Below are 112,482 nucleotides of genomic sequence, written 5' to 3'. Positions count from 1 at the left end.
CCACTTGACGTGGGTGTCCGGGTACTTCTTCTCGAACTCGGCGATGACGCCCTCGAAGTAGTCCTTGAAGTTGGCGCGCAGGTTCCAGGTCTGGAACGTGATGTCGCCCTCGACCTTGCCGGAGGCGTCGGTCGAGCCGCCGCCGTCGCTCCCGGAGCCGCAGGCGCTCAGCGGCAGGACGAGACAGACGGCAGCGGCGGCGAAGGTTCTACGGGTTACGGGCACGACGGAACGGCCTCCTTGTGCAACGGAGTTGATGCAGTGGAGTTGGCCAACGACGCAGACCCTGCACGCCGTTTCGGCGGCCCGTCAATGGCACCGGCCGAGCTAATTTCATTAGTTGCTAATGCGTATTAGGTTCTTGCAGCTGAACCGCATTAGTGCGTACGCTCCCGGAACCCGAACCGGAATCTGCCCGCAATCCGACCTGGAATCCACTGGACGAATGGGGAATCACCGTGTCAGGCAAGCGGTCGCCCGTGCGTCGGCCGACGATGAAGGACATCGCGCGGCACGCCGGGGTCTCGCAGAGCGCGGTCTCCTTCGCGCTCAACGGCCGTCCGGGCGTCTCCGAGGAGACCCGCGACCGCGTCCACCGGGTCGCCGAGCAGCTGGGCTGGCGGCCCAGCACGGCCGCGCGCCAGCTGTCCGGGGAGGGCGCGGCGACGGTCGGCTTCGTGCTGGCCCGGCCCGCCGACACCCTCGGCGTGGACTCGTTCTTCCTCCAACTCGTCTCCGGCATCCAGGAGGTGCTGTCGGAACGCCATCTGGGCCTGCTCTTCCAGGTGGTGGAGGACATCGCCGACGAGTGCGCGGTCTACCGGCGCTGGTGGGCCGAGCACCGGGTCGACGGCGTCCTGGTCGTCGACCCCCGCACCGACGACCCGCGCCCCGACCTGCTCGACGAACTCGGCCTGCCTGCCGTGGTGATCGGCGGCGCGCCCGACGAACGCCACCCCGGTCTGTCGACGGTCTGGGCGGACGACGCGGGCGCGATGGCCTCCGTGGTCGACGAGTTGTACGCGCTCGGCCACCGCCGGCTCGTGCACATCGCCGGCCTGCCGGGGCTGGCCCACACCGAACGCCGTATCCGAACCCTGCGCGCCGAGGCCGGCCGACGCGGGCTCACCGAGGTGGAGTCGGTGACCACCAACTACTCGGACGCGGAGGCCGCCGCCGTGACCCGCCGGGTGCTGGAGCGCCCCGCGCCGCCGACCGCGCTGATCTACGACAACGACGTGATGGCCGTGGCCGGCGTCGCCACCGCGACCGAGCTGGGCTTCGCGGTCCCGGCCGAGGTGTCGGTGCTGGCCTGGGAGGACTCGGCCCTGTGCCGCATGGTCAAGCCGTGGCTGTCCGCGCTGTCCCGGGACAGCATGGAGTTCGGGCGTACGGCGGCCAGGGAGCTGACCGCGCTGCTTGACGGCGGCCCGGCGCGGACCGTACGGGTGCCGGTGCCGCGGGTGATCGTGCGGGACAGCACGGGGCCGGCGCGCGGCGCCTGAGCCGAAGGCCTCCACCCACGCTCAGTACCGCACCGCGCTCTCCACCAGCGGCGGGTACACCGCGCTCGTCTCGCCGTCCACCGTCGCGCCCGCGTACTTCAGCATCGGACCGAACCTGCGGTTGAGGTCGTACGGGAAGTTCAGGCTCGGCACCGACACCTCGTCCAGCGTCGCCGTCTGCTCGGGCGTGAGCCGTACGTCGAGGCCGGCGAGGTTGGCCTCCAGGTGGTCCAGGGTGCGCGGGCCGATGATGGTGGAGCTGACGCCGGGACGGTTCTGGACCCAGGACAGCGCCACGGCCGCCGGGCTCGCGCCGACCTCCTCGGCGACGGCGGCCAGCGCCTCGATCACCGTGAACTGGGCGTCGGTCGGCTGCCCGAGCACGGCCGACCGCCTGGCGTCGGCGGGACCGGCCTGGTCCCGGCGGTACTTGCCCGACAGATAGCCGTTCTTCAACGGGCTCCACGGCAGCACGCCCATCCCGGCGTCCTGCGCGAGCGGGATCAACTCGCCCTCGATGGTGCGCTCCAGCAGGGAGTACTCCATCTGCAGCGCGGTCACCGGGGTCCAGCCGCGCAACAGGGCCATGGTGTGGGCCTTGGCGGTGAACCAGCCGGGCGTGTCGGAGAAGCCGACGTACCGGATCCTGCCCGCGGTCACCAGGTCGTCCAGAGTCCGCAGGGTCTCCTCGACCGGGGTGGCCCAGTCGTAGTTGTGCAGCCAGTACAGGTCGACGTAGTCGGTCCGCAGCCGTCGTAGCGACTCCTCCAGCTGCCCGATGATCGCCTTGCGGCCGGCGCCGCCGCCGTTGGGGTCGCCGGGGTGGAGGTTGCCGTAGAACTTGGTGGCCAGGACCAGACGGTCGCGCAGGCCGGGGCGGGCGGTGAGGAAGTCGCCGAGGATCGCCTCGGAGTGGCCGTTGGTGTAGAAGTTCGCGGTGTCGAGGAAGTTTCCGCCGCGGTCGAGGTAGGCCTGGAGGATCTTCTCGGACTCCTCGACACCGCAGCCGAAGCCGCCGTCCTCGCCGAAGTTCATCGCGCCGAGGCAGAAGGGGCTGACCTTGAGTCCGGACCGGCCGAGGCCGACGTACGAGTCGAGTGCCATGAAGTGCTCCTTCGGGGATTCGCTGGAAAGGTGACTCTTCGAGAAAACCAGCCTGACCAGGGCAAGTGTTAGTGCGATCCCACCGGCCTCTTGCACGATCCTGTCGTTTTTGCGCGCCCGCCGATTGCGCGGAGTCCGTCCGCCGTCTTCAATCGGAGGATGTCCCTTGCCGAGCTGCGCACCCTGATCGCCCGGCATGCGGGGCGGCCCACCGCCGCCGTCGACTGGCTGAGGCTGTCCGCACAGGACCGCCCCACCCCGCCGCAGGCCGGGATCGCCGATCCCGTGGTGGCGCTCGTCGCGCAGGGGTCGAAGCGGCTCGTGCTGGGGGACCGCGTCTACGACTACGGGGCCGGCCGGTATCTGGTCGTGCCGCTGGGGCTGCCGGTCACCGGGCAGGTCACACACGCGAGTTCGGAGCGACCGATGCTCGGGGCGGGGATCGCGCTGCGGCCCGCCGCGGTCGCCTCGCTGCTGCTGGAGACGGGCTCGGGGCGCGGTGGCAGGGGTGCGGCGCCGGGGCTGACGGTGTGCGACGCGCCCGTCGAGCTGATCGACGCCTTCGTGCGCATGATCCGGCTGCTCGAAACGCCCGCGGACGCGCCGGTGCTCGCGCCGATGATCGAACGGGAGATCCTCTGGCGGCTGGTCAACGGCCCGCAGGGCGCACTGGTCCGGCAGATCGGGCTGGCCGACAGCCGCGTCACCCAGATCGGGCATGCCCTGCGCTGGATCCGCGACCACTACACGGAGGCGCTGCGCGTCGAGGACCTCGCCCGGATGTCCGGGATGAGCCTGTCCCCGTTCCACCGGCACTTCCGCGCGCTGACCACGATGACGCCGATCCAGTACCAGAAGCAGATCCGGCTCCAGGAGGCCCGGCTGCTGCTGATGAGCAGCACCGAGGACGTGTCGGCCATCGGTTTCGCCGTCGGGTACGACAGCGCCTCCCAGTTCAGCCGCGAGTACCGCCGCCACTTCGGGCTGCCGCCGGGGCAGGACGCCGTACGCTTGCGGGCCGAACGGCCGGACACCGCGCCGCAGTTCATGTGACGCTTTGCCCATGACTTCCGAAGACCCGCTGGCCGACCGGCTACAGCTCGACCAGCCCCACTCCGCGCGTGTGTGGAACTTCCTGCTCGGCGGCAAGGACAACTACGCCGCCGACCGCCAGGCCGGCGAGATGATCCTCCAGATGTTCCCGGACATCGCCCTGCTCGCCCGGCTCCAACGGCGCTTCCTCGTAAGGGCCGTGCGCTATCTGGCCGCCGACGCGGGCATACGCCAGTTCCTGGACATCGGCACCGGCCTGCCCACCGTCGACAACACCCACGAGGTCGCCCAGCGGGTCGCGCCCGACAGCCGCATCGTGTACGTCGACAACGACCCGCTGGTGCTGGTGCACGCGCAGGCGCTGCTCACGAGCACCCCGGAGGGCGCCTGCGACTACCTCGACGCCGATGTGCGCGACCCGGAACGGATCCTCCAGGCGGCCGCGGAGACACTGGACTTCGGCAAGCCGGTGGCGCTGACCATGCTCGGCATCCTGGGCCAGATCCCGGACTCCGACGACCCCTGGGCCCTGGTGGCGCGCTACCTCGAAGGCCTGCCCCCGGGCAGCTACCTCGCGCTGGCCGACGGCACCGACACCAACGAGGCACTCAACCAGGCCATTTCGGTGTACAACGCCAACTCGGCCAGCTCCTACCACCTGCGCGGACCCGACCGGATCGCGGCCTACTTCGACGGGCTCGACCTCGTCGAACCCGGCATCGTCCCCACCTCGCAGTGGCACCCCGAGCCGGTCGACGTGGGCCGCTCCCCCTCCGACGTGGACGCGATCTGCGGTATCGGCCGCAAGGACTGAAAAACGCAATTACCGCTGCAATTGCAGATGATCTTGGTAGTCTCGGTTTCACGGCAACGGCAGTGTCTGTCATGCGAGTTGATCCCGAAGAGGCCACAGATGCAGCAGGTGCAGCAGGTGCGCAACGGCATGTCGGCGACTGAGCTGTCCGGAGCGGACTGGCACAAGAGCCACCACAGCAACCCGGAGGGCAACTGCGTGGAGCTGGCGGCGCTCCCGGACGGCAGCGTCGCCGTGCGCAACTCCCGTCACCCCGAAGGTCCGGCACTCGTCTACACCGGCGCCGAGATCTCCGCCTTCGTCCGCGGTGTGAAGGACGGCGACTTCGACGGCCTACTCCCCGGCTGCTGAGGTCAGGCACACCCGCGGACCGCCGGAGGGCGCCGGTCACAGGCCGTCGCCTTCCGGCATTTTCACACCCCGCTGCGGTACGACTCCCCGGTGCTACTCTCCTGTCGAGTCCCGACATCATTCAGCGGGAGCCGGTGCGGCGGCGGTCCGAGGGGATGACCATGACGGCAGCTCGTCCACAACCCATCACCCCGGGTGCCGGGTTCGTCGGCCTCGGGCACGGCGGCCCGACCGTGCAGCGCATCATGCTGGGCACCAGGCTGCGCCGGCTGCGCGAGTCCCTCGACATCAGCCGCGAGACGGCCGCCTCCTCGATACGCGCCTCCGACGCCAAACTCTGCCGCATGGAGTTGGGCCGCGTCGGCTTCAAGGTCCGTGACGTGGCGGACCTGTTGACCTTGTACGGCGTCCAGGACCCGGACGTACGACAGGAGTTGCTGGACTCGGTACGGCGGGCCAACGCGCCCGGCTGGTGGCGGGCGTACGGCGACGCCTTCCCGAGCTGGTTCGAGCAGCATCTGGGGCTGGAGGAGGCCGCCTCCCTCATCCGTACCTACGAAGTCCAGTTCGTGCCGGGCCTGTTGCAGACCGCCGCCTACGCCGAGGCCGTCATCCGGCTCGGCCACGCCATCACCGCTCCTGAGACGGTCCAGCGCCGTGTCGAGCTGCGGATGACCCGGCAGGCACTGCTCTCCCGCCCCGACGCGCCGAAGCTGTGGGTCGTGGTGGACGAGGCGGCACTGCGCCGCCCGCTCGGCGGCACCGAGGTGATGCGCGAACAGCTGAGGCATCTCGTCGAGACGGCCGCGCTGCCGAACGTGACCCTCCAGGTGCTGCCCTTCCACGTCGGCGGCCACGCGGCGGCCGGCGGCCCGATCACGGTGCTGCGCTTCCCGGTGCCCGACCTGCCGGACATCGTCTACCTGGAGCAGCTCTCCAGCGCGCTGTACCTGGACAAGCCGGAAGAGGTCGACCACTACCTCGCGGTCATGGACCGGCTGAGCCTGGTGGCGCTGTCGGCCGTGGACTCGGTGGCCTTCCTGGAGCAGGTCCTCGCCGAGACCTGAACCCCTCCCGCAGCGGTCCGGCGGCTATCGTGCCGCGCATGGGAACCGTGACCACCACGCTGAGCGAGTCGGACTTCGCCGTCCCCATCGAGGACCGCTGGTTCGAGGACTACGTGCCGGGTGCCGTCTACGAGTACGGCAGCATCACGATGACCGAGGAGGACATCCTCCGGTTCGCCGGCGAGTTCGATCCGCAGAGCATCCACACCGATCCGCAGGCCGCGCGGCAGGGCCCCTTCGGCGGCCTGATCGCCAGCGGCTGGCACACCTGCGGCGTGATGATGCGGCTGTACGCCGACCACTACGTCAGCAAGGTGGCGAGCCTCGCCTCCCCCGGCATCGACGAACTGCGCTGGGTACGGCCGGTCCGCCCCGGTGACACCCTGTCGCTGCGGACCACCGTCCGCGAGGCCCGCCGCTCCCGCTCCAGGCCCGACCGCGGAGTCGTCCACACTGGAGTCGAGGTCCTCGCCCAGGACGGCGAACCGGTCCTGACAATGACCGCCGTCAACATCCTGCTCCGCCGCCCCGGCACGGCCCAGGACACCACCCCCCGCTAGCCGGGGTACTCGTCGGACGCCTGCCGGGAAGGGGGTCCGCGGATGAGCGCACTCACCGACTGGCTCTCCGAGCTGTCCGGGCCCGTGGTGTACCTCGTGGTCGTGGCCCTGGTCTTCGCCGAGGACGCGTTCTTCTTCGGGTTCGTCCTGCCCGGCGAGACCGCGGTGATCGTCGGCGGGGCGCTGGCCCGGCAGGGCGTCGTCGACCTGGTGTGGCTGTCGGTCGCCGTCGTCCTCGCGGCGATCGCCGGGGAGGGCGTCGGCTACGGGATCGGGCACCGCCTGGGCCCACGGCTGATCGGCGGCCGCCGACTGCGACGGCACGCCCGCCGCGTGGAGAAGGCCGGTGACCTCATTCGCCGGCGCGGTCCCACGGCCGTGTTCGTGGGCCGTTTCATCGCCTTCGTCCGCTCCTTCGTCCCGGCGATGGCGGGCGCCGCTGCCATGCCGTACCGCCGCTTCCTGCTCTACAACGCACTCGGCGGTCTGCTCTGGGGCATCGGCAACGCCGTCCTCGGCTATGCCGCGGGCGCCGCCTACGAACGCGCCGCGGGCCTCGTCGGCCAGACCCTCGCGCTGGTCGTGGCAGTACTCCTCGTCGTCGCCCTCGTCGTCTGGCGCGTTCGCCGCCACCGCGACCAGAATTCATGACCGCATTCCGGTGGAGTTGCCGGTCCCCGGGTTGCGTGAAAACCTGAGAGGAGTTATCCGGATGCCCCGGATCGGAGGTTTCTCATGCGCCTCGGTCCATTCACCGGCATAGTGGCCGTCGTTCTGATCGTCATTTCCTTCGCGCTGGGCGGCTCGACTCCGGACATCGGGGATCCCGGTCCGAAGGTCAAGCTGTACTACCACCAGCACGACACCCGGCTCGCCGTAGCGCTGTATCTGCTGATACTGGCCGGCGCGCTCCTGGTGTTCTTCGCGGGCAGTCTCCGGCACAGCCTCGCCGAGGTGGACTTCCACGGCTGGCTGCCCCAGGTCGCCTTCGCCGGCGGCATTCTCTCGGCCGTGGGGTTCTGGACCGCCTCCAGCCTGTCGCTCGCCCTGATCGACGCTTCCGACAAACGCCAGGTCGGCGGCGAAGCGTTCAACGCGATGAATGCCATCAGCGAGGACTTCTTCATTCCCTTCGTCGCCGGAATCGGCATCATGCTGATCGCCGCCGGTCTGGGCACGGCCCGCTCCGGAATTCCGTTGCCGCGCTGGCTCGGCTGGGCCGGAATCGTCATCGGGGTGGCCGTGTTCATTCCGTGGGTGGGGTTCTTCGCCTTCCTCGTCGCCGGGCTCTGGATCATCGCGGCCGCCCTGTACCTGGCCCGCGGACCCGCCGCCGCGACGCCGCGGAAACGTCAGGAACAGGCCCAACCGGTCTGACCGGAAGGGGCGGCCACCAGATCGCCGACGCCCTGGTGACCGCCCCGCTTCGGACCCCCGTCAGCCCGCCGACCGGAACAGCGCGAACTCCGCGAGGTGTACGGCCGCCCGGGCCGCCGTCACCCGCAGCCGCCACCGGCGCGCCCGCACCGGGCTGTCGAGCAGCAGGATGCGGCTGGCGCCGATCGTGCCCGCCGTCGCGACCTGACTCCAGGCACCGCCCACGAAGGCCTCCACCACGAGCCCCTCGACCTGCTGGCCGTGCCGGATGTCCTCGGCGAGCCGGATCCGGTCCACCTCGCGAGCCGCGGCCAGCTCGACGGTCCGGGTACCGGCCGACTCCGTGACGCGGGCGCCGCGGGCGAGGTCGGCCGGCAGTTCACGCTCGATCCGCTCCCGGAACTCGCGCAGCCGGGTGACGTCGGTGCCGTGCAGCAGGCCGTCCGTGTCCGGCGGCACGTTCAGCAGCAGCACCGAGTTGCGGCCGACCGAGCCGAAGTAGATCTCCGTCAACTGGTCGACGGACTTGGGCAGTTGGTCCGCATGGTAGAACCAGCCGTCCCGGATCGACACATCGCACTCCGCGGGCCACCACTGGAGGTAGTCGGTCTTCGGCTGGGCGGCGACGAGCGCGGTCCGGCTGCCCTCGTCGGGTGTGTCGTAGGACAGCGCCCAGTCGGTACGGCCGTACTGGTTCTCCTTGACCGGGAGGACGCTCCACTCGTCCTCCCGCGCGGTGCCGCCCTCGTTGCCGACCCAGCGGACGTCCGGGCCGGTGACGGCGATCGCCGCGTCCGGGGCCAGGGAGCGCACGAGCGTGTACCAGCTGTCCCAGTCGTACTGCTCCACCTTGTCCGGCGGGATGTGGCCCTGGGCGCCGTCGAACCACACCTCGTCGACGGGCCCGTACTCGGTGAGCACCTCGTACAGCGTGTTGAGCATGTGAGCGCCGTAGTCGGTGGCGTCCAGCGTGTAGAAGCCGACCGGGCTGCGGTCGTCGCCGTCCACCAGCGTGGGGATGGTGTGCGAGGCGCGTGCGCTGCCGTTGGCGTACACGCCGTGCAGATACTGGTTCTCGTCGGCGGGTGAGATGTAGACGCCGACCTTGATGCCGTGGGCGCGCATCGAGTCGGCGAAGGAGCGCAGGACGTCGCCGTGGCCGTCCCGCCAACTGCTCGACGCCACCGAGTGGTTGGTGTACCGGGAGGGGTAGAGGACGAAACCGTCGTGGTGCTTGACGGTGAGGATGGCGAGCTTGAAGCCGCCGTCGAGCAGGGCGCGCGCCCACTGGTCGGTGTCGAGGCCGGTGGGCTGGAAGACGTTCGGGTCCTCGTCGCCGGTGCCCCATTCGAGGCCGGTGAAGGTGTTGACCCCGAAGTGCAGGAAGGCCGTCCGCCCGAGCTCCTGCCAGGCGATCTGCCGTGCGGTGGGCCGCACTTGGGAGGCCTTGCGGACGAGTTCCTCGGGGGTGTCGTCGGGGCTCACGGGGATCAGTGAGCGGTCGTCGGCCGGGCGAGGGGTGCCGGATGCGGCCGCGGCCGGGAACCCGGTCGAGGCGAGCGCGGAGACCGTCGCGGCGGCCGACGCGACGAAGAGGCGTCTGGAGAGTGCCATGGCTGTGCTTCCTCGGGTCAGTGGGCGGTCAGATGCCACACGGCGGGGGTGTCCCGGTCCGGCGGGTACTGCACGAGCCGGCCGTCGTCGGTCACGTTCACCGCCATCTGCGTGATGGCGTTGACGAGGCGATAGCCGCCCTCGGTCGGCTCCAACTGCCAGCGCTGCAAGGTGCTCGAGCTGTCGCAGGCGGCCCGGTCGAGCTCGACGCCGGGCTGGAGCGGCACGTTGAGCGTGAGCTTCCCGCCGGTCACCTCCAGACAGCCGTCGGAGGTCTTCAGGGCGGCGTACCCGTCGGCAGTACGGCTCACCGAGGCGTCGAAGGAGACTCCACCGGCCTGGAAGGTGTACGTCCCCTGCGCCACCGGGAGTTGTGTGAGGTCCCGCCATCCGGGTGCGTGACCGACGGCCGTGCCGCGCGCGGTGAACTCGGCGTAGGTGGCGTCCGGATGCGGATCGCCCCAGGTCGCCTGGGCGATGTGCCGCAGGGCGGGCCAGAGTTCGACGGCGACCTCGTTCTCGGTCTCACCGCGCCCGTTGTCGGGCCAGAGGCTGATCTTCGCGCCGGTGATGCCCTTGCTGGACGCCACTTTCTCGCCGTCGAAGCTGCGCGGGTCCCAGCTCTGGTCGTACAGCGACCCGGTGTCGGAGTGGAAGCCGCCGCGGATGAGGTAGAGGGAGTAGGCGGCGTTCATCAACGGGTAGCCCTGGGCGATGAGTTGGCTGGGTTTCACCGCCACGTTCAGCCAGTGCTCGACGGTCGTCCCCGCGGCCACCGGCACGGTGTTGGCGCCGGTCAGCCCGTCGTTCCAGATGCGCAGCTTCTTCCCCTTGCCCGCCGCGTAGGCCTGCACCCGGTTGATGAAGTCGACGTAGGCGTCCTGCGGGGTGGCGTTCGCGCCGTACTTCTCCTGGGCGTACTTGAGCATCTGCGGGTACTTGGAGTAGTCGGAGCCGAGCATGTACTCGTCGGCGCCCATGTGCCAGGACTTCGCGGTGAAGACCTGCGCGTACTCGTCCATCAGGCTGGTGTAGTAGTCGAACGCGGCCTGCTGGGTGACGTCGAGCCGGGCCGTCTGCTTGTTGCCGTCGGAGTCGGTCAGCTGGAGGTCCGGGCGGTTCTCGATCCAGGGGTCCATGTGGCCCGGGGAGTTGATCTCCGGGATGATCTCGACGTGGTACTTGTCGCCGAGCGCGACGAGTCGCCGTATCTCGTCCTTGGTGTAGTAGCCCCAGGTGTCGGCCTCGGGGTGGGCGTCGCTCTTCACCTTCAGCTCGACCAGCAGCTGGTTGAGTTTGTTGTACGCCATCTCCCGGACCAGGTTCTCCAGCCAGGGCAGCGTGATGTGGATGTAGCAGGCGCACACCCCGACGCCCCGCTCCTTGTAGCGCGGCACGTCGACCGTGCGCCCGGCGGGGATCCGGTCACCTTGCGCGAGCAGTTGGAGGACTGTCCGGGTGCCGTAGAAGGCGCCGGTCTCGGTGGCGCCGGTCACCGACAGCCGCTTGCCGGAGTCGAGTTGGTAGCCCTCGGCGCCCAGGGAACCACGGGACGCCTGTACGTCGATCACGACGTCCCCGTTGCGGGCCGGACCGCCGACGACCGGTACGGTCCCGTGCCCCGCGGCCCGCAGGTCCCCGGCGAGGGTGTCGGCGACCCGCCGCTCGGCGGCGGTGTCGGCGACAAGACGGGCCCCCTTGCCGTACACATAACTACCCTGCGCCGCCGTCCAGTTGGCCAGCGCAGGCACCGTCACCGGCGCCACGGCCGCCTGCTGCTCCTGCGCGACCGCCTGCACCGGCGCCACAAGCAAGGTCAGCGCCGCTGCGACACCCAGCAGCCGCAGGAGTCTCTTTCTCAGCTCACCCATGCCACTCCACCTTGAACACCCACACGTGCTGTCCCGTCTTCCGGGCTGTCTCGGGTACGTCGATCACCAGGGCTCCCTTGCTGACCGTCCAGGTCAGCGGCCGGTCGTGGCCGAGCAGCGTCACCTTGTCCCCGGCCCGCACGGGCACCGGCGCCTCGACGGTGAGCCTGGCCCCCGGCCGGCTCAGGGAGTGGATGTAGAAGGCCTCGTCCGGGCGGACCGTGAACCGCAGGTCGTCGCCGAGCTGAGCCATGCGCGACCAGTACGTGGTGTCGTAAATGGCCTCGCCGTTGACCTTGAGCCAGGCGCCCACCTGGCGCAGCCGCGTCTGCATCACCTCGGCGATGGTGCCGTCGGCGCGCGGGCCGATGTCGAGCAGGAAGTTGCCGTTCTTGGAGACGATGTCGACGAGGCTGTGCACGACCTCCTCGGCCGTCATGTAGGCGTCGTCCGGGGTCGCGCTGTTGTAGCCGTAGCTGAAGGGATCGAGCCCGCGACTGGACTCCCACTTCGCGACGACCGTGTTCTCGTACGTCGTGTACTCGGGCGTCGTGAAGTCGTGGAAGGCGATGCCGGAACGGTTGTTGACCGTCACGTCGACCGGACGGGCCCTGTTCTTCGCGTGGTTGAAGTACTCGGCGAGGACATGCAGGCTGTCGTTCACGCCGCCTATGTCGCACCAGATGATCTCCGGGTCGTAGCCGTGGACCAGTTCGAGCATCTGCGGGGCCTGATAGTCCCTCACATAGTCCTTGCCCGCGGTGTATCCGGTGTACGGGACCGGCTCCAGCGTGTACGGATTGCGCGGGGCGTGACCCATCCAGGGGTTGTCCGGGTTGAACCACTCGGGCATCGAGAAGTAGAGACCGCGGTGGAGTTCGGGCGCGTACCGCCTCGACGCCTCGAACAACTCCTTGACCAAGTCCCTTTTCGGGCCCAGCTTCACGGCGTTGCGGTCGGAGACCTTGGTGTCCCACAGCGCGAAGCCCTCGTGGTGCTTGGACGTCAGCACGTGGTACTCGGCACCCGCGTCCCGGAACAGCTCCACCCACGCCCGCGGATCGAACTTCTCGGCGGTGAAGCGCGGGATGAAGTCGTCGTACGCGAAGTCCGCGCCGTAGGTCTCCCGGTGGTAGGCGTACGTGGGGTTGTTCGGGTCCTGCATCTGGTCCCAGTACCACTCGGCGTACTGCTTGCCGACCGGCGCCCAGGCGGGCACCGAGTACACGCCCCAGTGGATGAAGATGCCGAACTTGGCGCTCTGGAACCAGTACGGCGCCTGATGGCCTGCCAACGACGCCTCGGTGGGCTGGTAGTCGGCGGTGCCGAGCGTCAACTCGCGTTTACTGGTGGCTACTTGACCACCCCGCCCGACGACGTTCACCGAACCGTCCCGCTCGGTGCCGGGAGCGGTGCCGGCGCGGTTGCGGATGCCGACCCGGACGCGCACCTGCTCGCCGGGGTCGAGGCGGCGGACGCGGGCGGGCTCGACGGTACGGGCGCCGGGGACGTCGACACGGACGGACACCTCGTCGCCGGCGAGGATCGCGACGGTACCCGCGTTGACGACGGTCGCCTCGACGCTCTGGGCGCCGGTGGCTTCGAGGAGAGAGCTCGTGGAGTGGGCGTCGCGCAGGGCCAATGCCCGTCCCTGGGCGGCGGGTTGGAGGGTGAGCGCGAAGACGTGCAGCGATGCCTTGCCCGCCTCCGCCGGGTTGGTGACCGGCAGCGTGATGGCGACCGCCTCGCGATGGGGGTCGGTCCACACCTCCGCGGTGCCGATCCCGACACTGTGCTCGTCCTTGGTGCCGTCCGGCTTGTAACGGTACGGCGCCGACAGCGACCCGCCCGCCGAGTACCAGTCGGCGCCGCCGAGGCCGGCGTTGGTGGTCGTACCGTCGGCGTAGTGGACGATGGCCTTGCCCGAGGCGTTGCCGTAGCTGCCCGCGGTGAGGAAGACGGCCGAGAGGTAGCGGCCCTGGGGCAGGTCGACGCGCTGGCCGAGCGCGACAACGTTGTTCTTCGCGCCCGCCGTCGAGGCCGGGAAGAGGAAGGGGACGCCGTCGACCTCGACGCGGCCCGCGGGGAGTTCCTCGCCCGGGAAGGTGTAGCCGGAGCCGTCGAAGTCACCGCCCCGGGTGGCCGCGGTGTCGATGCCGTCGTTGTCGTAGAGGCCGTCGATCGGGACGGGAAGCGGGTCGGGGACGGGGACCCATCTGGATGCGGGCTGTCCGCCGGACGGCTCGGCGGCGTGCGCCGCTTCCGCCGTGGCGAGGGGAAGGGCGGCAGCGGCGGCGACTCCCGCCGCGGCACCCAGGACCTGACGTCTTGGATACGGACTCATCCTCATGAGCGGCTCCCAATTCATCGGAGGTTTGATGATTGGGCGAGCTCAGAGGCCTGTCAATGGGGCACGATCGGACGGGAGTTGAGCGAGTGATCGGATGACCTGCGGGGCAGGGCGCGGTGGCCGACATGTCCCCCTCGAAAAGTCCAACAACAGCCGCCCGAATGTCCAAGAGCGGATGCTCTCGACGTGGGGCGCCTACCGGGGCAGAGTGCTGCTCGTAGTGACTTCGTACTGACGAGTAAGCCTCTGTTCCGCACCCCCGAGGAGCCCCCGTGACCAGCTGGGTCGGCCGGACCGCCGCCGAGATCGCCACCGCCGTACGCGAGAAGCGGGCCACGCCCCGGGAGGTGGTGGCCGAGCACCTCGACCGGATCGAGCGGCTCGACGGACGGGTCGGGGCGTTCCGGGCGGTGCGTGCGGAGGCGGCTCTCGCCGAGGCCGACGAGCTGGCCTCGCGCGGCGATCTGGCCGAGCTGCCGCTGGCCGGGGTGCCCGTGGCGGTCAAGGACAACCTCGCGGTGCGCGGCGAGTCGACCCGCGTCGGTTCGGCCGCGACGCCGGAGACGCCCGCCGCCGAGGACCATGTCACGGTGGCCCGGCTGCGGGCCGCGGGCGCGGTGGTCGTGGGGCTGACCAACGTGCCCGAGCTGTGTGTCTTCGGCACCACCGAGGGCGTGCACGGGAACGCCCGTAACCCGTGGGACCTGTCCCGCACGGCGGGCGGTTCGTCCGGCGGCAGCGCGGCCGCGGTGGCCGCCGGCATGGTGCCGATCGCGCTCGGCAACGACGGGATGGGCTCGCTGCGGATCCCGGCCGCCAACTGCGGCCTGGTGACCATCAAGCCGGGGCACGGGGTCGTGCCCGCGGGCATCGGCGACGGCGACTGGTTCGGCATGTCCGAGAACGGGCCGCTGGCGACGACGGTCGAGGACGCCCGGCTGCTGCTTTCGGTCCTGGCCGACGAGGACACCGAGGCGCTACGGCCGTCCGAGCCCGGGATGCGCAGGATCGCCGTCTCGGTGCGCAGCCCCCTGTTCGGCGTCACCATCGGCAAGCCGTACGCGACGGCGGCCCGCGACGCCGCAGGCGTCCTGATCAAGGCCGGCCACCAGGTCCGCCGAGCGGACCCGCCGTATCCCGCCTCGCTGAGCACGACCTCCCTCATGCACTGGACGGCGGGCACGGCCGTCGACGCACAGGGCCTGGACCCACGCCTGCTGACCCGGCGCACCCGCGTCCACGCCGCCATCGGCCGCCGCTTCGTGAACCGCGTCCGCACCAGTGACAGCAGGGACCGTCTGCGCAGCCGTATGGAAGACTTCTTCGCTTCGTACGACGTCCTGCTCACGCCCGCGCTCGCGCGCCGCTCCCCCGCGTCGGTGGACTGGCACGAGCGGGGCTGGCTGCGCAACATCCTGATCAACACGAACTACTCGCCGCTGACCCCGCCGTGGAACCTCACCGGCTGGCCGGCGATGGCCGTACCCTTCGGAAGCCTGCCGTCCGGCGCCCCGACCGCCGTGCAGCTGGTGGGCCGGCCGGGCTCGGAGGAGCTGCTGCTGGAGCTGGCGGGGCAGCTGGAGAAGCTGCACCCGTGGCAGCGGACGGCTCCGCTGGACGAGGGCTGACGGCGGCGGGGGCCGCGGAAGAAATAGGGCTGAAGCGCGGCCCCTCCCCGTGCTGTCATGGACGGCATGATGTCCACCGACCGACTGCTCGCCTTCGCGGCGCTGTCCTTCCTGCTGATCGTGATACCCGGCCCGAGTGTTCTGTTCGTGATCGGCCGGGCGCTCGCGCAGGGCCGCCGGGCTGCGCTCATGACCGTGGTGGGCAACACTCTCGGCGCCTATCTGCTGGTGATGGCCGTTGCCGTCGGGATCGGGTCGGTCGTCGAGCGCTCGGTCCTCGTCTATACGGTGCTCAAGCTGGCCGGCGCCGGCTATCTGGTGTACCTCGGCGTCAAGGCATGGCGGGAACGCGGCTCGCTGCGCGCCGTGTTCACGGGTGACGCGGTGGGCCACAGCCCGCTGCGGACCTTCTGGGAGGGGTTCGCGGTCGGCGTCACCAACCCCAAGACGATCGTGTTCTTCGCGGCCGTACTGCCGCAGTTCGTCGACCGGGACCGGGGCCATGTGACTCTTCAGATGCTGCTGCTCGGCCTGGTCTTCAACGCGATAGCGATCGCCTCGGACAGCGTGTGGGGCCTCGCCGCCTCCACCGCCCGCGACTGGTTCGCCCGCTCCCCGCACAGGTTGTCGCTGGTCGGCGGGGTGGGCGGCCTGACCATGATCGGGCTGGGCGTGACCGTGGCGGTGACGGGCCGCAAGGACTAGGCCCTGCCGGCCGGAGCGCCGTCGGCCGCGTCCGGCGAGCGCAGCAGCCGTAGGAACGCCTTCACGCCCGCGATGATCTCCTGGTCGTCGGTGAGGCGGTTCACCGTGGCCTCGAACTCCCTGCCCAGCGCGGCGATCCTGCGGTCCGCCTCCTCGGCCCGCTCGTACGTGCTCATGGCCAGGGCGTCCACCGTGCGGCGCAGTTCACCGAGGGCCCGGTACTGCTCCTCCGCCTTGTCCTCCAGGACCCGTGTCCCGGCCTCGGTGCGGTCCAGCCGGGAGTGCAGCTCGACGACGTCGTCACGGGGATACGTGACGTCCTTGAGGAGGGTGCCCAGGCGTCGGCGGAGCTGGGCGAAGTAGGCGCCGGCCGGGCGGAAGAAGGTGCTCAGCAGGAAGAACGCGGCGAACCAGTAGCCCGTGAACTCGCCCGTCGCCCAGGTGACCGCGAAGACCAGCGCGGCCGTCAGGACGTGCCCCGCGACCGCGACCCGGAGCATCATGCGGGCGATGCGGGCGGCCTCGGCGTCCCGGGCGGTGGAGACCTCGATGCCCTTCTCCCGGCTCACCGCGATCTCGGCGAGCACCGCGTGCGCGCGGAAGTACAGGTTCCAGGGCAGCGTGAGCAGGAGCGTCAGCCACAGCAGGCTCAGCACGCCCGCCCCGACGGCGAACACCACCGCGGTCGACGCCCCCGCCACATACGCGAGCACCAGTGCCGCGGCCGCCGCCACGACGGCCGCCACCGCCCCGAGGAACCTGCCCATGACCCGCCCCCGTCCCTACGCCGACACGGTCCATCGTCCCCGGCCGGGCGCGGGTCGGCATGAGTAGGCGTACTCAGGGCAGCGCGCGGTACATCACGTGCAGCCCCACCGGCCCGTGCCGTGGATGGTCGAAGGCCTCGGGGACGGTGCCCAGGATCGTGAACCCCAGTGACAGCCACAGCTTCAGCGCCGGGTTGGTCTCCACGACCGCGTTGAACACCATCCCGCGATAGCCGTCGGCCCCGGCCGCGGCCAGGACGTGTTCGGCGAGGGCGCGGCCGAAGCCCCGACCGGCGTGGTCCGGGTCGACCATGAAGCCCGCGTTGGCGATCCGGGCGGCGGGCCCGCCGTAGTTGGGGGTGACGAAGGCGGAGGCGACCACCGTGCCGGCCTCGTCCTCGACGACGTAGACGCGCTTGGCCGGGCTCATCCACAGGGACCGGGCCGCCTCCTCGGAGGTGTCCCGGTCCCAGGTGTAGGTCTCACCGGCGGCGACGATGCGGTGCCAGAAAGGCCAGATCCGCGGCCAGTCCTCGGCCGCGGCTTCTCTGATCTGCATGGGCGTGAGTCTGGCACGCCCATGCACGGGCGATCGCGAAGATCCTGCGTGGGCTGCGTCAGTCGATGCTGGGCAGGATGTGGGGCTCGGCGAGGTCGTCCTCGTAGCCCGCCAGACGGATGGGGGCCGCGTGGGCCCAGACTTCCAGGCTGCCGAGCTCGTCCGACCGTCGGCCGGGGCGCTCCGTGCGTTCCTTGGGGCGCTGTTCGCGATTCGTCGTCTCTGGTGTCACCGCGCACTCCTTATGTGTCGGGTCACCCTCGGGGCGTGCCGGCCACTCTGCGGTCCGGCGCCTGACGCCCACTCGGGTATCAGTCGAAAGCAGTTCGGACGCGGTGGCGCCGGTAACTCGTGTAGAGCAGACCGGTTGTGGACCGGCTTGCCCCGGGACGGACGTGGGTGTGGGTGGGACCCGGTGGTACTGTCCGTCCGCTCCAGATTAACCAAATGAGCGGGCCTCCGCTCTATGGGGCTGGTAAATCAAAGTTACTGTCTCAAGTCGCCCCGTTTCATCCCTGTCTCCTGTCACTCGTTCGGGCTAGAGGCGTGCCGAACGGCAACGCCCGTTCCACTCTGGGTTCGAGGACCTGTGCGGGAGGGGGATGTCATGGCGTCCGTCACCTTCGAGAAGGTCACCCGGCGCTTCGCGTCGGTCGACCGGCCGGCCGTGGACTCGCTCGACCTCGACATCGAGGACGGCGAGTTCATGGTGCTGCTGGGACCTTCCGGCTGCGGAAAGTCCACCTGTCTTCGTCTGCTCGCCGGACTCGAGGAGGTCGACTCGGGGTCGATCCACATCGGCGTCCGGGACGTCACCCATCTTCCGCCGCGGGACCGGGACGTGGCGATGGTGTTCCAGAACTACGCGCTGTACCCGCATTTGTCGGCTGCCGACAACATCGGCTTCGCACTGAGGATCGCCCGCATGCCCCGGCAACGGGCCCGGCAGCGGGTGCGGTTCGCTGCCTCCGTACTGGACATCGAGGACTATCTGGGGCGAAGGCCCAGGTCGCTGTCGGGCGGCGAGCAGCAGCGGGTGGCGACGGGGCGGGCGCTGGTGCGGGATCCCCGGGCGTATCTGATGGACGAGCCGTTGTCGAACCTCGACGCCCGCCTCCGGGTGGAGACCCGTACGCAGATCGTCCGGATGCAGCACCACCTCGGCATCACCACGGTGTACGTGACACACGACCAGATCGAGGCGATGGCGATGGGCGACCGCCTCGCCGTGCTCAGGGACGGCGTGCTGCAGCAGGTGGGCCGGCCGAGGGAGCTGTTCGCGCACCCGGCCAACGTCTTCGTGGGCGGTTTCATCGGCTCGCCCGCGATGAACCTTTTCCGGCTGCCGCTGTCCGCCGACGGAGCCCGCCTCGGCAGCCTGGACGTCCGGCTCCCCCGGGGCACGCTCCGGGCCGCCACGGCCGAGCGCTCCGAGGAGATCGTGCTCGGCGTCCGGCCCGAGCAGTTCCGGGTACTCCCGCCGGAGGACCGTACGACTCCCGCCCTGGACCTGGTGGTCGAGGCGGTCGAGGACACCGGAGCGGTCGTCTACGTCCACGCGACCGCGCGCTCCGGCGAGGGACTCGGCGACATGGTCGTCCGCCTCCCCGGACGCCCCACGCACACCAAGGGCGCACCCCTGCGCGTCACGGTCCGCGCCGAGGACACGCACTGCTTCTCGGCCGTGACGGGCCTGCGCCTCGAACATCCCTGACTCCACGACCATCACGCACCGCACCGAAGTGGCCACGCAGTTCAGGTCCCGTTGGCCGAATCGAAAGCCGGCCATGATCTGCTGGCGGACGGCAACGGCTCGTCCGGCGGAAGGACTGGCGCATGGAGCTGCGCAGTGTCGAAGAGCTGATGGATCTGCTGTACGCCTGCCGGCATCAGCACGCGCTGCGCACCGCCGCGCTGCTGCGGCGAAGTCGCCCCGCCGACAAGGAACTCCAGGTGGCGGGCCTGGTGCACGACATCGGGCAGCTGATCTCCCCGGGCGACGAGTCCCGCCGGGCCGAACGCGCGGCCGAGGCGGTACGGCCCCTGCTCGGCGAGCGCGTCTACCGCCTCGTACGCCGGCACGGCTCGGCCGCCGACGACGACCTGCTGCGCCTGCGACTCGCGGACGAGGAGAGCCTGACGGCGGGCTTCGACGCCGGCGTCCTGGAGGACTGGCGCACGGTGCTGGAACTCGTCGCCGCCCGGAACTCCCGTCTCGGGGCTGTCGACTGACGGACCGTCATGAGACGGTACGGCGATGACGCCGACGTACGGACTGGACGGGAGGGCCGCCGTCGTCACCGGGGCGACCCGCGGGATCGGGCGGGCGGTGGCCGGGCGGCTGGCCGCGGCCGGGGCGCTGGTGTGCGTGACCGCGCGGGACGCGGACGAGGTGCGGAGCACGGCCGCGGAGCTGGGCGGTATCGGTGTCAGCGGCAGTGTCGGGGATCCGGATCACCTGCGGCACGTCACGGAGTCGGTCCTGCACGAGTTCGGCCGGATCGACGTCGTGGTCAACAACGCGGCGACCAACCAGCCGTACGGGCCGCTCATGGAGGTCGATCCGGAGGCGTGGCGGGAGGCGTTCACGGTGAACGTCGAGGCACCGCTGCGGCTCGTGCAGTGCGCGTGGCGGGCCTGGATGCGGGAGCACGGCGGCTCGGTCGTCAACATCTGCACGGAAGGGGCTGCCCATGTCGGGCCGAATGTGGGGGCTTACGGCACCAGCAAAGCGGCGCTGATCCATCTCACCCAGCAGCTCGCGGGTGAACTCGCGCCCAAGGTGCGGGTGAACTCCGTGTCACCCGGGCTGGTGCGCACCGAGATGGCGCGGTTCGTGTGGGAGGCGGGCGAGGAGCAGCTGGCCGCCGGGCTGCCGCTCGGGCGGATCGGGGAGCCGGACGACGTCGCGCGGGCCGTGGTGTGGCTGGCCTCGGACGCGGCGGAGTGGATCACCGGCGCGGATCTGCTGGTGGACGGTGGCACACGCGTCAGGACGGCGCACTCCGCGCGTGAGTACGCCGTCCACGACCGCCTTCGCTCATACGCACCACCTCCCTGACGCGGGTGGCTGTGGCTCCCTCACGGGAACAGTGCGATCCCCACGAGGATCAGCAGGATGATGCCGACGACGAGCGCGACCGTGGCCCACGTGCCGCGGTGCTTCACCGGACTCGTGTCCCCGCCGCCGCGCGGCCGGTCCTCCGGCAGGACGGCGTGGTCGGGGCGGTCGCTGCCGTAGAACTCGGAGTCGGTCGGGTAGCGATTGCGCGGGTCGTGCTGCGCTCGCGGATCGATGCCGTGTGGACTGCTCATGGTCACACTCCCCGGCGCGGTACTCACCAGGGTCCGGGTTCCCGACCGGCGCCGGGACACACACGTCAGGACAGGTGGATCACCACTTGCCGGGCGCGTAGTCCTTCAGGAAGACGCCGTACAGGTCCTCGCCCTGCTCGCCGCGCACAATCGGATCGTAAACCCGGGCGGCCCCGTCTACCAGGTCGAGCGGGGCGTGGAAGCCCTCGTCGGCCAGCCGCAGCTTGTCGTAGTGCGGGCGCTCGTCGGTGATCCAGCCGGTGTCGACCGAGGTCATGAGGATGCCGTCGGTCTGGAACATCTCCTGGGCGCTGGTCCGGGTGACCATGTTCATGGCGGCCTTGGCGGCGTTGGTGTTCGGGTGCCCCGCGCCCTTGTAGCCGCGGCCGAAGACGCCCTCCATCGCGGAGACGTTCACGACGTACCCCCGCTTGCTGGACGCCTTCCTCGCCGCGGCGGCCATGACCGGGCGCAGGGCGCTGATCAGGATGAACGGGGAGGTGTAGTTGCACAGCTGGGTCTCAAGGAGCTCCACCGGGGAGATCTGGTCGATGGTCTGGACCCAGGTGTTGGTGTCGACGACGTCGGGGACCAGGCCGCCCGCGTCGATGGCGGTGCCGTCGAGGTGCCGGGCGATGCTGGCGTTGCCCGCGACCAGGGCGAGGTCGGCGACCTTCTGGGCGTCGAGGCCGCTGGTGCCCAGGGGCAGCGCGGCGAGGCCGTCGACGGCGCCGGAGTTGAAGGCGCCGATGACGTGGTGGCTGGGGAGCTCACCGGCGGGCAGCGGGGCGCTCTCGCCGTCGACCAGGGCCGCGTAGGCGGCGGGCAGCCGCCGTACCGTCTGGGTGGCGTTGTTGATCAGGATGTCCAGCGGGCCCGCCGCGGCGACCTGCTCGGCGAGGGCCACGGCCTGGGCCGGGTCGCGCAGGTCGATGCCGACGACCTCCAGGCGGTGGATCCAGTCCGCGGAGTCGTCCATGGCCTTGAAGCGGCGGATGGCGTCCTTGGGGAACCGTGTGGTGATCGTGGTGTGGGCGCCGTCGCGCAGCAGGCGGAGCGCGATGTACATGCCGATCTTGGCGCGGCCGCCGGTGAGCAGGGCGCGCTTGCCGGTGAGGTCGGCCCGGACGTCGCGCTTGTCGCGGTTGAGGCGGGCGCAGTCGGGACAGAGCTGGTGGTAGAAGTAGTCGACTTCCACGTACCGGGTCTTGCAGGTGTAGCAGGAGCGCGGGCGCTGGAGTATCCCCGCGATCCGGCCCTCCTCGGTGGCCGACGACGGCAGCAGGCCCTCGGTCTCGTCGTCGATGCGCTGGGCGGAGCCGGTCGCGGTGGCCTCCGTGACCGCCTTGTCGTGGGCGGTCTTGGCGGCCCGGCGCTCCTGACGGCGGCGCTGCTTGACCGTGCGGTAGACGCCGGCGGTGGCCCGGCGCACGGCGATCGCGTCCGGGTGGTCGACGTCCAGCTTGTCGAGCTCTTCGAGCACGCTCAGGCAGACGGCAAGCCGCTCCGGGTCGATACCGGGCCCGTACACGACCTCTTCCTCTGTCACCGTCATCGCGCTGCCGTTTCCCTGATCACCCGAGCGGCGCTCCGATCGCACCCGCTGTCGAAGAGCGAATTTTACGGAGCGCTTGCCCGGTCCTCCAAACTCGCCTTGATCAGGAACCGCAGGCGGTGATCAGGGTCTCGACCTCCGCGGCCAGCGCGGCAGCCAGTCGGTCCAGGTCCGGTACGGCCTTGGCGTCGGCGACGAGGCCGTAGTGGACGTGTCCGCGGTACGTGGACACGGCGACCGCCAGGGCCTGCCCGCGGGCCAGCGGGGCGAGCGGATAGACCTCGGTGACCGGGTTGCCGCCGAGCTTCAGGCCGAGGCTGGGCAGCGGGACGCTGGTGACCAGGATGTCGAACCAGAGCCGGGCGGCCTGCCCCGCCAGCGGGCCGCCGAGCCGGTGGGCGAGCGGGGGCACGTGGTCGGCGAGCAGGGCGACGGCACCGGCGCCCCGGTTGGGGCCGGCGTCCTTGTTGCGGTCCATCGCCTCGCGGACCGTGTCGAGGCGGGCCAGCGGGTCGGGGTCGTTGACCGGGAGCCGTATCAGGTAGCCGGAGAGCCGGTTGCCCTGTGGGGTCGCGGTGCGCGGGCGGCGCTTGGAGACGGGGATCAGGGCGCGCGGGCGGACGCCCTCGCTGCCGTCGCCGCGCTCGTCCAGCCAGCGGCGCAGGGCGCCCGCGACGACCGCGATCAGGACGTCGTTGACGGTGCCGCCCTGGGACTTGCGGATCCGGTGCACGTCGTCGAGGTCGACGACCACTCCGGCGGTACGGCGGGTGCCGGTGGGCTCGGCGGCGAGCGCCGCCGAGGAGCGGACCCCCAGGCTGGACACGGCCAGGGAGGCGCCGATGTCGAGGGCGCGGCCGACGTCGGAGACGGCACCGCGGACCAGCCCCGGCAGCTTGCGGACGTCGGGCAGCAGGCCGCCCTTCGGCGCCTCGGGGCGGGGCTTGCGGGCCGGCAGGTCCATCGGGTCCAGGACTGCCGCGGCGAGGGTCAGCGCACGCAGCCCGTCGGCCAGGGCGTGGTGGAACTTGAACAGCACCGCGAAGGAGACCCCGTCCTCCCCCGGCAGCACATGCGCCTCCCACGGCGGCCGGCCGCGCTCCAGCGGGCGCTCCATGAGTCGGCCCGCGTCCGCGTGGAAGTCGGCCGTCGGGGCGTGCAGCCGGACATGGTGCAGCGGGTCGAAGTCGGGGTCGGACTCCCGGGTGGCGCCGCCGAAGGCGAGCGGCCGGAAGCAGAACGGCTGCCACACGTCCCGGATCCGCATCCGCAGCCCGGGGACCCCGGCGGCGCGGGCCGCCAGCAGGTCGGCCGCATGGGCGCCCGCGGTGGGCGTGTGGGCCGAGAAGACGCCGAGTGCGCCGAGGTGCATGGGGTGTTCGGCGGACTCGATGTTCCAGAACGCCAGGTCGAGAGGAGCGAGCAGGTCAGAAGTCAATGGCTTGCCTCGCGTCGACGACGGGTGAGCAAGCAGTCAACCGCCCTCGCGCGATTACGGTCAAGTACGATCAAGCTACGCACAGTTAACGGCAGGTTAAGTCCCGCCCCTTTCGGAAGGGGCGGGACTCGGTGCGACTCATGGGGCTCAAGTGATCACTTCAGTGCGGGCGGCGCCGCCTGCGGTGACGTACCCCACTCCGACGGGCGCGGGCCGACCGTGAAGGCGAGCGAGCGCAGGCCGCGCAGATCGCCCGTCGTCAGGTAGGTCCGGTCGTACGCCGACCCGTCCGTGCGCGCCGACCGGATGTACCGGTCGGTGGCGGAGGTGCCGGGTGCGGTGATGGTCAGGGCGCCGCGCGGGTAGTACCGGCGGTCCAGGGTCAGGTCGACCCGGTCGAAGACCGGCGTGGACAGGCCCCAGGTGTCGTAGCCCGGCTGCACCGGGAAGATCCCGATGGACGACAGCACGTTCCAGGCGGACATGGTGCCCAGGTCGTCGTTGCCGGTCATGCCGGTCGGGGTGTCCGTGAAGAGGGTCAGCGCCGCGTGCACGACGTCGGTGGTCTTCCAGGGCTGTCCGGTCGAGAGGTAGGTGTACGGGGCGATCAGGTCGGGCTCGTTCTGCGGGTTGTACTTGTCGGCGTTGTAGTAGTCGTACGGCCCGTTGACCCACACCTCGCGGGCCGTCTTCGCGGGGTCGGCCAGCAGCTGGTCGTAGGCGAAGAACGAGTCCAGCCGGTCGTTCGCGGCCTGCTCGCCGCCGATCAGGCCGACCATGCCCTTCAGGTCCTGCGGCACCAGCCACTGGTACTGCCAGGACGTGCCCTCGTGGAAGCCCTCGCTCTGCGCCGGGTCGGCCGGTCCGGTGAAGGCGCCGGAGGCGTCCCTGGCGCGGAAGAAGCCGGTCGAGGGGTCGAAGATGTTCCGGTAGCTCTGCGCGCGGGCCGCATAGCGTGCGGCGTCGGAGTCGTGCCCGAGGTCCCGGGCCATCTGCGCGAGCATCGCGTCGGAGAGGGCGTACTCCAGGGTGGCCGAGGCCCCGTGGTCGTAGTCCGAGTCGCCCGGCTTCACATGCGGACGGCCCTTGATGTACGGCGCGAACCCCTCCGCGACGTACTCCTTGTTCGCCTCGCGCCCCACGGCCGGCGAGTCGGCCGGCGGCACCCCGTCGGCGTTCCGCTTCAGCGCCCGGTAGGCCCGCTCCTCGTACCCCTTGAGCAGCCCCTGCTGGTAGGCGTTGGTGAGGAAGGGCGTCACCGGGTCGCCGGTCATGATGTTCGTCTCGACCGTGCCGTAGCCCCACTTGGGCAGCCAGCCGCTCTCCTCGGAGATCCTGACGACCGAGATCGCCATGTCCCGGGCCTCACGCGGCGCGAGCAGGGACAGGAGCTGGGACTGGGTGCGGTAGGTGTCCCAGAGGGACCAGTTCTGGTAGTAGGTGAAACCGTCGGTCCGGTGGATCTCCTGGTCCCAGCCGGTGTAGCGGCCGTCGGCGTCGCTGCCGATGTTGGGCGCCAGGAAGGACCGGTAGAGGGAGGAGTAGAAGGTCCGCCGCAGGCTGTCGCTGCCGCCCTGCGCACGCACGTCGTCGAGCCGGTCCTCCCAGGCCTGCCGCGCCTTGTGGTGTACGGCGTCGAAGGAACGGCCGCCCTCCGCACGGAGGTTGACCGAGGCGCCGCGCGCGTCGACGTACGAGAGGGCGGTGGTCGCCTCGACGGTGCGGTCCTCGGTCGTGTCGAAGCGGACGTAGGCGCCGCCGGCTCCGGTCTTCGAGCCCGCGGTGACGGTCGAGCCGTCCCAGGTGCCGTAGGCGGTGAAGGGCCGGTCGAAGCGGGTGACGGTGTAGACAGTGTAGGGCTTGGTGTCCTGGCAGAAGCCGCGGCCGGTGATGGCGGTGCGCACGGTGCGGTTGTCGAGGACCTCGACCTTCGAGGAGACCCCGGTGTGCAGCGACTGGGCCGCGTTCAGCAGGACGTTGGCCTTGTCGGTGGCGGGGAAGGTGTAGCGCTGGACGCCGGTGCGGGCGGTCGCCGTGAGCTCCGCCTCGATGCCGGTCTTCAGGCCGACCCGGTAGTAGCCGGGGCTCGCCGCCTCGTCGTCGTGGCTGAACTCGGCCTCGTACTTGGCGTAGTCCGTCTGTGTCACGTCACCGGTGGTCGGCAGCACGGGCAGGTCGCCGCCGAGACCGCAGCCGACGCCGGACAGGTGGACCAGCGAGAAGCCGCGGATGTGGTTCTGGGAGTAGTCGTAGCCGGTGTTGTGGCCGGTGTCCGGCGACAGCTGCACCATGCCGAAGGGCACGGCGGCGCCGGGGTAGGTGTTGCCCTCGTTCTCGGTGCCGATGAACGGGTTGACCAGATCGGTGAGTCGACCGTCCTTCGGCTGGGTGGCCTGTGCGGTCGCGGGTGCGGCGAACAGCGCGGATGCCGCCACCACCCCCGCCGTGCACAGGCGCAGGCGCCGGGTCCATCTCATGCGGGAAGACCTCCGGTTGGGGTTCGGATGGTTCAGGTGGTGGTCGGGCACCCTGCGGGAACCGCCTGGGAAGCGTCGCGGATCAGGGCCTGCTGCGCGGCCCGCACACGCTGGGCGTCCGGCTTGAGCACCCGCCGGTCGTACGTCAGGAGGCCGTTCAGCTCACCCTCGACGTCCGAGATCTGGGTGTAGACGGCGCCGTTGCTCCCCTTGCAGGCCAGGGCGCGCACCTCGGCGAGCTTCGTGAGGTAGTCGTCGGTGTAGGCCGCCGGGTCGACGTCGACGTACGACTGCTGCACGGACCAGGCGTGTCCCGGTACCGCGAGGCCCAGGCCGCCGTACTCGCCGCTGACCAGGGCGCGTCGCCCGTCGGGGTGCGGGGGCAGGGCGGGGCTGGGGTAGCCGTGCTCGTCCATGATGTCGCCGGTGCCGCCGTCGGCCCCGAGGTTGAGCCCGGACATGGAGTCGACCGGTCGGGTCGGATCCCAGGCCTTCGCCTGGTCGGCGATGCGGGCCATGTCGTACTGGCCCCAGCCCTCGTTGAAGGTGACCCACATGACGACCGACGGGCTGCTGATGTGCTCGTCGATCATCTGCTTCATCTCGCGCTCGTACTCGGCCCGGGCGGCGGTGCCCGGATCGACCCCGGCGGTCATCGCGGGCATGTCCTGCCACACCATGAGGCCGAGCCGGTCGGCCCAGTAGAACCAGCGGTCGGGCTCGACCTTGATGTGCTTGCGCACGGCGTTGAAGCCGAGCTCCTTGTGCACCTTCAGGTCGTACGCGAGAGCCTCGTCGGTCGGCGCCGTGTACAGGCCGTCCGGCCAGAAGCCCTGGTCGAGGGTGGCCATCATGAAGACGGGCTTGCCGTTGAGGACCGTGCGCGGGACGCCGTTCACCTTCTCGACGGCGATCGAGCGCATCCCGAAGTAGCTGCCGACACGGTCGGCGCCGAGAGTGACCTTCAGGTCGTAGAGGAAGGGGTCGTCGGGCGACCACAGGCGGGGGTGGGCGATGGTCAGGGTGAGCGGGCCGCCGGTGCGGCCACGGGCCGTGGCGACCTCGCGCTTTCCGTCGTACGCCGTCGCCGTGATCGGTACGCCGTCGCGAACTCCCTTCGCCTCGACGGCGAGTTGGCTCTTCGCGACATCGGGGGTGAGCTTCAGGGAGTCGACGTGGTCGGGGGCCACCGGTTCCATCCACACCGTCTGCCAGATGCCCGAGGTCGGTGTGTACCAGATGCCGCTGGGGTCGAGGCGCTGCTTGCCGAGGGGCGGGTTCTCGCCGTCGGCCGCGTCGGTGGGGTCGTACACGCCGACGATCAGTTCCTGGGTACGGCCCGGTTTCAGCGCGTCGGTGATGTCGGCGCTGAACTTGTCGTAGCCGCCTTGGTGTTCGGTGACTTTCGTGCCGTTGACGTACACCTCCGAACGCCAGTCGACGGCGCCGAAGTTGAGGCGCAGCCGCTTGCCGGAGCCGATATTCCAGTCGGCCGGGACGGTGAAGGTGCGGCGTACCACATGCGGTCCTCGTGCCGTTCGAGGCCGGAGAGCTGGGACTCGACCGGGTACGGGACGAGGATGCGCTCGGCGAGGGTCCTGCCGACCGGGGGCCGCTCGCCCGCCGTGGCCGCCGCGAACTGCCAACGGCCGTTCAGGTTGCGCCAGTCGGTGCGGGTGAGCTGGGGGCGGGGGTACTCCGGGAGGGCGTTGTCCGGGCCCACCTGGTCGGCCCACTTGGTGCGAAGCTCGTGGGTGGAGCGGTTGGGGCCGCTGCTCCAGAACGCTGTGACAACGTTGCCTTCGACGCCGGCAAGGCCGCCGTTTCCGTCGTAGCGGACGTCGGCGGTGCCGCGGGCGGTGCCGGTCTTGTTGCCGACGACGGGTTCCTTCAGCGTGATGAGAAGAGCCCTGGAGTCGCGCGGGTCCAACTGGGCGCTCCGCAAAGGCCACTTGGCGCCGCCGATCACCGCTTCGAGGTGGTTGGTGAGGCCGGCCGGGGGTGCGGTGAGGGGCTGGGCGAAGTCGAGTTTCAGGGTGCGGCCGGTACCGAGGACGGTCGTGGCGATGGCGCCGTCGTAGTGCCAGCCGTCGGGCAGGCGGAACGCGGACTGCGGGACGGGCACCTTGGTGCCGCCGGGCTCGGTCCAGCGCAGGTGGAGGTTGGAGCCGCCGTAGTGCTCGAAGTACTCGACCTTGATGTCGTAGGCCTGTCCGGCGGTCAACTCGACAGGGTCGCCGGTCTGTTCGCGGTCCCAGTCGTCGACCCAGTGGTCGATGACGAGCTTCCCGCCGACCCACAGGCGGAAGCCGTTGTCTCCGATGATCGAGAAGGTGTGCGGGCCGGTCTCCTCCGGCACGATCCTGCCGGTCCACCGGACGCTGACGTCGTCGGACTGCCCGGTGGCGAAGGTGAGGCGGGGCTCGAGGTTGTCGAAGTCGAGGTTCGGGTCGAGGCCTGTGGCCTTGAGCTGGTCGAAGTCGAAGGCGCCCGGGGCGGACTGGGTGTAGTACTCGCCCTTCAGGCCGTGGACCACGGGGTCATCGGCGGGGTCGGCGGCGGCGTTCGCGGTGGAGCCGGCGGTGAGTGCGGCGACGCCCAGCGCCACCACGAGCAGTAACGCGAGCCGGTCTCTGAGGCGTTTCAGGTGCACGGAACCTCCCATAACAACGTTGTCATGGACAGCAGTTGGCATGACAACACGGATTCCGCTTTGCGTCCAGGGACATGACAAAGCCCCGGCGGCCGGAGCACGCCGGGGCCGTCGGTCGGCCGTCAGGACACGATCTGTCCCTTCCCCAGCGCGATCACCCCGCCCTTGGAGACGGTGTACAGCTCGGCGTCCCGTTCCGGGTTGACGCCTATCGTGGCGCCCGGGGGCACCTCGACGTTCTTGTCCAGCACCGCTCCCCGCACCACCGCGCCCCGCCCGATCTTGACGTTGTCGTGCAGGATCGAGCCCTGGACCACGGCGCCCGGGTCGATCAGCACGCCCGGCGACAGGATCGAGCGGGTGACCTGGCCGCGGATCAGGCAGCCCGCGCTGATGATCGACTCGCTGGCCATGCCGCCCGCGTTGAAGCGGGCCGGGGAGAGCTGGTTGGAGTGGGTGTAGATGGGCCACTGGCGGTTGTAGAGGTTGAAGGCGGGGCGCTCGGCGATCAGGTCCATGTGGGCGTCGTAGTAGGCGTCCAGGGTGCCCACGTCCCGCCAGTAGCCGCGGTCGCGGTTGGTCTCGCCGGGCACGTGGTTGGCGCTGAAGTCGTAGAGCTGGGCCTCACCGCGGTCGGTGAGCTGGGGCAGGATCGAGCCGCCCATGTCGTGCACGGAGTTCTCGTCCTCGGCGTCCCGTTGCAGGGCCTCGATCAGGGCCTTGGTGGTGAAGACGTAGTTGCCCATCGAGGCGAAGACGCACTCCGGGTCGTCGACCAGACCGGGCGGGTCGGCCGGCTTCTCCAGGAAACGCTCGACCGTCAGGCCGTCCGAGCCCGGCGTGATCACACCGAACTGCGAGGACTCCGAGCGCGGGACGCGGATGCCCGCCACCGTCACGCCCGCGCCGCTCTCGATGTGCTGGGTGAGCATCTGGCGCGGATCCATGCGGTACACGTGGTCGGCGCCGAACACGACGACGTACTCGGGACTCTCGTCGTGCACCAGGTTCAGCGACTGGAGAATCGCGTCGGCGCTGCCCAGGTACCAGCGCTTGCCGAGCCGCTGCTGGGCCGGGACCGGGGTGACGTAGTTGCCGAGCAGGCTGGACATCCGCCAGGTGGTGGTGATGTGCCGGTCCAGCGAGTGCGACTTGTACTGCGTGAGCACGCAGATGCGCAGGATGTCGCCGTTGACGAGGTTGGACAGGACGAAGTCGACGAGGCGGTAGGTACCGCCGAAGGTGACCGCTGGTTTGGCGCGGTCCGTCGTCAGGGGCATCAGGCGCTTGCCTTCTCCGCCCGCCAGTACGATCCCGAGCACCGAAGGTCCGCCACGACGCATGGCCGCTCCCCTCACCGTGGTTGATCCATGCCTGCCCCTGCCCAGGGCGGTGTAAGCCTGTTCGAGGAACTCCCTGCCGTTCTATTCCTGTTTGAGGATCTCCTCGTAAAGACGGACCGTACGGCGGGCGACGGCATCCCAGCCGAATTCCCCCACCGCCCGCTCCCGCCCCGCCTCGCCCATTCGCCGCGCGGTCTCCGGATCGCCGATCACCGCGTCCAGCGCCCGCGCGAGCCCGGCCTCGAAGTCGTCGTCCACGTCGACCAGCAGACCCGTCTTGCCGTCGTCGACGACCTCGGGGATGCCGCCGACCCGGGAGGCCACCACGGGCGTGCCGCAGGCCATCGCCTCCAGGTTGACGATGCCGAGGGGTTCGTACACCGAGGGGCAGACGAAGGCGGCCGCGTGGGTGAGGAGTTGGATCACCTCGGGGCGCGGCAGCATCTGCGGGATCCAGTGCACGCCCTCGCGGACGCCGCTCAGCTCCTGGTAGAGGTCGCGGAACTCCCGGTCGATCTCCGGGGTGTCGGGCGCACCCGCGCACAGCACGACCTGCGCGGCCGGGTCGATGTCCCGTACGGCGCGCAGCAGATGCGGTACGCCCTTCTGCCGGGTGATGCGGCCCACGAACAGGATGTACGGGCGGTCGGTGTCCAGGCCGATCCGGCGCAGTACGTCCGTGCCGTGGTCGGGCCGGTAGAGCGTGGTGTCGATGCCGTTGTGCACGACCTGGACCTTGGCCGGGTCCAGCGTCGGGTAGCAGGTGAGGATGTCCTCGCGCATGGCCCCGGAGACGGCGATCACGGCGTCGGCGGTCTCGATCGCGGTGCGCTCGGCCCAGCTGGACAGGGCGTATCCACCGCCGAGTTGCTCGGCCTTCCAGGGGCGCAGCGGCTCCAGCGAGTGGGCGGTCATCACGTGCGGGATGCCGTACAGCATCTTCCCGAGGTGGCCGGCGAGGTTGGCGTACCAGGTGTGGGAGTGCACGAGTTCGCGGCCCTCGAGACCGGCGGCCATGGCGAGGTCCACGGAGAAGGTGCGCAGCGCGTCGTTGGCGGTGTCGAGGGCGGCCCAGGAGCGGTGGCGTACGACGCCCACTCCGCGGCCCTCGCCCCAGCAGTGCACCTCGAGGTCGACCAGGGAGCCCAACTCCCGGGCGAGGAACTCGACATGGACACCCGCGCCGCCGTACACATCCGGCGGGTACTCCCGGGTCAGCAGTCCCACTCGCACCCGCAACCCCCATGTCCTGTCGACCGGTCCCCTCATGGTCACCCAGATGCGGCGCGCGGGGAAGAGCGCGGGGGTCGTGTGAAGCAACAGTCACCGCACACTCCCCCGCCGGGCACCCGGTAGTAGAGGCAGCAGCTGCGGCGCCGGAAGGCCGTGCCGGTGAGGGTGCCGGTGTCCGCGAGGAGGGGGTGGGCGAGGAGTTCGGCGGTGAGGGAGCGGACGCGAGGCGGGGCGCCGAGTTGGCGGGCGGTCGCCACGAGGGCGGAGGCCGCGTTGCCCCACAGCAGGCCGGGGGCGATGCGGTAGTGCGTGCGCAGGGCGGCGGTGAGCGGTTCGAGGTGGCGGTGGAGGACGAGGTCGGCGATGGTCGCCGGGTCCGCGGGCAGCGGGCGGACCTCCGAGAGCCAGAGGTCGTCGGGGGCGCTCGCGTCGGGGTTCCAGTGCAGCAGCCGGGGGTCCAGGTCGGGGACCTGACCGTACGCGGCGGCGCAGCCCAGGGTCACCGACCAGAGGCGGGCCGCGAGGCCCTGCTGGAAGACCGAGGCGCCGATCCGCAACTCGGGGGCGTGCAGGGCAGCCGTGACTTTTTCGGCACGGAAAGTCACGGAATTTCCGTAAACCTCCGAGGGCCGGTTTTCGTATGCCTGCGCTAGCGTCGAAAGAGCGGAGTCAGGTGCTCCGCCCGTGCGTAGTACGAAGAAGCCGCCGAGCGGGGCGAGGGCGGCGAGTTCCGGGTCGAGGTCCACGAAGAGCAGTAGTACCAAGGCCCCTAGGGGGTACCTCCAGGGGCCCTCCCTCCCGGGTCCCCCACCCTGGGTATGACGGTGCCCGATTCGTACTCCATCGGCAGTAGGACCCATTGCGTGCTCAGGGACGACGACGGGAACAGATCCACAAGGCATCGTGTTGTTCATGAAGGCCGACCGTTCGCCGCGCGGGGCTGACCGCCCCCGTCACACGCAGAGGAGCAGCTCATGAGTGCCCTCGCGTTGTCCATCGTGCTGTCGCTCGTCTCCGCCGTGGCCTACGCCGGCGGAGCGATCGTGCAGGAGCACGTGGCGGTCTCCTCCCCCGACGAGCAGTACGCGCCGCTGCGCCGCCCCACCTGGTGGGCCGCGGTCGCGCTGAACGGCCTCGGCGGTGTGCTGCACGTGGTGGCGCTGGCCTACGGTCCGCTCAGCCTGGTGCAGCCGCTGGGCGCCCTGACCATCGTGTTCGCGCTGCCGATGGCGGCGCTGTTCGTCGGCCGCAAGGCCGGTGCCACCGCCTGGCGGGGCGCGATCATGGCGACCGTGGGCCTGGCCGGTCTGCTGGCCCTGGTCGGCACCTCCGACGGACAGTCGCTGGACACGGCGCAGCGGGTGGCCGTCGCCGTGGTCACCGGCGGTGTGGTCGTGACGCTGATGATCGCGGGCCGGGCCGCCCACCGGCACCCGGCGGTGCGCAGCATGCTGCTGGCGACCGGGTCCGGCATAGCGTTCGGCATGTCCTCGGTCTTCACCAAGACGGTCGCGGTCGACTGGACCGGCGGCGTCACCCTCTCCGACGCCCCGTCCCTGGCGGTCATCGGCGTCTTCGCGACGGCCGGCATGCTGCTCTCGCAGGCCTCCTACCGGGGCGCGGGCCTCGCGGCCCCGCTGGCCACGCTGACGGTGGTGAACCCGGTGGTGGCGGCCGCGGTCGGCATCACGATGTTCGGCGAGACCTTCCGCTACGGCACCACCGGCACGATGCTCGCGCTGAGCTGCGCCGTGGTGGCGGCGGGCGGCCTGATCCTGCTGACGACGGAGCGCATCGCCCGTACCACCACCGAGTCCGCGCCGACGCCGGCCGAGCCGACGTCCGTCGAGGACCTGCTCGTCGCGGTTCCGGAGCAGCCGGTGGCCGCCCTGCACGAGAAGGTCGTCGTCCCCACCCAGGTGGGGCCGACGGTCCTGGCGGTGGCCTACGACGGCGAGGACGCCGAACAGCCCGCCGACCCCGCCCGCTACCGCTTCTACGGCCCCTTCTACGGCGGCTCGTACGTCGCGGCGCCGGAGCTCGACCGGCACCGCGTGCGCGTCAAATCCTGACCCCGCCGGCCCTCAGATAGGCGAGAGGGTCGATGTCGGTACCGAATCCGGGCCCCGTCCGCACCTCGAAGTGCAGATGCGGGCCCGTCGCGTTGCCCGTGGCCCCGGAGCGCCCGATCCGCTGGCCGCCGCCCACGCTCTGCCCGGCCCGCACGGAGATCGCCGAGAGATGGGCGTACTGCGTGTAACGGCCGTCGGAGTGCTTGATCACCACCTGGTAGCCGTACGACCCGCCCCACCCGGCGCTGACGACCTGCCCCGCCCCGACGGCCTTGACGGAGGTGCCGGTGGGCACGGGGAAGTCGACGCCGGTGTGGTAGCCCTTCGACCAGGAGGAGCCCGCCTGGTGGTACGGGGTGCCGATCGGTCCGGAGACGGGAGCGACCAGGGAGTGGCTGCTGGTCCTGGCCTTCTCCTCGGTGACCGAGGAGGCCTTCTCGGTCTTCTCCGTCGTGTCGGTCTTCTTCGACTCCGTCTTCTTCGTCGACGACTTGGTCGACGCGGGGTGCGTCGCGGGGGCCTTCCCGTTCAGGTTCAGCCGCTGCCCCGGCAGGATCAGGTCGGGGTCCGAGCCGACGGTCTTCCGGTTCGCGGCGTACAGGCGCTGCCAGCCGCCCCGTACGTTCTCGGACTCGGCGATCTCGGAGAGGCTGTCGCCGCGGACCACCGTGTACATCTCGGCCGTGCCCGCCCGCGACTGCGGTGTGGTCTGCGGCTTCACGTCCTCCACGGAGGTCTTCTTCGTGGAGGTGCTCGCCGGGTGGACGTCCGGGGTGTCCCCGCCCCGCGTCAGCCCGGCCTTCACCGAGCAGACCGGCCAGGCGCGCGGGCCCTGGCCCGCGAGGACCTTCTCCGCGACGGCTATCTGCTGGTCCTTGGTGGCCAGATCGGCGCGGCTCGCGTACTTGGCGCCGCCGTAGGCCTCCCAGGTGGACTGGGTGAACTGGAGGCCGCCGTAGAAGCCGTTGCCGGTGTTGATGCTCCAGTTGTCGCTGGACTCGCACGCGGCGACCTTGTTCCAGGTCGACACGTCGGCCGCGTGGGCGGTGCCGGCGCCGATCAGCGGGATCGCCATACCGGCGGCGCTGCCGGCGGTGACGGTCAGTGAGGCGCGGTTGATCCTGTTCGGCTGATACCGGCGGTGCCGGCCGCGTACGGCCATGAAGATCCCCCTCGACATATGCCAGGAGGGCCAAAAATAAGCGCCCCGAACAGGCCATGACAAGACGGCAATCGGCCGCCCTGTCCCGCAAAGGAACAGGAATGCACGGCAGTTGCGGAAATGCTGAGGCGGGTGGGGTCTGTCGTGCGTATCTGCCTTCGGCAGGGCGGGCGGCCCGGATGTGCGCTCGACGTACCGGCAAGTCAGGATGGTCGGTGGGGCGATACTGACGTGCACGACCGGCACCACCGATACCGGATCCTTTAGGAGCCAACCGAATGAGCAACTCAGCCCAGATCGGCGTCACGGGACTCGCGGTCATGGGCCGCAATCTCGCCCGTAACTTCGCGCGCAACGGCTACACGGTCGCGTTGCACAACCGCACAGTGGCGCGTACGAACGCCCTGGTGGAGGAGTTCGGGCACGAGGGCGACTTCATCGCGGCCGAGACCGCCAAGGAGTTCGTGGCGGCGCTGGAGCGGCCGCGGCGGCTGGTCATCATGGTCAAGGCGGGCGAGCCGACCGACGCGGTGATCCAGGAGTTCGCGCCGCTGCTCGAACCCGGCGACATGATCATCGACGGCGGCAACGCGCACTTCGCGGACACCCGGCGCCGGGAGCGCGAACTGCGCGAGCAGGGCATCCACTTCGTCGGCATGGGCGTCTCCGGCGGTGAGGAGGGCGCGCTCAACGGGCCGAGCATCATGCCGGGCGGCCCGAAGGAGTCGTACGACTCGCTGGGCCCCATGCTGGAGAAGATCTCCGCGAAGGCGAAGGACGGGGCGCCCTGTGTGACCCATGTCGGCCCCGACGGCGCCGGGCACTTCGTGAAGATGGTCCACAACGGCATCGAGTACGCCGACATGCAGCTGATCGGCGAGGCGTACCAACTGCTGCGCGATGTGGCCGGCTACTCCCCCGCGCAGATCGCCGAGATCTTCCGCACCTGGAACACGGGCCGCCTCGACTCCTACCTGATCGAGATCACCGCCGAGGTGCTGTCCCACGTGGACGCGGCGACGGGCAAGCCGTTCGTGGACGTCGTGGTGGACCAGGCCGAGCAGAAGGGCACCGGCCGCTGGACCGTCCAGATCGCCCTGGACCTCGGCGTCCCGGTGTCCGGCATCGCCGAGGCGGTCTTCGCCCGCTCGCTGTCCGGTCACGCGGACCTGCGCGAGGCGTCCCGCGGGCTGGCCGGCCCCAAGGCCACGCCGCTCTCCGAGTCGGATGCGGCGGCCTTCGCGGACCGCGTCGAGCAGGCGCTGTACGCCTCCAAGATCGTCTCCTACACCCAGGGCTTCCACGAGATCGCGGCGGCCCGTGAGGAGTACGACTGGGACATCGACCTGGGCGCGGTCTCCGCGATCTGGCGCGGCGGCTGCATCATCCGCGCGGCCTTCCTGGACCGGATCCGCGCGGCCTACGACACCCGGGCCGACCTGCCGAGCCTGCTGTCGGACGACGCCTTCGCCCGCGAGATCGCGGACGCCCAGGACGACTGGCGCGAGGTCATCGTCGCCGCGACCCGCCAGGGCGTCCCGACGCCGGGCTTCGCCGCGGCCCTCGCCTACTACGACGCGCTGCGCGCGGAGCGCCTGCCCGCCGCGCTGACGCAGGGTCAGCGGGACTTCTTCGGCGCGCACACCTACCGGCGCACCGACCGCGACGGCTCGTTCCACACGCTGTGGGGCGGGGACCGGTCGGAGGTCGACGCGTAGCGGGTAGTCGTACGAGGCGGCGGACGGCCCTGGCGGTCGGCCGCCGCCTCTGTCGTTGCCGGGGTGAGGAGGTCGGGTGGGTGGCGACGCCGGGACCGGGCTCCGGTGGCCGGATCGTCCCCGGGCATGGCCGTGCCTGCTCAGGTCAGCGGGGGTCCCGGCTCCGGGTTCGGTACGGGGTCCGGGCCCGGTGGGACCGGTGAGGGGTCCGGGGGTGGCGGACCCGGGACCGGCGGGGACGGTGGCTGCGGGGGCGGAGTGGGTTCCGGGCCCGGCGGTGGCGTGGGGGTGGGGACCGGTGACGGGTACGGATCCGGAGGCCGCGGATCCGGGCCGGGCGTGGGTCCCGGCGAAGGAGGAGTGGGGGTGGGGTACGGGTCGGTCACGGCGTCCTCCGGCCAGTCGGTCGACATCGGCTCTGGACTACTCCCCCGCGTACCCTGCGCCCGTCTCCCCCACTCACCCGCCCGCATGACAGCGGGGGCCCAGCCGGTCCACTCGCCTTGCCCAACCCGCGTTTCCGCGGAGGCCGGGGCCGGCCGACTCCGGCCTCCGGGCAGCGCCCGGGCGCCCGCCTCGACCCCGAGCCGGGGCTGCGCGGCTCCTACTCGCCGAGCACCGCCCGTGCCCCCGCCGCAAGCCCCGGCCGGGGACTCGACAGCACAGGGATCGTGGTCGTCGTCAGTTGCCGGGCCGGCGCCAGGGAGCCCTGGGCCAGGACGATCGCGTCCGCCTCCGTGACCGCGTCGGCCGCCTCCGCCGCCAGGCGTGCGCAGCCCTCGGGGTCGCCCGCCGCGAAGCGGTCCCAGGCGCCCTCGACCAGGCAGGTCCGAACCTCGACCCGGCGTCCCGCGCGCCGGGCCTCCTCCTCGATCAGGGATGCCGTCGGGCCGAACGTGCTCTCCACACTGGCCAGTACGACGACCCGTGGGCCCAGGGCCACCGCCGCGGCCGCCATCGGGCGGTCCGACCGCAGCACCGGGACCCCCGCTCCCGCCGCCTCCGCGACCGCGCCGATCGTCGAGCAGGTGCACAGGACCGCCCTCGCGCCCTCGGCGACCGCCTTGTCCAGTACGGCCCTCACCTCGTCCGCGACCGCCTCCGGGCTCTCGCGGCGGGCCCGGGCCAACAGCTCCTCGTCGACGAAGTGCCGCAGCTCCAGGCCCTGGTGGTCCTCGTCGCGCAGGGCGTCGAAGACGGGGACGTGGGCGGGTGAGGTGTGCAGAAGGGCGAGCATGCCGACCACCGTCTCTCAGAACCGCCCGGGGTGTGCCACCAGCCACTCCTTCGCCGCCCGCAGCAGCTCCGGGTCGACCGCCGGGGCCACGTCGGGATGGCGCTCGGCCCACTTGGTGACGTACGGGCACAGCGGCGCGACGACGACACCCTCGCGCTCGGCGATGGCGTACAACTCCCGTGCCAGCGAACCCGCGATGCCCTTCCCCTCGTGGGCCGGTTCCACGATGGTGTGGACGGGGACCAGGGCGCGCTCGGGCGATTCGAGGACGAAGTACTCGATGTGGCCGACGACTTCGCCGTCCGTGCCGCCGCCGGAGGCCTCCAGGCGGCCCGCCGCCCGGTCGTCGCGGATCTCGATGTCGCTCATGGGCACGCTCCTGGTCCGAAGGATCCGGCGTCGATGCGGGTCAGGCGGGCACGGCCTGCGGGCTGCGCTCCTGGTCCGAGCCCGGCACCGGCTCGGACGGGTCGGCGCCCAGGGCCACGACGCGGTTGTCGCGGTCCACGTGCACGACCCGGGGTTCGAGTGCCCGGGCCTCGGCGTCGGTCACCTGAGCGTAGCTGATGATGATCACCAGGTCGCCGGGGTGGACGAGATGGGCGGCGGCCCCGTTGATCCCGATCACGCCGGAGCCGCGCTCGCCCTCGATGACGTACGTCTCCAGGCGAGCGCCGTTGGTGATGTCCACGATGTGCACGAGCTCGCCGGGCAACAGGTCGGCGGCGTCGAGCAGTTCTGCGTCGATGGTCACCGATCCCACGTAGTGCAGGTCGGCCTGGGTGACGGTGGCGCGGTGGATCTTGGATTTGAACATGGTGCGCAGCATGCGGTGCTCCCAGAATTCGGCTCCCTGCCCGCGTACGGGTCAAGGGCACTCAGATGAGGCGCAGCCCAGGGTACGGAACGCCTCCGGGGGCCGCACCGAGAACCGCGTCACACCGCGCACACGTCGGCGGGGCGGACCGCACCGGGCGGCCCGCCCCCGAATCCCTTACGTCGGCTACGGGGCCGCAGGGCTCCCCGGTGCGGGAAGCGCCGGCAGCGAGGGCACCGGGAGGCCGCCCAGGAGGCCCGTGACGATCGAGAGCACGGGCGACAGCAGGCCGGTCACCGCGCCCAGTACCCCGCCCAGGTCGAGCGAGGTGAGGGCCTTGAGCAGGTCGGCGACGACCGACTGGAGCTGCGCCACGGCGTCCCCGACGGGGTCGGCGGCCGGCGCCGCGGCCCGGTTCGTGCCGCCGGCCCGCTCCGCGACGCCGCGCTGGAGGGAGGTGTACGCCGCCTCGACGGCCTTGCGGTACTCGGCCGCCTCCCGCACGCCGAGCGGTCCGCTGCCCCGCTCGGTGAGGTCGGTCAGGACGCCGAGCAGCGGCGCGAGCGCGTCGGTGCCGTGGACGTGCACGTCGTCCCGCATCTCGTCCTTCATCTCGTCGAGCCACAGACCGATGTCCTCGGCCTCCGCGGCCGTGCCGGACCCGGGGACGGACGACTGCGAGGAGACCGGGTCCGCGGCTCCTCGGTACACGTCGACCGTGGCGGCGGCGGTGCCGACGGGGCCGAAGACCAGCGCGGCGCAGATGACGGACGGCAGCAGCAGTCCACGGGTTACCAGGGGGGACATGCAGGTTCCTTTCGGGGGCTGGCGAGTGCAGCTGTTCCTGCGCTCACCGTGGGAACCCGCCCGGTGCCCCGCAACCGATCGCACGCCCCCAGTCTCGCCCCCGTCCGCCGGAAGACGGCCCCCACCTGCGATTTTCGCCTCCGGTACGGGGGATCGGGCGCTGCGCCGTCAGGGTGCGGGCGGCCTCACGCCACCGCCTCGCCCGCCGCGATCCCCGTCACCGCTTCGCCCCGCTCCTCGAACTGCGTCCGGTACAGCTCGGCGTACCGTCCGTCCGCCGCCAACAGCTCCTCGTGCGTGCCCCGTTCCACGATCAGTCCGCCCTCGACCACCAGGATCAGGTCCGCGGCCCGGACCGTGGACAGCCGGTGGGCGATCACCACCGCGGTACGGCCCTCCAGTGCCTCGGTGAGTGCCTCCTGGACGGCGGCCTCCGAGGTGTTGTCGAGGTGGGCCGTGGCCTCGTCCAGGATGACCACGCGCTGGCGGGCCAGGAGCAGCCGGGCGATGGTCATGCGCTGGCGCTCGCCGCCGGAGAGGCGGTAGCCGCGCTCGCCGACGACCGTGTCGAGGCCGTCGGGCAGGGACCGTACGAGCTCGTCGAGGCGGGAGCGGCGCAGGGCGTCCCGGAGTTCGGGCTCGGTGGCCCCGGGGCGGGCCAGCAGCAGGTTGGCGCGGACGGTGTCGTGGAAGAGGTGGCCGTCCTGGGTGACCATGCCGAGGGTGGCGCGCAGGGAGCCGGCGGTCAGGTCGCGGACGTCGACGCCGCCGATGCGTACGGCGCCCCCATCGGCGTCGTAGAGGCGCGGCAGGAGCTGGGCGATGGTCGACTTGCCGGCGCCGGAGGAGCCGACGAGGGCGACGGTCCGGCCGGGTTCGGCGCGGAAGGAGATGCCGTGCAGGACCTCGGCGCCGCCGCGGGTGTCGAGGGAGGCGACCTCTTCGAGGGAGGCGAGGGAGACCTTGTCGGCGGACGGGTAGCCGAAGCGGACGTCGTCGAACTCCACGGCGACCGGGCCCTCGGGCACCTCGCGGGCGTCCGGTTTCTCCTCGATGAGCGGTTTCAGGTCGAGTACCTCGAAGACGCGCTCGAAGCTGACCAGGGCGCTCATCACCTCGACGCGGGCGCCGGCGAGGGCGGTGAGCGGGGCGTACATGCGGGTCAGGAGCAGCGCGAGCGACACGACGGCGCCGGGTTCCAGGCTGCCGCGCAGGGCGAACCAGCCGCCGAGGCCGTAGACCAGGGCGAGGGCGAGGGAGGACACGAGGGTCAGCGCGGTGATGAAGACCGACTGGGCCGTGGCCGTGCGGACGCCGATGTCGGCGACCCGGCGGGCGCGCGAGGCGAACTCCTCGGACTCCTCCTCGGGGCGCCCGAAGAGCTTGACCAGCGTGGCGCCGGGCGCGGAGAACCGCTCGGTCATCCGGGTGCCCATGGCCGCGTTCAGCTCGGCCGCCTCGCGCTGCATCCGGGCCATCCGGGTGCCCATCCGCCGGGCCGGGACCACGAACAACGGCAGCAGCACCAGAGCGAGCAGGGTGATCTGCCAGGACAGCGTCAGCATCACGGCGAGGGTGAGCACGAGGGTGACCAGGTTGCTGACCACTCCGGAGAGTGTGTTGCTGAACGCACGCTGTGCGCCGATGACGTCGTTGTTGAGTCGGGAGACCAACGCGCCCGTACGTGTCCGTGTGAAGAACGCGACCGGCATTCGCTGCACATGATCGAACACAGCCGTACGCAGATCGAGGATGAGCCCCTCGCCGAGCGACGAAGAGAGCCGCCTGCCGAGGATGCCGAGCGCCGCCTCGACGACCGCGATCAGCGCGATGAGCAGGGCCAGGCGGACGACCGTGCCCTCGTCCCCGTGCGACACGATCGCGTTGACGACGTGTCCGGCGAGCACGGGGGTCGCGACGGCGAGCAGCGCGGTCACCACCCCGAGCAGCACGAATTGTGCGATACGGGCGCGGTGCGGACGGGCGAAGGCTCCTATGCGGCGCAGCGTGGCGCGCGCGAAGGGGCGGCGTTCCGGCTGGGCGGTCATGACACTGTGCAGCTGTGTCCAGGCTGTGGTCTCCATGCTCATGGGAGAGAACGTAGAACCTCGAGCGTTGTCGAGGTCAATACTCCCGCTTTCACGTCCCCCTCCCCGAAGGACCTCATGGCTCTGCCTCCCCAGCCGCTTTCCGTCCGTAAGGCGCCCGCCGCAATCCCGCAACCCGCAGTTGGCGCGGTGCGGAAAACCTCTCCGGGTGTGACTGCGGTTGAAATTCCCCAAGGCTCCATCCCCCCGGGACGGTTCCCCCGTCGCGTCCCGGTCCGCCAGATCCTGTGCCTGCTTCCGCTCCTGCTGGTCACCGTCATCGCCGTGCAGCACCGTGACGTCCTCGTCGAGGGCTTCGGCCATCTGCGGTCGGCCGAGTGGCCGTGGCTGCTGGCCGCGGCCGGTGCCACCTGTCTGACCTGGGTGGCGGCCGCCTTCACCCGGCAGGGCGCGGTGGTCGACCGGCTGCCCAGGCGGCGGCTGCTGGCCACCCAGTTCGCGGCGGGCTCGGCCAACCACCTGCTGCCGACCGGCCTCGGCGCGGGGGCGGTCAACCTACGCTTCATGACGGTGTGCGGTATTCCGCTGGCCCGCTCCTCGGCCGCGCTGGCCCTCTACCTGCTGGCGGAGTGCGTCACCCGGGTGGGACTGCTGCTCGCCCTGCTGCTGGCCTTCCCGGACGCGCTGCGGTTCGGCTCGCTGCTGCCCGACGACGCGATGGGCCCGCTGCTGCTGACGATCGGCGCGGTGGTGGTCGTCGCGGTCATGGTCCTCGCCTTCGTACGACGGCTGCGCACGACCGCGCTGTCCTTCCTGCGCACGGCCCTCGGCGAGCTGCGCTCGGTGCACACGCGTCCGTCCCGGGCGCTGGCGCTGTGGGGCGGTTCGCTCGCCTTCCCCGCGCTCCAGGCGGCCGGGCTGGTCCTGGTGGGCCTGTCGCTGGGGCTGCCGGTGCCGCCCGTGCACATGGCCGTGGCGTACCTGGCGGCCACGGTCGCGGTGGCGCTGGTGCCGACGCCGGGCGGGCTCGGCTCGGTGGAGGCGGCGCTGGTCGTGGCGCTGGTGGCGGCGGGCGGCCCGGTGGCCGTGGCGACCGCGGTCGTGCTCGCCTACCGGATCATCACGGTGTGGCTGCCGCTGCTGCCGGGGGCGCTGACGCTGGGAGCGCTGGTCCGCCTGAAGGTGATCTGAGGGGCCGGGCGATCAGACGGTTCACCAGGGCACGGGTTTGCCGTCCCGGAAGAAACCCCCGGTCGGGCCGTCGTCGGGCAGAGTGGCGGCCCATACGATCCCGGCGGCCCCCTCGGTGACCGGGCGGCCGCCCCGGCCGCCCATGTCGGTGGCGACCCAGCCCGGGCAGATCGCGTTGACGAGAACGCGATCCCTGCGCAGTTCGCCGGCCAGCAGGCAGGTGAGGGCGTTCAGGGCCGCCTTGGAGACGCTGTAGGCGGGCGTCCCGCCGCTCATCGACTGGAGGGAACCGCCCTCGCTGCTCACCATGACGACCCGTGGATGCGGGCTGCGCCGCAGCAGCGGGAGCAGCGCCTGGGTGACCCGCCAGGCGCCGAACAGGTTGGTGTCCAGGGCCCGTTGCACCTCGGCGAGGTCGGCGGACCGGGCCTGGGCCCATGTGTCGTACAGGATCGCCGCGTTGTTGACGACGACGGACACCCGTCCCAGCTCGCGGGTGACGTGGTCGGCCATCGCGGCCACGCTCGCCTCGTCGGAGACGTCGAGCCGCACGGCGGTCACCGACTCACCGCCCGGGTCGATACGCCGGGCGGCGGCACGCCCCTTGGCGAGGTCGCGGGAGCCGAGGACCACGCGGTACCGGCGGTCGGCGAGCTGTCGTACCACCTCGTACCCGATGCCCCGGTTGGCGCCGGTCACGACGGCGACCGGCGGGGTCGTGCGGTCGGCTGCCATCGCCACCACTCCCTCGCTGCGGACCCTCAGCCTCGCACAGGGACCTGCCCCGGGGGCCGTCGGCCGGCGCGGGGACCGGCACTATCGGAGGTGACCGCAAGACCCAGGACACGAATGGAGCCGACATGCCGGTCCGAACCGAGCGTCAGGGACCCGTCACCACAATCGTCCTGTCCCGCCCCGAGGTCCGAAACGCCGTGGACGGCCCGACGGCCGCCGAACTCACCGCCGCGTTCCGGGAGTTCGAGGCGGACGAGGAGTCGTCGGTGGCGGTGCTGTGGGGCGAGGGCGGGACGTTCTGCGCGGGCGCCGACCTCAAGGCGCTCGGCACGGAGCGCGGCAACCGGGTCGCGGAGGACGGCGACGGTCCGATGGGGCCGACGCGGATGCGGCTGTCCAAGCCGGTGATCGCCGCGGTCGCCGGGCACGCCGTGGCGGGCGGTCTGGAGCTGGCGCTCTGGTGCGACCTGCGGGTGGCCGAACAGGACGCGGTCTTCGGGGTGTTCTGCCGCCGCTGGGGCGTCCCGCTGATCGACGGCGGGACGGTACGGCTGCCCCGGCTGATCGGGCAGAGCCGCGCGCTGGACATGATCCTCACGGGGCGGGCGGTGGACGCGAGCGAGGCCCACGAGATGGGCCTCGCCAACCGGGTGGTGCCGACCGGAACGGCACGCGACCGGGCGGAGACCCTGGCCGCCGAGATCGCCCGCTTCCCGCAGGCCTGTCTACGGGGCGACCGGTCGTCGGTGCTGGAGCAGGACGGGCTGGACGAGGCGGCGGCGATGAGCGGTGAACTCCGGTACGGAATGGGTGTGCTGGCGGAGAGCCTGGAGGGGGCGGCACGGTTCGCGTCGGGGGCGGGGCGGGGTGGCTCGTTCACGGACCTGTGAGGGACGGGCCGTTCATCGGCTTGTGCGGATGCGGCAGGATGAGCGGTTGCACATCCTGAGTCTGGAGGTAACCGGTGAACCGAGCGCTCACCGCGCACGACCTGGTCATAGCCGGAATCGCGCTGGCCGCGGGCCTGCTCGCGGCCTTCCTGCTGCGCATGCTGATGCGCTGGCTGGGCAAGCACGCCGACCGCACCCGTTGGAGCGGTGACGACGTCATCGTGGACGCACTGCGCACGGTGGTGCCGTGGTCGGCCATCGTCGGCGGCGCGGCGGCCGCCGGCGGGGTACTGCCGTTGACGAGAACGGTCCAGAACCACGTCAACCAGGTCCTGACCGTGGTGCTCATCTTCGTCGTCACGGTGACGGCGGCCCGGGTGATCGCCGGCCTGGTTCGGGCGGTCACCACCTCGCGTTCCGGGGTCGCCGGCTCGGCCACGATCTTCGTGAACATCACCCGGGTGCTGGTCCTGGCCATCGGCTTCCTGGTGGTGCTGCAGACGCTGGGCATCTCCATAGCGCCCCTGCTCACCGCCCTGGGCGTCGGCGGTCTGGCGGTCGCCCTCGCTCTCCAGGACACCCTCGCCAACCTCTTCGCGGGCATCCACATCCTCGCCTCGAAGACCGTGCAGCCCGGCGACTACATCCGGCTGAGCAGCGGTGAGGAGGGCTATGTCGAGGACATCAACTGGCGCCAGACGACGGTCCGCGCGCTCTCCAACAACCTGGTCGTCATCCCCAACGGGCAGCTCGCCAAGACGAACATGACCAACTTCATGCGTCCCGAGCAGCAGTTGACGATCCTGGTCCAGGTCGGGGTCGCCTACGACAGCGACCTGGAGCAGGTCGAGCGGGTGACCATGGAGGTCATCGCCGAGGTGATGACGGAGGTCACCGGCGCGGTCCCGGACCACGAACCGGCGATCCGCTTCCACACCTTCGGCGACTCCCGCATCGGCTTCACGGTCATCCTGGGCGTCGGCGAGTTCAGCGACCAGTTCCGCATCAAGCACGAGTTCGTCAAGGCCCTGCACAAGCGCTACCGCGAGGAGGGCATCCGCATTCCGGCGCCGGCGCGGACGGTGGCGTTGCAGCAGGGGGCGGTGGTCATACCCCAGCAGCGCGAATCGACGCCGGGGTGAGCTGAGTTGGTCCCTCCGCGGCCTCCGGTTTGGTATCTGGTAGGGGGTGGGGTCGGCCGGTGGCTGGGAGGGGTGGGGGCGTGGGGGTGGACGCGGCTCGGATCGTGACTGTGATGGTCGATGATCGGGTGGTCGGGACGGGGGTCTGGATCGGCGGGGGGCTGATCCTCACCAGCGCGAGGGTGGTGGGCGATGAATCGCACACGGCCACCTTCCAGGCGCACTTCGCGGACGCGCGCGTCGCTGCGGGCCAACTGCCTTGCACTGTTGGCTGGTTCGGCCAGAGGGACCACGACTTTGCCCTGCTGGCGCTGGACGATAATGTCGTTTTGTTCCCTGAACTTCTGTCACCAGCCCCCATCCGATGGGGGACGCTGTCCGGTCGTCGACCGGAGGAGTGCATTGTCGCGACCAAGATCACGGACGAAAGCTCTGAGCGGGTGCACGGTTTGAAGGGCACCATCAGCCCTGTGTCCGGGTCCTACGCGCCGGCGTGGGTTCTGTCCGAGGGCGCCGCGTCTTTCCTCAGCAGCGTCGGCGCCCTTGTCCGCGGCGCACCCGTATACGTCGGAGATCACCTGGTGGGGCTGGTCTCGGACGACGCTGAACGCCCGGACCAGCTGTCGGTCGTACGGATCAGTCAGATTCGCCATTCCGAAGACCTGCCCCAGCTCCTTGCGCACACCTTGGGCGGGCCACTGGTCACGGAGCCGGTGGAACTGGCGCAATGGGTGGACTCACCGCGGCCGCACGGCATTGTCTCTTCCCCACTAGACCTCCTCAGACCCGAGATCGCGGCTGTTCCGTTCTATGGGCGGGAGAAGGAGGTCGACCGACTGCTGCGGTGGTGCGCCGACCCGGCGGACGATGTCGGAGTCAGTGTGTGCACGGCCCCGCCCGGTTTCGGAAAGCGTCGTTTGGCCAGGGAGTTCGCTGCCACGATGTCCGAGCAGGGCTGGGCCGTGGGCATCCTGCTGGAAGGGCCGGCCGAGGGTCTGCTCGATGCGCTGACCGAGCTTGTGGAACCCACCCTGCTGGTCCTCGACTGGGCGTACACCCCGCTGGATCCGGTTCTGACGGTGATCGAACGAGCCCTGCTCCGGAGGTCGAACGAACCCTTCAGAATCCTTGTTCTGGTGGACGAAGGGGGTATGCCCGAAGTTCCGGAGTTGCCAGGCGTGGAGTCCGCTCCCTCGGGAGTGCGGAGCGTCTGGGACAGCGCACTGCACATCCCGCTGGGGCCTCTGGTGACAGTAGCCGACCGCCACGAGGCATTTCGGCGAGCCGTGAACGCCTTCTCACCGAGGCTGAGCCAATTCCCGGAGCTCGCCCACGAGTATTGGAGTGAGATCACCAACCGCGTCAAGATCCCGGACCTCGATCGACCCGGATTCGACGCGATCGGCAGAATTCAGACGGCCGCCCTCCGCGCCCTGTTCGCCGCTTCCCGCGCACCACGCGTGGTAATCGACGCCGTCGAGCAGTTCGAAGAGCGATATCTGCCTTACTCGTCGGACCCACGCTCCACGAGCGAATCCAGTGCTCAGCCCACTCCCCCAGCACCCCTCGGTGAAGCCGCCCTCCACACAAGAGGCTTCGGCGACCGAAAAGCGGACGTGGATCTCCTCGACCGTATGGCCATCGTCAGAGCCATCGCGGACCTCCTCCTCCCCGCACCGGCCACGGCATCGGAAGTCGGCCTGGGCCACCGCGACATGACCGGCCCGGCCGTGGTCGCTCTGGAAGGCCCCTGGGGTTCGGGCAAGACCACCACGATGGGACTGATCGAGCAGGAGCTGGAGCGACGGCTGGCTTCCGACCCGGGACAGCAGGAACCCACGACAGCCGATCGGCCGCCCGCCCGGACGCATCTCTCGGCAGCCGAGGCCCATCGGCTCCTCGCCGGACGCAACCCGAAGAAGCCGCCATCGCAAGCCCCGTCCGCCACCCCCCGCCGACGTCCCGTCATCGCCCGCTTCGACCCCTGGTCCCACCAGTCCGACGAGCAGGTGTGGGCCGGCCTGACCGCAGCCGTCCTGGAGTCGACGCAGCCCTGCCTGGGACCGGACGTGAAGTCCCGCGAGCGCTACTGGCTGCTGCGCAACCGGATCCGGCTGGACACCCGGCAGCTGCGCATGACCTTCTGGCGCAACATTCGCTCACCGCTGTTCAAGGTCGCCGTCTTCGCCCTCCTCGTGCCGGTGATCGCGCAACTCGCCAAGGACGACAAGAGATACGACCTGTGGGGCTGGAAGGCGACCGCGCCGTCGCTCGCGCTCCTGCTGCCGGCCGCGCTGGTGGTGATCGGACTGGCGCACTCCGCCGTCCGTTTCTGCTTCGGACGCGCCCGTTCCTACCTCCCCGCCGAGATCCTCGATGGACCGGTCCTCAGCGGTGCACTCGCCCCGGGTGCGAGCCCGGCGGTCGACCCGGCGCTGCGCGACCCGCTGTACCACGCCCGCTCGGGTTATCTCTATCTCGTGCAGCACGACATCCGGGAGCTGCTCGCTAGCCTCCGGGACAGCGGCGACGAGCTGATCGTGTTCGTGGACGACCTCGACCGGTGCTCCCCCAAGGCCACCGCCGAGGTGTTCGAGGCGATCAATCTGTTCCTGTCCGGCGCGCTGAACAACGACAAGGGACAGTGCCGCTTCGTGATCGGCCTCGACCCCGCGGTCGTCGCCCGTCACCTCGATCAGGTGTACCAGGACAAGGAATCCGGCCCGAAGGCCCAACGCCCGCCCAATGGCGACCCGTCCTGGGGCTGGACCTTCCTGCGCAAGCTCATCCAGCTCCCGGTGCCGCTGCCGCCCGTTGACAACGCCGGGATCACCTCCGCCTTGGCGGGGCTCTTGGGTCCCGTCATGGAATCCACCCACCTTCCGGTCTCGGTGGCGACCGCTCCGGAGGCGGCAGAGACAGAGGAGGAGACCGTCGAAGCTCCGCACGGCCCCGAGGTGGAGGAGGCAGTCCAGGGCCGGACGTCCCCGTCTTCGGCCCCCGCTATGGAAAGCAGCGCGGCGGCCCCCGCGCCCACCGGCATCGGGATCCAGCAGGAGTTGGAGTCGGAGTCGGCCGCCCAGGCCCAGGCCCGCAACCTGGAGACGCACCCCACCGTCCGCGCCCTGCTCGAACAGCGCCTCGGCGAGCAGACGGACCTGTCGATCCGTGAGGCGAAACGCCTGCTGACGATCTGGCAGTTCTACCTGCGCGTGGTCGGCCACAAGGAGCGCGGACCTCACCGGCTCTCCGTGGACCAGGCCCTGCACCTGGTGGTCCTGGCGGAGATCGCCGCACGGTGGCCCGCGCTCCAGGCCCACCTGCACCGCGCGGTCGACGGTCGCCTCGGGCTGTACTGGCTGGCCCTCGGGGCGCCGGACGACCAGGCCTGGCAGCAGGCCCTGCGGCGTACCGGCCTCGAACAGGAGGACAACGGTGTGTGCGAGGCGCTCCGCGAACTGCTGCGCAAGCACGACGGCGAGCGCGTCGCAGCGGTCGCGGAACGCCTCTGAGTTCTACAGAGTCGCCGAGTTGTCGTGCCAGTGCCCGCCCCGACGGCTGTGCGGGGACGCGAGTGCCGACTGCACCGGTGTCACCGTCCAGTCCGGGTGACCGGGCATACGGGGGTCTTGGTGCCGTAGAGCCAGTCGCGCAGGAAACCGGACTGGTCCTGGCCCGAGACCTCCGTGGCGACGGCGATGTAGTCCTCCGTCGTCGCCGAGGAGCCGCGGTGGCGTTCCAGGAAGGCGCGCTCGACGGCGTGGAAGGTGTCCTCGCCGACCAGCTCGCGGAAGGCGTACAGGACCAGGACGCCGCCGAGGTAGCGCTGGCTGTCGAAGAGGTCGGCCTCGTTGGGCGCGGCCACCGGGCCGGAGTCGTGGCGCCACTGGTCGCCGCGTGCGTAGGTGTCCTTCATACGGGCTTCCATCGTGGTCAGGCCGAGGGAATCGGCCCAGCCGCGCTCGTAGCGGTACAGCAGCCCGTAGAAGTCGGCGTGGCCCTCGTTGAGCCACAGGTCGGCCCAGGTGGCGGGGCTGACCATGTTGCCGAACCAGGAGTGGACCAGCTCGTGCATCATGTGCGAGCCGATCTTCGGCTCCGCCTGGAGCAGGAAGTTCGGCTTGTACAAGGTGAGGGTCTGCGTCTCCAGGCCGGTGAAGTCGAAGGCGTTCGGGTCGTCGGAGTTGCAGGGCAGCAGTCCGTACGTCTCGAACGGGAACGCCCCGAGCCGCTGCTCCAGCCAGCCGACGAGACCGGGGGTCAGCGCGAGGGCGGGCTCCAGGGCGGTGGCGCGGGCGGTCGGGACGACGTCCCGCAGGGGCAGGCCGTGCGGGCCCTGGCGGTCCTTGACGACGTAGTCGCCGACGGTGATCTGCGCCAGTTCGGTGGCCATCGGCTCGCGGGAGCGGTAGGTGTACGCGGTCCGGCCGTCGGCGAGCGTCTCGGTGCCGGTGAGCAGGCCGTTCGCGACGCCGCGCAGGCCCGCGGGGACGGTGACGCGGAAGCCGAAGTCCGCCTTGTCCGACGGGTGGTCGTTGCAGGGGAAGACCGTGTGCGCGGAGTTCGGCTGCGGGCAGATCGCGAAGCCGTCCGGGGTGACGACCCAGGCGGTGTGCGCGAGGGTGCGGCTCGGGTCGGCGCCGTACTCGATGCAGATGGTCGCCCTGACGTTCGCGGGCAGCGGGCGGGCCGGGGTGATCCGGAGCTTCTCGTCCGCCTGCTCGAAGGCGGCGGTGCGGCCGCCGACGCGGACGGTGCGTATGTCCAGGCCGAGGGCGTCCAGGGAGAGGCGGGTCAGGGCCTGGGTGGTGCGGATCTTCAAGGTCGCGGTGGCGTCGACCAGCTTGGTCGTCGCGTCGTAGGCGAGGTCGAGGTGGTAGGCGGAGACGCGGTAGCCGTCGTTGCCGAGGCTCGGGAAGACGGGGTCGCCGAGGGTCTCGGGGCCCGGGGTGCCGGTGTCCTTCGGCGCGGCCTGCGCCGTACCCCCCACCGTCAGTGCCGCGGCCGTACCGATCAGTGCGGCCGCGGGGGCCGTCACTCTGCTGCGATATCTCATGGTCAGCTTTCGCTCGGGCGGCCGGGTGGTCAGCTCCGGCCGTCGACGATCAGATGCACGATCTACATCCAGGACCATGAGATCGGACGTTTGGTTGCACGGACCCCTGTCGAGCCCGGCTGGAGTACGAGATATCTTGATGTCGAGCAATGTTGCAGACGTGGAGCGGAGCACCCGGTGACTGACTCGACCATCATCTATACGCACACTGACGAGGCCCCGGCCCTGGCGACGTATTCCTTCCTGCCGGTGGTCCAGGCGTACGCCTCGCAGGCGGGTGTCGCCGTGACCACGCGGGACATCTCGCTGGCCGGACGCATCATCGCCGTGTTCCCGGAGTACCTGGCCGAGGACCAGCGCATCGCGGACGCCCTGCACGAGCTGGGCGAGCTGGCGAAGACGCCCGAGGCCAACATCATCAAGCTGCCGAACATCTCGGCGTCGATCCCGCAGCTCAAGGCCGCCATCGCCGAGCTGCAGGGCCAGGGCTACGCGCTGCCGAACTACCCGGACGACCCGAAGACCGACGAGGAGCGGGACGTCCAGGCCCGCTACGACAAGGTCAAGGGCTCCGCGGTCAACCCGGTCCTGCGCGAGGGCAACTCCGACCGCCGCGCCCCCGCCTCGGTCAAGAACTACGCCAAGACCCACCCGCACCGCATGGGCGCCTGGACCTCCGAGTCCAAGACGAACGTCGCGACCATGGGCGAGAACGACTTCCGCTCCACCGAGAAGTCCGTCGTGATCTCCGAGGCGGGCTCGGTCCGCATCGAGCTGGCCGCCGCGGACGGCACCACCACCGTCCTGCGCGAGTCGGTACCGGTCCTCGCGGGCGAGGTCGTCGACGCGTCCGTGCTGCACGTGGCGGCGCTGCGCGAGTTCCTCACCGCGCAGATCGCCGAGGCCAAGGCCCAGGGCGTGCTCTTCTCCGTGCACCTGAAGGCCACGATGATGAAGGTCTCCGACCCGATCATCTTCGGCCACGTGGTGCGCGCCTTCTTCCCGAAGACCTTCGAGCAGTACGGCGAGACGCTGGCCGCGGCCGGCCTGTCCCCGAACAACGGCCTCGGCGGCATCTTCGGCGGCCTCGCCTCCCTCCCCGAGGGCGACGCGATCAAGGCGTCCTTCGAGGCCGAGCTCGCCGAGGGCCCGGCGCTGGCGATGGTCGACTCCGACAAGGGCATCACCAACCTGCACGTGCCGTCCGACGTCATCGTCGACGCCTCGATGCCGGCCATGATCCGCACCTCCGGCCACATGTGGGGCCCGGACGGCCAGGAGGCCGACACCCTCGCGGTGCTCCCGGACTCCTCGTACGCCGGTGTCTACCAGGTCGCGATCGACGACTGCCGCGCCAACGGCGCCTACGACCCGTCGACCATGGGCTCGGTCCCGAACGTCGGTCTGATGGCGCAGAAGGCCGAGGAATACGGCTCCCACGACAAGACCTTCGAGATCAAGGCGGCCGGTACGGTCCGTCTGGTCGACCAGGCCGGCAACGTGCTCATCGAGCAGCCGGTCGCCGAGGGCGACATCTTCCGCGCCTGCCAGACCAAGGACGCGCCGATCAAGGACTGGGTGAAGCTGGCCGTCACCCGCGCCCGCGCCACCGGCGACCCGGCCGTCTTCTGGCTTGACGAGACCCGCGCGCACGACGCCAACCTGATCGCCAAGGTCAACGCGTACCTGCCGGAGCACGACACCGAGGGCCTGGACATCCGCATCCTCGCCCCGGTCGAGGCCACCAAGCTGTCGGTGGAGCGCATCCGCCGCGGCGAGAACACCATCTCGGTCACCGGCAACGTGCTGCGCGACTACCTGACCGACCTCTTCCCGATCCTGGAGCTGGGCACCAGCGCCAAGATGCTGTCGGTGGTCCCGCTGATGGCGGGCGGCGGCCTGTTCGAGACGGGCGCCGGCGGCTCCGCGCCGAAGCACGTCCAGCAGCTGGTCAAGGAGGACTACCTGCGCTGGGACTCGCTCGGTGAGTTCTTCGCCCTGGTGCCGTCGCTGGAGCAGTACGCGACGGCCACGAACAACCCCAAGGCCAAGGTCCTCGCCGACACCCTCGACCGCGCCACGGCGACCTTCCTCAACGAGGACAAGTCCCCGACCCGTCGCGTCGGCGGCATCGACAACCGCGGCAGCCACTTCTTCCTGTCCCTGTACTGGGCGCAGGAGCTGGCGGCCCAGACCGAGGACGCGGACCTGGCGAAGGCCTTCGCCGCGCTCGCCGAGACGCTCTCCGCCAACGAGCAGAAGATCGTCGACGAGCTGCTCGCCGTCCAGGGCAAGCCGGCCGACATCGGCGGCTACTACCAGCCCGACCCGGCGAAGGCTGCCGCGGTGATGCGCCCGTCGGCCACGTGGAACGAGGCGCTGGCGTCCATCGGCTGAACGTGACGCCGGTGACCTGACGGTCCCCGAGTCGCCGCCCCGGCAAGGCATTCCGCCTGCCGGGGCGGCGGCGTTTCCGGCAGAGGGACTTCCTCCACGCAATTGCGTGAGCCAAATGTCTCGAACCAAGTCATCGCCGTTACAAGGTGGTTGGGCAGTGGGCACACTTGCATGAGACAAGACATCGACCTGTCGAGTGGGAGGGGTGAGGCGATGGCCACGGCCGGCGGCCCGACGGTACGGCGACGTCAGCTCGGCTCCGAACTGCGGCGCCTGCGGGAACACGCGGGCATGCGCATCGAGGACGTGGCGACGCACCTGGAGTGCTCCATGTCCAAGATCAGCCGGGTGGAGACGGGCCAGGCCCCCATCAAGGCACGGGACGTGCGCGACCTGCTCCAGTGGTACGGGGTCACCGACCCGGTGCGCGTCGAGACGGTCATGCAGATCCACAAGGACGCCCAGCAGCAGGGCTGGTGGACCCACTATGCGGAGGTGCTGCCCTCGGGCATGGCCACCTACGCGGGCCTGGAGGCCGACGCCCGCGTCCTGCGCTCCTACGAGCCGACGTTCGTGCACGGCCTGCTCCAGACCGAGGAGTACGCCCGCGCCGTGATCGCGGCCGTACGGCCCAACGAGCCTCAGGAAGTGGACCAGTTGGTGCGCTTCCGCAAGGAACGGCAGGCACTGCTGACCCGCGATCCGGATCCGCTGGAGCTGTGGGTGGTGATCGAGGAGAGTGCCCTGCGCCGGCCGGTCGGCGGCCGGGAGGTCATGGCGGCCCAGCTGGAGCACCTCATCGAGGCGACGACCCTGCCGAACGTGACGATCCAGGTCATGCCGACGTCCAAGGGCGCCCATGCCGCCCTGTCGGGCACCTTCTCCCTGCTGGAGTTCGAACCCCGCACGCCGACCGTCGTCTACGTCAACTCCATCGCAGGCAACGTCTATCTGGAGAAGGAGCGCGATGTACGCACCTTCATCCAGACCTTCGACCTGGTGCGGGCCGCCGCTCCCGACCCGCACGACACGGCCGTGACCCTGGAGCGGATCGCAAGGGAGATGCACGCGTCATGAGCACGCACCACGTCCGACGGCCCTCGCAGGCCGAGCTGAGCGGCGCCGACTGGCGTAAGAGCAGCCGTAGTTCGGGCAACGGAGCATGCGTCGAGATCGCCGTCGTCGGCGCTGTCGTCGCCGTCCGGGACTCCAAGCACATCGGCGGTCCCGCAATCGTGTTCTCGCCGCACGAATGGCGCAGGTTCCTCGACGCGGCGGGCGCGGGCCCCGTCCGCCGTCACTGAGCGGAGCAGCCCATGGACGCCCTCACCGCATCGCCCCTCGCGTCCGGCCCCTTCTACCTGACAGAGGTCTTCTGGACGGCGGCCGGAGTCCCTGCCGCCGTCCTGGTGGGCTGCGGCGCGATCTGGGCGGCGTTCAGGGCCTCCCACCCCAAGCGGCGGCTGACCTACGCCGTGGCCCACTCCCGGCTGGTGCGGCGGCGGAGCGACGGCGGCCTGGAGATCCGGTGCAACGGCACCCTGCTGGCCGATCCGCACCTGGTCACGGTGGTGCTGACCAACCCGGGGCGGCGGGACATCGCCAGCAGCGCCTTCGACCGGGGCGAGCCGTTCCGGGTGAGCCTCGGCGTGCCGTACGCCGAGATCCTCGGCAGCGAGTCCCTGCCGAGCGCGGACCTGGCTCCGCCGGCCCGGATCCACGGTGCGGAGCTGAGGATAGGTCCCGGGCGGATCGGCAGCGGCACGACGATCACCTACCAGCTGCTGGTCGACAAGGCACCGTCGTACACCTGTGAGCACTCGCTCCTCGACGTGCGGGTGCGGTCCGCGCCCGCGCTGCCCCTTCAGCGGGGCAGGACGGGTTCCAGGTCGAGCCAGCGGGCCAGGTCCTCGATCTCCTGACCCACCGCTCGGCGCACGGCCGCGTCGAAGGGCACGTCCTCGTGGATCGCGTGCACGGTCAGCACCCCGGCCTTGCGGTCGGCCGCGGCGTCGAGCTTCCCGACCAGTCGGTCACCGTGCAGGATCGGCAGCGCGAAGTAACCCCAGCGGCGCTTGGCGGCCGGTTTGTACATCTCCAGCTGGTACTCGTACTCGAACAGCTCGGTGGTGCGCCTGCGGTCGTGGACGAGGCGGTCGAACGGGGACAGCAAGGCCGTGCGGCCCTCGAAGGGCAGCCCCAACTGGGCGGGGTCGACACGCCACTTGCCCCGTACACCCTCGACCACGGCCTCCTCGCCCGCCTCGCGCACGTCCGCGGGTTCGACCTGGCACTCCGGTCCGCGGGCGCGGGCCATGCCGAGAGCGCGCAGGCGCCGTTCGTCGCGCAGCCGCAGGGCCTCCTCGACCGGGACCGGCGGGATGTCGGGGTAGACCCGGTCGGCGAGGTCCCACAGGCGGTCACCGCCGGCGCGTCCGGCGACGGCGACCTCGCCGCGCTGCACCATGAGCTCCAGGAGCTTGGTGACGTTGCGGTTGTTGGTCCAGCCGCTCGACTTCCAGGGCTTGGCACAGGTGTCCGGCAGGGCGCGGGAAGGCAGCGGGCCCTCGGCGGCCAGGCGGGCGAGGATGTCCTTGCGGCAGGCGTCGTTGGCCGCCACCCAGGTGCGGTGGTACTCCCGCCACGAGGACGGTGTCCCCCGCTCCGGCCACTCGGCCATCTCGCCGCGGTACAGCGCGAGGTCCTCGCCGGGCCGGATCATCGCCTGGAGCTCCAGCAGGCTCCGCTTCTCCAGCGCGGCGGCCAACTCGGCCGGTGCGTACGCCGACCCGAGCCTGCTCCAGGCCACGAGATCGGCGTTGGGCGCAACGGCGGCGGTCGGGTCGATCTGGAGCAGGGTCAGCGCGCGCACGACGTCGAGGAGCCCGTCCGGGCGTGCGGCGTCCAGGAGTTGGGCGCGTACGGCGATACGGCGGGCGTCGGTGCGCGTGAGCTGGTGGACGGTCATGGTTCGAGACTAGGACGCGGGTCTGACAACGGCGCGTCCTCCCATACTGGCGCCATGGAGTTCTTCTGTTATCACCGTGATCGGGTCGGCTCCCTGGGCCTGCGCAAGGAACTGGGAGAGGCGCACTGGGCCTACATGGACCGGTACGAGGACGAGCTGATCGCCCGGGGGCCGACGTTCGGGGACGACGGTGCGACGCCCACCGGGAGTGTGCATGTCGTCGAGCTGCCGGATCCCGCCACCGCCCGCGCGTTCGCCTTCGACGAGCCGAACTACCAGGCCGGGGTGTACCGGGACGTGCTGCTGCGCCGGTGGCGCAATCTGCTGGGGCGCACCATGTGGGAGTTCCCGGGTGGCCGCAGCGGTGGCCGGCGGTATCTGGTGCTGGGGCTCGGTTCGGGGCAGGCCGCCGATCTCGACGTACCGCCCGACTCCGACGAGCTCATCGCGTACGGGCCGCTGCTTTCCGACGACGGCGCCAGCTGGCTGGGCACCGCGGCGCTCGTCCGGGCGCCGGATCCGGACAAGGCTCGTGCCGTTCTCAGCGAGGACCGGTACGCCGGCATCGAGGTCCACGACTGGGAGTTCGGCGGGCGGCGGTGACGGCCCCCTCCTTCGAGTTCCTGCCCGGCGCCGACCACTCCCCCGTGATCCTGCACGTCCCGCACTCCGCTCGGGAGATCCCGGCCGAGGTGCGGGGCGGGATCGTGCTGGACAACGACGCCCTGGCGCGGGAGTTGGACCACATCACCGACGCGTATACGGCGGAGCTCGCCGAGGCCGCGGCCGAGTCGGCGCGGCTCACGCCCTGGCGGTTCGTGAACCGGCTCTCGCGGCTGGTCGTCGACCCGGAGCGGTTCCCCGACGAGCGGGAGGAGATGCGTGCCGTCGGTATGGGTGCGGTGTACACGCGGACGACCCATCGGGAGGTGCTGCGGCTCGGTGACGGCGATCCCGAGCCGTTGGTCGAGCGGTACTTCCGGCCGTACGCGCGGGCCATGACGGAGGCGGTGGCGGATCGGCTGGCGGCGGCCGGGCGGGCCGTGATCGTCGACGTCCACTCGTATCCGACCGTCGCGCTGCCGTACGAGCTGCACGGAGAGGGCGTGCGGCCGGCGGTCTGCCTGGGCACCGACTCCTTCCACACGCCCCCCGAGCTGCTGAGAACCGCCGAAGAGGCGTTCGCGGGCTGTGGGGAGACGGGGCTGGACAGTCCGTTCGGCGGGACGTACGTACCCCTGGACTTCTACGGGAAGGACGCCCGGGTGTCCGCCCTGATGGTGGAGATCCGGCGGGACACGTACATGAGCGAGCCGGGCGGGGCCGCGGGGCCGGGGCTCGGGCGGCTCGCGGCGGCGCTGGCCGGGCTCGTGGACGCCGTGTCCGGCTGAACTCCGGGTGACCTCCGGCTGGAGCACTTCCGCGCGACAGCCGGGCGGGGGCCGGTGAGGGTGGGGGCATGACCGAGGATCCCACCCTCCTGACCGCGCAGGTCCCGCCGCCCGTGCGGGACTGGCCCTCGCTCGACCTGTCCGGTACCGAGTTCGACCCGGTGCTCGCGGACCTGATGCGCGAGGGCCCGCTGACCCGTATCCGCCTGCCGCACGGCGAGGGCTGGGCCTGGCTGGCCACCCGTTACGACGACGTGAAGGCGATCACCAACGATCCGCGGTTCAGCCGCGCCGAGGTCACCGGGCGACAGGTGACCCGGCTGGCCCCGCACTTCAAGCCGCGGCCCGGTTCGCTCGCCTTCGCCGACCAGCCCGACCACAACCGGCTGCGCAAGCCGGTCGCGGGCGCCTTCACGGTGGGTGCGATGAAGCGGCTGCGGCCCCGCGCGCAGGAGCTGCTCGACGGGCTGGTGGACGGGGTGCTGCGGGACGGGCCGCCCGCCGAGCTGATCGAGCGGGTGCTCGAGCCCTTCCCGATCACCGTGGTCAGCGAGGTGATGGGAGTGCCCGCCGAGGACCGGGAGCGGGTGCACGCCTGGACTCGGCAGATCATCTCCACGTCGGGTGGTGCCGAGGCCGCCGACCGGGCCAAGAACGGCATGTACGGGTGGATCACCGACACCATCCGGGACCGTGCGAACAGCACGGACGAGGACGTGTACTCGCTGCTCGGTGCCGCCGTCGGGCGCGGTGAGATCAGCGAGGAGGAGGCCGTCGGGCTCGCCGGGCCGCTGCAGATCGGCGGCGAGGCCGTCACCCACAACTGCGGCCAGATGCTGTTCCTGATGCTCACCCGGCCGGAGTTGATGGCCGAGGCGCGCTCGCGCGAGCCGTCGGACCGGGGGCCGCTGCTGGACGAGCTGCTGCGCTACATCCCGCACCGCACCTCGGTCGGTCTGGCCCGCATCGCCCTGGAGGACGTCGACCTGCACGGCCACCGCATCGCCGCGGGCGACCCGGTGTACGTGTCCTATCTGGCCGCCAACCGTGACCCGGACGTCTTCCCCGCCCCGGACCGGATCGACGCGGCCCGCGATCCCAACCCGCACCTGTCCTTCGGGAACGGCTCGCACTACTGCACCGGAGCCGTACTGGCCCTTATGCAGACCGAGTTGATCGTCGACACGCTGCTGGAGCGGATGCCGGGCCTGCGGCTCGCGGTCCCCGCGGACCAGGTCGTCTGGCGGCGCCGGACGATGATCCGGGGACCGCAGACCCTGCCCGTCACCTGGTGAGGGTGCGGGCAGGGTTCCCGGTCAGGCCGTCAGCCAGTCCGTGACGAGGACTCCCTCGCCGGTCCGCAGCCGCAGCGCGAAGGGACCGGCGGGGGGTTCGCCGTACGTGAAGCGCCCCATGTCGTCGGTGGTCAGCGGAGCTCCCGCCTGGGGGCCGCGGAGCACCTCGATGCGGACCGACTGCGGGGGCAGGACCTGCCCCATCAGCCCCTGTGCGGTCAGTTCCACGTCGACGGTGACCCCGCCCGCGTGGAACGTCAGCATCCGCGGTACGTCCACCGCTCCCCTCACGGGGATGGCGTCCACCACCGAGTCGAAGGTCAGCTCGGCGATCCGGGCGTCCAGGTCGTGCAGTGCGAAGGCCTCCACGGCGATCTGCCGCAGTTCGGCCGGCACCGGGTCCAGGATGCCCGCGGCCTGGCGGAGTTCCTCCTCCAGGAGGTCGAAACCGAGCTCCTCGGTGTCGTTCGGATCTTCGCCATTGTGCTCACTCATGTCGTCCATGTCCCTCACGCCGCTCCCCGTGCTTCGAGTCGTGCCCGCAGGCGCCGCAGACAGCGCTGACGCAGCGGTCCGATGCTGCCCACGGCGATACCGAGGGCCGCGGACACCTCCTGGTAGCTGGGCGGCGGCGACGTCATCAGGACGCGCAGCAACTGCCTGCACCGGTCGCCCAGTTCCTCGAACTCCTGCCACAGGTGCCGGATGCGCTCGCGGTCGGCGGCGGCCTCCTCCAGGTCGAGGAAGGACTGCTCGGGCGTACGGTCCTCGCTGATCCGGTCGAGGACCTGGGGATCGTCCGTGGGGGTGAGCCGCCTTAAGCTCTTGAGCACCTTCAGGCATTCGTGCCGCGCGGTGCTCGCCAGCCAGGAGCCGGTCTTCTCGGGTTCGCGGATCCGCCCCAGGTGCTGGGCGAAGCGGAACCACACGGTCTGGTACACCTCGTGCGCGTCGGCGTCGGAGAGCCGGTGCGAGCGCACGACGGACCACACCAGTGGGCTCAGCCCTTCCACGAGCGCCTTCCAGGCCGCCGCGTCGCCGTCGACGGCGGACTGGACCAACGCGCCGACATCTGCTCGGTCCACGGCCCCACCCCTCGTGTACGGCATGACATCGTACGCCGTGGAAGGGGCCGTTCCAGACCTCATGCCGGAGGAGCCAGCTGCGTGACCGGCGCCGGGCGCCAAGTCGGCGGGCGCAGCGCCGGTACGTGCGCCCCGCGCACCTCCGCGTACGCGCCGTTCGCGGACAGGAGCTGCGTACGCGCGGCGCGGGCGTCGCCCATCTTGTTGGCCGTCATGTAGGCGGCGACCATGCCGGCGGCGACCGGGGTGGCGAACGAGGTGCCGCTCCAGTGCGCGTACCCCTCGAACATCACCTGGTCGGCCTTGACGGAGCTGGGCGTGCCGGCCTCGCTGAGGACGCCGGTGTGGCGCGGGAACTGGCAGGTGCAGGTGTAGGTGAAGCCGAACCGGCACTCCTCGTAGGTGGTGTGCTGGAAGACGTACGGCACCGGTGCGTCGAAGCCGGTCAGGGCGCTGGTGAGGCGCTCGCCGGGGGCGTACACGTTCACCCACGCGCCGTGGTTGCTGAAGCAGGCGCCGTACTCGCCGTCCCCGCGCAGCGCGCCGACCGACAGGACCACGTCCGCGTAGTCGGGGAGGCTGGCGTAGGCGGCGGGCCAGAACGGGGTGGCGCTGGAGTTGTTGCCGGCGGCGGCGACCAGGAGGGTGCCCTGGGCGCGGAGTTCCGCCATGAAGGCGTCGAGGCCGAGCAGGCCTTCGGTGCTGCCGCTCGCGGTGCCGGCGGACAGGCTGATGACGTCCGGCCAGCCGTGCTCGTCCACGGCGTCGAAGAGGCGCTGGCCGAGCTCGGACTCGAGGATGGCGCCGGCGTCGTTGAGGGTGTTGCGGACGGTGACGTTCGTGTTGGGTGCGACGGCCGCGAGCAGGCCCGCGATGAACGTGCCGTGGCCGACGTACTGGAGCAGGTTGCCGTCGGAGTCGGTCTCGGTGCCGTGCAGGTCGCCCTGGACGTGGGCGAGGAGCGGGACGGCGGAGTAGTCGTGGGTGAGGCCGTTGTCGATGACCAGGACGTTCACGGCGGTGTCGGCGTCGTGACCGGCCGAGGCGGCGGCTGGGTTGGTGCCCCCGGTGAGCGGGGCGGGCACGGGCTCGTCCCCGGGACAGGAGTTGACCGGGGCGATCGAGACCACGTGGTTGCGGCTGATCAGGCGGCGCTCGGCGCGTCCCTCCTGCTCGCGCATGGCGCGCAGCGCGTGGGCGACGGCGCGGTCGGAGTGCCGGTCGCCGTGGCCGGGGTCGCCGACCTGGATGCGGGTGATGCCCGAGCGGTTGGTCTCCGGGCTCGCCCGGCGCACGTGGTCGGCGGTCAGGCCGGTCGCTTCGGTGAAGTGGGTGCGCACCCGGTCCTCGACGAGCTGCGCCTCCTCACCGTCGCGGGCCAGGACCACGCCCTTCTCGTAGATGAACTCCGCCGCGTCGTCGGGTCCCATCGCCAGGGGGACGTCGGGCATGGAGCGCTGGATCTGGTCGAACTGCTCGTGGAATCGCTGTGGTGCCATGGCGTGTCCTCCCAGTGAGGCGACAGTCGTCAATCAGAGTCGCGGGTCCGTCGATTGATACAGCGACAAACCGGTGTGAGTCGTGACCAGGCCCACTACCATCCTTTGGGTGACAGCGGGAAGCGACTCGGTTCTCGAACTGCAGCCGATGGTGTTCGCCGCCCCGAACGAGGCGCTGGCACGGGCCCAGGGCGTGCTGGAGTCCGATCCGTCGCCTTGGCGCGCCTCCGTGGCGCACCAGGTGATCGGGATCTGGCAGCGGGACTGGGGCGACATCAGGCTGGCGCTGCACCATCTGCGCCGGGCCCGGGACCTGGCGGCGCGCGCCCAGGATCCCGACCGCGAGGGGGACGTCCTGGCCACGCTCGGGGTGGCGCTCATCCATTCCGGGCGCACCCGGCAGGGCCTGGAGGCGCTGGAGCGGGGTGTCCTCGTCAGCAGCGGGCACAACCGCGCCCGGGTGCTGTACCGGCGGGCGTACGCGTCCTGGGTGCTGGGCCGGCACCGTGAGTCGTTGGAGGACGTACGGCGGGCGATTCCCGTGCTGCGGCAGGCGGAGGACGTCATCTGGACGGCGCGGGCGCTGACCCTGCGGGCCACCGTGCATCTGGCGGTGGGCGCGGTGGACCGGGCGGACGCCGACTTCGCGGCCGCCGAGGCGCTGTGGGACACCACCGGTCAGGAGCACGAGAAGGCGGACATCGTGGAGAGCCGTGGCCTGGCCGCCTTCCAGCAGGGGGATGTGCCGGTCGCGCTGCGGCTGTTCGACGAGGCCGAGGAGCAGTACGCCAAGCTCGGCACTCCGTCCTTCATGCTCTACATCCGGCGCTGCGGGGTCCTGATGGCGGCCGGCCTCGCCTCGGAGGCGCTCGCCGAGGCGGACGCGGCGATCGGCGTGCTCGACGGGATCGGCGGGCAGCCCACGCGCAAGGCGGAGCTGCTGCTGGTGGCCGCCCGGGCGGCCCGGCTGGCGAACGATCCGCACACGGCGATCGCGCGCGCGGCGCTGGCGGTGCGGCTGTTCGCCGGGCAGCGGCGCCCCTGGTGGGAGGCGCACGCACGCCTGGTGCTGATCGAGGCGCGGCTCGCCGCGGGGCGTGGTTCGGGGCGGCTGGTGGCGGACGCGGCCGCGGTGGCCGAGAAGCTGGCGTCCTTCGGCGCGCCGGCCGCACCGGAGGCCTCACTCCTGGCGGGGCGGATCGCGCTGGGCCTAGGCTGGACCGCGGACGCCGAGCGGCATCTGGCGGTGGCCGCGCGCAGTCGGCACAGCGGGCCGCCGCTGGCCCGGATGACCGGCTGGGCCGCGCAGGCGCTGCGGGCCCGGGCCGCCGGTTCGGGGCGGGGTGTGCTGGAGGCGTGCCGGCGCGGGCTGGACGTGCTCGACGACCACCGGATGACGCTGGGCGCCTCGGAGTTGCGGGCCCGAGCGACCGCGCAGGGCGCGGAGCTGGCGGCGCTGGCCCAGCAGGCCAGTCTGGACTCGGGCGGCCCTCGGCGGCTGCTGATGTGGAGCGAGCGCTGGCGGGCCACGGTGCTGTCCGCGCCGCCGACCCGGCCGCCCGCCGACCCGGCGCTGCTCGGCAGCCTGACCGCGTTCCGGGAGATCGCGCGCCGAGCGGCCGAGGCGCGCAGCGACGGGCGCCCGATCCCCGCCCTTGAGCGTGAACAGCGGCGCCTGGAACGGGAGATCCGCTCCCGCACCCTGCACATCCGCGGCGACGCGCCCGGCGCCGAGGACCACTTCGACGTGGGCCACCTGCTGTCCCGCCTCGGCGAGGTGCGGCTCGTCGAACTCGCCGTGCTGGACGGGCGGGTGCAGGTGCTGCTGTGCGGCGGTGGGCGGGTACGGCGCTTCGAGGCGGGGCTGCTCGCGGACGCGGAGGTCGAGGCGGAGCACGTACAGGCCGGGTTGCGGCGGCTGGCTCATCCCGGGGCGGAGGCGCGGCTGCCCCTGGTGGAGGAGATGGGGCGTCGGCTGGAGGAGTTGCTGCTCGGACCGGCGGCCGCGCAGTTGGGCTCAGGGCCGGTGGTGGTCGTACCGCCGGGGCGGCTGCACAGTGTGCCGTGGGCCTTGCTGCCGTCGTTGCGCGAGCGGGTGCTCAGTGTGTCGCCGTCGGCGAGCAGCTGGCTGCGGGCGCGGGAGACCGAGCCGCCGCGGGGCAACCGGCATGTGCTGGTGCGCGGTCCGGGCCTCGCGACGGGTGGCGCGGAGGTGCCCGAACTGGCCGGGCTGTACGGCGGGCCGGCCGTGCCGACGCTGCTGGAGCACGAGGACGCGCGCGTGCCGCGCGTGCTGGAGGAGATCGACGGGGCGACGCTGGCGCACATCGCCGCGCACGGCACGTTCCGCGCCGACAGCCCCCTGTTCTCCTCTCTCCGGATGGCCGACGGCCCGCTGATCGTGCACGACTTCGAGCGCCTGGACCGCAGCCCGTACCGGATCATCCTGTCCAGCTGCGACACCGCCCGGCTCGCCTCGGTCGGTGCGGACGAACTGCTCGGCCTGGTCACCGCGTTGCTGCCGCTGGGTACGGCGGGGGTGGTGGCGAGCAGTGCGCCGGTCAACGACCATGCCGTGGTCCCGCTGATGCTGGCGCTGCACAAGGGGCTGAGCGCGGGTCTCTCCCTGGCCGAGGCGTTGCGCGACGCACGCGCGGCGCTCCCGGGTGACGCGCTGCATCAGGCGACGGGGTGGGCGTTCACGGCGTTCGGGGCGGCATGACCTGGGGCACCATGATCGTGTGACATACGCGGTGACTGTGGACGTGCAACTGCCGGAAGGCGCCCGGGAGCTCGACGAGCTGCAGCGGGAGGGCGTCATCTTCCTGCTGCGCAAGGGCCTCGACTCGGTCGAGGCGATCGAGGGGCCCGACGGGATGGAGGTCGACCTGACGGACGACGTCATCGCCGTCCATCCCGGCGGGGCGATCCTGAAACTCTTCGTGGACGCGCCGGCGCTGGAGTTCGCCGAGGAGGCGGCCGGTGAGGTCGTCGCCGAGCTGCTGGAGCGGAGCGAGTTGCTCGCCGAGTGGGAGATCGCGCGCTGCGAGGTGGATCTCCATCCCGATCTGCTCCAGGAGAGCCTGGACGCGGCCGACGGGCCGGACGCGCCGCCGGCCGACCTCGCCGAGCGCGCGCGGCGCCACGCGGCGGGGCCGCCCACCGCGGCGCCGCATCGCCTCGACCGCTCCGAGGTGGAGGCGATGCGGTACCGACTGCGGTCGCTGGCACCGGAGTTGAAGGCCTTCCCGTTGGAGTCCTTCGGCCACACGGACGCCGAGCAGGAGCCGGCGGTCGGCCGGGAGGCGGCGGAAGTGGCGGCCGGGGCGGTCGTGTACGCCATCGACCTCCTCGTCGACGGACTCTTCACGGACCTCGCCGGACTGGAGGAGGACGGGCCCACCGTCGCGGACAGCGACGCGGCGTTCATGATCCTCGACGACCTGCCGCCCCAGTTCGCCCCGCAGTACACGGCCCTGTTCGCCCGCCGTCTGACCGCCACGGCGGTGACCATGACGGCCCGTCTCACCCAGCCGCGCTTCGGCGGCCTGAGCTGTGTGGCCGAGGAACTCCTGATGCAGTTCCTCCTGGCCCAGGCCGAGGTCACGACGGACCTGTACGGCCTCCTGACGGAGGAGGTCAGCGCGGCCCTGGAGGCCTTCGCCGACACCCTGTACGAGGACACGGAACACGAAGCCAAGGCAGAGGACTGGTTCACGCCGTTCGACGCGGGGCGGTATGTGCATCCTTACGCGGCCAACGACGACTAGGGGCGCGGGAGGGGCGGTCCGAATCGGCACCAACAGGTGACAGTCACAAACCGATCACCTATTGCGCCCGCCCGACATCCGCCCGCTCCACCGGCGCAAGCGGGTGTGGCTGGGCGGGGCGGGGCTGCTGCTCGCGGGGGCGCTCATAGCCTCGCCGGGGACGGTGGGAAGCAGCCCGTCGAGGCCAAGGTCCTGCCCGCGTCGACCGTCACCGCGACGGTGACGGCCGCTCCCGAGCCCGGCCCGACCGTCACGAAGACCGTCAAGGCCAAGCCCGGCCCCACGGTCACCGTCACCAGGACCGCTGCCGCGCAGGCCGCCGGCACGAACAGTGGCGGTCAGGACAGCACCGGTACCTGCTCGATCGTCTCCAACTCGGGGAACTGCTACTCGGCGGGGCAGTTCTGCCGGAACAGTGACCACGGGGCTGTGACGACCACCGCGGGCGGCTCGACGATCAAGTGCGTGTACAGCTCCAGCCGTTGGCGCTGGACCTACGCCTGATCGGCGTCCGACGGGCACGTCGCCCGGGTCGGCGGCCTGACCCCTCCCCCGAATACTGGGGGTCAGACCGCCGGTTCTTGGGTGGCTCAGGCCGGTTGGGCCGTCGGGGGGTCCATGAGCCAGGGGAGGGATGCGCGGTCGCTGGCGCCGAGGCGGGCGTAGGCGCTGTAGAGGTGGTTGCCCACCGTGCGGATGGACAGGGTCAGTTGCTCGGCGATCTGGCGGTTGCTCAGGCCCGCCGCCGCCAGGGTGACGATCTGGCGCTGGCGGGCGGTGAGTTCGCCCAGGACCAGGCCGGAGAGGGCCGGGGTGCGGGCGCCCTGGCAGCGGCGGGCGAGGGCCACGGCACGCGTGCGTGACGTGCGGGCGGCGTGCGGCTCGCGGTGCGCCCGTACCGCCTGCGCGTGCGCCTCCGCGGCGAACAGGAGGAAGCCCCGCTCCTCCAGCGCCTCGGCCGCCCGATCCAGCGCCGGGCCGTCCGACCGGGCGAGCGCATCGGCGTGCAGGGCGAACACTCCCCCGACCGGCAGGCGCGCGGCGACCTTCTCGGGCGCCCCGAGGCGTACGGCGTCGTACAGGGCGTACGCCCCTGTCGCCTCGAAGGTCTCCAGAATCGCCCCCTCCACATCCCCGCACGCCACCGCCTGCCAGACGGCGGCCTCACCGGAGAGCGCGTCCACCATGCCGGTGTCCCCCGACTGCGCGGCGGCCAGGGCGAGTTCGGTGCGGCAGGGTGCGTCCCCCGGCGCGTGCCGCAAGCCCTCCCTCGCCCAGGCCGCCGCCTCCCGCAGCTCCCCCCGAAGCCGCGAGTAGCGGGCACGTACGGCCGCGTACTCGGCCGGTACCGGTGCCCCTTCCTGTGCCGGGCCGTCCCCCACGGGTGCCGGCAGTGCACGTACGTCGGCATGGTCGATCCGCGCGGTCAGTACGGCCGCCTCCGCGGCGAGGGCCGCGCGGTACTGGTCCGGTGTGCGCGCCAGCCGCCGCGCCCGCAGCCGGCCCGCCGCGGCCCGCAGCACCGGGCCGTGCAGGGGGTGGGCGAGGCGGACGGCGCCGTCGTCGTCGATGCGGATCAGGTCGTCGGCCTCAAGGCTTTCGAGGACGCGCAGGTCCCCCAGGGCGTCCATGTCCAGTGGCAGGGGCTCCGAGAAGGCCAGGCGTTCCAGGGTCGTCCGCTCCTCGCGGTGGGGGCGGTCGAGGGCCTCGGCGGCGCGTGCGCGGAGCGCCGGGGCCATGGGGACCTGACCCCGCCATGCCCACGCGTCCGTGTCCCGGTCCCGGGTGAGCAGTCCGCGCTCGCGCACCGCGTCCACCAGGTCGCGCAGCAGCCGCAGATCGCCGCGGGAGAGGTGGAGCAGGCGGTTCAGGGTGAGGGGTTCGACGGGGCCGCCGAGGGCGGTGGTGAGCAGCTGCTCCGTGTCCTCGCGCGGCAACGGCTCCAGGGCCAGGCGCGGGAGTAGTTCGCCGGTCCAGAGGCGGGAGACCGCGCCGGGGACCGGGGCGCCGTCGGCCGCGACGACGATCAGGCGCGTACGGCCGTGCACGGCGAGCTGGTGGACGAGGGCGGCCGAGGCGTCGTCGAGCAGCTGGGCGTCGTCGATCAGCAGCAGCCGTACACCCGAAAGGAGCTGGACCGCCCGGTGCAGGGAGACCGTCTCGGGCAGCAGGTGGGTGAACGCGGCGAAGGGTATGTGACGGGTCTCCGGCGTGCCGGCCGCGCGGGCGCGGTCGCCGCCGCGGACCGCCTCCATGGCCAGCCGGGTCTTGCCGCAGCCCGCCGGGCCGGTGACCACGATGCCGTGGTGGCCTGCGGTCAGGGACCGGCGGATCAGCTCGAGCTCGTCCTCACGTCCGGTGAACGGCCAGGGCAGTTCAAGGGTCTTCGCGTCGCGTTCGAAGGTCGTCACGGGAGTATGAGTGCGAGTACTCACTCCTGATACAGGGTGACTTGAGTAGACCCCGACTCAGGCGCCTGTGACCCCGCTCACGGCAGTCTGTTCGCATGACCGGACGCTACTGCAGCCTCGCGCAGCAGTCGGCCCCCGCTTTCACACCGGGGCTGACCGCCGACCGGCTCAGTGCGCTCATCTCGGGAAACCGGATGTGGGTCAACGGCACGGTGCTGCACTACCACTTCTTCGACGGCGACACCGACGCGTCGGTCATCCCCGTACCGGGGACGGGGTCGGTGCGGCGGGTGTCGTGGGTCGGCGCCAAGGAGCAGCGCGACGTGGTCCGCGAGGGCTTCCGGGAGTGGCAGGACCTCGGCATCGGTGTCACGTTCGTCGAGGTCGGCGACGGCTCGGAGGCCGACCTGCGGATCGGCTTCCAGCTCGGCGACGGCTCCTGGTCGGCGGTGGGGCGGGACGCGCTCCGGGCCGGGCAGAACGAGCGCACGATGAACTTCGGCTGGGACCTGACCGCGCCCGGGGAGCGCGGGACGGCCCTGCACGAGATCGGCCACGCGCTCGGCATGCTGCACGAGCACCAGAGCCCGTTCGCGGGCATCCACTGGGACGACGAGGCCGTGTACGCGGATCTGGCGGGCCCGCCGAACTTCTGGAGCCGGGACCGGACGTTCTTCAACATCCTGCGCAAGCTGGACCCGGACGAGGTGAACGGCTCCGTCTGGGACCCGCAGTCGATCATGGAGTACGCGTTCCCGGGCGAACTCATCCTGGAGCCGGAGCAGTTCCGCGGCGGCCTGAACCCGCCGGGCACGCTGTCACCGGCCGACAAGGAGTTCGTGCTCCGCTGGTACCCGCCGGCCGACGCCTCGCAGCCTCCGGGTCTGGTCCCGTTCCGGTCCGTGCCGCTGGGTCTCGGGCCGGGCGAGCAGGCCGACTTCGTGATCGACCCGCCGGAGACCCGCGAGTACACCATCGGGACCTTCGGCGCGAGCGACACCGTCCTGGTGGTCTTCGAGGAGCGGAACGGGGAGCCCCGCTACCTCGCCGGCCGGGACGACGGGGGGCAACCGCACAACGCCACGATGAAGGCCCGGCTGGTCAAGGGCCGCCGCTACTACGTCCGGGTACGTCTCTACTCCGCGTGGGGTCCGGGGGAAACAGCGGTCATGTGCTGGTGACGGCACAGGACCGCCCCACGCGGTCGGCTGGACCACAGTCCGGCGCCGGGGGAAGGTCGGGAACACATCACCTTCGGGGGAGGGAGATGTGTTCCCGACCCACGGCGTGCTCCCCTCGGGGACAACGGTTTCCGGACGCCGGGAGGCCACTCATGCGAAGGATCCTTCGGCGCCTGCGGGTGCCACTGCTCGCGCTCGTCCTCCTCACCGGCGGTTTCGCGGCCCTCGCGCCGTACACCGGGGGCGGCTGACCACCAACCGGCCGTCAGCCGTAACGCTCCGCCGTGCGGCGGGCCGTCTCCGCCAACTCCGCCCGTACCTCGGCCGGTTCGAGCACCTCGAGGTCCGGTCCGAAGCCCAGCAGGCGACGGCAGGCCGCCCGAGGCGAGTCGAAGTGAAGGGTCAGGCGGTGCCAGTCGCCGAACTCCGGGTCTGCGGTTGCGTGGGCGGCCGAGGTGGTGTCGCCCAGGACTTCGGGAAGCGCGGCCAAGCCGTCCGGTGACAGCCGTACCGTGACCGCGAGTTGGTCCAGGCCGGTCTCGAACTCCGTTGTCCAGGTGGCCCAGAACGCCCCGAGATCGAAGTCGGTGGGGCGGGTGAACTCGCCGGGGAGCAGCTCGGCTTGGCTGATGCGGGACGCGCGGTGGGCGCGGATGCCGGAGTCCGTCCGGGCCACGAGGTACCAGATGCCCGCCTTCGCCACGAGGCCGAGTGGGTCCACGGACCTCGTGGTGGTACGGCCGTCCCGGCGCCGGTGTGTGAGGCGCAGGCGGTTGTCCTGGCGTACGGCGTCGACCAACTCCGCGAGACACGGCACCGGTTCGGGAGGCTTGAACCAGGCCTGCGAGTCGATGTGGAAGCGGGCGGCCGCCGCGTTGGTGCGGTCGCGGCCGGACGGCGGAAGTGACGCCAGTAGTTTCAGGCGGGCCTGGGAGAGGGCGTCGCCCAGCGCGATCCGTGCCAGCGGGCCGCCCGCCGACACCGCGAGGAGGGCCGTCGCCTCCTCCGCGCTGATGCCGAGCAGCGGACTGCGCCAGCCCTCCAGCAGGCGGCAACCGCCACCGGGGCCGCCGCTCGTCACGACCGGCACCCCGGCCGCGCCCAGCGCCTCCAGGTCCCGGTAGACGGTACGGACCGACACCTCAAGCTCGTCGGCGAGTTGACGTGCCGTCAACTGCCCACGGGACTGGAGGCGCAGGAGCAAGGACAGCAGCCGGTCCGCTCGCATCGGGCGATCACTTCCTCACCGTATGACTGACACAGGATGTCAGGCACGGGCCCCTAGGGTCTGCGCATGATCAAGGGATACGTCATCGGTGAAAGCCTGCGCTCCGGCGCCGAGTTCCGGCCGGCGGGCCTGCGGCTGCTCAAGGTCGGGCGCGTCGACGTCTCGGGGAGCGCCGCCGGTGCCCAGCCGTCGTACTGGACGCTCGTCGAGTGGGAGGCCGACGGGGACGATGTCGACGGGCTGGCCCAGGCGCTCGCCGATGTGCTGGAGCCGGCCGACGGCTGGTACGCCGACTTCGTCGCCGGGGAGGAACGGGTGGTCGTATTCGCCGGGAAGGTGTTTCGGTACCGGCGTGGGGACGCGGCCGGGCGGGCGGCGGCGCAGGCGTACGGGCGGGCGGCGGGCACGCCCGAGCATCAGCTCGACTGGGAGGAGTGAAGAGGGGCGCTGGGGCGTGCGTCTTCAGCGCGTCGGGTGCTGCTGTCTGATGCGCTGCGCGACCTCGCTGTTCTCGGTCTCCCACCACGGGCGTACGAGATCCGGCGACTGTCCGGAGCCGTCCGCGGGCGCCGCGGGGACCAGTTCCGTGGCCAGTCGGCGGTCCAGGGCGACCGTCTCCTTGCGTTCCGTGCGGGCCCACTGGACCAGGATCGCGAGCAGGAAGGGCAGCGCCACCAGCTCCGCGATGCCGACCATCGCGCCACCGCCGAGCTGCTGGTCGTGCTGGACGTCGGTCGACCAGGACGGGTGGTGGTGCAGGTACCAGGCGCCGGCGATCAGGGTGCCGTGGGTCATGACGACGATGCCGGGTACGGCGTCGATGATGCCGTCGAGGAACACCAGCGCCGCCCGGACCGGGTGGGTGCACCAGCGCGGCAGCGTCTCCTCGCGGGTGAGCACCGGCACCACGAACAGACTGCCCGCGAGCAGCAGGTGGAGATACATCAGCTCGTGCAGCCAGCCCACCCGCAGGGCGGTACCGAAGTACGGCGTGAAGTAGACCGTCAGCTCGGTCGTCAGCACCAGGGCCGTGCTGACCAGAGGGAAGGTGAGGAGGCGGACCAGGCGACCGGTCATCGCCCGCTGCACGCGCGCGGCGGAACGTTCGGGCAGGGCGCGGGCGGCCAGGCGCAGTGGGTCGCCGAGGGCCAGGCCGAGCGGTGCGATCAGGTCGAGGAGGATGTTCTGGACCGCGGCCGGCCAGAACAGGACGTGATCGTAGACGGCGAGCGCGGACATGGTGGCCACGACGATCGCACCGAGGCCGAGCACGGCGAAGGCGGCGCTGCGCGGTACCGGCCAGTGTTCGCCTCTGCGCCGCAGCCGCACCACGCCCCAGCCGTACAGGCCGCCGAGGAGGGCGACCAGCAGCAACGCGGGCACGTCGGGCTGCCAGGAGGAGAACAGTCGCTCCACCGTGAACTCCGGCGGACTCGACATCACGCACTCCTTCCACCGCACCGGACCGGACCCGGCCAGGCACTCTACGCCGCAGGTGACCGGGCGGACGGCGCCGGGCCCGGCCTTCGCGCCCGGTCACACCGATCTCATGCCGAACCCTTACCAAGACCGATCGGGTGATCGTTTTCGGCCAGACGTCGGCTACGCTGTCGGCCGACCTCAGGGGGAGACATGTTCATGGCACGTCGGTTGCTGGTCGCCGGGGTGACGGCGGTCCTCATGGCCGGACTCGGCGCATGCGGTGGCGGAGGGGACGACTCCGCGGCGCACGGCAGCACCACCGCCGAGGAAGCCCGGCCGAGCCCGGAGACCGTCTCCGGACTCCGGGACTCCGTCCGCCACCTCGCCCGGAAGACCGTCTCCGACACCCGGGCGCACCTGGTGCGCAAGTGCACCCCCGCCACCAAGCGGGTCAGGCACACGACCAGCTCCGGCACCGGCAGCCGCAGGACGACCCGCGTCTGGTACACCACCGAGCACTACCGGAGCTGCAAGAAGGTCCGGCAGGGCACGGAGCGGTACCGGCGGGTCGTCCGCCCGGAGCGGTGGTGCGTGAGCCTCGACGACGTCAACGGGGTCAAGTCGCAGGACGACGTCTGGTATCGGGTCACCCGCCAGACCTACGACGAGGTCCTCGCAGCGGACGAGCACGCGCGCGTGAGGTTCGTCCCGGCCGGCTCAGGCTGCTGACGGTCGGCGTCACCGGGCCGGCCGCGCGGAACCTCACGACGCCACCCGCTCCTCGGACACCTCGTCCGGGTGGGCCAGGCCCAGGTGGTCGCGGAGGGTCGGGCCTTCGTAGTCGGTGCGGAAGACACCCTGCTCCTGGAGGAGCGGGACGACCTTGTCGGCGAAGACGTCGAGGCCGCCGGGGGTGATGTGCGGGACGAGGATGAACCCGTCGCCGGCGTCGGCCTGGACGTACTCGTTGATGGTCTTCGCGACGGTCTGCGGGGAGCCGACGAAGGTCTGGCGGTTGCCGGTGTTGATGACCAGGTCGCGGATGGACCAGTTGTTGGCGGCGGCGAGCTCGCGCCACTCGCGGGCGGTGGCCAACGGGTCGCGGTACATGCGGACTTGGGCACGCCCCTTGGAGATGTGGTTCTCGCTCACGTCCGGGTCGACGTCGGGCAGCGGGCCCTCGGGGTCGTACGAGGAGAGGTCCCGGTTCCAGACGAACTCCAGGTGCTTGATGGCGGTCGCGCCGCTGACCTGCCGGCGGCGCACCTCGCGGGCGAGTTCCTCGGCCTCCGCGTCGGTGTCGCCGAGTGCGAAGCTCGCGGCGGGCAGGATCAACAACTGGTCGTGCCGACGGCCGTACTTGGCGAGGCGGTTCTTGACGTCCGTGTAGAACGCCTGACCCTCCGCCAGGGCCGCGTACCGGCTGAAGATGGCGTCGGCGCCCGCGGCGGCGAACTCGCGGCCCTCCTCGGAGTCGCCGGCCTGGAAGATCACCGGGCGGCCCTGCGGGGAGCGCGGGACGTTGAACTGGCCCTGGATGTCGAAGTGTTGGCCCTGGTGGACGAAGGCGCCCGCCTTCGCGTCAGTCAGGAAGACACCCGTCGCCTGGTCGGCCACGATCTCGTCGCCGTGCCAGGAGTCGAAGAGTTCGTGCGTGGTGGCGAGGAACTCCTTGGCGCGGGAGTAGCGCTCGTCCTGCGGGAGGAAGCCGCCGCGGCGGAAGTTCTCGCCGGTGAAGGCGTCCCAGGAGGTGACGACGTTCCAGGCGGAGCGGCCGCCGGAGAGGTGGTCGAGGCTGGCGAACTGGCGGGCCACCTCGTAGGGCTCGTTGAAGGTGGAGTTGATGGTGCCGGTCAGGCCCAGGTGCTCGGTGACGGCGGCGAGCGCGGCGAGGATCGTGAAGGTGTCGGGGCGGCCGACGACGTCCAAGTCGTAGATCTTGCCGCCCTGTTCGCGCAGCCGGAGCCCCTCGGCGAGGAACAGGAAGTCGAACTTGGCGCGTTCGGCGGTCCGCGCGAAGTGCGCGAAGGAGCTGAACTCGATGTGGCTGCCGGCCTCCGGGTCGCTCCACACGGTGGTGTTGTTGACGCCCGGGAAGTGCGCGGCCAGGTGGATCTGCTTCAGCGGCTTGCTCATGTCGGTGCGGTGTCCTTCCGGCTTCAGGCGGTCGCGGCGGCTGCGTAGCGGTTGGCGGGGCGGGGCAGGCCCAGCAGGCCGCGCAGGGTGTCGGCTTCGTAGGCGGTGCGGAAGGCGCCGCGGCGCTGGAGTTCGGGGACCAGGCCCCGGGAGACGGCCGGCAGGTCGTGCCCGGCGACGGCGGGCCGCAGCCGGAATCCGCTCAGCCCCTCCGCCGCCAACTCCTGGAGCAGATCGGCGAGTTGGACGGGCGTACCGGCGAAGATCCGGGCGTCGCTGGTGTACGGCTCCCCCGCGAGGGCGTCCAGACGGGCACGTCGGTCCTCCGCCGCGGCCTGGTCGTCGTCGAGGAAGACCACCAAGTCGCCGAACACATGCAGGAGTTCACCGGCGCGTCCGGCCGCCTCCTGCTCGGCGCGGATCTCGGCGACGATCGCGCGGGCCTGGTCGGCGTCGTGCGGGGTGACGTAGCCGACGTCGGTCTGGCGGGCGATCAGCCGGTACGGGACCGTCTGGTGGCCGAGGGAGGTGACGAGCGGCTGGCCCTGCGGCGGACGCGGGGTGATGGACGGCCCCTTGACGCTGAACCGCCTGCCCTCGAAGTCGATGTAGTGCAGCTTGTCGCGGTCGACGAAACGGCCGGTGGCGACGTCCCGGATCTCCGCGTCGTCCTCCCAGCTGTCCCAGAGCCGGCGCACGACCTCGACGTAGTCGGCGGCCTCGTCGAAGTGCTCGGCGAGCCGCTCCTGTCCGGCGGGGCTCTGGAGTTCCGCCAGGTCGATCGGCGGGAAGGTACGGCGCCCGAAGTGCTCGGCCTCGTGCGGGCGGGCGCTGATCTGCACGCGCAGACCGGCGCGGCCGGTGCTGACGTAGTCGAGGGTGGCGATCGCCTTGGAGATGTGGAAGGGCTCCGTGTGGGTGGCGATCACGGTCGGCACCAGGCCGATGTGCCGGGTGAGCGGTGCGATGCGGGACGCGATCAGTACGGCGTCCAGGCGGCCGCGGACTTGGTCGGTACGGCCGTCCGACTGGCCGTAGTACGAGGACTGGAGGCCGAGTCCGTCCTCGAAGGTGACGAAGTCGAGCAGGCCGCGCTCGGCCTCGGCGACCTGGTCGGCCCAGTATCCGGCGGTGAACAGGTCCCGGGGACGGGCCACTTGCTCACGCCAGGAGGCGGGGTGCCAGCCGGTGCCGTCCAGGGCGACGGCAAGGTGCAGATGGGAAGCGGGGGTCGAGGACACGAGGGTGCCTTTCCTGGAGGTCCGTACGAGATCACGCCGGCCCGCTGAGAGGGGCGTACGGCGGGTGAGAAACGGGTCAGGAACAACAGAGCGCGCCGGCCACGCGCAGAAGGTCGATATGGGGCCGGGAGTGGAGGCGCACGCGGCGGCCGAGGGCACGTGTCACGTCCCGCACCTCCACCGCTGCTCGATGAGTCGCCTTCGACAGGGACAACGGCACGGCTATGCCGTTTCTTCCAGGACGGCGGCACCGGTCCACCGTACGAGCGCGAAGACAGTACGGCGGCGGAGGGTGAAGCCGATGGACTCGTAGAGGCGGATCGCGTTCGCGTTGGTGGCGGCGGCGTGCAGGAAGGGGTGCTCGCCGCGTTCCCTGATGCCGGCCGCGACCGCGCGGACCAGGCGGGTGGCCAGGCCCCGGCCGCGGTGGTCGGGGTCGGTGCAGACGGCGCTGATCTCGGTCCAGCCGGGCGGACGGAGGCGCTCGCCGGCCAGGGCGACGAGCCGGCCGTGGTGGCGGATGCCGAGGTAGGTGCCCATCTCGACGGTGCGGGGCAGGTAGGGGCCGGGCTCGGTGCGGGCGACCAGGTCGAGGATCTCGGGCACGTCCTCGGGGTCGAGGCGTACGGCTTCGGGGTCGGGCTCGGCGCGCAGGCCGGTGTCGACGAGTTGGACGCCGCGGCCGGTGCGGACGAGCTCCCAGCCGGGCGGCGGCTCGGTCACACCGCGCACGGAGGCGGTGCCACCGGGGCCGACGAGTGCCGCCAGGTCGGCCCAGGCGCACGGGTCGTCGAGGTCGGCGACGGCGTGGAAAGGGGCCACGTCGACGGGGTAGCGGGCGGCACGGCCGACGCGTTGGGCGAAGTGGGCGTGCGGGCCGGTGAGCGCGGCCCAGGCGGGGTTGTCGAGGATGTGGGCGGACGTGGCGTCGATGCTGACGATGGACATCGTGTGACGGTCTCCGGGGTGGGACTCCGCCGCGGGGCGGCGGCGGAGTCCCGGCGCGTGGGGGCGGGTCAGGAGTTGTCGAGCGGCAGGCCGGGCGGGTTGATCTCCGACTTGGTGACCGCGTCGCTGGAGAGGTTCCAGGCCTTGAGCCACTGGGCGTACTGGCCGTGCTCGATCAGGTAGTTGATCGCCTCGGACAGGGGCTTGGCAAGGCCGCTGTCCTTCTTGGCGGTCGCGGCGATCAGGCCCTGGAGGGTGGCTCCCGCGCCGGAGAACTGGCCCGAGAGCTTCGTCGGGCTGGGCGTGCTCGCGGTCTGGGTGACGTGGTACGCGAGGTTGGGGCTGGGGCCCAGGTACGCGTCGATCTTGCCGCTGTTGAGGGCCAGGTAGATGCTGGGGCTGTCCTGGAAGTACTTGACGGTGAGCTTCTTGCCCTCCTTCTCCAGCTTGCTCTTCCACTCCAGCAGGATGCGCTCCTGGTTGGTGCCGGCGCCGACCGAGACGGTCTTGCCCGCGAGGGCCTCGTAGTCGCCGTCGAAGGCGAACTTCGAGGTCTTGAGGGTCTCGAAGGCGAGGTCGTCCTTGCGGTAGGAGGCGAACTCGTACTTCTGCTTGCGCTCCTCGGTGTCGGTGATGTTCGAGAAGCCGACGTTCACCTTGCCGCTGTCGATGCCGACGAAGAGGTTCTCCCAGGTGAACCGCTTGACCTCGGGCTTCAGGCCGAACACGGCGGCGACCAGGCGGGCCAGGTCGACCTCGGAGCCGGTGAGCGTCTTCTGGTCGCTGCCCACGTATCCGAGCGGCGGGGAGCCGGAGGGCAGGGTGCCGGAGCCGATCACCAGCTTGCCGCTCTTTCTGATCGCGGCCGGCAGTGCGGCGCTGATGGACTTGACCTCGGAGACCTTGAGGGTGGCCTCCTTGGCGGCGCCGTTGGACACGAGACCCACGGTGACCGCACCGGTGGTGTCGGAGGTCCTGGTCGCGGCGTCGCTGTCCCCACCGCAGGCGGCGAGCCCGGTGGCGAGGGTGGCGACGGTGGTCGCCGCGGTGATGCCGCGTATCAGGCTGCGTCGGGAGATGTGGGTGAGCATGGCTGTCCTTAGGAGTTGAGAGGAACGGTGGTGCGGGAAAAGAAGGTTGACGGTGGCTCAGAGGACTTTGCCGAGGAAGTCCCTGGTCCGTTCGTGCCGCGGCCTGTCGAGCACCTGGGAGGGCGGGCCCTGTTCGACGATGCGGCCGTCGTCGATGAAGACGACCCGGTCGGCGATCTCGCGGGCGAAGCCGATCTCATGGGTGACGATGACGAGGGTGGTGCCACTGGTCGCCAAGTCCTTGATGACGGAGAGGACTTCGCCGACGAGTTCGGGGTCGAGGGCGGAGGTCGGCTCGTCGAAGAGGATGACGCCGGGGCGCAGGGCGAGGGCCCGGGCGATGGCGACGCGCTGCTGCTGGCCGCCGGACAACTGCCGTGGATACGCACCGGCCTTGTCGGCGAGACCGACCCGGCCGAGGAGTTCGCGGGCCAGCTCCAGGGCCTCGTGCCTGCCGAGCTTCCCGGTGGCGACCGGGGCGGCGGCCACGTTGTCGAGGACGGTCAGGTGCGGGAAGAGGTTGAAGTTCTGGAAGACGAACCCGATCCGGCTGCGCTGCGCCAGGATGGCCCGTTCGCTCAGCTCCTTGAGCCGCTCCCCCTGCCGCCGTACGCCGATCAGTTCGCCGTTGAGGCTGACGTGGCCGATCTCGGGCTTCTCCAGATGGTTGACGACCCGCAGCAGGGTGGACTTCCCGGAGCCCGAGGGGCCGAGGATCACGGTGACCTCGCCGGGGCGGACGGTCAGGTCGACGCCGTTGAGGACGCGGTGGGTGCCGTACCACTTGTGCACGTCGTGCACTTCGACGGTGGCGGCCGCGGTACCGAGCGCGGTGGCGGTCATACGGCGGCCTCCCGGCGGACGCGGTCGCGCAGGTCGGCGAGGCCGGCCCGCAGCTTCTGGAGCGGGGTCGGCGGCAGGGAGCGGGTGGCGCCCCGGGCGTAGTACCGCTCGACGTAGAACTGGACGACGGAGACGACGCTGGTCAGGATCAGGTACCAGACGGTCACGACCAGCAGCAGCGGGACGACGTCGCCGGGGTAGGTGGCGCCCATGGACTGGGCGACGCCGAACAGGTCGAGCAGCGACACGTAGAAGACCAGCGAGCTGCTCTTGATCAGGCCGATCAGCTGGTTGACGTAGTTCGGGGTGATCGACCGCAGGGCCTGCGGGAAGACGATCTTCCTGAACTGGTAGCCCTTGGGCAGTCCGAGCGCGGCGGCCGCCTCGTGCTGGCCCTGGTCGACGGAGAGGATGCCGCCGCGGACCACCTCGGCCGCGTAGGCCGCCTCGTTGAGGCTGAGGCCGATGACGGCGATGGCCATGTCGGTGGCGAGCTTCGACTCGTCGAAGGAGAAGAAGGCCGGTCCGAAGGGGACGCCGATGCTCAACGTCTTGTACAGGGCGGAGAAGTTGTAGAGGAAGAGCAGGACCACGATGAGCGGTATGGAGCGCAACGCCCACACGTAGGTCCAGCTGACCGCGCGCAGCACCGGGCTCTTCGAGAGCCGGGCCAGGGCGAGCAGGATGCCGCCGAGGAGGCCCAACACCGCGCTGTAGGCGGTGACTTCGAGGGTGATGAGCAGTCCGTCGAGGATGGACGGGCGCAGGAACCAGTAGCCGAAGCGGTCCCACTGGTAGAAGGGGTTGGTCGCCAGGCCGTGCACGAACTGGGCCGCCAGGACCAGGACGACGGCGGTGGCGATCCACCGCCCGGGCCGCCGCAACGGCAGAACGCGCTGTGCTGCCAAGGGCTTTGACGGTGTGCCAGTGGGTGGCGGCGCCTCGGTCAGGGACACGGCGGCGCCTGAAGGTTCGCTCATGGAGGGCTCCGGCGGAGTCGGTTCACCCCCGGACACGGCGAAGTCGGCGCACTACGAGTGCGGGACGCGACGCACGGGCACCGGGAGCTGGGCGGACAACGGCACACCGCGGGCGCGGTGTTCGTCAGGAACGCGGGGGCTGGGAGAAGTCGTCAGCCCCGACAGCGGGCACGGCCCGGTGCGGTACACAGTGCACTGCTCACCCGGAGCAGATCCACGCTCCGGTCCGCGACGAGCACCTTCGCGTACGGCTGTACGCAGCCCGGGGAGCGGCGCGTGGCCGTCCTGGAAGCTGCGTACATGTCCGTCACCGTGCTCTTCCGGCCGCTGGGGCCCTCGCACTTACCGAAACGTCATCAAGCCATTCGGCCGAACCAATGTCAATGGTCGTCCACTTGGTGGACGGACTCAGACTCCTTCGACCTGCGATCGAGCGCCATTTCCATCCGCCGCATGGGTGGCCCAGTCCAGGATCTGGACAGCCGCTCCGGCGGCCTCCAGGCCCTGGCAGCGGGCGTGGTGGCGGCGCTCGATGCCGTCGAGGTCGAGGCTGCCGCCGAAGGCCGGGTGCGCGGCCAGCCGGCGGGCGTAGGCCCACAGGGCGGGATGGTCGGCGATGCGCTGCACCGCGGCGGCGTCGAGGTGGTTGCGGTGCACGGTGTCCAGCTGGACCAGGGCGACCCACAACTCGACGTCGGCGGCGGTGACTTCGTCGCGGATCATGTAGGTGCGGCCGTCCAGCCAGCGGTCGAGGGCGCCGAGGGTTTCCAGCAGTGTGCCCAGTGCTATGTCACATACCACTGGATCGCCACCGGCCGACCCGGCCCGCTGCGCCGCCTCCTCGATCCCCTCCGCGCACATCCGCTCCACGGCCTCGATCTCCGACTCCGCCCCGCACGGATACAGCGACAGCCGGTCGCTCCCGAACCGCCGGGCCAGGTCCCGCATGATGTCCGGCGCGTGCGTGCTGACGATCCGCCCGGACCAGCCGTCGCTCAGCACCGGCCCGACGGCCGCCCCGGTGTACCGGTGGGCGGTGGCCTCGTACAGCGGACGAAGGGCCCAGTAGCCGCCCTCGGGACAGTCGGGGACGGCGGGCAGGACGGTCGCCGGACAGACGGTGCCCAGGCCGAGCAGGCAGTGGGTGACGGCGATGCGCAGGCCGTCGGGACACGCGGTCGACAGATGGAGCCGGTAGCGGCCCGGCACGGCGTAGTGGCCGCTGCGCGCGTCCCGGCCGATCCGGCCCCGGAAGGCGGGCGCGGGCCGGTCGGAGGCGTGGGCGGCCAGTGGTGTGACGGTCATGACTCTCCCCGGGAGCGGGCGCGGACGTACGCGCGGCGGTTGCGACGACAGGACCCCTGGGAACAGGGCTCACCTTGACACGCCGGCCCGGACGGGGCGTCCGTCGGCGTGGGATGGGCGTGGCTCAGCCCTGGAGGTCGATCGCGCTGCAGACGCGTTGCAGATCGATGTGGCGGCGGGAGGTCAGAAGAGGCGAACGGCTCACTGCGACGGTGACCGGCAGCTCAAGGCGCCTCATGTTTCCCTACCTATTCACTAGGATTCCTCTCTGGGAGTGTCGATCGCGCCGGGGACGACGTCAAGAGGGCCGTCCCGCATCGCGGACACACGGCTGGACACCTGGATGGACCCACGCCTGGACGCCCGGCTTCTCGGACCACAGCAGTCACATCGTTCCCCGTGCAACCATTCGCGGTCAGAGGCTGTCTGTTGTTGCGGAACTCCCGTTCCCCCGTAGTTGGTACGCCCGACGCCGACGCTTCACCTCAGAGGACCCCCCATGCCCCAGAGCTCCCCCGGCCTCCGTCCGCTCCGACAGACCGCCGGCGCCCTCGGCGCCGTCGCCTTGCTGGCGCTGGGTGCCGCGCCGGCCGTCGCCGACGACTCCACGGCCGAGGTGACCCTGGGCAAGATCCCCGCGATCGACGGCGTCAAGCCGGGCAGCGACTTCCAGGTGCCCGTCACCTTCACCAATACGGGCACCGCGGCGGCGGACAAGGTCTGGCTCACGTACTCCGTCACGCGCGGGCTGAGCCACACCGAGCTGCCCGCCAACTGCCTTCGCTACGAGGTCCCTTCGTACGACGAGGCACCGAGCAAGTCCCAGGCGATCTGCGAGTTCGACCAGACCGTGAAGCCCGGTGCCGTCTACGCGCCCGAGAAGGCGCTGACGCTCAAGGCCCTGGACAGTGCGCTGTACGATCGGCTGCGCGTGACGGTGGAGACCAGCGAGCCCTCCCCCGACGAGAACGCGAGCGGGCCGGTGCGTGGAACCGGCCCCGAGGTCAAGCTCGTTGAGCAGCCCGACGCCACCCCGGCCCAGCCCCGCGACGACTACCACCCCGACTGGGACGCGGCCGACGTGAAGGTGACCGCGGACAACACCGCCGACTTCCAGGTGACGGGCGCGGACCTGAAGGGCGCCGTCGGGGACACGGTCCCGTTCACCGTGAAGTTCACCAACGCGGGGCCCGCCTGGGTGCTGCGGGACGGGGACGTTCCGGTGACCAAGGTGGACATCAGGATGCCCGCCGGCACGACGGTGACCAAGGCCCACGACTTCTGCCACAAGGTGGCCACGGGCAGCTACTCCTGCGGCACCAGCCAGGCCTGGGAGAACGAGGGCGGCGGGGAGACGTACACCTTCAAGTTGCGGATCGACAAGGCGGTTTCGGGCGCCAAGGGCTCCGTCGCGCTCGCCGGCCTGCCGCGGCCGTTCGACACCGACAAGGCGAACGACACGGCCGACATCACCCTCGACGTCACCGGCGGCGGATCGACGGGCGGCAGTGGCTCGACCGGCGGTGACGGCTCCTCGACCTCCGGCGGAAGCACCGGCGGCTCGTCCACCAGCGGCACCACGGGCGGCACCTCCACGACGGGCGGCTCCACGACCGGCGGCTCCTCAGCCTCCGGCAGCACGGTCGCCACCGCCGACGGCGACCTGGCGAGCACCGGTTCCGGCTCGACCCTGCCGATCGCGGGCGCGGCCGTCGCGGCCCTCGGCCTCGGCACGGGAGCGGTCCTGGTCACGCGCCGCCGCCGCGCGGCCCGCCGATAGGGCCACGGCCGTACGGCCCACCGGCAGGCCGCAGTTGTACGACAGCGACGGCGAGCAGGCCGGCCGGGGAGGCGGACTCCCCGGCCGGCCCGTCCTACGTCAGCCGGTGCTGACCCCCACGGTCAGCGTCGCCGTGTATCCGTCGGAGACGCTGGAGCCGAGCGCGGTCAGGGTGAGCAGGCCGGAGGAGGCGCCGCCACCGTCGTAGATGCCGTCGTCGTCGAGTTGGGTCTCCTGGGTGGTGTTGTCGGAGTACGGCGAGAGGACCTGGACCTCGGCGTTGATGTCCGGGTCGAAGAAGAGCTGCCCGGTGTGGATGATCTCGCCGCCGGTGTACGAGTCGTCGGTGAGCGTGACGTCCGTGTGGACCCTCATGTGGATGTGCACGCAGCGGCCGGTGTAGTGCCCCGGCCAGATCGAGACGAGGCTCACCTGGCCGTTGGAGTCGGTCATCTGACCACCCCTCAGGAACGTGCCGTCGTCCTCCTCGGTGTGGCCGTTGCCGCCGACGAAGCCCGAGTACTCACCGAGCGCGTCGCAATGCCACAGCTCCACGAGCGCGTCGGCGAGGGGTGCGCAGTCGTTGTCCTGGTCGACGACGGTGAAGGTGAACTGGACCTCCACGCCTTCCTTGTCCTCGCGGATGTCCTCGCGGACGAGGGCACCTTCGAGGGAGTAGGGGCCTTCGGTGACCTCGGCGGTGAGGGTGCACACGCTGCTGCTCGTGATCGAGGAGCCGGACACCGAGGTACGGCTCCGACTCTCGACCGCCTTCGTCTCCGGTGCCGCCGTCGCCGTGGCCGCGAGGCCCAGGCCGGCGACCGCCGCCACCGCGCCGCCCGCGGCGATGACACGACGACGGTTCACCGTGCCGTTGACCCTGTCCTTCGCTTCGTCCTGCCGCTCTGCAGGAAGGTTGTTTGTCATGGTCGCGAGAACGTAGGAACGACCCCTGTGAGGGGCATGGCACCGGACTGTCATTTCAATAAGCGTTGCCTGCCAACTGTCGACAGGATAGCCCTCATTCACATCTCCACGCCTCTTGACCGGGCCATAGTGCCGACACTAGGAAGGTAGGGCGAGCCGCGCCGCGGTCTCGTACGGCTGGCTCGAGAAGGGGGTCCACGTGACCGGCAGGCTTTCCGGGAAGGTCGCACTCGTCACCGGCGCGGGCGCCGGGATCGGCCAGAGGTGCGCGCTGCTCTTCGCCGAGCAGGGCGCGACCGTCGTCGGCTGCGACATCGACCCGGCGGCGGCCGAGCGCACCCGCAAGGCGGCCGCCGACAGGGGGCTTTCGGTGGAGGTGCTCGCGCCGCTCGACATGACCGTCCCGGCCGACGCCCGGCGTTTCACGGACGGGGCGTTCGAGCGGCACGGCCGCGTCGACGTGCTGGTCACCGCGGGTGCGATCGCCCCGCACATGGCGACGGCCGCGGAGATGGACTTCGCCGGCCAGTGGACGCCGACCATGCGCGGCGAGGTCGACGTGGTCTTCCTGCCCGTGCAGGCCGCGTGGCCGCACCTGGCGGCCTCCGGGGGCGGCTCGATCGTCAACTTCGCCTCGGTGAACGCCTTCCGGGGCAGCGGGACCTTCGGCATGGTCGCGCACTGCGCGGGCAAGTCGGCCGTGCTCGGCCTGACCCGCCAACTCGCCGTGGAGGGCGGGCCGTCGGGAATCCGGGCCAACACCATCTCGCCCGGCATGGTGCGCACGCCCGCGACCGAATCGGCGGGCGCCCACGAAGGCGCGGCGCAGCAAGCCCTCCTGGCGCGTATCCCGTTGGGCCGCGTCGGCACCCCGGAGGACATCGCCTGGTGCGCGGTCTATCTGGCCTCGGACGAGTCGGCGTGGGTGACCGGCGGCAACTTCCCGGTCGACGGCGGAGTCCTGGCCAAGTGACCTGTCCGCAGCGCGTGTTACGAGGCGATCCGGCGCCGGCGCGCGGGTTTGCGGCCCTCCGTGTCCTGCTCCAGTTGCTCCTCCACCGCGCGCTGCGCCCGCACCGTCGCACCCGCGATCAGCGCGGAGGCCAGCTCACCGTCGCGCTCCTCCACGGCCTGGAGCAGCCGCTCCTGGTCGTCGATGCTGTAGGCGAGCCGACCGGCGCGGGTCAGGCTCAGGTGCCGCAGCATCAGGGTGCGCAGGGCGAGGGAGTCGAGGATCTGCTTCAGGGTGGCGTTGCCGACGATCTCGGTCATCCGCTCCTGGAGCAGCACATGGCTCCAGAAGTACGCGTCCACGTCATCGTCGTCGGCCAGTTTCCGCATCCGCTCGACCCGGGTGCGCAGCTCGGTCAGCTCCGCTTCGCCCGCCCGCTCCACCAGCAGGCCCGCGAGCATCGCCAGGAGCTGCTTGCGCACCTGGTAGATGTCCCGGATGTCCTGGAGGGAAGGCGCGGCCACGCGGGGCCGGCGGCGAGCCTTCATCTCGACCAGGCCCTCCTGTTCGAGCAGCATCAGCGCCTCGCGCACGGGCGTACGGCTGGTGTCGAACCGGCGTGACAGATCAACGCTGTTGAGGTCCTGCCCCGGCTCGAGCCGCCCCTCGATGATGCCGGCGCCCACCCATTCGGCGATCTGCGCGACCAGCGGCTCGCGCCGGTCCCGCAGCCGCAGCAGGCGCTCCAGTACGAGATGCGTGTCCTGATCGGTCATGGGGCACTTCTCCTGACTGGTCCTGGCTCACAGCCGACGCAACGGTGTCGACACTAGCGCAGTACGCGGCAGGCGAACATCGTGCACTCCCCCTTGCTGTCGACAGCACACCAAATTCTCATGGAGGACACATGCACCAGGACCAGACCGTCCCGGCCGTCGGCAGACGCACCGTCGTCGGCGGCGCCCTCGCGGCGCTCATGGCGACCGGCGTGAGCGGCACGAGCGCCCGGGCCTCGACCGCCGAGGGCTCGTCCACCGAGGCCCCGTGGGAGCCCGTTCCGGTCCCCGGCCAGGTGCCGGTGACCGAGTACCAGGTGCCCGTCTCCGGCGGCGGGAGCCTGTGGGCCTGGGACACCGGCGGCGACGGGGAGGCCGTGGTCCTGCTTCATCCGGGCTCGGGCAGCGGCGAGAGCTGGCCCTACCAGCAGCCGGTGCTGGCCGCCGCCGGCTTCCGGGTCGTCGCATACTCGCGGCGCGGTGCCTACAGGTCGGTGGCGGGCACCAAGGCGGAGGCCGACACCGCGTCCGGCGACCTCGACACCCTCGCCGACCACCTGGGCCTGGACCGCTTCCATCTCTCCGGCTCGGCGGCGGGCGGCCCGGTGGCGATCGACTACGCGCTCTCGCACCCCGACCGCCTGCGCGGTCTCACCGTCTCCGGCAGTGTCATGGGCGTCATGGACACGGAGTACCAGGAGCTGACCGCAGCGCTCCAGCCCGACCCCTTCGGTGAACTCCCGGTCGACTTCAAGGAGTTGGGTCCCTCATACCGCGGCGGCGACCGGGACGGCGTGGCGGCCTGGCTGGAGATCAACGCCCGCGCCCGGACCTCGGACGCCTTCGCCCAGTCCCTCGCCCACACCATCACCTGGTCGGCCCTCGAAACGCTGGCGATCCCCGTCCAACTCATCACCGGGGACGCGGACTTGTACAGCCCGCCGTCCGTCATGCGCCTCAACGCGCAACACGTGCCGGACGTGCGGACGCACGTGGTGCGGGAGGCGGGCCACAACCCGCACTGGGAGCAGCCCGCCGCCTGGAACCGCCTCCTGATCGGCTTCCTCCGACAGCACGGCGGGCGCCGTCCCTAGAGGACGTCGAGCGCGACCAGAAAGCGGGACACCATGTTGTACGCCGCCACGGTCGCCGTCAGCTCGACGAGTTCGGCGTCGGTGAAGTCCTCGCGGAGGGCGTCGAACAGCCCGTCCGGCACCTGGACGTCGCGGGTCATCGCATCGGTGTAGGCGATGACCCGTCGGCGTCGGTCGTCGAACTCCGGCTTCTCCTGGTGGAGTTCGGCCAGTTCGGCGTCGCCGAGTCCGGCGCGCCTCGCGTCGGGTTCGTGGGCCGTCCACTCGTACGGGGCCTTGTTCAGCACAGCGATCCGCAGAATGGCCAACTCGCGTATGTCCGGTGGCAGTTGGAGCCGCCCCCTAATGGCACCGAGGAGGCTGTTCCAGCCGTCGGCGAGCTCGGGGCTGTGCAGCAGCATGCGGTCGAGGGGGTGCAGGGTGCCGCCCCGCCGGGCGCGGATGCGCTGGGCGATCTCGTCGGTGCCGTCGGCGTCGGGGAGTCGTGCCACGTGGGGTCCTCTCGGGAGCAGCAAGAAGTCACAGGGGTCGGGGGCAGCGGGCCAGCAGGCCCATCGCCTCGGGGCGTTCGACGGTCCCCGCCGCCACCTGGTCGCCGAAGACCATGACCTCGGTGCCGGTGAAGGCGGGCCAGTGGGGCAGTGTGCCCCCGTTCGGGTCGGCGGAAGCGACGAAGCGGGCCCAGGTGTCGGCCATGGTCCGCGCGAGTTCGCGGTCGGCCTCGGCCCAGGGCCAGGGGCGGCAGTCCAAGTTGTCGAGGGCGTAGGGGAGTTCGGCGGTGTGGTGGACGCCGTAACCCGGTAGTCCGTCCTTCGGGGGTGCGAGGTCGATGTGTTCCGGGAGTGGGGGTGTGCGGGTGAAGCGGTACAGCCAGGTCGGGGCCTGTTCTTGGTGGGCGGTGGCCCATCGCCAGACGGGGTGGGTGAAGCGGCTCTCGCCCGTGAAGCGGCGTGCGGTGCGGCGGGCCTCGGTGGTGTCCCGGACGGGGTACAGCTCGTCCGTGCCGGGTTCGACCGGGAGTCGGCGCAGGGCGTCGAGGGTGGCGTACACCGAGCCCTCGTCGGTGTTGGTGCCGACGAGCAGCGGTACGGCGTGCTGTCGTCCGGCCGCGAAGACCTCGTCGCTGGGCTCGGTCAGTATCCGGCCGTCGGCCACGGGCCCGAAGTGGCCGCGGAGGACGAGCTCGACGCCGTCCAGCCGCCGTAGTCCGGCGATGTCCCGGTCGCCGAACTCCCCGGCCCAGCGCAGCCCTTGCTTCTGTGCGGCGGCCTGATCAGGGAGGGGGCCTTCGGCGCGGCCGATGCCCGAGGCGCTCTGGCCGAGGGCCGCGCGGAAGAGCGGTCGGGCTGCCGGTGCGGCCATGAGGTGGCAGATGTGGGCGGCTCCGGCGGAGTTGCCGGCGAGGGTGACGCGGGCGGGGTCGCCGCCGAAGGCCGCGATGTTCTCCTGGACCCAGCCGAGGGCGGCGACGATGTCGAGCAGTCCGTAGTTGCCGGACGCGCCCAGGTCGTCCTCGGCGGCCAGGCCGGGGTGGGCGAGGAAGCCGAGGGCGCCGAGCCGGTGGTTGAGGGTGACGACGACCAGGCCTCGGCGGGCGAGAGCGCGGCCGTCGTGGATCTCCTGGCCGCCGTGGCCGTAACGGTTGCCGCCGCCGTGGACCCAGACCATGACGGGCAGTCCGGCGGAGCGCCCCGGGTCCGGTGTCCAGACGTTGAGGTAGAGGCAGTCCTCGCTCATCACCAGCGCGCGCCGGTCGGCGAAGTTGGTGTGGTACATGATCGAGTCGCGGGGCGGCTGCGGCTGGAGCGGTGCGGGTCCGAAGTCGTACGCCCGTCGCTCGCCGTCCCAGCGGGCGGCGGGCCGGGGCGGCCGCCAGCGCAGTTCGCCGACGGGCGGCTCGGCGAAGGGGATGCCCCGGAACACGGCCACCGCCCCGTCCCGCTCCCCCACCAGGCGGCCGGCGGCCGTTCGGGCCCGGATCACGCCCGGGCCTTGTGCAGCTTGCCGTCCTTCATGATCGCCGCCAGTCGTGCGGGGTCCTGGAGGATGGCGATCTCCGCCAGCGGGTCGCCGTCGACGAGGACGAGGTCGGCGAGGAACCCCGGCCGGACCAGGCCGAGTTGGTCCGCCATGCCCATCACCTCACCGCCGTACCGGGTCGCCGCGCGCAGCGCCTCGGCCGGGGTGAAGCCGAACCAGTCGACGAAGAGTTCGAGGTCGCGGAGGTTGCGGCCGACGGGGTTCCAGGCGAAGCCGTAGTCGCCGCCGGGGACGACCCGGACGCCGCGCCGGACGAGTTCGGGCACCACTTCGCGTACGGCCTCGGCGGTGGCCTCGACCTCCATGCCGGGCTCCGGCTCACTCCCGGCCTCGTGCAGGTTGGCGTGGATGATGCCGGGGGTCGGGGCGACGAAGACGTGGTCGCGGGCGGCCTCCAGGAGGTCGAGGGCCTCCTCGTCGGCGAAGGTGCAGTGGTAGATGGCGCGGACGCCGTGCCGTACGGCCATCTTGATGGCCTCGGCCGCGTGGGCGTGCGCGGTGAGCCAGACGCCGTGCTTGTCGGCCGCGTGGGCCGCGGCGGCTACCTCGTCGTCCGTGAACTGCACGATCCGTGACGTGCCTTGTACGACCGCGCTCTCGCCGGAGAGGGACAACTTCACGATGTCGACGCCGAGTTCGGCCATGTCGGTGACGAAGCGGGACACCGAGTCGGGGTCGGAGGCGCGGCCGTCGACACCCGGGAAGTCGTAGACGCCGGGCTCGACCATGCCCGCGCTGCCCTCCCAGGAGGCCGCCTTGAGGCGCGGTCCGGGCATCCAGCCCTCGGCGAAGGCCTTGCGGGCGGCGACCTCGGTGCGGGGCAGCCGGTTGCCGCCGGAGTAGGCGCTGGTGATGCCGTGGTCGAGCAGCACGCGTCCGGCGTGCGCGACGAGCAGCGCCTTCTCCTCCTCGGGTTCGTCGCGCCGGCGCGAGACGTGCTCGACGGTGGAACCGAAGCCCAGGTGGGCGTGGGCGTCGACCAGCCCGGGGAGCAGGGTGCCGCCGCCTCCGTCGATCACGCGGGCGTCGGTGCGCAGGTCGCGGTCGATGCGGGCGGCGACGGCGGTGATGCGGTTGCCGTCGACCAACACCTGGGCCGGGAAGGGGTCGTGTCCGGTGCCGTCGAAGATCTGGACGTCGGTGAACAGGGTGCGGGTCATGGCGTCCTCCTCCGGAAGCGGTGCCGCATCTCGCCGACTCCCCCGATACGGCTGACCAGTTGGTCGTCGGGAGTCAGGAACCGTTGCGGGGTGCGCCGGTTGCCGACGCCGGCCGGGGTGCCGGTGAAGACGAGGTCGCCGGGCAGCAGGGTGCAGAAGTCGCTCAGGTAGGAGATGAGCTGCGGGATCGGGAAGATCATGTTGGCGGTGCGGTCGTACTGGACGATCTCGCCGTTCAGTTCGCAGGTCAGCTCCAGGTCGTCGCGGTCGGGGACCTCGTCGAGGCTGACCAGGGCGGGGCCGACCGGGCCGAAGCCGGGGTGGGACTTGGCGAGGGAGAACTGGGCGGGGCGGCCCGCGAGTTGGGCGACCCGCTCGGACAGGTCCTGCCCGACGGTGAGGGCGACGACCGGGTCCCAGCCCTTCTCCACCGGCACCCGGCGGGCCTCCCGGCCGATCACCGCGACCAGCTCCAGCTCCCAGTCGACGTGCCCGGGCGGCAGCTCGACGGTGGTGTACGGGCCGGTCAGGCAGGTCGGGAACTTGGTGAAGACCAGGGGTGCTTCGGGTTCCTCGTATCCCGCCTCTGCCGTGTGGGGGCGGTAGTTGAGGGCTACGGCCAAGATCTGGCGGGGTGCGGGGACGGGGGCTTCGAGTTCGGCCTCGTCGTAGGGGCGGCCGCCGGTGGCCGTCCGCGACCAGTCGAGCAGTTCGTCCCACCGTTCGAAGACCCGTCCCTCGCAGTCGGCCGGCACGTCGACCGCGCCGCCTTCCGGGGTCAACAGCACCGTGCGGCCAGCGAGTTGTGCGATGCGCATACGCCGATCACACCCACTGCTCTGCGGGCGGCTCTTCGCTGCCGTGGGCGTTCCGCCAGGAGACGACCGGGTTGCGCAGCACGCCGATGCCCTCGATCTCGGCCTCGACGACGTCGCCGGGCTTGAGGTAGTTGGCGAAGGGGTCGGCGGTGCTCGCGGCGACGCCGGCGATGGTGCCGGTGGTGATGAGGTCGCCGGCGCTGTAGGTCTGCGGCGAGTGGTAGGCGACCAGTTGGGGGATCGACACCGACATCCGGGCGGTGTTGGACTTCTGCCGGACGTCCCCGTTGACCCTGAGCTCCATGTCGAGGTCGTGCGGGTCGTCGATCTCGTCGGCGGTCACGATGTACGGGCCGATCGGGCAGAACGTCTCGATCGCCTTGGAGAAGGAGAAGACCCCGGACTCCATCTCCCTGCGCTGGATGTCGCGGGCGGTGATGTCGTTGAAGACCAGGTAGCCCGCGATGTGCTCGGCTGCCTGGTCGGCGGAGAAGAACCGCCCCGGTTTGCCTATCACCACGGCGAGTTCGAGTTCGTAGTCGAGTTCCCGGGTCAGGTTCGCCGGGTACACGATCGGCTCCTCGGGGCCGATGATCGCGTCGACGTTCTGGAAGAAGACGATGCCCTTGTTGACCGGGTGGGACCAGTCGACCCGGACCAGGTCCTCGTGGTGCTCGCGGAAGTTTCCCGCCGTGTGGAAGAACTTCTTCGGCACGATCGGCGCCCGCAGCCGGACGTCGGCGAGCGCGAACGTCCGCCCCGTCTCGGCAACTTGCGCCTCCCGTTCGAAGAACTCCCTGGTCGAGGGCACCTCCAGCGCCACGACGGTCTCCCCGTCGAGCCGCCCCACCAGCCCCGCCTCGGGTCCCGCGTCGAACGTCACCAGCTTCATCAGACCTCCCTAACTGTCGACACTCAGCCTGCCCAGCAGGCCGATCATCGTCAATACCTGCGCAAAGTGTGGACAGAAATTAAGAGAGTGGCTTACGGTCCAGGCCATGCGCACAACGTGGGACTTCGCGGGTACCCGCGCCCTGGTCGCCGGAGTCGGCGGCATCGGCGCGACGGTGGCCCGGGCACTCGCCGGATCGGGCGCGGACGTGGTCGTACTCGACGTGGACAAGGACAGACTCGACGGCATCGCTGACGGGGTCACCGGCATCGCGGCCGACCTCACCTCCGCCGAGGCCTGCCACGGCGCGGTCGCGGAGGCGGTCCAACTCCTCGGCGGACTGGACGTGTTCGTGCACGCGGTGGGCGTCAACGACCGCAGGCCGGTCCTCGACACACCGGACGAGGTGTGGGAGCGGTTGATCGCCGTGAACCTCAACAGCGCGTTCTGGCTGGGCAGGGCGGTGGGAGCGGTGATGGTGCCGGGTGGTTACGGCCGGATCGTCTACCTGTCCTCCGTCTCGGGCCTGTTGGCCCACCGCGACCACGCCCCGTACGCGGCGAGCAAGGGCGGAGTGAACCAGCTGATGCGGGTGATGGCCCGCGAGTGGGCGGCCGACGGAGTCACCGTCAACGCGGTCGCGCCCGGCTACACGGAGACCGACCTGACCAGCGCCTACCTCGCCCGCCCGGGCGTCCGCGACGCCCTGAAGGCACTGGTCCCGGCCGAGCGGCTCGGCCGCCCCGACGACCTGATCGGGCCGACCCTGTTCCTCGCCTCCGCCGAGTCCGGATTCGTCACCGGGCAGGTGCTGTACGCCGACGGGGGGCGCACCCTCGTATGAACGCCCTTGGAAAACACGCGACTTCACGAACGGAGCCCGTATGACCCCCGTCCCCGAACGCTTCGTCGGCAAGACCGTCCTCGTCACGGGGGCGGGCACCGGCTATGGAGCCGAGATCGCCGTGCGGGCGGCGCAGGAGGGTGCCGACGTCGCCGTCCACTACCGCAGTTCACGGGAGGGCGCGGAGACGACGGCCGAGCGGATCACGGCCCTGGGGCGCAAGGCCGTGCTCGTCCAGGGCGACATCTCCGTCCACCAGGACGTCATCCGCATGGCCGAGGAGGTGTTCGGCCACTTCGGTGTCCTCGACGTGCTGGTCAACAACGTGGGCGACGTCGCGGGCGACCAGATGTCCTGGCGGGACCTCACCGAGGAGTCGATCGACCATGTGCTCGCCGTGGACGTCAAGGGAACCATGCTGTGCGTCCACGAGTTCGGGTCCCTGATGCTCGACCAGGGCCACGGCGCGATCGTCAACATCGGCTCGACCGTGATCGTGCGCGGCAGCGCGCGGGCCCCTCAGTACGCCGCCGCGAAGTACGGCATCCTCGGCATCACCAAGTCCTACGCGCAGGCCTTCGCACCCGTGGTGCGGGTGAACACGTTCGCGCCCGGCTTCATCGAGACCGAGACCCTGCTGAACCGGGCCGACTGGAAGTCCGGCCGCCGGGAGGACATGATCTCCAAGACGCCGATGGGACGTATCCCGGGGCCGTCCGAGGTCGCGGGGACGGCCCTGTTCCTGGCCACGGACGACGCCTCGCACATGACGGGCGTCTATCTGAACGCCGACGGCGGCTTCAACATGATCGGAGCCTAGTAGTTCCCCTCAAACGCCGGCCCCCGGGATCTGGTTCGCATCCCGGGGGCCGGTTCTTCTGTTGTTGTTACGACACCGTCAGGGTCAGGGCGCCCGTGTAGGTGCTGCCCGCCTTGATCGCCGTGGTCGTGCCGTCGACCGTCAGGGTCACCGTCTTGCCGGAGGGAGCCGTCACCGACGCGTCCGAGGCGAGGGTGAGCGAGCTCAGGTACGAGGTTCCGGTGACCGTCCATGTCGAGCCCGCGCCCAGCGTCACGAGCACGCCGTTGTTGACCACCGCGCTCGGCGTGTTGGTGACCTCGCTGATCTCGCGGTACTCCGTCGAGGTGATCGTGGAGACGCTGTGCTTGGCGGTGCTGGCCGAGATGACGCCCTCGACCGTGGAGCCGGTGAAGCTGAGGGTCAGGTTCTGGCCCTGGAGGCTCGCGTTGCCGCCGCCCCAGACCGAGTTGTAGAAGTCGCCGGTCAGGTCGATGTCGGTGAAGGTGCCCTTGGCGTCGGTGGACTGCGTGGCCGTGGTCACCCAGCTGGACGACTTCGACGGCGAGCCGGTGGGCTCGGTGTACGTGCCGATCGTCTCGGAGCTCCACGGCTCGCCGGACACCGTGACGCTGCTCGGCCGGTCGGTGTCCATCAGCTGGAAGAGGACGCCGGTGCCCGAGCTGATCGACGCGCCGTCGGAGCCGTCGACGGTGACCGTGCCCGCCACCGCCTTGCACATGAAGGTGGTCTCGCCCGTGTTGACCTGCGTACCGCCGTCGATGGTGACCGACCCGGCGGCGTACCACAGGACCATGAACCGGCCCGCGTCGATGGTGGTCGACTGCTCCGGCAGCGCGCTCAGTTCCGCGCTGGTCAGGCCGATGTCGAGGGAGTCGTTGAGGTCCGCGACGGCGTCCGCGGTGCTGTCGCCGTAGTGCGCCGAGGCGCCCCAGTGGATGAGGGCGTAGTCGCCGACGTCGAAGGTGCAGCCGAGGAAGTGCTCGGTGACGTTGCCGATGGCGTACGAGCCGTAGCCCTGGCCGCCGGTGTTGGCGATCGTGCTGTTGATGGCGGTCAGCGTGCAGTAGCTGCCGCCGTCGACCGACAGCGCGCCCCATTTCTCCGAGGAGATCGAGGAGTTGACGTACGAGGCCTTGGTGCTCGTGCCGAGCAGGTTGGTGGCGCGGACGTTGCCGGAGATGCCCAGCATCCAGGGGACGGTGATCATGTAGCGGGTGTCGCCGGTGCCGGAGGCCGGGTACTCGTCGGGCACGGTGCCGTCGGCGCAGTGGATCGTGGAGTTCTTGACGATGACGTTCGCGGTGGCGTCGGCGATCACCGCCGTGCGTACGACGCCCTCGTTGCTGATGGTGGCGCCGTCGATGACGAGAGTCGTCCCGGAGCCGGTGCCGACGATCGAGGCGCCGTAACCGACGAAGTCGCAGCGGCCGTTGCCGTCGAAGGCGATCGTGGGGTCGGTGAGCGTGTAGGTGCCGCCGTCCGCGACGTAGACCCCGTTGAACGCCTCGCCGTCGGAGGTGAGCGTGATGCCGGTCGCGGCGCTGTCGGTGACGGTGCCGCCGAGGACGGCGGAGGGGACCGACTTGGACTCGTCCACGCCGTCGGAGTCGACGTAGAGCGCCTGGCGGAAGGGGAAGGTGAGGGTGCTGTAGGTGACGTCGGTGGCTTCGGCGACGTCCAGGACGATGGTGCCCGAGTAGGTGCCGGCCGCGATGGCGGTGGCCACTCCGCCGTTGCCGTCGGTGAGCGCGGCGAGTTCGCTGCCGGTCTCCACGCCGTTGACGGTGAGGGTGAGGCTGTAGCCGTCGGGGACGGCGATGACGCCGCCCTCCTCGATGGTCAGGCTGGTCGCGGTGGTGGTCTCGGTGAGGGTGAGGGTCTCGCCCGAGGCGACGGTGATGCTCTTTCCGGCCTTGACCTTCGTCTTCTTGGCGGACGCCGCGTGCGCGGCCGCGGGGGCGACCAGCGTCGGTGCCATGGCGGCGGCGACGGCCACGAGGAGGGCGCGGGGACGGGCCCGGTAGGTGACCTCGGGGCCGGTCCTGCTGGGGTGTGTCACAGGGAACTCCTTTGTTCTCGGGGGATTTCGGGCATGCCTGACCGGCAGGGGGCGTCGGTCAGGGTGAGCCGGCAAAGGGGGTGCCGGCCCGGTGGACCAACAGGGGGGTGCCGGCCCGGTGAAGGAGAAAAGCGGTTCGCCGCCGACTGGCTCAGGCGGCGCGGTCGATCAGTTCGAGGAGGTTGCCGTACGGGTCGGACACGAAGGCCATCCGGGCACCGGTCCGCGGCGAGGGCCGCGGGCTCATCCGGATGCCCGCACCCGCGGCGACGAGCCGGGCGAACTCGGTGTCGACCTCGCCCGGCGTGTCGACGGCGAGGCAGAGGTGGCCGTAGCCGAGCGTGCCCGCCGCCTGCACCGGGCCGTCGGGGGTCGGGCCCGCTGCGGCGTTCGGTCGGTGGAGCAACTCGACGCGGTAGCCGCTGTAGTGACGGAGCATCACCCCGCGCAGATCGGTGCCGGGGACGGCGAAGGTGTGCTCCTCGGTGAGGTGCAGCGCCTCCCGGTACCAGCGGACGGCCGCTTCGAGGTCGGGTACGGAGATGCCGGCGTGGTCGAACCTCGCGGTCACCGTCGGGCCGCCTCCGGATCTGCGGCCGGCATCCGCTCGCCGCGGATCAACGCCAGGACCCGGGTGCGGAGTTCGGCGAAGCGGGGGTCGGCCCGGGTCGTCAGCTGGTCGCGTTCGGTCCCCAGCGGGATGGCGAGGTTGTCGAGGACGGCCGTGGGCTTTCCGCCCAGGACGATGACGCGGTCGCCGAGGTAGACGGCCTCGTCGATGTCGTGGGTGACCACCACGACGGTGATGCCGAGTCGCCGGCGCAGTTGGAGGGTGAGGTCCTCCAGGTCGAAGCGGGACTGCGCGTCGACCGACCCGAACGGCTCGTCCATCAGCAACACCGGGGCGTCGTAGGCCAGTCCGCGTGCGATGGCCACCCGCTGCTGCATCCCGCCGGAGAGCTGCCACGGATACTTCTCACCCACGTCCGGGAGGCCGACCGCCTCCAGGCACTCCAGTGCACGCCGTTTGCGTACGGCCTTCTTGACGCCCCGCCCCTGGAGCGGGAAGGCGACGTTGTCCCAGACCCGCAGCCAGGGCAGCAGCGAGCCGCGGTAGTCCTGGGAGACCACGGCGATGTCGCCGTGCGGCTCGGTCAACGGGCTCTCCCCGTACCGCACCCGGCCGGAGGAAGGTCGGGTGAGTCCGGCGAGGCAGCGCAGCAGCGTCGTCTTGCCCGCGCCGGACGGGCCGACGATGCACACCGCCTCGCCCGGGTCCACGCGCAGGGTCAGGCCGTCGAGGACCCGGTGTTCCTCGGCACCCTGGCCGAAGCTCATGCCGAGGTCCTCGACGTGCAGGCTCGATCCGCGTTTCATACGGCGACTCCGTTGCTCTTGACGCTCTCGGTGCTGCCGGTCCGGACCGGCCGTGGGGAGCGGACACGGGGGGCGCGCTGGTGGTACCAGCCCAGCAGGCGGTGCTCGACGAGCAGGAGCAGCACGCTCAGGCCGTAGCCGAGGATGCCGATGAGGATGGTGCCGGCCCAGGTCTCGGCGACATGGAAGCTGGAGCCGCTCTGCAGGATGAAGTTGCCGAGCCCGACCGGGGATCCGTAGATCTCGCTGACCACCATGAGGACCACGGCGACGGACAGGGCGACCCGGATGCCGGCCAGGATCTGCGGCAGGGCGCCGGGCAGGATCACCCGGCGCAGCCGCAGCGGCCACGGGATGCGGTAGCCGTGCGCGGTCTCGTGGACGGCCGGGTTGATCGCCTGTACGCCGCTGACGGTGTTGAGCAGGATCGGCCACACCGAGCCCAGGAAGATCAGGAAGACCTTCGGTCCGGAGCCGATGCCCAGGGTGAGGATGATGACGGGCACGAAGCCGACCGTGGGGGTGGCGCGGGCGAAGTCGAGGAGCGGGCCGGTCGCCAGGCGCAGGGTGCGGATCTCCCCGATGACGAGTCCGGCGCCGACCCCGACCACGGTGGCGAGGGCCAGTCCGAGCACGATGTTGCGCAGGGAGAACAGCAGGTCGCCGACGAGTCCGCCGTGCAGCAACTCCCGCCAGAGCGCGGCCAGTACGTCGGTCAGCGGCGGGAAGTAGAAGCTGGTGCTGCCCGCGGTCGCGAGCAGCAGGACCACGAACACCAGGGCGGGCAGCCAGAGTTGGCGCAGGATCGGTTTCCAGGGGAGCACGCCGTTACTCCTTTCCCGCCTGCGCCGGCGGGCGCCAGCGCAGCAGGCGGTGCTCGGCGTACTGCGCGAGCAGGGTGATCGTGTACCCGATGGTCCCGGCGGTCAGGATGTACGCGTAGGCCCGCGCCGAGGCGCCCGCCTGCTGCGACTCCATGATCATGTGGCCGATGCCGGGCAGGGTGGTGAGGACCTCGACTCCGATGGCCACCAGGACCGATGTCGTCGCCGCCAGCCGCAGCCCCGTCATGATCGAGGGGGCTGCGGCCGGCAGGACCACCCGGCGCAGTTGCAGCAACCGCGGGATGCGGTAACCGCGCACGGTCTCGTGCACGGCTTGACTCACGCTGCGCGCTCCGTACTGGGCCTGGAGCAGCACCGGGAAGACACAGGCGACGAAGACGACGGTCGCCTTCATGCCGGGGGTGGAACCGAGGACGAGCAGGAAGACCGGGAGCAGGGCGATCACCGGGAAGGAGCGGAGGATCTCCATCAGCAGCCGGGAGGACTCCTCGGCCGCCGCGTACACGCCGGTCAGCAGGCCGACCGGGATGCCCACGCCGATCGCCACGAGCAGGCCGGTGACCGCGCCGCGCAGGGTCTCCCCCACCGCCTGCCAGAAGCCGCCGCTGCCGAGGAGGTCACCGAGGGCGACGGCCACGGCGCGCGGCCCGGGCAGCGCGGTCGCGCTCACCACGCCCACCGCGGCGACGAGCGCCCACAGCGCCAACACGGCGGCGAGTGCGCTGAGTTGGAGCAGTCGGACCTTGGCCATCGCTAGTCACCGGCCGAGGTGGGTGCCTGGTCCCAGTAGACGTCGGCGTCCTTGGGCTCGTTGTCGAGCAGCTTGAACTCGTGCATCTTCGTGATCACCGTGCGCATCACGGTGGTGTTGAGCGTGGTGTCGTAGTAGGCGGTGGCCTGCTTGTCGATGAAGGCGGCGTCCAGCTGCGTGTACTTCTTGTCGATGGCGCGTACGGCGTCGGGGTGCTCGTTGGCGTAGGTGATCGCCTTGGCGACCGCCTCGATGAACTTCTTCGCCGTGGCGCCGTTGGCGGCGAGGTACTTCTGGCTGGAGAAGAGCAACCCCTGGACCATGCCGGGGAGTTCGTTCATACCCTTGCCGATGACCCGCAGCTTGGCATTGGTCTTGGCGGCGGCGAAGAAGGCACCGAAGGAGTAGACGGCGTCCGTCTTGCCCGACGTCACCGCGTCGGTGAGCGAAGTCGTCGGCAGGGCGACGAACTTGACCTTGGTGGGGTCGCCGCCGTCCTTCTGGACCAGGTACTCGACGATGAACTGGATGGTGCCGCCGAGCGCGGACAGCCCGACCGTCTTGCCCTCCAGGTCGGCGAAGGACGTGATGCCGCTGCTCTTCTTGACCAGGAGCCCGTCGGTGGGATCGGTCTTGGTCGTCGCGGACTGAAGACCGGTCACGATCCGGATGCCCATGCCCTGCGCGGCGCCCTTGAGGAAGCCGGAGCTGTCCGTCATGGCGAACTGGGCCTCGTTGTTGAGGACCGAGGGCGCGTTCTGCGAGGTGTCCTGGGCGCCCGCCTTGATGGTGACGTCGAGGCCCGCGGCCTTGAAGTACCCCTGCTGCTGGGCGATGTAGAGGGGCTCGAAGATGGCGCCGTTGGAGCGCAGGACGGTCACCTCGGCCTTGCCGTCCGAGGTGCTGGCCGTGGCGGACTCGCCGCCGCAGGCGGTGGCGGTGAGGGACCCGGTGACGGCCAGGGCGGTCAGCAGGATGACGGTACGACGCCGCGGGTTTCTCGAAGTCTCCATGAAACGGCTCTCCTTGAGCTTCCTTGGTACGAACTGGCGCCGGGTACGAACTAGTGCGTCCGCGCGTGTCCCGCGGCGGCGTATGCGGTGGTGGATTCCCGAGGGGCCATGAAGGAGCGGAAGCGCCCCTCGGGGTCGTACACGGCCCGGATCTCCTCCAGGCGTGCCGAGTTGGCGGGGCTGAGCCCGTGGTCGAAGCGGTCGGCGAGGTTGTTGTCGGAGAACTGAAGGCCCTTCGACAGGTGCTGCATGTCGGCGAGCCGTCCGTGCGCCCAGTCCTCGTGGGCCAGGTCCTCGGCGGGGTCGGTCCAGCCGGCGTTCGGCGAGAGGTACAGCTTGGCCTGGCTGGACCAGCACGAGTTCGCGCGCTCGGGGTGCCCGCCCCACAGCATCCACAGCACATGGCTGGTGGTGTCCGGGATGGAGTCGAAGAGCGGGCGGGCCGCGTCGAGGACCTTGTCGACGGGTTCGTCGGTCCAGATCCCGTCGAGCGCCCAGCGCATACCGGCCGGGGTCATCCGGTCCGCGTAGTCGTACAGCTCCGCCATGTCCGTCTCCTGCGAGACCACCGCGCGGATCGCCCGGTCCCGGAAGGGCGCGTCCTCCAGGGGTGCCAGGAGGTCCTCCTCGGTGTCGCAGAAGGCGGTGGCCGTGACGGAGACCGTGGGTTGCCGCAGCCAGGGTGAGAAGCCCACCTTCGCCGAGAACTCGACCGCGGGCGCGAGGAGTTCGAGGGTGTCGTACGACCAGGCGAGCACCTCGTCCCGCATCTCCATGGGGTAGCTGTGCGCGGTCCGCAGGATGCGGCGGGGCAGGTCGTGCAGGGCGAGGTGGAAGCGGGTGACGACGCCGAAGAAGCCGGGGCCGCTGCCGCGCGCCGCCCACAGCAGCTCGGGGTGGGAGCTGTCGGTGGCGTGCACGAGGGTGGCGCCCGCGAGGACGACGTCGACGGCCTCGATGCTCAGGCAGGCCGGGCCGAGGCGGCGCGAGTCCCAGCCGTAGCCGCCGCCGAGGATGAAACCGCCGATGCCGACGGTGGGGGCGTGTCCGGTGGGGAAGAACAGTCCGTGTGGAGCGAGCTGTTCGAGCAGGGCCGGGCCCTTGACCGCGGGACCGACTGCGGCCGTGCGCGCCGCCGGGTCGACGGTGACGTCCCGCAGCCGCGAGAGGTCGAGCAGCATGCCGCCGTCCCGCACCCCGTTGCCGACCCAGCTGTGGCCGCCGGAGCGGATGCCGACGGCCAGGCCCTCGGCGCGGGCGAGCCGCACGGCGGCCACGACGTCCTGCTCGCTCTCGGCGAGCACGATGACGTCGGGGTACCGCTCGGGCTTGCGCTCGTTCCACACTGCGTCGAGGCGCGCCTGCTCGTACGCGGGCTCGCCGCGCCTGAGCAGGCGGTCCGGGTACAGATCGGCCATGGCCGTTCTCCTCACACGGGGTTTCGAGTCGGGACACTACTGTCGACACTTGGCGGCATTCAAGGGATGTGACGGGGAAATACCTGCCATCTCTGCCGACACTAGTGAGTTGACGGAAAGTCGAAGAGCTCGGCCGGGTTGTCCACCATCAGCCGGCGCAGGTGCGCGGGGTCGGGTGCGATGCGTTCGATGAGGTCGACGAGCAGGCCGTCGTCGGGCGCCTCACCGGCGATGTTGACGTGCGGATAGTCGGTGCCCCACACCACGCGCTCGGGTGCGTGGGCGACCAGATCGGCGGCCAGCGCCACCGCGTCGGCGTACGGCGGCCCCTGCCGCGAGACACGGTCCACCCCGCTGACCTTCACCCACACCTGCCCGCCGTCGAGCAGGGCACGCAGCGCGCGCGGGGCGGGTCCGTCGCGCCCGTCGGCGAGGTCGACCCTGCCGATGTGGTCGACGACCACCCGGCCGGGCAGGAGACGCACGAGACCCTCCAGAGCCTCGAACTCCTCCCCCCGGACATGGAGTTGAGCGGCCCAGCCGAGTCCGTCGACCCGTTCGAGCACCGAGTCGATCTCGGCCCGGGTGGGCGGGGTGCGCAGATGGGGCAGGAAGTTGAGCCGGAACGCCCGTACTCCTGCCCGGTGCAGTTCCTCGACCTCGTCCCGGGTGGTCGTCTCCCCGATCAGGGCCACCCCGCGCAGCCGTCCACAGCCGCCTCTCAGCGCGTCCAGCAGTACGGAGTGGTCGTTCCCGTGACAGGAGGACTGCACGACCACGGCACGCGTGAGGCCCAAGTGGGCGTGCAGCGCGCGGAGTTGCTCCTTGGGTGCGTCGATCGGGGTGAAGGTGCGGTCCGGGGCGTACGGGAACACGTCCGCGGGCCCGAAGACGTGACAATGCGCGTCGCAGCTGTCGCGCGGGAGCGCCAGGGACGGGGTGCGCGGGGCCGGATGCGGGGGCGGGCAGCCCGGGGAGGGCGTCGACTCCGTCTCGTGTACGGCGGGTTCAGTCACAGCGGGCCGTCATTCCGCCGTCGACGACGATCTCCGTACCGGTCACGAAGCGGGCCTCCTCGGAGGCGAGGAAGAGCGCCGCGTACGCCGTGTCGCGGCCGTCGCCCATGAAGCCGAGCGGGATCCGCGCCTGCCGCTGGGCGAGCAGCTTCGCCACGTCACCGTCCGCCCGCTGCCCGGCGAGCCGGGCCTCGACCATCGGCGTGTGCAGCTGCCCCGGCACGACGGTGTTGACCCGGATGTTGTCCGGTGCGTACTCGACGGCCGTGACCCGTGAGAGCTGGATGACGGCCGCCTTGGCCGCCGCGTATCCGACCTGCGCGGCACCCGTCCAGCGCAGCCCCGATGCCGAGGCCGTGTTGACGATCGCGCCCCCGCCGCCGCGCCGCATGACCGGGACGACGTGTTTGCAGGCCAGGAAGACGCTGGTGAGATTGGTGTCGAGCTGGCTCTCCCAGTCGTCGGGACTGAGGTCGACCACGCCTCCGGCGCGGGAGCCGCCGACGTTGTTGACAAGGATGTCGATGCGGCCCGCGAGGCGCTCGCACTCGGCGAAGTAGTCACGTACGGCGTCCGGTTGGGTCACGTCCAGCACGGCGGTGTGCGCCGTACCGCCCTCCTCCCGGATCTGCCGGGCGGTGACCTCCAGGGACTCCTTGTCCCGGTCGGCCAGGAAGACGGTGGCGCCCTCCCGGGCGAAGATCACGGCGGTGGCACGGCCGTTGCCCCAGCCGGGGCCGACGCTGCCGGCACCTCCGATCACGGCGATCCGGTCGGCGAGACGGCCCGGCGGTCGGCCGGGCAGGTGTTGGTTCACGGGGTCTCCCTCCCACGGGGGTTGGCGAAACTGTCGACAGTTCTAGCCATGTGTCGACAGAAAGTAAACATCATGGCTCACAGCACAGAGATATTGCCTTTAGTGTCGACACCGGGTTTGGATGGGTCGTATGAAGAAGCCGCCCGTGTTCACGCCCGAGGAGATCGCCCGCTTCCGCACCGAGCTGGCGGAGCGCCGTGCACCGGGTGCCTACGAGCCCGGCCGCTGGTCGGTCAGCCCGCTCAACCGGCGTACGGACGTGGTGGGTTCACTCCCCCCGTGGGTCCGGCTGCGGGACGCGACCCTGCGCTCGGTGGAGACCCTGCCGGGCGTCGTGGCCTCGACGGAGGCCAAGGAGGCGTTCCTGCGGCGACTCGTCGGCAGCGGAGTCCCCGAGGTCGTCACGGCGGGCCTCGGCGGCCGGACCGAAGCCGCACTCAAGTCCGAGGTGGCGCTGGTCAAGGGCGAGAGCCCGGACTGCCGGGTGGTGTGCCCGCTGATGCGCTCCCCCGAGGACATCGACCGCGCGGCCTCGGCCGGTTACGACGCCGTACAGGTGTGGGTGCAGGGCTTCGGCGAGACCTCGCTGATCTACCAGGCGCCGGTCTACGGGCGGGCCTGGCGCGGCGAGGAGTGGCGCACCGCCGAAACGCCGCGCGACCGCGCGGCCGTACTGGCTCGGGCCGCGCGCCTGGTGTCGTACGCACGCGAACGCGGCCTCGACGCGATCGTGCCACTGCTGATGGTGTCGTACGCGACCGAGGAGAGCCACGAGGAGTCGGTCACGCTGCTCGCCGCGGCGGGGGCCACCGAACTGACCCTCTTCGACGGGCCGGGGGCGATGAGCCCGGAGGCGTACGGGTATCTGGTACGGCAGACCCGTGCCCTCGCTCCGCACGTCGAGGTCGGCCTCCATCCGCACAACACCTATGGCCTGGCCGTCGGTTGCGCGGTGGCCGCGGTCCGGGCGGGCGCGGTGGCCGTCGAGCTGTCCGTCAACGGCTACTGCGGCGGCCCCGGCAACGCCGACCTCGCGGCGACCGCGCTCGCCTTCGAGTCGCTGTACGGGGTGCAGACCGGCATCAGGACCGAGCGCCTCACTGAACTGGCCCGCGCGGGGCAGGAACTGACGGGCTATCACACCGCCTGGAACCACCCGGTGACCGGCACGCACGCCTTCTGCTGGGGCGGCATGGACCTCATCACCCAGGAGACGGAGATCGACCCGCTCCTGCACAACTGCCTGGAGCCGACACTCGTCGGCAACACCCGCACGGTCCCCTTCACCCCGGACAGCGGCCCGTACACCCTGGTCGACAAGCTGACGGCCCTGGGCATCGAGCTGGGCCACGAGCAGGTGGACGACCTCCTCGTCCGGGCCCGGGAACTGATGGCGCGCGAGGGCCGGCTGCTGACGGACGAGGACCTGGCCACCCTCGCCGAAGAGGTCCGGTGAGCGGAGGAGGCCCTGTAAGCGGAGTCCGGGGCGTTTGTTACGCTCCGGGAGCCTCCCGTGGGAGAAGTCCGGTGAGAGTCCGGCGCTGACCCGCAACGGTGTGCGCGGCGAACCTCGGTCCGTCGCGCGAGCCCGATCGCCTGTGGGTGGCGCGACCCGTTGACTGCTCGCCGTGGACTGCGAGAGGGGACCGCGCGGCCCCGGTGCCGTACGGGCCGTCTCCTTGCGTGAGATTCCGCAGGCGGCCCTAGGCGAAGGACCGCCCACACCGTGCGCCGAAGTCCGACACCCGTACTGCCCTTGGCACTTGGGCTCGCGCTCCTCCTGCTCGCGTCCCTGGTGTGCGGCGTCGGGCTCGGCGCGGCCGGGATCGGCTGGGGGCCCGTCCTCCGGTTCCTGTGGGCCGGGCTCACCGGCGGGACCGTCCACGCGGGTGACGTCGCCGCGTACACCATCGTCTGGGAGATCCGGCTGCCCCGAGTCGTGCTCGGCGCGGTCGTGGGCGCCGGACTCGCCTCCGTCGGAGTGGCCGTGCAGGCGATGGTCCGCAACGCGCTCGCCGATCCGTTCGTGCTGGGCATCTCCTCGGGCGCGGCGGTCGGCGCCAACGCCGTGATCCTGCTGGGGGCGTTCGCGGGGCTGGGCGTGTGGGCGCTGTCGGTGTCGGCGTTCGCCTCGGCGCTCGCGGCCATGGCACTGGTGTACGCGGTGGCCCGCTCACCGCACGGGCTGACTCCGCTGCGGCTGATCCTCAGCGGGACGGCACTGGCGTACGGCTTCGAGGCGGTCACCACCGTGATGGTGTTCGGCGCGGCCCGCGGCGAGGCGGCCCGCTCGGCGATGATGTGGCTGCTCGGCAGCCTGGGCGGTGCGACCTGGGCGCAGGTGCCGCTCGCGGCGGTGACCGTGGCGGCCGGGTGGGGCTGGCTGCGTCGGCGGGCCGAGTCGCTGAACGCCCTCGCCATGGGGGATGAGACAGCCGCCGCGCTGGGTGTCCAACCCGCCCGGCTGCGGCGGGAGTTGTTCCTCGTCACCGCCGCGGTGACCGGGACCGTGGTCGCCGTCAGCGGGGCCATCGGCTTCGTCGGGCTGATGGTGCCGCATGTCGTACGGATGCTCGTGGGCGCCGAACACCGCCGGGTACTGGCCGTCGCCCCGCTCGCCGGAGCCGTGCTCCTGGTGTGGGCGGACGTACTGTCCCGGCTGCTGCTCGCGCCCGCCGAGCTGCCGGTCGGAGTGATCACCGCGGTGGTCGGGGTGCCCGCCTTGCTGCTGCTGATGCGGCGCGGCGGCTACGCGTTCGGGGGCCGCTGACGATGAGACTCGACATCGACGGCGTGACGGTCGAGGCGGCCGGGGCCCGGATCGTCGACGAGATCCGGCTGAGTGTCGACAGTGGCACGGTCGTGGGGCTCGTCGGGCCGAACGGCAGCGGCAAGTCGACACTTCTGCGGTGCGTGTACCGGGCGCTGCGGCCGGCCGGGGGTGTCGTACGCCTCGACGGGGACGACGTACACGCCATGGATCCGCGGGCGGCGGCGCGGGCGCTGGCGGCCCTGCCGCAGGAGTCGTCGGCCGAGTTCGACTTCACGGTCGCCGAGGTGGTGGCGATGGGGCGGCTGCCGCACCGGGACCGTACGGCCGCGCGGGACCGGGCGGTGTGCGCGGAGGCCATGGCCCGCACCGGCGTGGCACACCTCGCCGAGCGCGGCTTCCTCGCCCTGTCCGGCGGCGAGAAGCAGCGCGTCCTGATCGCCCGTGCGCTGGCCCAGCAGCCGCGGGTGCTGGTCCTCGACGAACCGACCAACCACCTTGACATCGCCCACCAGTTGGACGTCCTGTCCCTGGTCCGTGACAGCGGCCTGACCGTCCTCGCGGCCCTGCACGACCTCAACCTGGCCGCCGCGCACTGCGACGTCCTGTATGTGATCGCGGACGGCCGGATCGCCGCCTCCGGCCCGCCGCACGAGGTGCTTCGACCCGGCCTGCTCGCCGAGGTGTTCGGGGTGCGTGCGCATCTCGTACGGCATCCGGAGACGGGTGCGCTCCAGCTTCTGTTCGACCTGCTCCCGACCATTCCCTGAAGGACCCCCATGCGCAAGTTCCTTGCCGCCGCCCTGTGTCTGGCCGCTACCGCCACCGGATGCGGTGCGTCGGTCGAGACCCCGGCCAAGGACGCCAAGTCGTCCGCGATCACCCTCACCAACTGCGGCCGGAAGGTCACCTACGACAAGGTCCCGCGGCGCGTCGTCACCAACGACGTCGGGATCACCGAGCTGATGTTCGCGCTCGGTCTGGAGAACCGGATGGCCGGGTTCGCCATGCCCGACGACAAGGGCGATCTGAGCAACGTCCCCTGGAAGGACGGCTACGACAAGGTCAAGTGGCTCTCCAAGGACCAACTCACCAAGGAGAACGTCCTCGACGCCCGCGCAGACCTGGTCTTCGCCGGCTGGAACTACGGCTTCCGCGAGGACAGCGGGTTCACGCCGGACGCTCTGAAGAAGCTCGGCGTCCCCTCGTACATCCTCACGGAGTCGTGCCGCAACGGCCGTACCGACACCTCGCGCGGCATCATGCCGCCGCTCGACGCGCTCTACACCGATCTCACCAACCTGGGGCGGCTGTTCGGCGTCGAGAAGCGGGCCGCGAAGCTGATCGCCGGGTTCAGGAAGCAGATCGCCGGAGTGGCGGCCGAGGCGCCGAAGGGGGACGCCCGGCCGAAGGTGTTCCTGTACGACAGCGGGCAGGATCAGCCCTTCACCTCCGGCCGTTATGCGGCGCCGGACCAGATCATCAGTGCGGCGGGCGGCGTCAATGTCATGCACGATGTCGACGATTCCTGGACCACGGTGGGCTGGGAGAGCGTCGTGGAGCGGGATCCGGACGTCATCGTGATCTGCAACTACGGGGATGTGAGTGCCGAGCAGAAGAGGAAGTTCCTGTTGTCGTACGCGCCGTTGCGGAATGTGTCGGCGGTGAAGCACCGGCGGATCTTCGTGCTGGATTACGTGGATCTGGTCGAAAGTCCCCGTAATCCTTCGGCGATTGCGCGGCTGGCAGCCTATTTGCACCCATAGTCACCTGATCGGAATCGCCAGGTACTGGTGGTCCAGGAATTCGTCGATCCCGAGGCGGCCGCCCTCCCTCCCCAGTCCCGACTGCTTGACGCCGCCGAAGGGGGCCGCCGGGTTGGAGACCAGGCCCGTGTTCAGGCCGACCATGCCGACCTCCATGCCTTCGCTGACCCTCAGGGCCCGGTCCAGGTTCTGTGTGAACAGGTAGCCGACCAGGCCCCAGGGCGTGTCGTTGGCCCGGGCGAGCACCTCGTCCTCCTCCTCGAAGGTGAGGATCGCCGCCACCGGGCCGAAGATCTCGGTCCCCATCAGGTCGCTGTCCGGGGCCACGTCCGTGAGGACCGTCGGTGGGTAGAAGCAGCCGGGGCCCTCGGGGGTGTGGCCGCCGACCAGCACGCGGGCGCCCCGGTCCACCGCGTCCTCGACCAGTTGCGCCACCTTCGCGCGGCCCGCCGCGTCGATCAGCGGACCGACGTCGACGCCGTCCCGCGTGCCCGGCCCCACGACCAGCGCGCCCATGCGCTCGGCCAGCCGCCGCGCGAACTCCTCCGCCACCGAGCGGTGGACGAAGAAGCGGTTCGCGGCCGTGCACGTCTCCCCCATGTTGCGCATCTTGGCGGTCATCGCACTGTCCACGGCCACACCCAGGTCGGCGTCGTCGAAGACGATGAACGGCGCGTTGCCGCCGAGCTCCATCGAGGTGCGTACGACCGCGTCGGCGCACTGGGCGAGGAGGAGCCTGCCGACGGCCGTGGAGCCGGTGAAGGAGAGCTTGCGGATACGGCCGCCGCGCAGGAGGGGTTCACAGACCTCGCCGGCGCGGGAGGTGGTGACGACGTTCAGCACGCCGTCGGGCAGGCCGGCCTCCCGCAGGATCGCGGTCAGGGCGAGGGTGGAGAGGGGGGTCTGCGGGGCCGGCTTCAGAACCATCGTGCAGCCCGCCGCGATCGCCGGGCCGACCTTGCGGGCGCCCATCGCGAGGGGGAAGTTCCAGGGGGTCACGAGGAGACAGGGGCCGACCGGGCGGCGGGAGAGGAGCATGCGGTTGCGGCCGTCGGGGAGGGTGCCGTAGTCGCCGCCGATCCGGACCGCCTCCTCGGAGAACCAGCGGAAGAACTCGGCCGCGTACGCCACTTCGCCCCGCGCCTCGGCCAGCGGCTTCCCCATCTCGGACGTCATCACAAGGGCGAGTTCGTCGGTGCGGGCGAGGAGGATCTCGTAGGCGCGGCGCAGGATCTCGCTGCGGGCCCTGGGTGCCGTACGCCCCCACTCCCGCTGTGCCGCGACGGCGGCGTCCTCCGCGAGCCGGGCGTCCTTGGGGCCCGCGTCGGCGACATGGCAGAGGATCTCGCCGGTCGCGGGGTCGTCGACGGGCATCGTCATACCGTCCGCGGCGTCCTGCCAGGTGCCGCCGATGAACAGTTGCCTGGGTACGTCAGCAAGGGAGGTCATGCCGGTTCTCCTTCCCCGGAAACGCCGTTCTCCACCGCGGCGGCCCAGGCCCGCAGTCCCGTGTCGACGCCCGCCTCGTCGATCACCAGCGCGGGGATCATCCGAATGACCTGGTTCCAGGCCCCGCACGTCCCCGATGCGCGGCGTCCGCTCCACCACCGCCCACAGGCCCTCCCGCAGCCGCGCACCCATCGCCTCGGCGTTCTCCACGAGCTTCCGTCGCGGACGACATCGAGGGTGGCGCAGGCCACGGCGTTGGCGCCGGAACTCTCCGAGCCGCCCGCTTCTTCCGTGCGCCGGCCCGGGTGGCCGAGGCCGCGGTACCCGGCCTGCCGCTCCCGGACGGCCGTTCCTTCCACGAACTCTCCGACGTCGGACTGCGCCAACTCCTGTACGCCCTGCGCGAGGACACCCGCATCAGGAGTACGCGGAACGCCGGCTGGGCCGCCTCGTCGACCACCACACCCGGCACGGCACGGACCTCCTCACGCACGTGGCCCTGACGGTGTCGGACGTGTCACGGAGGCGTTGACCCCGGGTGCCGGATCCGAGGACCCCTCGGGTCGAAATCCCGGCCCCGTATCCTGCCGCCGTGGCCGAGACCGAACCGATGCGGCTTCCCGACATGCCGCTGCACGATCCCTTCGTCGTCGCCGACGAGGAGACCCGCACCTACCACCTCTACACCTCCAACGACCCGTCCGTGTCAGGCGTGGACGGCGTCGGCACGATGGTCTACCGCAGCCGTGACCTGCGCGACTGGACACGCCCGGCCGTGGTGTTCCGGGCCGCCGAGCAGACGGGGATCTGGGCGACCGACGGCGGTTGGGCCCCGGAGGTGCACAAGTGGCGTGGCAGGTACTACCTGTTCACCACCCTGCACGACGAGGACAGGGCGCTCCCGGTGCCGCCGCCCGGCCGCTGGGGGACGCCGTTCCAGCTCCCGAACCACATGCGCGGCACGATCACCGCCGTGGCCGACTCCCTCCTCGGCCCCTTCACCGCCGTCGACCCAGCCCGCCCCACCCCGCCCGGGCACCTCATGACCCTCGACGGCACGCTCCACGTCGACCGGGCCGGGCAGCCGTGGATGGTGTACGCGCACGAATGGCTCCAGACCGTCGACGGAACCATGGAGGCGATCCGGCTCACCCCCGACCTGACCGGCACGACCGGCGACCCGGTCCTCCTCTTCAAGGCCTCCGACGCACCCTGGCTCACCGAGCAGATCCCCGCCGGCGTCCCGCACCAGCTCGCGCCGTACATCACCGACGGACCGCAGTTGTACGACACCCCCGACGGGTCGCTCCTGATGCTGTGGTCGACGTACGAGAAGAACCTGGCCGGGCAGGACGGCACGATCAGCGGCGGCTATGTGCAGACCTACGCGGTCTCCAGATCCGGTGACATCAGGGGACCTTGGGAACAGCGCCGCCCCCTGGTCCGGGACGACAGCGGACACGGCATGCTGTTCCGCACCTTCGACGGCACCCTGCTGCTGATCCTCCACCGCCCCTTCGAGAACGCCCGCGGCAAGCTGTACGAGATGCGGCTCGACGGCCATGAGCTACGCGTGCTCCGCCGGCGTGACGACCTCGACGGCGGCGGCTGACCTGCGATTCCGGCCGGCGCACCCACCGTAAGCGCCTGTCGTATCGTTGATCCCCGACCTGAGGGGACACGCATGGGCACCGGCCACGACACGGACTCCCCCGACGACGGGACGAAGGCGTTCATCGCGGCGCGTCCGCAGCTCTTCGGGATCGCGTACCGGGTGCTCGGCAGTGCGGCGGAGGCCGAGGACGTACTACAGGATGCGTGGCTGCGATGGCAGGGCACCGATCGCGCCGCCGTCCGGGAGCCCACGGCGTTCCTGGCCACGGTGACCGCCCGGCTGGCGATCAACGTCGCCCAGTCCGCCAGGGTGCGGCGTGAGTCGTACGTCGGTCCCTGGCTCCCGGAGCCGGTCGACACCCGGGCGGATCCGCAGCTGGGCGCGGAGCGGGCCGAGGCGCTCGACCTGGCGGTGCTCTTCCTGCTGGAGAAGCTGAACCCCGTGGAGCGGGCCGCGTACGTGCTCCGGGAGGCCTTCGACTACCCGTACCAGCAGATCGCGGAGATGCTGGAGACGAGCGAGGCCAACACGCGCCAGTTGGTGAGCCGCGCCCGCAAGCGCCTCTCCTCGGATCGCCGGCAGCCCGTGGACCCCGACGCCCACCGGCGGCTGATGGAGGTCTTCCTGGCCGCGGCGCAACACGGCGATCTGTCCGTGCTGGAGAACGTGCTCACCGAGGACGTGGTCAGCTACACCGACGGCGGAGGGATCCGCGGCGCGTCGAGGATCCCGGTGGTCGGACGCCTGCACGTCTCCAGGTACTTCGCCGCCTTCGCCCCGCGCTTCTGGCCCGGCAAGGCCATCCGATGGGTGGAGGCGAACAGCGGTCCGGCCGCCCTCGTGCTGGCCGACGGGCAGGCCGTGGCGCTGCTCTCCGTCGAAACCTCGGAGCGCGGCATCGAGCGGCTCCTGTGGGTCATGAACCCGGAGAAACTCGCACGCTACGTGGCTTCGCTGGACGGCTGACCGCCGGGTGTCACAGATCGCGGGGCCGTCCGGTCGTACTGGATGAGGACCCAGTCGATCGGAGTGGACCATGGCCATCACAGAGCAACGCATCGCCACCATGGTGCTGGTGATCGGCACCGGAGGTGCCGGTCTGCGGGCGGCGATCGAGCTGGCCGAGGCCGGGATCGACGTCCTCGCCGTCGGCAAACGCCCCAAGGAGGACGCCCACACGGCGCTCGCGGCCGGCGGCATCAACGCGGCGCTGGCCACCATGGACCCCGAGGACAGCTGGCAGCAGCACGCCGCGGACACCCTCAAGGAGAGCTACCTCCTCGCCGACCCGCGCACCGTGGAGACCGTCACCCGGGGCGCCGCCCGGGGCATCGACGACCTGGAGCGCTACGGCATGGCCTTCGCCAGGGAGGAGGACGGCCGTATCTCGCAGCGCTTCTTCGGCGCGCACAAGTTCCGGCGGACCGCCTTCGCCGGCGACTACACGGGCCTGGAGATCCAGCGCACGCTGGTCCGGCGGGCGGAACAGCTCGCCGTCCCCGTGCTGGACGGGGTCTACATCACCCGGCTCCTGGTGCACGAGGGCGCCGTCTTCGGGGCGTACGGCTTCGACCTGACGAACGGCAGGCGGTACCTGATCCAGGCCGACGCCGTGATCCTGGCCGCGGGCGGTCACACCCGTATCTGGCGGCGTACGTCCTCGCGGCGGGACGAGAACACCGGCGACTCCTTCCGGCTGGCCGTGGAGGCCGGGGCCCGGCTGCGGGACGCCGAGCTGGTGCAGTTCCACCCGTCCGGGATCATCGAGCCGGAGAACGCGGCCGGCACCCTGGTCAGCGAGGCCGCCCGGGGCGAGGGCGGGATCCTGCGCAACGCTCTCGGCGAGCGCTTCATGAGCCGCTACGACCCCGAGCGCATGGAGCTGTCCACCCGCGACCGCGTGGCCCTGGCCTCGTACACGGAGATCAAGGAGGGCCGCGGCACCCCGAAGGGCGGCGTCTGGCTGGACGTCTCGCACCTGCCCCGGCAGACGATCATGACGCGGCTGCCCCGCGTCTACCAGACCCTGCTGGACCTTCAGATGCTGGACATCACCCGGGACCCGATCGAGATCGCGCCCACCGCGCACTACTCGATGGGCGGGGTGTGGGTGCGGCCCGAGGACCACAGCACGGACGTGCGCGGGCTGTACGCCATCGGCGAGGCGTCGAGCGGACTGCACGGGGCCAACCGGCTCGGCGGGAACAGTCTCATCGAGCTCCTGGTCTACGGCCGTCTCACCGGGCAGGCCGCGGCCGCGTACTCGCAGGCCCTCACCGCCCAGCCGCGGTCCGCGGCGGCCGTCGCGCAGGCCCGCGCGGAGGTCGACGAGCTGCTCGCGGCCGACGGGCGGGAGAACGTCCGCGCGCTGCAACGTGCCATCCGCAACACCATGACCGAGCACGCCGGAGTCGTCCGCGACGAGGAGGGCCTGCGCGCCGGGCTGGCGGAGCTCGCGGAGATCGAGAAGCGGATGGAGGACGTCGGCGTCCACCCGGACATCGCCGGCTATCAGGACCTCGCGCACGCCTTCGACCTCAAGTCGTCGGCGCTCGCGGCCCGGGCCACCCTCGAGTCGGCGCTGGAGCGGCGTGAGACGCGCGGCTGCCACAACCGCAGCGACTTTCCCGAGCAGGATGCCGCTCTCCGGGTGAATCTCGTGTGGTCCCCGGTCACCGGTATCACCCGCGAAAGCATTCCGGCCGTCCCCGACGAGATTTCCGCGCTGATGCACGAGATCTCGACCGAAGGAAAACTCGTCGAGTGAATCGGTGTCACAAGCCGACTCCGTGTTCGGTCTCTTCTATGGCAGGCACAGAAAATCAGAAAGTCCCTGAGAGGAATTCCGTTATGAAGGTCGTAGTGATCGGCGGCACCGGGCTCATCGGCTCGAAGGTGGTCGCCAGGCTCGGCGAGCACGGGCACGAGGCGATCGCGGCCTCGCCCAACACCGGCGTCAACACGCTGACGGGCGAGGGTCTGGCCGAGGTCCTCCAGGGCGCTGAGGTCGTGGTCGACGTGTCCAACTCCCCGTCGTTCGCGGACGAGGACGTCATGGAGTTCTTCCGCACCTCCACCACCAACCTGCTGAAGGCGGAGGCCGAGGCCGGTGTGCCGCATCATGTGGCGCTGTCCGTGGTCGGCACCGACCGCCTCCAGGGCAGCGGGTACTTCCGGGCCAAGCAGGTCCAGGAGGACCTGATCAAGGCGTCCGGTCTCCCCTACTCCATCGTCCACGCGACCCAGTTCTTCGAGTTCGCGAAGGGGCTCGCCGACGGTGTCACCGTGGGCGACACCGTGCACCTGCCCGACGCCAAGATCCAGCCCATGGTCTCGGACGACGTGGCCGCGGCCGTCGCCCGCGCCTCGGTCGGCGCACCGGTCAACGGCACGGTGGAGGTGGGCGGCCCCGAGGCGTTCCAGCTGGAGGAGTTCATCCGCATGGGCCTCTCCGCCACGGACGACCCGCGCAAGATCGTCACGGACCCGGAGGCGACGTACTGGGGCGCCCCGCTGGAGGAGAACACGCTCCTGCCCGGCGCGGGCGCGCACATCGCGGAGACCAGGTTCGCGGACTGGCTGGCGCAGCAGAAGTAGTCCTCGCGCTCCGGGTGGCCCTCTCCTTCCGAACGTTCGGAAAAGGAGAGGGCCACCGCGTACTCGGGCATGCGAGAGGGGGCTGCGGTATGGAGCACGGCGATGCGGTGTCGATCGCGGAGCTGCTGGAGGAGCGCCGGTTCCTGCTGGAGTTCGCCCGGTGGATGCCGGGCGGCCCGGCTGCTGCGGAGGGCGTCGTCGACGAGACCTACCGCCGGTGGTACGCGCTGTCCGACGCCGCGCGCCGGCGGATCGCCGTTCCCCGGTGGTGGCTGACGAGGACCGCGGCCGGGATCTGTCTCGGCATGACCCCGGCCCCGGTCGCCGACCCCGTCGCCCGCACGGAGCCGGAGACAGCCGAGCTCTCCGAGCGCGCCGGGCAGTGGCTGCGGTCGCAGCGCTCCCGCCCCACGACCCGGCAGCAGCACGACGCCGTCGCCCAGGCCGTCGGCCGCGCGTGCCGCACCGAGGACGGCGA

Annotated in this window: 100 protein-coding genes and 5 pseudogenes (2 of these 105 cut by a window edge); 47 read left to right on the top strand and 58 right to left on the bottom strand. The window is 71.1% G+C overall.

Annotation, left to right across the window (positions count from 1 at the left end; translation table 11 throughout):
• Nucleotides 1-225, bottom strand: the 5' end (the start) of a protein-coding gene (locus ACQEWB_RS44230; RefSeq protein WP_432841582.1) for an ABC transporter substrate-binding protein. It extends 1,065 nt beyond the left edge of the window; 225 of the gene's 1,290 nt are visible here — the first part of the coding sequence; it begins with the start codon at nt 223-225; its stop codon lies off the left edge, out of view.
• 269 nt (nt 226-494) lie between these two features.
• On the opposite strand from ACQEWB_RS44230, the gene ACQEWB_RS44225 reads away from it, so the two are divergent.
• Nucleotides 495-1,505: a LacI family DNA-binding transcriptional regulator gene (locus ACQEWB_RS44225; RefSeq protein ID WP_432844337.1), complete on the top strand. Its 1,011-nt coding sequence runs from the start codon at nt 495-497 to the stop codon at nt 1,503-1,505.
• 21 nt (nt 1,506-1,526) lie between these two features.
• On the opposite strand, the gene ACQEWB_RS44220 is transcribed toward ACQEWB_RS44225, so the two are convergent.
• On the bottom strand, nt 1,527-2,609 hold the full coding sequence (locus ACQEWB_RS44220) for an aldo/keto reductase (protein ID WP_432841580.1): 1,083 nt from the start codon (nt 2,607-2,609) through the stop codon (nt 1,527-1,529).
• Between the two features lie 159 nt (nt 2,610-2,768).
• Between ACQEWB_RS44220 and ACQEWB_RS44215 the strand changes: the two genes are divergently transcribed.
• The 7 genes from ACQEWB_RS44215 to ACQEWB_RS44185 all read left to right on the top strand — a co-directional run bounded on the left by ACQEWB_RS44215 (nt 2,769) and on the right by ACQEWB_RS44185 (nt 7,831).
• Complete coding sequence (locus ACQEWB_RS44215; RefSeq protein ID WP_432841578.1) at nt 2,769-3,662, top strand: AraC family transcriptional regulator N-terminal domain-containing protein; 894 nt, start codon at nt 2,769-2,771, stop codon at nt 3,660-3,662.
• 10 nt (nt 3,663-3,672) lie between these two features.
• Nucleotides 3,673-4,476, top strand: coding sequence for an SAM-dependent methyltransferase (locus ACQEWB_RS44210; protein WP_432841576.1), 804 nt, complete (start codon nt 3,673-3,675; stop codon nt 4,474-4,476).
• Between the two features lie 108 nt (nt 4,477-4,584).
• Entirely contained in the window at nt 4,585-4,827 is a 243-nt protein-coding gene (locus ACQEWB_RS44205; RefSeq protein ID WP_432844335.1) for a DUF397 domain-containing protein, read from the top strand.
• Nucleotides 4,828-4,988: 161 nt separating this feature from the next.
• Entirely contained in the window at nt 4,989-5,894 is a 906-nt protein-coding gene (locus ACQEWB_RS44200) for a helix-turn-helix domain-containing protein (RefSeq protein WP_432841574.1), read from the top strand.
• A gap of 38 nt (nt 5,895-5,932) precedes the next feature.
• Nucleotides 5,933-6,454 (top strand): MaoC family dehydratase, encoded by a 522-nt coding sequence (locus ACQEWB_RS44195; RefSeq protein ID WP_432841572.1) that lies wholly within the window; start codon nt 5,933-5,935, stop codon nt 6,452-6,454.
• Nucleotides 6,455-6,496: 42 nt separating this feature from the next.
• The gene (locus ACQEWB_RS44190) at nt 6,497-7,105 is read left to right on the top strand and encodes a DedA family protein (RefSeq protein ID WP_432841570.1); all 609 of its coding nucleotides are present in this window, start codon (nt 6,497-6,499) and stop codon (nt 7,103-7,105) included.
• Between the two features lie 84 nt (nt 7,106-7,189).
• Nucleotides 7,190-7,831, top strand: a complete 642-nt coding sequence (locus ACQEWB_RS44185) for a hypothetical protein (RefSeq protein WP_432841568.1) — start codon at nt 7,190-7,192, stop codon at nt 7,829-7,831.
• Nucleotides 7,832-7,891: 60 nt separating this feature from the next.
• Here the strand turns inward: ACQEWB_RS44185 and ACQEWB_RS44180 are convergent, their stop codons facing one another.
• From ACQEWB_RS44180 to ACQEWB_RS44170, 3 genes are read right to left on the bottom strand one after another with little or no spacing between them, the layout of a single operon-like run.
• A complete protein-coding gene (locus tag ACQEWB_RS44180) occupies nt 7,892-9,445 on the bottom strand; it encodes an alpha-L-fucosidase (RefSeq protein ID WP_432841566.1) in 1,554 nt (517 codons plus the stop codon).
• A gap of 17 nt (nt 9,446-9,462) precedes the next feature.
• Complete coding sequence (locus tag ACQEWB_RS44175; protein ID WP_432841564.1) at nt 9,463-11,316, bottom strand: family 20 glycosylhydrolase; 1,854 nt, start codon at nt 11,314-11,316, stop codon at nt 9,463-9,465.
• Complete coding sequence (locus ACQEWB_RS44170; protein ID WP_432844333.1) at nt 11,309-13,660, bottom strand: alpha-L-fucosidase; 2,352 nt, start codon at nt 13,658-13,660, stop codon at nt 11,309-11,311. Before ACQEWB_RS44170 ends, ACQEWB_RS44175 begins: the two co-directional genes overlap by 8 nt.
• 278 nt (nt 13,661-13,938) lie before the next feature.
• Between ACQEWB_RS44170 and ACQEWB_RS44165 the strand changes: the two genes are divergently transcribed.
• Nucleotides 13,939-15,294 (top strand): amidase, encoded by a 1,356-nt coding sequence (locus ACQEWB_RS44165; RefSeq protein ID WP_432841562.1) that lies wholly within the window; start codon nt 13,939-13,941, stop codon nt 15,292-15,294.
• A 66-nt stretch (nt 15,295-15,360) separates the two neighbouring features.
• The gene (locus ACQEWB_RS44160; RefSeq protein ID WP_432844331.1) at nt 15,361-15,999 is read left to right on the top strand and encodes a LysE family translocator; all 639 of its coding nucleotides are present in this window, start codon (nt 15,361-15,363) and stop codon (nt 15,997-15,999) included.
• Here the strand turns inward: ACQEWB_RS44160 and ACQEWB_RS44155 are convergent.
• From ACQEWB_RS44155 to ACQEWB_RS44145, 3 genes are all read right to left on the bottom strand, one after another.
• The gene (locus ACQEWB_RS44155) at nt 15,996-16,766 is read right to left on the bottom strand and encodes a hypothetical protein (protein WP_432841560.1); all 771 of its coding nucleotides are present in this window, start codon (nt 16,764-16,766) and stop codon (nt 15,996-15,998) included. The genes ACQEWB_RS44160 and ACQEWB_RS44155 overlap by 4 nt on opposite strands.
• A 73-nt stretch (nt 16,767-16,839) precedes the next feature.
• Nucleotides 16,840-17,325: an N-acetyltransferase family protein gene (locus ACQEWB_RS44150; protein WP_432841558.1), complete on the bottom strand. Its 486-nt coding sequence runs from the start codon at nt 17,323-17,325 to the stop codon at nt 16,840-16,842.
• Nucleotides 17,326-17,383: 58 nt separating this feature from the next.
• On the bottom strand, nt 17,384-17,557 hold the full coding sequence (locus ACQEWB_RS44145) for a hypothetical protein (RefSeq protein WP_432841556.1): 174 nt from the start codon (nt 17,555-17,557) through the stop codon (nt 17,384-17,386).
• 375 nt (nt 17,558-17,932) lie between these two features.
• On the opposite strand from ACQEWB_RS44145, the gene ACQEWB_RS44140 reads away from it, so the two are divergent.
• From ACQEWB_RS44140 to ACQEWB_RS44130, 3 genes are all read left to right on the top strand, one after another.
• On the top strand, nt 17,933-19,039 hold the full coding sequence (locus tag ACQEWB_RS44140) for an ABC transporter ATP-binding protein (protein ID WP_432841554.1): 1,107 nt from the start codon (nt 17,933-17,935) through the stop codon (nt 19,037-19,039).
• 122 nt (nt 19,040-19,161) lie between these two features.
• A complete protein-coding gene (locus tag ACQEWB_RS44135) occupies nt 19,162-19,557 on the top strand; it encodes an HD domain-containing protein (RefSeq protein ID WP_432841552.1) in 396 nt (131 codons plus the stop codon).
• 25 nt (nt 19,558-19,582) lie between these two features.
• Nucleotides 19,583-20,386, top strand: a complete 804-nt coding sequence (locus ACQEWB_RS44130) for an SDR family oxidoreductase (protein ID WP_432841550.1) — start codon at nt 19,583-19,585, stop codon at nt 20,384-20,386.
• 20 nt (nt 20,387-20,406) lie between these two features.
• Here ACQEWB_RS44130 and ACQEWB_RS44125 read toward each other — a convergent pair whose 3' ends face one another.
• From ACQEWB_RS44125 to ACQEWB_RS44090, 8 genes and pseudogenes are all read right to left on the bottom strand, one after another.
• Nucleotides 20,407-20,640: a hypothetical protein gene (locus ACQEWB_RS44125; RefSeq protein ID WP_432841548.1), complete on the bottom strand. Its 234-nt coding sequence runs from the start codon at nt 20,638-20,640 to the stop codon at nt 20,407-20,409.
• Between the two features lie 79 nt (nt 20,641-20,719).
• Complete coding sequence (locus ACQEWB_RS44120; RefSeq protein ID WP_432841546.1) at nt 20,720-22,195, bottom strand: SDR family NAD(P)-dependent oxidoreductase; 1,476 nt, start codon at nt 22,193-22,195, stop codon at nt 20,720-20,722.
• Between the two features lie 103 nt (nt 22,196-22,298).
• Nucleotides 22,299-23,633 carry a wax ester/triacylglycerol synthase family O-acyltransferase gene (locus ACQEWB_RS44115; protein WP_432841544.1) on the bottom strand — a complete coding sequence of 445 codons (1,335 nt, stop codon included), beginning with the start codon at nt 23,631-23,633 and terminating at the stop codon, nt 22,299-22,301.
• Between the two features lie 155 nt (nt 23,634-23,788).
• Nucleotides 23,789-26,110, bottom strand: coding sequence for a GH92 family glycosyl hydrolase (locus ACQEWB_RS44110; RefSeq protein ID WP_432841542.1), 2,322 nt, complete (start codon nt 26,108-26,110; stop codon nt 23,789-23,791).
• A gap of 32 nt (nt 26,111-26,142) precedes the next feature.
• Nucleotides 26,143-28,763, bottom strand: a pseudogene (locus ACQEWB_RS44105) (PA14 domain-containing protein).
• 122 nt (nt 28,764-28,885) lie between these two features.
• Nucleotides 28,886-30,106 (bottom strand): glucose-1-phosphate adenylyltransferase, encoded by a 1,221-nt coding sequence (gene glgC, locus ACQEWB_RS44100; protein ID WP_432841540.1) that lies wholly within the window; start codon nt 30,104-30,106, stop codon nt 28,886-28,888.
• A gap of 81 nt (nt 30,107-30,187) precedes the next feature.
• A complete protein-coding gene (glgA, locus tag ACQEWB_RS44095; protein ID WP_432841538.1) occupies nt 30,188-31,339 on the bottom strand; it encodes a glycogen synthase in 1,152 nt (383 codons plus the stop codon).
• 38 nt (nt 31,340-31,377) lie between these two features.
• Complete coding sequence (locus ACQEWB_RS44090) at nt 31,378-32,103, bottom strand: (2Fe-2S)-binding protein (RefSeq protein ID WP_432841536.1); 726 nt, start codon at nt 32,101-32,103, stop codon at nt 31,378-31,380.
• 210 nt (nt 32,104-32,313) lie between these two features.
• On the opposite strand from ACQEWB_RS44090, the gene ACQEWB_RS44085 reads away from it, so the two are divergent.
• Entirely contained in the window at nt 32,314-33,411 is a 1,098-nt protein-coding gene (locus tag ACQEWB_RS44085) for a DMT family transporter (RefSeq protein ID WP_432841534.1), read from the top strand.
• Here ACQEWB_RS44085 and ACQEWB_RS44080 read toward each other — a convergent pair.
• Nucleotides 33,401-34,573, bottom strand: a complete 1,173-nt coding sequence (locus ACQEWB_RS44080) for a transglycosylase family protein (protein ID WP_432841532.1) — start codon at nt 34,571-34,573, stop codon at nt 33,401-33,403. The two genes, ACQEWB_RS44085 and ACQEWB_RS44080, sit on opposite strands and share 11 nt — an antisense overlap.
• 278 nt (nt 34,574-34,851) lie before the next feature.
• Between ACQEWB_RS44080 and gndA the strand changes: the two genes are divergently transcribed.
• Entirely contained in the window at nt 34,852-36,291 is a 1,440-nt protein-coding gene (gene gndA, locus ACQEWB_RS44075) for an NADP-dependent phosphogluconate dehydrogenase (RefSeq protein ID WP_432841530.1), read from the top strand.
• 604 nt (nt 36,292-36,895) lie between these two features.
• Here the strand turns inward: gndA and ACQEWB_RS44070 are convergent.
• From ACQEWB_RS44070 to ACQEWB_RS44050, 5 genes are all read right to left on the bottom strand, one after another.
• Nucleotides 36,896-37,528 (bottom strand): aspartate/glutamate racemase family protein, encoded by a 633-nt coding sequence (locus tag ACQEWB_RS44070; RefSeq protein ID WP_432841528.1) that lies wholly within the window; start codon nt 37,526-37,528, stop codon nt 36,896-36,898.
• Between the two features lie 15 nt (nt 37,529-37,543).
• The gene (locus ACQEWB_RS44065) at nt 37,544-37,897 is read right to left on the bottom strand and encodes a GNAT family N-acetyltransferase (protein ID WP_432841526.1); all 354 of its coding nucleotides are present in this window, start codon (nt 37,895-37,897) and stop codon (nt 37,544-37,546) included.
• Between the two features lie 40 nt (nt 37,898-37,937).
• A complete protein-coding gene (panD, locus tag ACQEWB_RS44060) occupies nt 37,938-38,357 on the bottom strand; it encodes an aspartate 1-decarboxylase (RefSeq protein WP_390002432.1) in 420 nt (139 codons plus the stop codon).
• A 174-nt stretch (nt 38,358-38,531) separates the two neighbouring features.
• Nucleotides 38,532-39,152: a hypothetical protein gene (locus ACQEWB_RS44055; protein WP_432841523.1), complete on the bottom strand. Its 621-nt coding sequence runs from the start codon at nt 39,150-39,152 to the stop codon at nt 38,532-38,534.
• Between the two features lie 185 nt (nt 39,153-39,337).
• Nucleotides 39,338-41,236 (bottom strand): ABC transporter ATP-binding protein, encoded by a 1,899-nt coding sequence (locus tag ACQEWB_RS44050; protein WP_432844329.1) that lies wholly within the window; start codon nt 41,234-41,236, stop codon nt 39,338-39,340.
• 174 nt (nt 41,237-41,410) lie between these two features.
• Here ACQEWB_RS44050 and ACQEWB_RS44045 point away from each other — a divergent pair, with 174 nt between their 5' ends.
• Nucleotides 41,411-42,391: a lysylphosphatidylglycerol synthase transmembrane domain-containing protein gene (locus tag ACQEWB_RS44045; RefSeq protein ID WP_432841521.1), complete on the top strand. Its 981-nt coding sequence runs from the start codon at nt 41,411-41,413 to the stop codon at nt 42,389-42,391.
• Between the two features lie 21 nt (nt 42,392-42,412).
• On the opposite strand, the gene ACQEWB_RS44040 is transcribed toward ACQEWB_RS44045, so the two are convergent.
• On the bottom strand, nt 42,413-43,126 hold the full coding sequence (locus ACQEWB_RS44040; RefSeq protein ID WP_432841519.1) for an SDR family oxidoreductase: 714 nt from the start codon (nt 43,124-43,126) through the stop codon (nt 42,413-42,415).
• Nucleotides 43,127-43,251: 125 nt separating this feature from the next.
• Between ACQEWB_RS44040 and ACQEWB_RS44035 the strand changes: the two genes are divergently transcribed.
• The 3 genes from ACQEWB_RS44035 (at nt 43,252) to ACQEWB_RS44025 (ending at nt 48,670) form a co-directional block, all read left to right on the top strand.
• Nucleotides 43,252-44,016 (top strand): crotonase/enoyl-CoA hydratase family protein, encoded by a 765-nt coding sequence (locus ACQEWB_RS44035; RefSeq protein ID WP_432841517.1) that lies wholly within the window; start codon nt 43,252-43,254, stop codon nt 44,014-44,016.
• Nucleotides 44,017-44,090: 74 nt separating this feature from the next.
• Nucleotides 44,091-45,158: a mechanosensitive ion channel family protein gene (locus ACQEWB_RS44030; RefSeq protein WP_432841515.1), complete on the top strand. Its 1,068-nt coding sequence runs from the start codon at nt 44,091-44,093 to the stop codon at nt 45,156-45,158.
• Nucleotides 45,159-46,099: 941 nt separating this feature from the next.
• Nucleotides 46,100-48,670, top strand: coding sequence for a KAP family P-loop NTPase fold protein (locus ACQEWB_RS44025; protein ID WP_432841513.1), 2,571 nt, complete (start codon nt 46,100-46,102; stop codon nt 48,668-48,670).
• A gap of 3 nt (nt 48,671-48,673) precedes the next feature.
• Here the strand turns inward: ACQEWB_RS44025 and ACQEWB_RS44020 are convergent.
• A pseudogene (locus ACQEWB_RS44020) lies at nt 48,674-50,214 on the bottom strand (M1 family metallopeptidase).
• Nucleotides 50,215-50,391: 177 nt separating this feature from the next.
• Here ACQEWB_RS44020 and ACQEWB_RS44015 point away from each other — a divergent pair.
• The 4 genes from ACQEWB_RS44015 (at nt 50,392) to ACQEWB_RS44000 (ending at nt 54,533) form a co-directional block, all read left to right on the top strand.
• Complete coding sequence (locus ACQEWB_RS44015; RefSeq protein WP_432841511.1) at nt 50,392-52,611, top strand: NADP-dependent isocitrate dehydrogenase; 2,220 nt, start codon at nt 50,392-50,394, stop codon at nt 52,609-52,611.
• A gap of 171 nt (nt 52,612-52,782) precedes the next feature.
• On the top strand, nt 52,783-53,688 hold the full coding sequence (locus tag ACQEWB_RS44010; RefSeq protein ID WP_432841509.1) for a helix-turn-helix domain-containing protein: 906 nt from the start codon (nt 52,783-52,785) through the stop codon (nt 53,686-53,688).
• Nucleotides 53,685-53,915 (top strand): DUF397 domain-containing protein, encoded by a 231-nt coding sequence (locus ACQEWB_RS44005; protein WP_432841507.1) that lies wholly within the window; start codon nt 53,685-53,687, stop codon nt 53,913-53,915. Before ACQEWB_RS44010 ends, ACQEWB_RS44005 begins: the two co-directional genes overlap by 4 nt.
• A 12-nt stretch (nt 53,916-53,927) precedes the next feature.
• Nucleotides 53,928-54,533: a hypothetical protein gene (locus ACQEWB_RS44000; protein WP_432841505.1), complete on the top strand. Its 606-nt coding sequence runs from the start codon at nt 53,928-53,930 to the stop codon at nt 54,531-54,533.
• Here ACQEWB_RS44000 and ACQEWB_RS43995 read toward each other — a convergent pair.
• Entirely contained in the window at nt 54,476-55,579 is a 1,104-nt protein-coding gene (locus tag ACQEWB_RS43995) for a DNA glycosylase AlkZ-like family protein (RefSeq protein WP_432841503.1), read from the bottom strand. The genes ACQEWB_RS44000 and ACQEWB_RS43995 overlap by 58 nt on opposite strands.
• Nucleotides 55,580-55,633: 54 nt before the next feature.
• Here ACQEWB_RS43995 and ACQEWB_RS43990 point away from each other — a divergent pair, with 54 nt between their 5' ends.
• From ACQEWB_RS43990 to ACQEWB_RS43980, 3 genes are all read left to right on the top strand, one after another.
• Nucleotides 55,634-56,182, top strand: coding sequence for a YciI family protein (locus ACQEWB_RS43990; RefSeq protein WP_432841501.1), 549 nt, complete (start codon nt 55,634-55,636; stop codon nt 56,180-56,182).
• Nucleotides 56,179-56,970: an N-formylglutamate amidohydrolase gene (locus ACQEWB_RS43985; protein ID WP_432841499.1), complete on the top strand. Its 792-nt coding sequence runs from the start codon at nt 56,179-56,181 to the stop codon at nt 56,968-56,970. Before ACQEWB_RS43990 ends, ACQEWB_RS43985 begins: the two co-directional genes overlap by 4 nt.
• Before the next feature lie 68 nt (nt 56,971-57,038).
• Entirely contained in the window at nt 57,039-58,265 is a 1,227-nt protein-coding gene (locus ACQEWB_RS43980; RefSeq protein ID WP_432841497.1) for a cytochrome P450, read from the top strand.
• A 21-nt stretch (nt 58,266-58,286) separates the two neighbouring features.
• Here the strand turns inward: ACQEWB_RS43980 and ACQEWB_RS43975 are convergent, their stop codons facing one another.
• The 3 genes from ACQEWB_RS43975 to ACQEWB_RS43965 are packed head-to-tail and all read right to left on the bottom strand — an operon-like array spanning nt 58,287 to nt 60,849.
• The gene (locus tag ACQEWB_RS43975) at nt 58,287-58,760 is read right to left on the bottom strand and encodes a hypothetical protein (RefSeq protein WP_432841495.1); all 474 of its coding nucleotides are present in this window, start codon (nt 58,758-58,760) and stop codon (nt 58,287-58,289) included.
• A 14-nt stretch (nt 58,761-58,774) separates the two neighbouring features.
• On the bottom strand, nt 58,775-59,374 hold the full coding sequence (locus ACQEWB_RS43970; RefSeq protein ID WP_432841493.1) for an RNA polymerase sigma factor: 600 nt from the start codon (nt 59,372-59,374) through the stop codon (nt 58,775-58,777).
• 35 nt (nt 59,375-59,409) lie between these two features.
• Nucleotides 59,410-60,849, bottom strand: coding sequence for a S8/S53 family peptidase (locus ACQEWB_RS43965; RefSeq protein ID WP_432841491.1), 1,440 nt, complete (start codon nt 60,847-60,849; stop codon nt 59,410-59,412).
• Between the two features lie 148 nt (nt 60,850-60,997).
• Here ACQEWB_RS43965 and ACQEWB_RS43960 point away from each other — a divergent pair, with 148 nt between their 5' ends.
• The 3 genes and pseudogenes from ACQEWB_RS43960 to ACQEWB_RS43950 all read left to right on the top strand — a co-directional run bounded on the left by ACQEWB_RS43960 (nt 60,998) and on the right by ACQEWB_RS43950 (nt 65,123).
• Complete coding sequence (locus tag ACQEWB_RS43960) at nt 60,998-63,571, top strand: CHAT domain-containing protein (protein ID WP_432844327.1); 2,574 nt, start codon at nt 60,998-61,000, stop codon at nt 63,569-63,571.
• A gap of 19 nt (nt 63,572-63,590) precedes the next feature.
• Nucleotides 63,591-64,619: a hypothetical protein gene (locus ACQEWB_RS43955; protein ID WP_432841489.1), complete on the top strand. Its 1,029-nt coding sequence runs from the start codon at nt 63,591-63,593 to the stop codon at nt 64,617-64,619.
• A gap of 61 nt (nt 64,620-64,680) precedes the next feature.
• Nucleotides 64,681-65,123, top strand: a pseudogene (locus tag ACQEWB_RS43950) (hypothetical protein).
• A gap of 86 nt (nt 65,124-65,209) precedes the next feature.
• Here the strand turns inward: ACQEWB_RS43950 and ACQEWB_RS43945 are convergent.
• The gene (locus ACQEWB_RS43945) at nt 65,210-67,030 is read right to left on the bottom strand and encodes a LuxR family transcriptional regulator AbsR2 (protein ID WP_432841487.1); all 1,821 of its coding nucleotides are present in this window, start codon (nt 67,028-67,030) and stop codon (nt 65,210-65,212) included.
• A gap of 95 nt (nt 67,031-67,125) precedes the next feature.
• Here ACQEWB_RS43945 and absR1 point away from each other — a divergent pair, with 95 nt between their 5' ends.
• Complete coding sequence (gene absR1 / locus ACQEWB_RS43940; RefSeq protein WP_432841485.1) at nt 67,126-68,211, top strand: beta-glucuronidase AbsR1; 1,086 nt, start codon at nt 67,126-67,128, stop codon at nt 68,209-68,211.
• Nucleotides 68,212-68,476: 265 nt separating this feature from the next.
• Here the strand turns inward: absR1 and ACQEWB_RS43935 are convergent, their stop codons facing one another.
• On the bottom strand, nt 68,477-69,439 hold the full coding sequence (locus tag ACQEWB_RS43935) for a helix-turn-helix transcriptional regulator (protein ID WP_432841483.1): 963 nt from the start codon (nt 69,437-69,439) through the stop codon (nt 68,477-68,479).
• Between the two features lie 66 nt (nt 69,440-69,505).
• Here ACQEWB_RS43935 and ACQEWB_RS43930 point away from each other — a divergent pair, with 66 nt between their 5' ends.
• The gene (locus ACQEWB_RS43930) at nt 69,506-69,877 is read left to right on the top strand and encodes a hypothetical protein (protein ID WP_432841481.1); all 372 of its coding nucleotides are present in this window, start codon (nt 69,506-69,508) and stop codon (nt 69,875-69,877) included.
• A 24-nt stretch (nt 69,878-69,901) separates the two neighbouring features.
• Here ACQEWB_RS43930 and ACQEWB_RS43925 read toward each other — a convergent pair whose 3' ends face one another.
• Nucleotides 69,902-70,879, bottom strand: coding sequence for a cytochrome c oxidase assembly protein (locus ACQEWB_RS43925; RefSeq protein WP_432841479.1), 978 nt, complete (start codon nt 70,877-70,879; stop codon nt 69,902-69,904).
• Between the two features lie 198 nt (nt 70,880-71,077).
• Here ACQEWB_RS43925 and ACQEWB_RS43920 point away from each other — a divergent pair, with 198 nt between their 5' ends.
• Nucleotides 71,078-71,590 carry a hypothetical protein gene (locus ACQEWB_RS43920; protein ID WP_432841477.1) on the top strand — a complete coding sequence of 171 codons (513 nt, stop codon included), beginning with the start codon at nt 71,078-71,080 and terminating at the stop codon, nt 71,588-71,590.
• A gap of 33 nt (nt 71,591-71,623) precedes the next feature.
• Here the strand turns inward: ACQEWB_RS43920 and ACQEWB_RS43915 are convergent, their stop codons facing one another.
• From ACQEWB_RS43915 to ACQEWB_RS43875, 9 genes are all read right to left on the bottom strand, one after another.
• On the bottom strand, nt 71,624-72,997 hold the full coding sequence (locus tag ACQEWB_RS43915) for an NtaA/DmoA family FMN-dependent monooxygenase (RefSeq protein WP_432841475.1): 1,374 nt from the start codon (nt 72,995-72,997) through the stop codon (nt 71,624-71,626).
• A gap of 23 nt (nt 72,998-73,020) precedes the next feature.
• Complete coding sequence (locus ACQEWB_RS43910) at nt 73,021-74,238, bottom strand: LLM class flavin-dependent oxidoreductase (protein ID WP_432841473.1); 1,218 nt, start codon at nt 74,236-74,238, stop codon at nt 73,021-73,023.
• A 76-nt stretch (nt 74,239-74,314) separates the two neighbouring features.
• Nucleotides 74,315-74,380, bottom strand: coding sequence for a putative leader peptide (locus ACQEWB_RS43905; protein WP_432844325.1), 66 nt, complete (start codon nt 74,378-74,380; stop codon nt 74,315-74,317).
• Nucleotides 74,381-74,460: 80 nt separating this feature from the next.
• Nucleotides 74,461-75,186 (bottom strand): GNAT family N-acetyltransferase, encoded by a 726-nt coding sequence (locus tag ACQEWB_RS43900; protein WP_432841471.1) that lies wholly within the window; start codon nt 75,184-75,186, stop codon nt 74,461-74,463.
• A 68-nt stretch (nt 75,187-75,254) separates the two neighbouring features.
• Nucleotides 75,255-76,277: a transporter substrate-binding domain-containing protein gene (locus ACQEWB_RS43895; protein WP_432841469.1), complete on the bottom strand. Its 1,023-nt coding sequence runs from the start codon at nt 76,275-76,277 to the stop codon at nt 75,255-75,257.
• 57 nt (nt 76,278-76,334) lie between these two features.
• On the bottom strand, nt 76,335-77,120 hold the full coding sequence (locus ACQEWB_RS43890; RefSeq protein ID WP_432841467.1) for an amino acid ABC transporter ATP-binding protein: 786 nt from the start codon (nt 77,118-77,120) through the stop codon (nt 76,335-76,337).
• Nucleotides 77,117-78,100 (bottom strand): amino acid ABC transporter permease, encoded by a 984-nt coding sequence (locus ACQEWB_RS43885; RefSeq protein ID WP_432841465.1) that lies wholly within the window; start codon nt 78,098-78,100, stop codon nt 77,117-77,119. Before ACQEWB_RS43885 ends, ACQEWB_RS43890 begins: the two co-directional genes overlap by 4 nt.
• A 408-nt stretch (nt 78,101-78,508) precedes the next feature.
• Complete coding sequence (locus ACQEWB_RS43880; RefSeq protein ID WP_432841463.1) at nt 78,509-79,405, bottom strand: glutathione S-transferase C-terminal domain-containing protein; 897 nt, start codon at nt 79,403-79,405, stop codon at nt 78,509-78,511.
• A 124-nt stretch (nt 79,406-79,529) separates the two neighbouring features.
• Entirely contained in the window at nt 79,530-79,643 is a 114-nt protein-coding gene (locus ACQEWB_RS43875) for a putative leader peptide (RefSeq protein ID WP_432841461.1), read from the bottom strand.
• Nucleotides 79,644-79,904: 261 nt separating this feature from the next.
• On the opposite strand from ACQEWB_RS43875, the gene ACQEWB_RS43870 reads away from it, so the two are divergent.
• Nucleotides 79,905-81,185, top strand: coding sequence for a hypothetical protein (locus tag ACQEWB_RS43870; protein ID WP_432841459.1), 1,281 nt, complete (start codon nt 79,905-79,907; stop codon nt 81,183-81,185).
• Between the two features lie 99 nt (nt 81,186-81,284).
• Here ACQEWB_RS43870 and ACQEWB_RS43865 read toward each other — a convergent pair whose 3' ends face one another.
• Nucleotides 81,285-82,112, bottom strand: a complete 828-nt coding sequence (locus tag ACQEWB_RS43865) for an intradiol ring-cleavage dioxygenase (protein ID WP_432841457.1) — start codon at nt 82,110-82,112, stop codon at nt 81,285-81,287.
• A 199-nt stretch (nt 82,113-82,311) separates the two neighbouring features.
• Between ACQEWB_RS43865 and ACQEWB_RS43860 the strand changes: the two genes are divergently transcribed.
• Nucleotides 82,312-83,085 (top strand): SDR family NAD(P)-dependent oxidoreductase, encoded by a 774-nt coding sequence (locus ACQEWB_RS43860; RefSeq protein ID WP_432841455.1) that lies wholly within the window; start codon nt 82,312-82,314, stop codon nt 83,083-83,085.
• A gap of 17 nt (nt 83,086-83,102) precedes the next feature.
• Here ACQEWB_RS43860 and ACQEWB_RS43855 read toward each other — a convergent pair whose 3' ends face one another.
• On the bottom strand, nt 83,103-83,840 hold the full coding sequence (locus ACQEWB_RS43855; protein WP_432841453.1) for a GntR family transcriptional regulator: 738 nt from the start codon (nt 83,838-83,840) through the stop codon (nt 83,103-83,105).
• Between the two features lie 131 nt (nt 83,841-83,971).
• On the opposite strand from ACQEWB_RS43855, the gene ACQEWB_RS43850 reads away from it, so the two are divergent.
• Nucleotides 83,972-84,934: an alpha/beta fold hydrolase gene (locus ACQEWB_RS43850; protein ID WP_432841451.1), complete on the top strand. Its 963-nt coding sequence runs from the start codon at nt 83,972-83,974 to the stop codon at nt 84,932-84,934.
• Here the strand turns inward: ACQEWB_RS43850 and ACQEWB_RS43845 are convergent.
• The 5 genes from ACQEWB_RS43845 to ACQEWB_RS43825 are packed head-to-tail and all read right to left on the bottom strand — an operon-like array spanning nt 84,931 to nt 89,844.
• The gene (locus tag ACQEWB_RS43845; protein ID WP_432841449.1) at nt 84,931-85,425 is read right to left on the bottom strand and encodes a carboxymuconolactone decarboxylase family protein; all 495 of its coding nucleotides are present in this window, start codon (nt 85,423-85,425) and stop codon (nt 84,931-84,933) included. The genes ACQEWB_RS43850 and ACQEWB_RS43845 overlap by 4 nt on opposite strands.
• Before the next feature lie 28 nt (nt 85,426-85,453).
• Complete coding sequence (locus ACQEWB_RS43840; RefSeq protein WP_432841447.1) at nt 85,454-86,917, bottom strand: carboxylesterase/lipase family protein; 1,464 nt, start codon at nt 86,915-86,917, stop codon at nt 85,454-85,456.
• Complete coding sequence (locus tag ACQEWB_RS43835; RefSeq protein WP_432841445.1) at nt 86,914-88,134, bottom strand: amidohydrolase family protein; 1,221 nt, start codon at nt 88,132-88,134, stop codon at nt 86,914-86,916. The genes ACQEWB_RS43840 and ACQEWB_RS43835 overlap by 4 nt, the downstream gene beginning before the upstream one ends.
• Nucleotides 88,131-88,952, bottom strand: coding sequence for a fumarylacetoacetate hydrolase family protein (locus ACQEWB_RS43830; RefSeq protein ID WP_432841443.1), 822 nt, complete (start codon nt 88,950-88,952; stop codon nt 88,131-88,133). Before ACQEWB_RS43830 ends, ACQEWB_RS43835 begins: the two co-directional genes overlap by 4 nt.
• A 7-nt stretch (nt 88,953-88,959) precedes the next feature.
• On the bottom strand, nt 88,960-89,844 hold the full coding sequence (locus ACQEWB_RS43825; RefSeq protein ID WP_432841441.1) for a fumarylacetoacetate hydrolase family protein: 885 nt from the start codon (nt 89,842-89,844) through the stop codon (nt 88,960-88,962).
• Between the two features lie 106 nt (nt 89,845-89,950).
• Here ACQEWB_RS43825 and ACQEWB_RS43820 point away from each other — a divergent pair, with 106 nt between their 5' ends.
• On the top strand, nt 89,951-90,688 hold the full coding sequence (locus ACQEWB_RS43820) for an SDR family NAD(P)-dependent oxidoreductase (protein WP_432841439.1): 738 nt from the start codon (nt 89,951-89,953) through the stop codon (nt 90,686-90,688).
• Nucleotides 90,689-90,728: 40 nt separating this feature from the next.
• A complete protein-coding gene (locus tag ACQEWB_RS43815; RefSeq protein WP_432841437.1) occupies nt 90,729-91,508 on the top strand; it encodes an SDR family NAD(P)-dependent oxidoreductase in 780 nt (259 codons plus the stop codon).
• 67 nt (nt 91,509-91,575) lie between these two features.
• Here ACQEWB_RS43815 and ACQEWB_RS43810 read toward each other — a convergent pair whose 3' ends face one another.
• The 9 genes from ACQEWB_RS43810 to ACQEWB_RS43770 form a co-directional block, all read right to left on the bottom strand.
• Complete coding sequence (locus ACQEWB_RS43810) at nt 91,576-93,570, bottom strand: hypothetical protein (RefSeq protein WP_432841435.1); 1,995 nt, start codon at nt 93,568-93,570, stop codon at nt 91,576-91,578.
• A 151-nt stretch (nt 93,571-93,721) separates the two neighbouring features.
• The gene (locus tag ACQEWB_RS43805) at nt 93,722-94,141 is read right to left on the bottom strand and encodes a VOC family protein (RefSeq protein WP_432841433.1); all 420 of its coding nucleotides are present in this window, start codon (nt 94,139-94,141) and stop codon (nt 93,722-93,724) included.
• On the bottom strand, nt 94,138-94,947 hold the full coding sequence (locus ACQEWB_RS43800) for an ABC transporter ATP-binding protein (RefSeq protein WP_432841431.1): 810 nt from the start codon (nt 94,945-94,947) through the stop codon (nt 94,138-94,140). Before ACQEWB_RS43800 ends, ACQEWB_RS43805 begins: the two co-directional genes overlap by 4 nt.
• A complete protein-coding gene (locus tag ACQEWB_RS43795) occupies nt 94,944-95,771 on the bottom strand; it encodes an ABC transporter permease (RefSeq protein WP_432841429.1) in 828 nt (275 codons plus the stop codon). The genes ACQEWB_RS43800 and ACQEWB_RS43795 overlap by 4 nt, the downstream gene beginning before the upstream one ends.
• Before the next feature lie 4 nt (nt 95,772-95,775).
• Nucleotides 95,776-96,543, bottom strand: coding sequence for an ABC transporter permease (locus ACQEWB_RS43790; RefSeq protein WP_432841427.1), 768 nt, complete (start codon nt 96,541-96,543; stop codon nt 95,776-95,778).
• A gap of 2 nt (nt 96,544-96,545) precedes the next feature.
• Nucleotides 96,546-97,556 carry an ABC transporter substrate-binding protein gene (locus tag ACQEWB_RS43785; RefSeq protein WP_432841425.1) on the bottom strand — a complete coding sequence of 337 codons (1,011 nt, stop codon included), beginning with the start codon at nt 97,554-97,556 and terminating at the stop codon, nt 96,546-96,548.
• Between the two features lie 50 nt (nt 97,557-97,606).
• Nucleotides 97,607-98,974, bottom strand: coding sequence for an FAD-binding oxidoreductase (locus tag ACQEWB_RS43780; protein ID WP_432841423.1), 1,368 nt, complete (start codon nt 98,972-98,974; stop codon nt 97,607-97,609).
• Nucleotides 98,975-99,075: 101 nt separating this feature from the next.
• Complete coding sequence (locus tag ACQEWB_RS43775; protein WP_432841421.1) at nt 99,076-99,990, bottom strand: amidohydrolase family protein; 915 nt, start codon at nt 99,988-99,990, stop codon at nt 99,076-99,078.
• A complete protein-coding gene (locus ACQEWB_RS43770; protein WP_432841419.1) occupies nt 99,983-100,807 on the bottom strand; it encodes an SDR family NAD(P)-dependent oxidoreductase in 825 nt (274 codons plus the stop codon). The genes ACQEWB_RS43775 and ACQEWB_RS43770 overlap by 8 nt, the downstream gene beginning before the upstream one ends.
• A 130-nt stretch (nt 100,808-100,937) precedes the next feature.
• On the opposite strand from ACQEWB_RS43770, the gene ACQEWB_RS43765 reads away from it, so the two are divergent.
• The 4 genes from ACQEWB_RS43765 (at nt 100,938) to ACQEWB_RS43750 (ending at nt 105,343) form a co-directional block, all read left to right on the top strand.
• Nucleotides 100,938-102,263 (top strand): hypothetical protein, encoded by a 1,326-nt coding sequence (locus ACQEWB_RS43765; protein WP_432841417.1) that lies wholly within the window; start codon nt 100,938-100,940, stop codon nt 102,261-102,263.
• A gap of 270 nt (nt 102,264-102,533) precedes the next feature.
• Complete coding sequence (locus ACQEWB_RS43760; protein WP_432841415.1) at nt 102,534-103,577, top strand: FecCD family ABC transporter permease; 1,044 nt, start codon at nt 102,534-102,536, stop codon at nt 103,575-103,577.
• 2 nt (nt 103,578-103,579) lie between these two features.
• The gene (locus ACQEWB_RS43755) at nt 103,580-104,347 is read left to right on the top strand and encodes an ABC transporter ATP-binding protein (RefSeq protein WP_432841413.1); all 768 of its coding nucleotides are present in this window, start codon (nt 103,580-103,582) and stop codon (nt 104,345-104,347) included.
• A gap of 9 nt (nt 104,348-104,356) precedes the next feature.
• Complete coding sequence (locus ACQEWB_RS43750) at nt 104,357-105,343, top strand: ABC transporter substrate-binding protein (RefSeq protein WP_432841411.1); 987 nt, start codon at nt 104,357-104,359, stop codon at nt 105,341-105,343.
• On the opposite strand, the gene ACQEWB_RS43745 is transcribed toward ACQEWB_RS43750, so the two are convergent.
• Nucleotides 105,344-106,792 (bottom strand): NAD-dependent succinate-semialdehyde dehydrogenase, encoded by a 1,449-nt coding sequence (locus ACQEWB_RS43745; protein ID WP_432841409.1) that lies wholly within the window; start codon nt 106,790-106,792, stop codon nt 105,344-105,346. It abuts the gene before it with no gap.
• Nucleotides 106,789-107,055 (bottom strand): annotated as a pseudogene (locus ACQEWB_RS43740) (aspartate aminotransferase family protein); the annotation flags it as partial. The pseudogene ACQEWB_RS43740 and the gene ACQEWB_RS43745, both read right to left, overlap by 4 nt.
• Nucleotides 107,056-107,070: 15 nt before the next feature.
• Here ACQEWB_RS43740 and ACQEWB_RS43735 point away from each other — a divergent pair.
• The 6 genes and pseudogenes from ACQEWB_RS43735 to ACQEWB_RS43710 all read left to right on the top strand — a co-directional run.
• Nucleotides 107,071-107,282: pseudogene (locus ACQEWB_RS43735) on the top strand (PucR family transcriptional regulator); the annotation flags it as partial.
• A gap of 120 nt (nt 107,283-107,402) precedes the next feature.
• Nucleotides 107,403-108,404, top strand: a complete 1,002-nt coding sequence (locus ACQEWB_RS43730; protein ID WP_432844323.1) for a glycoside hydrolase family 43 protein — start codon at nt 107,403-107,405, stop codon at nt 108,402-108,404.
• A 72-nt stretch (nt 108,405-108,476) separates the two neighbouring features.
• Nucleotides 108,477-109,373, top strand: a complete 897-nt coding sequence (locus tag ACQEWB_RS43725) for an RNA polymerase sigma-70 factor (RefSeq protein WP_432841407.1) — start codon at nt 108,477-108,479, stop codon at nt 109,371-109,373.
• Nucleotides 109,374-109,443: 70 nt separating this feature from the next.
• A complete protein-coding gene (locus ACQEWB_RS43720) occupies nt 109,444-111,174 on the top strand; it encodes an L-aspartate oxidase (RefSeq protein WP_432841405.1) in 1,731 nt (576 codons plus the stop codon).
• A gap of 83 nt (nt 111,175-111,257) precedes the next feature.
• Nucleotides 111,258-112,004: an SDR family oxidoreductase gene (locus tag ACQEWB_RS43715; protein ID WP_432841403.1), complete on the top strand. Its 747-nt coding sequence runs from the start codon at nt 111,258-111,260 to the stop codon at nt 112,002-112,004.
• Nucleotides 112,005-112,093: 89 nt separating this feature from the next.
• Nucleotides 112,094-112,482 carry the 5' portion of an RNA polymerase subunit sigma gene (locus tag ACQEWB_RS43710; protein WP_432841401.1) on the top strand. It continues 325 nt past the right edge of the window, so only the first 389 of its 714 coding nucleotides appear in the window; it begins with the start codon at nt 112,094-112,096; the stop codon falls past the right edge of the window.

Source organism: Streptomyces sp. CA-249302, from assembly GCF_050936785.1.
GTDB lineage: Bacteria > Actinomycetota > Actinomycetes > Streptomycetales > Streptomycetaceae > Streptomyces.
This window is presented reverse-complemented; position numbering and strand designations above follow the sequence as displayed.

Bases quoted from the DNA above. Each gene is read 5' to 3' on its own strand.
- ACQEWB_RS44225 (WP_432844337.1), top strand. From the start codon at position 495: ATGAAGGACATCGCGCGGCACGCCGGGGTCTCGCAGAGCGCGGTCTCC.
- ACQEWB_RS44220 (WP_432841580.1), bottom strand. From the start codon at position 2,609: ATGGCACTCGACTCGTACGTCGGCCTCGGCCGGTCCGGACTCAAGGTC.
- ACQEWB_RS44215 (WP_432841578.1), top strand. From the start codon at position 2,769: ATGTCCCTTGCCGAGCTGCGCACCCTGATCGCCCGGCATGCGGGGCGG.
- ACQEWB_RS44210 (WP_432841576.1), top strand. From the start codon at position 3,673: ATGACTTCCGAAGACCCGCTGGCCGACCGGCTACAGCTCGACCAGCCC.
- ACQEWB_RS44200 (WP_432841574.1), top strand. From the start codon at position 4,989: ATGACGGCAGCTCGTCCACAACCCATCACCCCGGGTGCCGGGTTCGTC.
- ACQEWB_RS44195 (WP_432841572.1), top strand. From the start codon at position 5,933: ATGGGAACCGTGACCACCACGCTGAGCGAGTCGGACTTCGCCGTCCCC.
- ACQEWB_RS44190 (WP_432841570.1), top strand. From the start codon at position 6,497: ATGAGCGCACTCACCGACTGGCTCTCCGAGCTGTCCGGGCCCGTGGTG.
- ACQEWB_RS44185 (WP_432841568.1), top strand. From the start codon at position 7,190: ATGCGCCTCGGTCCATTCACCGGCATAGTGGCCGTCGTTCTGATCGTC.
- ACQEWB_RS44180 (WP_432841566.1), bottom strand. From the start codon at position 9,445: ATGGCACTCTCCAGACGCCTCTTCGTCGCGTCGGCCGCCGCGACGGTC.
- ACQEWB_RS44175 (WP_432841564.1), bottom strand. From the start codon at position 11,316: ATGGGTGAGCTGAGAAAGAGACTCCTGCGGCTGCTGGGTGTCGCAGCG.
- ACQEWB_RS44170 (WP_432844333.1), bottom strand. From the start codon at position 13,660: ATGAGTCCGTATCCAAGACGTCAGGTCCTGGGTGCCGCGGCGGGAGTC.
- ACQEWB_RS44160 (WP_432844331.1), top strand. From the start codon at position 15,361: ATGATGTCCACCGACCGACTGCTCGCCTTCGCGGCGCTGTCCTTCCTG.
- ACQEWB_RS44155 (WP_432841560.1), bottom strand. From the start codon at position 16,766: ATGGGCAGGTTCCTCGGGGCGGTGGCGGCCGTCGTGGCGGCGGCCGCG.
- ACQEWB_RS44150 (WP_432841558.1), bottom strand. From the start codon at position 17,325: ATGCAGATCAGAGAAGCCGCGGCCGAGGACTGGCCGCGGATCTGGCCT.
- ACQEWB_RS44140 (WP_432841554.1), top strand. From the start codon at position 17,933: ATGGCGTCCGTCACCTTCGAGAAGGTCACCCGGCGCTTCGCGTCGGTC.
- ACQEWB_RS44135 (WP_432841552.1), top strand. From the start codon at position 19,162: ATGGAGCTGCGCAGTGTCGAAGAGCTGATGGATCTGCTGTACGCCTGC.
- ACQEWB_RS44130 (WP_432841550.1), top strand. From the start codon at position 19,583: ATGACGCCGACGTACGGACTGGACGGGAGGGCCGCCGTCGTCACCGGG.
- ACQEWB_RS44125 (WP_432841548.1), bottom strand. From the start codon at position 20,640: ATGAGCAGTCCACACGGCATCGATCCGCGAGCGCAGCACGACCCGCGC.
- ACQEWB_RS44120 (WP_432841546.1), bottom strand. From the start codon at position 22,195: ATGACGGTGACAGAGGAAGAGGTCGTGTACGGGCCCGGTATCGACCCG.
- ACQEWB_RS44110 (WP_432841542.1), bottom strand. From the start codon at position 26,110: ATGAGATGGACCCGGCGCCTGCGCCTGTGCACGGCGGGGGTGGTGGCG.
- glgC (WP_432841540.1), bottom strand. From the start codon at position 30,106: ATGCGTCGTGGCGGACCTTCGGTGCTCGGGATCGTACTGGCGGGCGGA.
- ACQEWB_RS44085 (WP_432841534.1), top strand. From the start codon at position 32,314: ATGAGTGCCCTCGCGTTGTCCATCGTGCTGTCGCTCGTCTCCGCCGTG.
- ACQEWB_RS44080 (WP_432841532.1), bottom strand. From the start codon at position 34,573: ATGGCCGTACGCGGCCGGCACCGCCGGTATCAGCCGAACAGGATCAAC.
- gndA (WP_432841530.1), top strand. From the start codon at position 34,852: ATGAGCAACTCAGCCCAGATCGGCGTCACGGGACTCGCGGTCATGGGC.
- ACQEWB_RS44070 (WP_432841528.1), bottom strand. From the start codon at position 37,528: ATGCTCGCCCTTCTGCACACCTCACCCGCCCACGTCCCCGTCTTCGAC.
- ACQEWB_RS44065 (WP_432841526.1), bottom strand. From the start codon at position 37,897: ATGAGCGACATCGAGATCCGCGACGACCGGGCGGCGGGCCGCCTGGAG.
- panD (WP_390002432.1), bottom strand. From the start codon at position 38,357: ATGCTGCGCACCATGTTCAAATCCAAGATCCACCGCGCCACCGTCACC.
- ACQEWB_RS44055 (WP_432841523.1), bottom strand. From the start codon at position 39,152: ATGTCCCCCCTGGTAACCCGTGGACTGCTGCTGCCGTCCGTCATCTGC.
- ACQEWB_RS44050 (WP_432844329.1), bottom strand. From the start codon at position 41,236: ATGGAGACCACAGCCTGGACACAGCTGCACAGTGTCATGACCGCCCAG.
- ACQEWB_RS44040 (WP_432841519.1), bottom strand. From the start codon at position 43,126: ATGGCAGCCGACCGCACGACCCCGCCGGTCGCCGTCGTGACCGGCGCC.
- ACQEWB_RS44035 (WP_432841517.1), top strand. From the start codon at position 43,252: ATGCCGGTCCGAACCGAGCGTCAGGGACCCGTCACCACAATCGTCCTG.
- ACQEWB_RS44025 (WP_432841513.1), top strand. From the start codon at position 46,100: ATGTCCGAGCAGGGCTGGGCCGTGGGCATCCTGCTGGAAGGGCCGGCC.
- ACQEWB_RS44010 (WP_432841509.1), top strand. From the start codon at position 52,783: ATGAGACAAGACATCGACCTGTCGAGTGGGAGGGGTGAGGCGATGGCC.
- ACQEWB_RS44005 (WP_432841507.1), top strand. From the start codon at position 53,685: ATGAGCACGCACCACGTCCGACGGCCCTCGCAGGCCGAGCTGAGCGGC.
- ACQEWB_RS44000 (WP_432841505.1), top strand. From the start codon at position 53,928: ATGGACGCCCTCACCGCATCGCCCCTCGCGTCCGGCCCCTTCTACCTG.
- ACQEWB_RS43995 (WP_432841503.1), bottom strand. From the start codon at position 55,579: ATGACCGTCCACCAGCTCACGCGCACCGACGCCCGCCGTATCGCCGTA.
- ACQEWB_RS43990 (WP_432841501.1), top strand. From the start codon at position 55,634: ATGGAGTTCTTCTGTTATCACCGTGATCGGGTCGGCTCCCTGGGCCTG.
- ACQEWB_RS43980 (WP_432841497.1), top strand. From the start codon at position 57,039: ATGACCGAGGATCCCACCCTCCTGACCGCGCAGGTCCCGCCGCCCGTG.
- ACQEWB_RS43975 (WP_432841495.1), bottom strand. From the start codon at position 58,760: ATGAGTGAGCACAATGGCGAAGATCCGAACGACACCGAGGAGCTCGGT.
- ACQEWB_RS43970 (WP_432841493.1), bottom strand. From the start codon at position 59,374: ATGCCGTACACGAGGGGTGGGGCCGTGGACCGAGCAGATGTCGGCGCG.
- ACQEWB_RS43965 (WP_432841491.1), bottom strand. From the start codon at position 60,849: ATGGCACCACAGCGATTCCACGAGCAGTTCGACCAGATCCAGCGCTCC.
- ACQEWB_RS43960 (WP_432844327.1), top strand. From the start codon at position 60,998: ATGGTGTTCGCCGCCCCGAACGAGGCGCTGGCACGGGCCCAGGGCGTG.
- absR1 (WP_432841485.1), top strand. From the start codon at position 67,126: ATGACCGGACGCTACTGCAGCCTCGCGCAGCAGTCGGCCCCCGCTTTC.
- ACQEWB_RS43935 (WP_432841483.1), bottom strand. From the start codon at position 69,439: ATGCGAGCGGACCGGCTGCTGTCCTTGCTCCTGCGCCTCCAGTCCCGT.
- ACQEWB_RS43930 (WP_432841481.1), top strand. From the start codon at position 69,506: ATGATCAAGGGATACGTCATCGGTGAAAGCCTGCGCTCCGGCGCCGAG.
- ACQEWB_RS43925 (WP_432841479.1), bottom strand. From the start codon at position 70,879: ATGTCGAGTCCGCCGGAGTTCACGGTGGAGCGACTGTTCTCCTCCTGG.
- ACQEWB_RS43920 (WP_432841477.1), top strand. From the start codon at position 71,078: ATGGCACGTCGGTTGCTGGTCGCCGGGGTGACGGCGGTCCTCATGGCC.
- ACQEWB_RS43915 (WP_432841475.1), bottom strand. From the start codon at position 72,997: ATGAGCAAGCCGCTGAAGCAGATCCACCTGGCCGCGCACTTCCCGGGC.
- ACQEWB_RS43900 (WP_432841471.1), bottom strand. From the start codon at position 75,186: ATGTCCATCGTCAGCATCGACGCCACGTCCGCCCACATCCTCGACAAC.
- ACQEWB_RS43895 (WP_432841469.1), bottom strand. From the start codon at position 76,277: ATGCTCACCCACATCTCCCGACGCAGCCTGATACGCGGCATCACCGCG.
- ACQEWB_RS43890 (WP_432841467.1), bottom strand. From the start codon at position 77,120: ATGACCGCCACCGCGCTCGGTACCGCGGCCGCCACCGTCGAAGTGCAC.
- ACQEWB_RS43885 (WP_432841465.1), bottom strand. From the start codon at position 78,100: ATGAGCGAACCTTCAGGCGCCGCCGTGTCCCTGACCGAGGCGCCGCCA.
- ACQEWB_RS43880 (WP_432841463.1), bottom strand. From the start codon at position 79,405: ATGACCGTCACACCACTGGCCGCCCACGCCTCCGACCGGCCCGCGCCC.
- ACQEWB_RS43875 (WP_432841461.1), bottom strand. From the start codon at position 79,643: ATGAGGCGCCTTGAGCTGCCGGTCACCGTCGCAGTGAGCCGTTCGCCT.
- ACQEWB_RS43870 (WP_432841459.1), top strand. From the start codon at position 79,905: ATGCCCCAGAGCTCCCCCGGCCTCCGTCCGCTCCGACAGACCGCCGGC.
- ACQEWB_RS43865 (WP_432841457.1), bottom strand. From the start codon at position 82,112: ATGACAAACAACCTTCCTGCAGAGCGGCAGGACGAAGCGAAGGACAGG.
- ACQEWB_RS43855 (WP_432841453.1), bottom strand. From the start codon at position 83,840: ATGACCGATCAGGACACGCATCTCGTACTGGAGCGCCTGCTGCGGCTG.
- ACQEWB_RS43850 (WP_432841451.1), top strand. From the start codon at position 83,972: ATGCACCAGGACCAGACCGTCCCGGCCGTCGGCAGACGCACCGTCGTC.
- ACQEWB_RS43835 (WP_432841445.1), bottom strand. From the start codon at position 88,134: ATGACCCGCACCCTGTTCACCGACGTCCAGATCTTCGACGGCACCGGA.
- ACQEWB_RS43830 (WP_432841443.1), bottom strand. From the start codon at position 88,952: ATGCGCATCGCACAACTCGCTGGCCGCACGGTGCTGTTGACCCCGGAA.
- ACQEWB_RS43825 (WP_432841441.1), bottom strand. From the start codon at position 89,844: ATGAAGCTGGTGACGTTCGACGCGGGACCCGAGGCGGGGCTGGTGGGG.
- ACQEWB_RS43820 (WP_432841439.1), top strand. From the start codon at position 89,951: ATGCGCACAACGTGGGACTTCGCGGGTACCCGCGCCCTGGTCGCCGGA.
- ACQEWB_RS43815 (WP_432841437.1), top strand. From the start codon at position 90,729: ATGACCCCCGTCCCCGAACGCTTCGTCGGCAAGACCGTCCTCGTCACG.
- ACQEWB_RS43800 (WP_432841431.1), bottom strand. From the start codon at position 94,947: ATGAAACGCGGATCGAGCCTGCACGTCGAGGACCTCGGCATGAGCTTC.
- ACQEWB_RS43790 (WP_432841427.1), bottom strand. From the start codon at position 96,543: ATGGCCAAGGTCCGACTGCTCCAACTCAGCGCACTCGCCGCCGTGTTG.
- ACQEWB_RS43785 (WP_432841425.1), bottom strand. From the start codon at position 97,556: ATGGAGACTTCGAGAAACCCGCGGCGTCGTACCGTCATCCTGCTGACC.
- ACQEWB_RS43780 (WP_432841423.1), bottom strand. From the start codon at position 98,974: ATGGCCGATCTGTACCCGGACCGCCTGCTCAGGCGCGGCGAGCCCGCG.
- ACQEWB_RS43765 (WP_432841417.1), top strand. From the start codon at position 100,938: ATGAAGAAGCCGCCCGTGTTCACGCCCGAGGAGATCGCCCGCTTCCGC.
- ACQEWB_RS43755 (WP_432841413.1), top strand. From the start codon at position 103,580: ATGAGACTCGACATCGACGGCGTGACGGTCGAGGCGGCCGGGGCCCGG.
- ACQEWB_RS43750 (WP_432841411.1), top strand. From the start codon at position 104,357: ATGCGCAAGTTCCTTGCCGCCGCCCTGTGTCTGGCCGCTACCGCCACC.
- ACQEWB_RS43745 (WP_432841409.1), bottom strand. From the start codon at position 106,792: ATGACCTCCCTTGCTGACGTACCCAGGCAACTGTTCATCGGCGGCACC.
- ACQEWB_RS43730 (WP_432844323.1), top strand. From the start codon at position 107,403: ATGCGGCTTCCCGACATGCCGCTGCACGATCCCTTCGTCGTCGCCGAC.
- ACQEWB_RS43725 (WP_432841407.1), top strand. From the start codon at position 108,477: ATGGGCACCGGCCACGACACGGACTCCCCCGACGACGGGACGAAGGCG.
- ACQEWB_RS43720 (WP_432841405.1), top strand. From the start codon at position 109,444: ATGGCCATCACAGAGCAACGCATCGCCACCATGGTGCTGGTGATCGGC.
- ACQEWB_RS43715 (WP_432841403.1), top strand. From the start codon at position 111,258: ATGAAGGTCGTAGTGATCGGCGGCACCGGGCTCATCGGCTCGAAGGTG.